This is a genomic window from Micromonospora sp. NPDC051196 (assembly GCF_040682415.1).
In the GTDB taxonomy this organism is placed as follows: Bacteria; Actinomycetota; Actinomycetes; order Mycobacteriales; family Micromonosporaceae; genus Micromonospora.
In genome coordinates this window covers 1-93,682 of record NZ_JBFBAY010000017.1, presented here as the reverse complement: position 1 = coordinate 93,682, position 93,682 = coordinate 1, and the positions used below count along the sequence as shown (strand labels likewise).

Genomic DNA, 93,682 nt, shown 5'->3' with positions numbered 1-93,682 from the left:
CCAGATCTTGCATGAGTCACTCGTAGCTCACCGACGTCGAACCCTACCGACACCAACTCCTCCCGGAACCGGCCCACCTATAGAAGCGTCGACGGGGGCAGGGGTGAGGGGGTGAGGGCGGGCGGGGCGCGGGTGGGGGTAAAGGGTGGGGTGGGTCAGCCGCCGTTGACGGGGTGGAAGCGGGGGATGGAGTGGGGGGAGCGGGGGGTGGGGTTGGTGATCGGGGAGATGGCGTTGAACATGGTCCGGCCGAGGGACGCGTGGGCGCGTACGGCCGGGTGGGTGCCGCCGTAGTTGTCCAGGTCGCCGAGGGAGTCGGCGAAGAACGCGTAGGTCAGCGTCGGTGCGCCGGTCGGGTCGAACATGATGCCGACCTCGTGCCGGGCGGCGCCGAGCGAGTCGTAGTCCGCGCCGTACTTGGTGGCGACCCGGCTGCGCTCGGCGGAGGACATGTCGCGGCGGATCCCGTCGTGGTAGCCGTTGATCCAGCGCAGGATGCCGAGCAGGAAGTCGCTGGACCGGGTGGACAGCAGCGTCTTGTTGGCCAGCCGCCACAGTAGATCGTGGGTCTCCCGTGCGGTGGTCACACCGAGGAAGAACCGGTTCGGGTTGGCCACCGGTTCCACCCGGGTGTGGGTGAAGCCCTTCGCCGCGAGGATCTCGTTGATCTCCAGCGCCGGCACCACCCGGCCACACATCCGTACGGCGGTGTTGTCGGAGACGAGCAGCAGCGCGGTGAGGAAGTTCGCCACGGTGATCTCGTCACCCCAGACCGTGTGCAGGAAGTAGATCCCACTGCCGCCGAGGATGATGTCGCCGGTCAGATCCAGGCGCTGACCGAGCGACAGTTCACCACGGTCGATCTTGTCCATCACGGCCACCGCAACCGCGAGCTTCTGCACGCTGTAGCCATGGGTCACCCGGTCGGCGTCGTCGTCCACGACGACGTCGAGCCCGCCGGCGGCCCGCACCATCGCGACGTGGGAGTGCCACACGCCCCCGGCCTGCGTCTTCTCACGCCGGTACGCACGCCGGATCACCTGCGACGCCGGCAGTGCGCCGGCCGACGAAACCCCGCCGGCGCCGGATGCCGCCGTGGCACTGCGCGGTGTCGCCACCAGCGCCGCCGCTGCCGCGCCGATCCCGATCGCGACCCGTCGACTCATTTGATCGGCCATTCGCCACTCCCCTGCCTCGCGGTCCGGCCGGCGTGTGCCGGCACCGGACACACGGTGCCATACCGCCTGATCCCGCGCAGGCCCGGCGGGTCAGCGGAGGGGCAGGCGAGTCAGCGGCGGATCAGAGCGAAGACGCCCCAGCCCAGGTACTCGCGGCCATAGCGCACATAGCGCAGCGGATTCTCGGTCAGCTCCTGGCGCAGTTCGTCGGCGAGCGGGTCGTCCGGATTGTCGTCCAACCAGCGGCGCACGTTGAGCCAGTGTGCCGCGGCATAGCGGTCCCAGCTGTCCTGGTCGGCCAGCACCATCTCGACCAGGTCCCAACCCTGTTCACCGAAGAGACCGACCAGGCCGGGCAGGTCGCGGAAGTCGTACCGGATGGTGGCGTGGCAGCCTTCGACGGTCGCCTGGTCGGGTGGATCGATTCGCCAGTACGGCTCGCCGACCAGCGCCATCCCACCTGGACGCAGGCACCGGGCCAGGATCTCCAGAGTGCCGGCGACCCCGCCGCCGATCCAGGTGGCACCGACGCACGCCGCCACGTCCACCGGCGCGTCGGAAACGTACGCAGCGGCGTCACCGTGCACGAACCGGACCCGGTCGGCCACCCCCAACTCGGCCGCCCGCTCTGCAGCGGCGGCGGTGAAGGCGGTGCTGATGTCGACGCCGGTGCCGACCACACCGTGGTCACGCGCCCAGGTGCAGAGCAGTTCGCCCTTGCCGCTGCACAGATCGAGGATCGAGGTGCCCGGTGCGAGTTTCAGTGCCCGGCCCAGGGTGGCCAACTTGCCGGCGTCGAACGGGTTGAGGATGCGCAGGTCACCCTCCCGGATGACGAAACTTCGCGGCAGGTCCATACACCGGCACGCTAACCGCCCGCACCCCCGGCGCCAATCAGATTAGCCCCGGCACGTCCGGGTCGGCAGGGGCGTCGGCGATGGTCAGGCCCTGGGCGGCGAGGTCGGCGATCCGATGTGGAGGTCTGTCAGGCCCGGATCGACGCGCAGGCCGAAATCCTGCTGCCCCAGCCAGTCCAGCCGGGTGGAGGTCTGCTCGGCGTGCTCGGTCAGCAGCAGCCGGACCCGGTACGCGGCCAGCAGCAGCGCCTGTAACGAGTCCACGCCGAACGCGGTCTGCACCGGGCCGTCATCCAGCCCCTCGATCTGGAACGGGCAGCACCAGTCGCCATTTGGCGACAACGGGTCGGGGTGCGGCTTTCCGAAGCGGATCACCAGCTCGGACGTGGCGTCGTTCGGGCCGATCACCGCGATGCGCCGTTCGGCGACGACCTCACCCAGTTCGGGCAACCTCGTTCTCCTCTCTCCCGGCCGAAGCCGCGATGGTACCCATCCCGTTGTCCGGTTCGAGGTACGCCCGCAGGGTGTGCGCGTCGGGCGCGGTGGCGGTCCACAGGGTCGCCGGCCCACCGGCCAGCGGCAACCGGGCGACCGTGTCCCGTACCGCCGGTGCTTCGGCGGGTCGGGTCGGATCGACCACCAGCAGCGAGCCGGTGGCCTGCGCACCGCCGAGCACCGCCGGGCCGGCCCAGCCGGGCGCGTACGGCCCGACCGTCAACGACTGGCGCAGCAGTGGACGGCCGGCGAGGTCGACCCAGGTGTTGATCTCGGCGTGGCCGGGCTGCTCACCGTGCCGGCCGCAGATCAGTTCGTCCCGCCAGTGCAGGGTGCCGCCTTCGGCGATCTGCACCTGGGCATCGGCGACGTGCGCGCAGCCGGCCGCGGCGACCAGTTGCTCCGGCAGCCAGTGCAGGACGGCGTCCGCCTCGATGGTCGCCCGTACCAGCATTCGGGAGACCGCGCCAGGACGGCCCGGCAGGGCGATGGACGCGGCGACCGTCTGCACGCGTACCACCGCACCGGGGCCGACCTCGACGTCCAGCCGCAGGTCGTCGCCGGCGAGCGGACCGGCCGCGCCGCCGACGACGTACACCGTGACGCCACCATCCGGGGCTGGGACCTGGCGCAGCAGCAGCGGGCTCTCGCCACGCAGTTCGGCCAGGGTGGTGCGGCCCTGCGGGTCGACGCGGGCCACCAGCCGGGCGGTGGCCCGCATCAGGCCTGCCCGGCGGGAGCCGCGGTCGACGCCCGGTGGTGGGCCAGTTCGTGACGGATCCACGCGGCGACCCGGGTGGCGAGGGGATCCTCGGTGATGGACTGGAACACGGTGGGCAGGGTGCCGCGCCGGGCGCGGGCGTCGCGGTCCATCACGGACAGGTCCGCGCCGACCATCGGCGCCAGGTCCGTCTTGTTGATCACCAGGAGGTCGGCGGCGGTCACCCCCGGCCCGCCCTTGCGTGGCACCTTGTCCCCGCCGGCCACGTCGACCACGAAGATCTGCCGGTCGACCAGTCCCCGGCTGAAGGTGGCGGTGAGGTTGTCGCCGCCGCTCTCCACCAGCACCAGGTCCAGCGGACCCAGCGTCTCGGCCAGTTCGTCGACCGCGTCGAGGTTGGCGCCGATGTCGTCGCGGATGGCGGTGTGCGGGCAGCAACCGGTCTCCACCGCGCGGATCCGGGCCGGGTCGAGCACCCCGGCCCGTTTGAGGAAGTCGGCGTCCTCGGTGGTGTAGATGTCGTTGGTCACCACGCCGAGACGCAGTTCGTCGGCGAACGCCCGGCACAGCGCGGCGACCAGGGCGGTCTTGCCGGAGCCGACCGGGCCGCCGATTCCGACCCGCAGCGCCCGGACGGCGGTGGGCAGCGGGGCGTGCGGGTCGACCCCCGGTTCGGGATGGGTGTGGGGAACGGACTCGTCGTGGTCGATTTCAGGACGCAAAGAGACGCACCTCCCAGGTGGCGTGAGCTTCGGCGTGGATGTCGGCCAGTGGCGCGGCGGCGGCGGGTAGCCGCTGCGGTGGTTGTTCGGCGGCCCGCGCCGCTTGGGTCGCGGTGGCGTCGCAGGCGTCGGCGAGCCGCACCAGCAGCGCCTGCACCTGGTACGGATCGAGGCCGAGCAGGCGTACGGCGGCGCTGGCCGACCCGGTCACCGTCGCGTGCACGGCGACCGTGGCGACCTGGGCCGGGTCGAGGCCGGCGACGGCACCGACCAGCCCGAGGACGAGCGGTTGGTGCGGGCCGCCCGGTGTGGCGGGCAGGTCGTCGAAGGCGGCGTCGGGCCAGATCGCCCGGCCGGCCCTCAGCAGTGCGCGGCCCTGCCGGCGGGACACCGCCCGCTGGGCCGGCGAGGCGGTACGGGCGTCCAGTTCCGCGTCGAGCCGGGCGAGCGCCAGCCGCCGACGATCGACGTCGTCCGGTCCCGACGACAGCGGGGACTGGTCAGGCCCCGACGGCGGGAACTGGTCAGGCTCCGACGGCGGGGACTGGTCAGGCTCCGACGGCGGGGACTGGTCGGGTCGCGGCAGAGCAGCCGCCCGTCGGGCCGCCGCCGCGAACGTCGCCGCGACCAGCCCGGCGGTGGCCAGCCGGCCGCGCAGGTACTCCCCCAACGTCGTCAGGTCGGTCACCCGCCCGGCCGCGACGGCCGCCTCCAGACCGGACGAGTGGGCGTGCGCCCCGGCCGGGAACCGCCCGTCGGCGACCAGCAGCAGGATCGTCGGTACGGCCATCAGAACAGGAAGTACCGCTGGGCCATGGGCAGTTCGGTGACCGGGTCGGGTTCGACCACCTCCCCGTCGATGCGCACCGTGAACGTGTCCGGATCGACCTCGATGCGCGGCAGGGCGTTGTTCTGCGGCAGGTCGGCCTTGCCGCGCGACCGCACGTCGGCCACCGGCACCACCCGGCGCCGCACGTCGAGACGCAGCCCGGCCTCCAGCGCCGCCGGGGCCACGAACGCCAAACTGGTGGCGGCCGCCGCGCCGCCGTAGGCGCCGAACATCGGCCGGGGCAGCATCGGCTGCGGGGTGGGGATCGAGGCGTTCGCATCCCCCATCTGCGCGTACGCGATCATGCCGCCCTTGATGACCAGGTGCGGACGTACGCCGAAGAACGCCGGTTCCCAGAGCACCAGGTCGGCGAGTTTGCCCGGCTCCACCGAGCCGATCTCGTGGTCGAGGCCGTTGGCCATGGCCGCGCAGATGGTGTATTTCGCCACGTACCGCCGCGCCCGGTGGTTGTCGGCGGCGCCGTCACCCGGCAGTGCCCCCACCCGGGCCTTCATCACGTGCGCGCTCTGCCAGGTGCGCAGCACGACCTCCCCGACCCGGCCCATGGCCTGCGAGTCGGAGCCGATGATGGAGATCGCGCCGAGGTCGTGCAGCAGGTCTTCGGCGGCCATGGTGGACGGCCGGATCCGACTCTCGGCGAAGGCCAGGTCCTCCGGCACGGCCGGGTTCAGGTGGTGGCAGACCATCAGCATGTCGAGGTGCTCGGCGAGGGTGTTGCGGGTGTACGGGCGGGTCGGGTTGGTCGACGAGGGCAGCACGTTCGGCTCACCGGCGACGGTGATGATGTCCGGTGCGTGCCCGCCGCCGGCCCCCTCGGTGTGGTACGAGTGGATGGCCCGACCGCCGATCGCCCGCAGCGTGTCGGCGACGAACCCGGCCTCGTTGAGGGTGTCGGTGTGGATGGACACCTGCACGCCGGAGGCGTCCGCCACCCGCAGACAGGCGTCGATCGCGGCCGGGGTGGTGCCCCAGTCCTCGTGCAGTTTGAACCCGCCGGCCCCGGCCCGTAGTTGCTCCCACAACGCCTCGGTGGAGACGGTGTTGCCCTTGCCGAGCAGCAGCACGTTGACCGGGAACGCGTCGAGCGCCTCGTGCATCCGGGCCAGGTGCCAGGCGTTCGGGGTGACGGTGGTGGCTCGGGTGCCCTCGGCCGGCCCGGTGCCACCGCCGACCAGGGTGGTGACCCCGCCGGCGAGGGCCTCGGTGACGATCTGCGGGCAGATGAAGTGCACGTGGGTGTCGACCGCTCCCGCAGTGAGGATCCGGCCGTTGCCGGCGATCACCTCGGTCGCCGGACCGATCACCAGATCCGGGTGCACACCGTCCATGGTGTCCGGGTTGCCGGCCCGGCCCAGCGCCACGATCCGCCCGTCGCGCAGCCCCACGTCGGCCTTGACGATCCCCCAGTGGTCGAGCACCACCGCGCCGGTGATGACGGTGTCCAGGGCGCCCTCGGCCCGGGTGGTACGGGACTGGCCCATCGACTCGCGGATCACCTTGCCGCCACCGAAGACCGCCTCGTCGCCGCCGACACAGTGGTCGTGCTCGACCTCGATCAGCAGGTTCGTGTCGGCCAACCGGATCCGGTCACCCGTGGTCGGCCCGTACAGCGCGACGTAACGCTCTCGCTCGATCATGCTCATGACGGCACTCCGCTTCGCTGCGTGCCGCCATGAGGCTCGGCCGCACTGAGCTTGCTGATTCGCTCGCTGCGCTCGCTCATGCCGCTCCCCCCGTCACCGGCCCGACGTCAAGCGCCCCGCCACACTCGCCGCGCAGACCGGGCACGATCCGGGCACCACCCAACGGCACCAGGTCGACGTTGCGGCTCACCCCCGGTTCGAAGCGCACCGACGTGCCCGCCGGCACGGCCAACCGCTGCCCCCACGCGGTGTCCCGGTCGAAGTGCAGCGCGGGGTTGGCCTCGGCGAAGTGGTAGTGCGAGCCGACCTGCACCGGCCGGTCGCCGGTGTTGACCACCAGCAGCGTGGTCACCGGCCGTCCGACATTGATCTCCACCGGTCCGGCGGCCGGCAGGATCTCCCCCGGGATCACGGGATCGGGTGGTGCACCGTCACCAACTTGGTGCCGTCCGGGAACGTCGCCTCCACCTGCACCTCCCCCAGCAACTCGGGGATGCCGTCCTGCACGTCGGCGCGGGTCAGCACGGTACGGCCGGCGGACATCAGGTCGACCACGGAGCGCCCGTCGCGGGCACCTTCGAGCAGGAAGGCGGTGATCACCGCGACGGCTTCGGGATAGTTCAGACGCAGGCCGCGTTCGCGGCGGCGCTGGGCGACGTCGGCCGCCACGTGGACGAGCAGACGATCCTGCTCATGGGGAGTGAGATACAAGGGTGGCTCCCGGTGGGTGTCCGCGCCCCGTCCACCGCCGGCTCCGACGCCTCGACGCGCCGTCCCACGGTTCGGGGCTCGCCCGCCGGTGCCCGCCATGTGTGCGGGCCTCGGGAGTTCCACCCTCCCGGCCCACCTGGCGAGGCACCGACGGTGGCTTCTCGGATGCGGACCGCACCGCCCACCGCTGAGCAGACCGTAAGGGATCGCACGGCCGTCGGCAACACCGCTACCGACTTCGGTATATCGCGACGTCGAATAGCGCAGTATTATGTCTCGCATGGTACTGGCAGAAGGCCAACCCACCGACGACAACGACCGCCAGACCCAGCTTCTGCGCGGCGTGCTGGACATGTGCCTGCTGGCACTGCTGTCCCGCGAACCCGCCCACGGTTACGAGCTGGTGCGGCGGATGGAGTCGGCCGGCTTCAACACGATCAGCTACGGCACCATCTATCCGCTGCTGACCCGGATGCGCCGCCTCGGCCTCGTCGCCGACGAACAGCAGATCAGTCCGACCGGCCCACCCCGCAAGGTGTACGCGCTGACCGAGGCCGGACGCGCTCGCCTCGATGCCTGGCAGAACCAGTGGACCCGCTTCGCCGGCACCGTCGACGCCATCCTCGTCCCAACCGACCACAGCCCGTCCAGGAGTTGACCGTGGAGACCATCGACAGCGTCCTGTCCGAGGCCGACCGTGCATGGCGGGCCTACGGCATCAGTTCGACCGACCGACGGGTACTCGCCGCCGACCTGCGCCTCGACCTGGCCGCAGCGGCCGCCGACGGGGGCGACCCGGTGCAGTTGGTCGGCGGTGACGTGGCCGGCTTCGCCCGGCGGCTCGCCGACGAGGCCGGTGTCCGGCGCGTACGCCCGGAATACCGCCGTCTCCTCCTGACCGCGTTGGCCGGTGCCCTGCTCGGCAGCCTGCTCGGCGCCGGCATCTTCAGAGCGCTGTATCCGGTGCTCGTCAATATGATCGACATCCCCCGTTCGATCGACGTACCGGTCCAGGTCGCAGTCGTCGTCTACTACGGAGTGCCAGCCGCCGTGGTGGTGGCCGGAGCGGTCACCGCGGTTCGGCTCCGGCTGCGCGACCTGCCCCAGATCCGGAGAACCGCCCTGATGATGAGCCTGCTGCTGCCGGCAGCCGGCATCGTCGTCACCCCGATCACCATGGCGTACGCCTGGTCCACCAACTACAGCACCGCGCCGGAGGTCCTGGTCGTCGAGACTGTCATGGTGCTCGTCGCGCTCGCCGGCGCCACGGTGCTGGCCCGTCGCCTGTCGCTGCGCGAGCGCCGGCAGGCCACCGGCGCACCGCCCGATGTCGCGATCGAACCCGCCTGACGCCACCCCGGTCGACACGCACAGCGTGAGGGCCGTCATATCGGGTGGACGCTGCCCCCTCACCGGCTGCTAGCCTCGGCCGCAGGTCATGAGTGCCAGCGTGAAGCCCCGGCTTGCTGGCCGGCAACCCTCGTCCGCGCAGGGGTGCCCCGGGTGAGGACCAGGCACCGGCAAACCACCGGTGCAAGCGTGGCCTGGTTTCCAGGTCATCACGACCTTGAGGGAGACCCATGTCGTACCGCAGTCGATCCGCTCCCGTGGCGGCCTGCCTCGGCCTGACCCAACGCCGGCACGTCGACATGATGCGGGTTTGTAGCGCCGCGTGTAGCTGACCGCGCCGCCGCCGGTCACCGGGCCTTCGGGCCTCGGGTGACCGGGTCACCTCCCCCTCTGCCATCGGTTCATCCCAGCGGTCCGTCGCACGGCGGACCGTCGGTGCGGCACGTCCCGTGCCCGCCGCCGCTCATCCAGGAGACACCTGTGCGAATCCTTCCTGCCCTGACCCGGGTCGCCGCCGTCGGCGTCGCCGCCGCCCTCGCTGCCGTAACGCTGACCGCCTGCGGCTCGGACTCCACCGGCGATGCCGCCGACAACCCGTACAACCTGCTCCAGCCGGGAGTGCTGCGGGCCGGCACGCTCACCGACGCGCCGCCGAACGTGTATCTCAAGGACGGCAAGTTCACCGGGTTCGACAACGACCTGCTGGTCGCCGCCGCCGACAAGCTCGGGCTGCGGGTCGAGTTCGTCGGCACCGACTTCTCGGGCCTGCTCGCCCAGGTCAACAACCGCAAGTTCGACGTCGGCAGTTCCTCGATCACCATCACCGAGGCGCGGAAGAAGACCGTCGACTTCGGCAACGGCTACGACTTCGGCTACCTCGGCCTCAACGTGCCCGCCGGCTCGACGCTGAGCAGCTTCGCCGAACTGCCCGGCAAGCGGGTGGTGGTGGTGCAGGGCACCGTCCAGGACGATTACGCCACCACCAACGGCCTCGACCCGGTACGCGTGCCCGACTACAACGGCGCGCTCAACCAGCTCAAGGCGGGCACCGCGGACGCCTGGATCTCCCCGGCCGAGATCGGTGAGAAGACCGCCGCCGACAGCGGCGGCAAGATCACGGTGGCGGCGAAGGAACTCAGCCCGGCCCCCACGGCGTACGCCTTCGCCAAGGGCAACGACGCGCTACGTGAGGCGCTGAACAAGGCGCTGGACGAGGTCATCGCCGACGGCACCTGGACCCGGCTCAGCGAGCAGTACTACCCGGGTCGGGCGATCCCGGCCGACTTCACCCCGGGCAGCGGCACCGTGACCGCCCCGTCGGTGGCGCCCTCGGCGTCGGCCGCTTCCTGAATCAACACGACCAGCGAGCAGGGCGGAGGTTGACCCGTGGATCCGTTGCGCACCCTGTGGGAGACGTTCTTCGACTGGGATTCGATGCGCGAGGCGCTACCCGAAATGATCACTGTCGGGTTGCCGAACACGCTGATCCTGGCGGTCACCGCCGCCCTGCTCGGCTCGGCCCTGGGCATCGTGCTGGCCGTCGCGGGCATCTCGCGTACCCGCTGGTTGCGGTGGCCGGCCCGGGTCTACACCGACGTGTTCCGCGGCCTGCCGGCGGCGGCGACCATCCTGCTGATCGGGGTCGGCCTGGCCCCGCTCGGCATGCAGGTGTGGGGCCCCAACCCGTACCCGCTGGGCATCCTGGCGCTGTCGCTGATCGCGTCGGCGTACATCGGGGAGATCTTCCGCTCCGGCATCCAGTCGGTCGAGGCCACCCAGCTGGAGGCGGCCCGCGCGCTGGGCTTCTCCTGGGGCGAGGCGATGCGGAAGGTGATCATCCCGCAGGGCATCCGGCGGATCCTGCCGGCCTGGGTGAACCAGCTGATCGCCCTGATCAAGGACTCCAGCCTGGTCTACTTCCTCGGGCTGCTGGCCAGTCAACGGGAGCTGTTCCGGATCGGGCAGGACTACGCCGCCAACACCGGCAACCAGTCGGCACTGCTGCTGGCCGGGCTCTTCTACCTGGCGCTGACCGTGCCGCTGACGCACGCCGTCAACTGGATCGACCGGCGGCTACGACACGGCCGACCGGCCACCGCACCGGCGAACGACGACCCCGACGACCTCGACCTGGCGCTGCCCGGCGCCGCCGGAGGGAACCAACGATGAGCAGCTCGGTCAGTCTGAGCCTGCGCGACGTGCATCTGGCCTTCGGGCGTCACCAGGTGCTGCGCGGGGTGGACCTGGACGTGGCCCGGGGCGCGACGGCCTGCGTGATCGGCCCCTCCGGGTCGGGCAAGTCCACCCTGCTGCGTACCGTCAACCGGCTGTTGGAGCCGGATCGCGGGGACGTGCTGCTGGACGGGCGCAGCGTGCTGCGCGACGACCCGGACGCCCTGCGGCAGCGGATCGGCATGGTCTTCCAGCAGTTCAACCTTTTCCCGCACATGAGTGTGCTGCGCAACATCACTCTGGCGCTACGCCGCATCCGCAAGCTCGGTGAGGACGAGGCGGCGGCGGTGGCCCGCGAACACCTGGACCGGGTGGGACTGATTGCGAAGGCCGACGCCCGCCCGGCGCACCTGTCCGGTGGGCAGCAGCAGCGGGTCGCCATCGCCCGCGCGCTGGCCATGCAGCCGCAGGTGATGCTCTTCGACGAGGCCACCTCGGCGCTGGACCCGGAGTTGGTCAAGGGCGTCCTGGCGCTGATGGCGGACCTGTCGTCGCAGGGCATGACCATGGTCGTGGTGACCCACGAGATGGGCTTCGCCCGCCAGGTCGCCGACACGGTCGCGTTCATGGACGCCGGCGTGGTGCTGGAGGCCGGCACACCCGCAGCGCTCTTCGAGTCGGCCGAGCACCCCCGCCTGCGCCGCTTCCTCGCTCAGGTGCTCTGAGCCTGCCACGCGCACGCCCCGGTCGTCACTGTCCCGTCGGCAGCTGCCCGTCGAGTTCAGGGCAACGGGTCATGGTGTACTCCGACACCGGCGGCATCGCCGTCTTCAGCCCTTCCATGGTCTGACCGAGGCGGGCGTACGCCGCAGGGTCCTCGGGCATGCTCTTGCCCGAGGCGTCGATGGTCGCGGCGTAGAACTCGCCCAACGTCGCCACCTCGGCCTTGATCTCGGCCGGTGCCGCCGCCTTCAGCTCCTTCAGTCGGGTACGGGCCTGATCCAGCTCGGCCTTGCCCGCGCTCTCGGTGAACAGCGGGTCCATCGAGGTGGTGAAGGCCTGCACCGCGTCGCACCAGCGCTCCCCGTCACCCGACCCGGTGGTCTTCCCGCCGGCGCCCGGGTCGGCCGCCTTCCCGCCGTCGGCCTGACTCGTCGCACCCGGCGTGTCGGCCCCGCCCGAGGCGGAACCGTCCGGCTCGCTGGCACAGCCGGTCAGCAGGACACCGGCCGCGAGTACGACAAGCAGCCCCCGAATCCGTCTCATCGACTTCTCCTTCGACCTGTACAAGCTGACCGCCCCCGTCTTTGTCCGGCGTCACCCCCGGACCGGCACGCGCGACTTCGACGCCACGGTGGCCGTGTCCGGACATCGAGCAGTCTGGTCGGCGATCTTCGGGGGTGGTTCAGGAATTGTTCAGGCGGGTCCGAGCCGGCAGCGCAAGGGCGGCCGGTTCGACACCCATCTCACGCATCCGCGCGACGTAGTCCTGATAGCGCCGGTTGGCCTCACCGTGGCGGCCGGCGGACGACAGCGCACCGATCAACCCGAGGTGGGCCGGCTCGTCGTAACCGTCCTCGGCGACCAGGCGCAGATACCACCCGATCGCCGCGTCGGCGCGGTCCAGGTGCAGACACCGCTTCGCCAGCCGGTGGGTCACCTCGCGGTGCAGGGCGGACAGCAGGGCACGGGGACGCTGGACCGATGCTCCGACGATCTCGTCGTCGGCACAGAAGTCGCCGGTGTACATGGCCACCACCGTCTCCAGCCGACTCAGCAGCCGATCAACGGCCGCTGCGCCGGCCGCATCCACGATCACGTCCGGTGCCGCCGTCGTCGGGTCAGCGGTGTCGGCGACGACGGCCGCCCGGGCCGCGTCGTGGAAGCGCAACGCGTCGACCACCACGTGTGCCGGATTGAGCTGTACGGTCGCCGAATCGGTGACCAGGTAACGGTCCGCCGGATACCGCCGCTGCGGGTCGAGCACACCCCGCACAGTGGAGATCAGCACCGACAGGCGACGCAGCGCCACCTCGGCCGGGGCCTGCGGCCACAACGTGTCGGCCAGGGTCTCGCGGGCCACCGGCCTGCCAAGCTGCCCGGCCACCAGGTGCAGCAGATCGCGCGCCTTGCGGGACTGCCAACTGCCGGCCGGCACGGGTTCTCCGGCCAGCAGCACCGCGAACTGGCCCAGGGTCTGGACCTCCACCTCTGCGACCGGCGCCGGCCCGATCGCCGCCAACGGTCCGGCGACATGCCAACCGCCTTCCTGTACGCCGATGCTGCGCAGCCGCTCGTACGCGATCCGCTCCGCCACCCGGTCGCCGGCGAGCCGAGCCTGGAGCAGGGCGTTGGTGGCGAGCGCGAACTCGTTGCCGAGTTCAGCCCAGATCGTCGCCGCCTCGACCAGGTCGGCGAGCAGCCGGCGTACCGCCCGGGGCACGATCGCCTCGGGGCTGGCGCGGTGGGCGGAAAGCGTGACGAGTTCCATCGCCTCGGCCAGGCCCGCAGGATCCCGACGGCGACCGGCCTCGGCGCGGACCTGTTCGCCGTACCGAAGGGCCGTCTGTGGGTCCCCGGAGCAGAGGGCGACCCAGCCCGCGGCCAGTTCGGCGACGGTGGGCCCGGCGGAGCTGGGCATCGACAGGGCGCGCTCGGCGTGGCGGGTCGCTGCCGGCGGATCGTCGGCGTAGCTGAGCCGGGCGAGTCCCGCACACGCCTCGACCAGTACCTGCGCGTTGCCGTCCGGCTCCCCCATGGCCAGGGCCGCCCGGTAGGCGGCCACCGCCTGGTGGGTCGCCCCCCGCACCCGGTGCACCCGAGCGGTCAGCGTCAATCCGAAGGCCGCCAGCGGGGACCCGGCCCGCTGCCATCGGGCCAACGCCTCATCGGCGTCGGAGCGGGCGCGACGCAGGTCGCCCAGCCCCAACCAGGCCTCCGCCCGGTTGTGCAACGCCAACGCGAGCAGCATCTGGTGCCCGAGCAACTCGCCGAGCCGGACCGCCTCGTCAAGCTCCTCGACGGCCGATCGGTAGTGCCCTTCCTCGGTGAGCCTCGATCCGACGTTGCACCGGATCCGCAGTTGCTGCCCGAAGTCGCCGGCACGTTCGGCCGCCGCCAGGGCCTGGGCGTACGCGTGCTCGTTTCCCGCGCGGTCGCCGTCGCCGAACGCGGCCAACGCCTGCGCCAGATAGGCCGCCGCCATCGCGGCATCGTCCCCGCTGCGTTCCGCGGTCTGGACCGCGTCCATGGCCAGCCGTCGGGTACGCGTCTGGTCGCCCTTCGCCCAGCGGGTCGCGGCCCAGCCGGCGAGTACCTGGGCGTGGTCCGCCAGCGCCGACGGGTGCTGGTCCCCGAGGCCGAGATCGGCACGTCGATAACAGGCGTCGGCCGCGTCGAACCGGCCTCGCTGGTGCAGCAGCACCCCGAGGCGCCAGGCCAACCCGGCCGGCAACGGCAGGTCCGTCGGCACGGCCGCCAACTGGCGTAGGGCCTCGTCCTGGTGCCCCTGTCGGACGGCCGCCTCGATCGGGGTGAGCAGGTCACGCACCGGACCGCCCGTGCCGTGGTCTGAGCGTCCTCGTCCCACCTGGTCGAGTCTAGTGAGCTTCGCCGCAACAGCCCGCCGCCGCGCGGTCGGCGGGCCAGCGCGGCATCCTCATCGCGGGGTGTCGCGATGACGGAAGGTGGTCAGTCCGAGGGCCAGCAGCACGACCGCCACTGCGGTGAGGATAAGCAGGGGCAGTGCTGCCGGGTCGGCGGCGGGTACGGACGGCACGTGGGTGTAGGGCGACAGGTCGAGGGCGGCCGGTGGCAGGTCGAGCACCGGGCCGAGCTGGCCGAGCAGCAGGAAGGCGATCAGCGTCGTCCAGCTCAACGCGACCGACCAGCGCGGTAGCGCGCCGAACAGGACGGTCACCACCCCGGCGACCACCAGCAGAGCCGGCAGCCGCAGCAACGCCGCCCCGGCCAGCTCGACGGCCCAGCCGACCGGATCACCGGCGGCCAGGCCGTACCCGAGGCCGGTGGTGACTCCGGCCAGCAGCACCAGCACCGACGCGCCGAGGACTGCGCCGAGCACCTGCGTACCGAGCCACCGGGTGCGGCTGACCGCGGTGGCGAGCAGCGCCTCCAGGATGCCGTCGGACTCGTCGCTGCGGGTACGCAGCAAGGCCTGCACGACGTACGCCCCGATGGTCAGCGCGAACAGTCCGAGCATCGCGGCCAGGTAGGCGTCGACCAGCTCCGCACCGCCACCGAGCTGCGCGATCATCTCGGCGGCCTGCGGATTCTCCGCGATCATGGCGTCGACCTCGTGCCCGGCCACACCCATGGCGAGGCCGAGTACCGCCACCGCGACCGCCCAGCCGGCCAATGCCGCACGGTGCAGTCGCCAGGTCAACCCGGCCGGGCTGAGCAGCCCGGCCGCGGCCCGGGCGGGTCCGCGCCGCGCGGCGAGCAGACCCGCGCCGACGTCACGGCGTTCGGCCAGCAGGTAGGCCACGGCGATGCCGGCGACGAGCAGTGCGGTCGGCAGGGCGAGGACCCACCAGCGTTCCGCACCGAAGGCCCGGATCTGGGTGCCCCAGCCCAGCGGAGACAGCCAGGCGGGCCAGGCACTGTCCAGGTGGGTGCCGTCGGCACCACGCTCGCCGAGCACGTCACCGGCGGCACGCAGCAGGAACGCGACACCGACCGTGGCGGCGGCGAGGGCGTTCGCGCCGCGCGAGGTGACCGTGAGCTGAGCGGTGACGGCGGCGACGCCGGTGAAGGCGACGCCCACCCCGCCGACCGCGGCAGCCGCGGCCACCGATCCGGCGACCGGCAGGCCGGTGCCGACCAGCGCCAGGGCCAGCAGCCCGGCGGCCAGCACGTTGGCGCCCACCACCACGACCAGGGCGGCGGTGAGCAGGGCGTACCGGCCGACCGGGGCAGCGCCGAGCAGCTCCGCCCGGCCGGTCTCCTCGTTCTGTCGGGTGTGCCGGGTCACGGCGAAGGTGCTGAGCAGGGCGGCGAGCAGGGCCAGGGTCAGGTACGACTCGGTGACCACCACGGCGCCGACGTCGGCGCCGGCGATCGGACCGTTGAACGCCCGGGCGACCACGCTGGTGATCGCGGTTTCGGCGTAACCGAGGCGGGTCTGCTCGTCCGGGTAGAGCCCGGCGACGCTCTCGGCGATGGCGTACCCGATCAGGGGTGTGCCGAGCACCCAGATGCCCAGCCGGACCCGGTCGCGGCGGACCGCGAGCCGGGCCAGCCGGGCGGTGCCGGTGAAGGTGCTCATCGGTCACCGTCGCCGGAGGTGGTGACCGTGTCGCCGTAGTGCCGCAGGAACAGCTCCTCCAGGGTGGGTGGTGCGCTGGTCAGGGCCCGGACCTGGAAGCGCACCAGGTGACCGAGCAACGTGTCGAGGTGCGCCGGCTCGATCTCCAGCCGGACCCGGTCGTCGACCGTGCGGACCTCGTGCACGCCCGGCAGCTCCGCCACCCCGGTCAGCGGGCGTACGGTCTCGACGGTGACTGTGGTGCGGGCCAGATGCCGCAGCTCGGTGAGGGTGCCGGACTCCACGATGCGCCCGTCCCGGATGATGCTGACCCGGTCACAGAGCGCCTCGACCTCGGCCAGGACGTGACTGGAGAGCAGCACACTGGCACCGGCCCGGCTCAGCCGGCGGACCTCCTCCTGGAACACGGCCTCCATCAACGGGTCGAGCCCGGAGGTGGGTTCGTCCAGGACGTACAGTTCGACGTCGGAGGCGAAGGCGGCGACGATGGCGACCTTCTGCCGGTTGCCCTTGGAGTAGGTGCGGCACTTCCTCGTGGGGTCCAGTCCGAAGCGTTGCAGCAGTTCGTCGCGGCGGCGCTCGTCGAGGCCACCGCGCAGGGCGCCGAACAGGTCGATCGCCTCGCCGCCGGTGAGGTTGGGCCAGAGGTTGACGTCGCCCGGCACGTACGCCAGGCGCCGGTGCAGGGCTACCGCGTCGCGCCACGGGTCGCCGTCGAGGACCCGCACCTGGCCGGAGTCGCGGCGCAGCAGGCCGAGCAGGATCCGGATGGTGGTGGACTTGCCGGCGCCGTTGGGCCCGAGGAAGCCGTGCACCTCCCCTGGTTCCACCCGCAGGTCCAACCCGTCGAGGGCGCGTACGCTGCCGAAGGTTTTGATCAGGTTGTCGATGGCTATCACGGACATCGGGTGCCTCCCGCCGTACCAGTACGACTCACTGCACTGACCGATGGTAAGGCCCATCCGCGAGCCGTCCTACCGGCGGTCAGTGACGGTTACGCTCAACGGCATGACCTGGGCGGAGACCGACGGCACCCGCGAGCGGATCCTGCGTGCCGCGTTCGAGCTGTTCGCCGGGCACGGCTACCAGCGCACCTCGCTGCGCCAGATCGCCGAGCGCCTCGGGCTGACCAAGGCCGCGATCCTCTACCACTTCCCCAGCAAGGGGCACCTGCTCACCGCCTTGGCCGAGCCGATGGTCAGCGACCTGGAGAAGCTGCTGGACACCGCCGGGGCACTGCCACCCGGGCAGGCGAGGTGGACGCTGCTGGAGGGCTGGGTGGACACCATGCTGGAACATCGCGGTCGCCTCGGCATGCTCCTGCACGACCTCGCGCTGGTCGATCACGGCAGCACCTACCACCGGCTGCTGCGGATCGCGATGCGGGCCAACGAGATTCTCGCCGGCCCCGACCCGAGCCGCCGCGACCGGGTGCGGGCGGTGCAGGCGATCGCGATGTGCAGTGACCCGGTGGTGTTCCTCATGGAGGTACCCGCGCCGGTGCTCCGCGCGGACATGCTCGACGGCGTCCGCCGGCTGCTGGCCGACCCGCCGACCGCCGAGCAGCCCCGGGACAGCGACGCCGGCGGGGTCGCCTCCGTCGCCGACGGGTCGACGCGGGTCCACGGTAGGGCCGGGTCGGTGCTGGTCGGGCGGCGGCGACCCGGCAGGCCCCGGTCGTTGGGCCCGGAGCAACTGCTGGCGGCCCGCCGGATGCATGAGGCGGGCACGCACTCCATCGACGAGATCGCCGCCGCCTGCGGTGTTTCCCGGGCCACCCTGTACCGGCATCTCAATACTCCCGGCGAATAATGAGACGGTATTGAGTTGGTTTTGCGACAAGGTCGGCGCGGGGATCAGCGCACCAGGCCGAGGCCGGTGTACGTGCGCTCGTGCGCCGGGAAGTTCTCGGCGGTGTGCGGCGCGTAGATCCAGGTGCGCAGCGAGTCCGCCGCCGTGTCGATCTCGACCAGCCGGACCGGGTTGGTCCGCTTGGAGTGGAAGGTCTGGAGGAACGAGTAGACCCGGTTGCCGTGCACACCGGTGTCCACCCGCGACGCCGCCGTGCCGGTGTGCCCGGAGAAGACGAACCGGATGTTGGGGTAGCGCCGCACCAGGTTGTCGAAGACGTACTGCGGGCTGGTGGAACCGAACCCCGCGCTCTGCCCGATGCTCGCGTTGCTTTCCAGGTAGTGGTGGGTGACCACGACGACGTTGTGCCGCGGGTGGGCGGCGACGACGCGCTGCGCCCAGGCGACCGCCGCCCGCCGTGGCCACAACTCCAGGGTCAGCACCAGCCAGCTCACTCCCCCGGCCGGATAGGTGGCGTAGGCGTTGTCGACCTTGCCCGCCTCGAACTGGCCCTGCACCGCCCCGGAGCGCCCGGCGGTGAAGTACCGGTTGAACACCGTCGTGTCGCGCAGCAGCGGCCCGGCCGGGCTGCGCGGCTTGCCGTCCGGGCCGAAGACCTGGCCGTCGTGGTTGCCGATGGCCAACGTGTACGGCACCCCGGCCCGCTCCAGCGGGCGCAGTGCAGTGCTCGCCCGGACGTACTGGACGTGGTCCGGGGTGTCGTAGTTGACCACGTCCCCGGAGTGGGTGACGAAGCGCAGATCGAGCGCGTCGCGCTGCGCCACCAGCCAGTCGACCCGCTCCCGCAGCCGGTTGTCCGAGGCGTCCAGCACCTCCTCCTGGGTGTCGGGGACGACCGCGAAGCTGAACGTGGTATCGATCGGCGGCGCCGCCTCGATCCGGGCGTACGCCAGGTGCGCGTTGCGGTCGCACTCGCCGGTGTACCGGTCGTTGACCAGCTCGATCCGCACACTGTGCCGCCCCTCGGGCAGTGGCCCACCGACCCGATAGGCGCCATAGTCGGTGGCGCTGACCACCGCCACCTCACCGACCGGGGTGCCGCCCACGCTCACCCGGATGGTGGGCCACCCGTCGCAGTGGTCGCCGATCGCGCCCACGACCAGCGATCCGGAGCCCTGCACGGTGGTCAGCGCGTAGCTGGTGTTGCGCCACAGGGTGGCATGGGTGCCCGACACCGGCTTCGGTGTCCCGGTGGCCGGCTGGATGGATCCGTTGACCACGGTGAACGGCGACGACGCGGACGCGTTCGCCGATCCCGTCAGCACCCCGGCCGACAGTACGACGACGATCGCCACGATCGCACGCATGACCCGCATGGCCGCCCTTCTCCACGCCTGGCCCCGTGCCCGACATCGGGATGTTAAGCCACATCAGCCGGGTATGCCCGGCAACGATCCGTCAACCGGCGCGCCCCGCCGACGACCAGCCACCGGGACGTGAGGTCACTCCACGTCCACCCAGTCGAGCGTGCGCCGGACGGCCTTCTGCCAGCCCGCGTACCCGGCCGCGCGCTGCTGCGCCGACCAGGACGGGTGCCAGCGCCGGCTCTCGTTCCAGTTTTCCCGCAGCTCGTCGGTGTCCTTCCAGAAGCCGACGGCGAGCCCGGCGGCGTACGCGGCGCCCAGCGCCGTGGTCTCGGCGACCACCGGCCGACTGACCGGTACGCCGAGGATGTCCGCCTGCAACTGCATGCACAGGTCGTTCACGGTGACCCCACCGTCGACCTTGAGGCACTCCACGGCCACGCCGGAGTCCTGTGCCATGGCCTCGGCCACGTCCCGGCTCTGGTAGCAGATCGCCTCCAGGGCGGCCCGGGCGAGATGGGCGTCGGTGTTGTAGCGGGACAGCCCGACGATGGCGCCTCGGGCGTCGGCACGCCAGTACGGGGCGAACAGGCCGGAGAAGGCCGGTACGAAGTAGACCCCGCCGTTGTCGTCGACCTGCCGGGCGAGGTCTTCGCTCTGCGCGGCAGTCCTGATGATCTTCAACTGGTCGCGTAGCCACTGCACAGCGGAGCCGGTGACGGCGATGCTGCCCTCCAGCGCGTACACCGGCGGCTCACCAGCGAACTGGTAGCACACGGTGGTGAGCAGCCCAGCCTCCGAGCGGACGATCTCCGTACCGGTGTTGAGCAGCATGAAGTTGCCCGTACCGTAGGTGTTCTTGGCCTCGCCCGGCGCGAAGCAGACCTGCCCGACGGTGGCGGCCTGCTGGTCACCCAGGTCGCCGGTGATCCGGACCGGGCCGGCGAACGGGCCGTCGCGCAGGGTGGTGCCGTAGGCGTGCGGATCCGACGACGCGACGATCCGGGGCAGCATCGCGCGGGGGATGTCGAAGAACGACAGCAGTTCGTCGTCCCAGTCCAGGGTCTCCAGGTCCATCAGCATGGTGCGGCTGGCGTTGGTGGGGTCGGTGACGTGTGCACCGTTGTCGACGCCACCGGTCAGATGCCACAGCAGCCAGGTGTCGGTGTTGCCGAAGATCGCCTCACCGCGCTCGGCGGCTGCCCGCACCCCGTCGACGTTCTCCAGGATCCACTGGATCTTGCCGGCGGAGAAGTACGTTGCCGGCGGCACCCCGGCCCTGCGCCGGATGATCTCACCCCGTCCGTCGCGTTCCAGCGCCGCAGCGATGCGGTCGGTACGGGTGTCCTGCCAGACGATCGCGTTGTAGTAGGGCCGGCCGGTGCGCCGGTTCCACACCACCGTGGTTTCCCGCTGGTTCGTCACGCCCAGCGCGACCAGGTCGGAGGCGGCCAGGCTGTGCGTGTTCAGCGCGGTGCGCACCACCGTCCGGGTCCGTTCCCAGATCTCCAGCGGGTTGTGCTCCACCCAGCCGGCCCTCGGCAGGATCTGCTGGTGTTCCAGCTGGTGGCGACCCACCTCGTTGCCACCATGATCGAAGATCATGAAGCGGGTGCTGGTGGTGCCCTGGTCGACCGCGCCGACGAAGTCAGCCATGTCCGGGTCTCCTTGTCGTCCCTCGTCGCGCCCGGGCCACTGCGGGCGCCGTGCCCGGCCGTGCGGCAACCGAGTCCGGTGGCGAAGCATGGCGCGGGTTGAAGCAGAGCAAAGCACGGCCAGGGCACGGCGGCCACCACGCATCGCGTCATCGGGCCCGGACGGCATCGGCCCCCACGGCTCGCCGATCACCGCGAGCTGCGGCACTCAGATCACCAGGTCGGCCACCGCACCCAGGTCAGGGCGATTCTCTTGCCCTCGGGCAAGGGGTGCGGATGTCACCGGACAACGTAATCTGCCAGCATGAGCAACCTCGACCGACCGGACGTCAGCGGCCCGGACGGCGCGTCATCCGGCGGTGACGAGGTCGCCTCCCTGCTGTCGCTGTCCTTCACCGGGCAGACCGTGACCGCGCTACGACATCTGCTCGCCGCGCGGATCGCCGCCGCCGGCCTGCGCGGCGACGCGGCCGAGGATCTTGTCCTGGCCGTCCACGAACTGGTCACCAACGCTGTGCTGCACGGCGGCGGCCGAGGCCGACTGGAACTGTTCCGGCACGCCGACCGTCTGGTCTGCGAGGTGACCGACCACGGGCCCGGCGGCGCCGGCTTGACGGTGAACCTGCCGGCCACCGACACCCCGGGCGGCCGGGGGCTCTGGTTGGCTCATCAGTTGACCGGAGCGTTGACCCTCACCCACCGACCCGACGGCATGACCGCCACGGTCACCGCCCGGCTGATCACCGACGGTGCGTCCAACGAGGGCGGGCTGCCGTACCGGTAGGTCCCGGCAGCCCGCGCCCGGTCAGCGGTTCTGCTTCTGCTGGCAGGGTACGCAGAAACGGGCCTGCGGCAGGATCTCCAGGCGCTCGCGCGGGATCGCCGTGCCGCACTTCTCGCAGTCGCCGTAGCTCCCGCTGCTCAGCCGCCGCAGCGCGTCGGTGATCTGGGCAAGGCTCTGCCGGGTGGCGGCGATCAACGCGGCGTTGGTGTGGGCCTCGGCCGGGTCGCCGGTGTCCGCGGTCAGCTGGGTCAGCCGCGCGGTCTGCGTTTCGAACTCGTGCGTGAGCGTCGTTCTGAGTTCGGTCAGCCACTTCTGGTCATAGGTTTCGGTGCTCATGTCGGATCCCTCTCCCGGAAAAAGAAAAGGGTCGAAGCCTTTGGCTTCGCCCTTGGTCGTCCCTGTGGTTGGACGATTTCCGGAGGGCTCCGACCTGCGGGGCTCGGCTGGCCGTGACCAACCTGCCCGGAAACGCAGTCCGGACGGGTCGCCGCAGCCGACACCGGCGTCGCCGTGACAACGGCGACGCGGTTGAGCAGCGCGGCGGGGTACATCGAACCACCATAGACCCATCCGAGGCGCAAACCAACGGCAATATCCAGGACCCGAGGTGCCGGAACCGACGGCCCGACCGAGACGGCCCGTACGCGGATCAAAGCCGCTAAAGTGACAAACAGCGGCAGAGCCTGCGCTCATCGACCGCCCGTCCCGCTGGTCCGGTCCTCCGCTGTCGATCACCACCGGGTTGCGACCCTTGGAGTTGGTGCGATGTCGGAGTCGGTGCGGGCATTCTTCGACGACCTCGCGCACGGCGGGGGACGAATGCTACGGCAGGTTTCCGGCAGCGTCCGCTTCGATCTCGCCCACCCCGACGGCGTGACCCACTGGCTGGTCAGCATCGACCAGGGCCGGATCACCGTGTCCCAGGGCGGCACGGCAGACGCCGACACCGTGATCGGCGCCGATGAGGCGCTGTTTCTCCGGATGGCGCGCGGTGAGGTCAAGCCGCTGCCGGCCTGGCTGCGCAACGACTTCACCGCGGATGGCGAGTTCCGTTTCGTGATCATGCTGGAGCGCCTGTTCGCCCCGCCGAACGAGGCCCGCCATCCCCGGGTCGCTGCCGCTGGGCCGCCCCCGACGGACGATCGGGAAGCGCGATGAGACGAATGGTGCGCATCCTCGACGGCAACATCTTCGCGCTCAGCGAGGACAACGGGGACATGACGTTCAGTCCGCCCAGCCCGAGCGGGTTCTTCGCCTTCGACACCCGTTTCCTGTCCACCTGGCGGCTGAGCCTGAACGGAGAGCAGCTGCACCCGCTGGCGATTCACGAGCCGAGCTACTACGAGATCCGGTTCTTCCTGGTGCCCGGGAACCCGACCCACTACGTCGACGCGAAGGTCTCGGTCATCCGCGACCGGTGGATCTCCGACAGCAGCTTCACCGAACGTCTCATCGTGCTCAACCACACCGGCGAACCGGCCGACTACGTCATCCGCATCGACGTCGACAGCGACTTCGCGCCGATCTACAACGTGGTCTGGCCGCGGGCGTCACGGTTGCGCGGATACCGGGAGGTGTCGGACGACCGTCTGCGGCTCGGCTACCGGCGGGAGCGGTTCCACCGCGCCACGGAGATCTCGACCACCGAACCGGCCGACGTCGACGGCCATGGGATGACCTACCGGATCCGGGTCGACCGGCAGGGGCGGTGGAGCACCACGCTGAACGTCCGGAGCATGGTGCTGCGCCCGGACGGCGCCGACGTACGCGAACAGTTGGGGCATGTACACGGCCAGGTCGGCACCCAGTTGCGTCATGACCTCAGCCAATGGCTGACCGACGCACCGCGACTGCACTGTGACTGGCGGCCGCTGACCACGACCTACCAACGCGGCCTGGCGGACCTGGCCGGTCTGCGGTTCTCGCCACTCGCGATGCCGCACGAGACGATGCTCGCCGCCGGGCTGCCCTGGGCGGCCACCATCGTCGGCCGCGACGCCATCCTCACCTGCTTCCAGACCCTGCCCTTCGTCCCCCGGACTGCCGCCACCACGCTTCGGCTGCTCGCGTTGGATCAGGGCACGGTGCTCGACGACTTCCGGGACGAGGAGCCCGGCAAGATACTCAACGAGTTCCGGTACGGGGAGATGGCAGCGTTCGAGGAGCGGCCTCAGTCACCGTACTTCGGCGGTGCGGACGTCACGCCGCTGTTCGTCGTGCTGCTCGACGAGTACGAGCGGTGGACCGGTGACGGCAAGCTGGTCCGCGACCTCGAGGACGCCGCTCGTGCGGCCCTGCACTGGATCGACGAGTACGGCGACATCCGCGGTGACGGCTACATCTGGTACCAGCGACGCAACGATCGCAGCGGTGCCCTGAACCACTGCTGGAAGGACTCGCCGGAGGCGATCTGCTACCGCGACGGCCGGCTGCCCGGACTGCCCCGGGCCACCTGCGAACTACAGGGTTACGCGTACGACGCCAAACGGCGTGGTGCCCGGCTGGCGCGCGAGTTCTGGGGCGACCCGGCGTACGCCGACCGCCTGGAACGACAGGCCGAGGAGCTCAAGCAGCGGTTCAACCGGGACTTCTGGATCGACGACGGCGAGTACTTCGCGCTGGCGCTCGGCCCGGACGGCGACCACGTCGACGCCCTCGCCTCGAACATGGGCCACCTGCTGTGGAGCGGCATCGTGGACGAGTCCCGGGCCCCGGCGGTAGCCCGTCACCTGATGGGGGCCCAGTTGTTCTCCGGCTGGGGGGTACGGACGCTCGGCAAGGGGCAGGCCCGCTACAACCCGCTCGGCTATCACCTGGGCACGGTGTGGCCGTTCGACAACTCGTTGATCGCCGCCGGGTTGCGCCGGTACGGCTTCGTCGCCGAGGCGGGAGTCATCGCCGAGGCCATCATCGACGCCGCCCAGCACTTCGGCGGACGGATGCCGGAGTCGTTCGCAGGCTACGACCGGGACGTGACCCGGTATCCCGTGCCGTACCCGGCGGCGAACAGCCCGCAGGCGTCCGCGACGGGCGCCACCTTCCTTCTGCTGCGTACCCTGCTCGGCCTCGAACCGTACGGCGAACACCTGGTGGTCCACCCGGCGATACCGCAGCGATTCGGCCGGATCGAGCTGCTCGACATTCCCGGACGGTGGGGACGGATGGACGCGATCGGCAGCGCCCGCCTCGCCACACCCTGAACGCGGCGGACCCGGACCGGCGACCGGGGGCGTACGGCGGTAACGTGCAGCGGCATGACCGGAGTGTCCCACTCGCACTGCTCGTACTGCGGCTCCGCATATCCGGCACCGGCCGGTTGGCCTCGGCTCTGCACGGACTGCGGCCAGACGGTGTGGCGCAATCCCCTGCCCGTCGCGGTGGCGCTGCTGCCGGTACGCACGGCCAGTGGCCTCGGTGTGGTCGTCGTCCGGCGCGCCATCGAGCCCGCCCGTGGGCTGCTCGCGCTGCCCGGCGGCTTCATCGAGTACGGCGAGCAGTGGTCTGAGGCGCTGGTGCGCGAACTGTGGGAGGAGACCGGACTGGTCGCCGACGCGGAGGACGCCGAACTGGTCGCGGTGCAGAGCGCGCCGGCCGGCGGCACGCTGCTCATCTTCGGTGAACTGCCGACCCGCCCGGTGGAGGAGTTGCCGGCCTCGGCGCCGACGGCGGAGGCCACCGAGTGGCTGGTGCTGACCCAGCCGACCGAGTTGGCGTTCTCCACGCACACCGAGGTGTTGGCCGCCTTCTTCGCCCGCCACGCCAGCTGAGCTGCTGCTCCGCCGGCGGCGGTCGACTGCTCCGGCTGCCTCGACACCGCAGCCCTAACCACGCCCCGTCGGTACCGGCGGGGTGGCGAACGGGATGCCGGTGGGCTGGGAGACGGTCGCGGCCGGTCCGGCCGGGTGCCGCCACAGTCCACGCTCGCGCAACACCGGCAGCACCCCTTCGCCGAACCAGTACGCCTCCTCCAGGTGGGGCTGTCCGGACAGGACGAACTCGTCGATGCCGAGGGCGTGGTACTCGGCGATCCGATCGGCCACCTCGGTGTGGCTGCCCACCAGCGCGGTGCCCGCGCCGCCGCGGACCAGCCCGACGCCGGCCCAGAGATTCGGCGCGACCTCCAGGCCGTCGCGGGATCCGCCGTGCAGGTCGAGCATCCGGCGCTGTCCCTCCGACTCGCTGCGGCGCAGCCCCTCCTGGGCGGCCTGGATGTCGGCGTCGGCGATGCCGTCGAGCAGCCGTCGGGCTTGTGCCCACGCCTGCTCGCTGGTGTCGCGGGCGACGACGTGCAGCCGGATGCCGAAGCGGACGGTGCGTCCGGCCTCGGTGGCCAGCCCGCGGATCCAGTCGAGCTTCGCGGCGACCTGCGCGGGCGGCTCACCCCAGGTGAGGTAGACGTCGCTGTGTCGGGCCGCAACCGGACCGGCGGCGGCGGACGACCCTCCGAAGTAGACAGGCGGCACCGGGTCGGGTAGCCGGGCCAGCCGCGCCCGCTCGACCCGGACGTGCTCACCGACGTGGTCGACCGTGTCGCCACCCCACAGCGCCCGCACCACGTGCAGGAACTCGTCGGTACGGGCGTACCGGGCGTTCTTGTCCAGGAAGTCGCCGTAGGCGCGCTGCTCGTGGGCCTCGCCACCGGTGACCACGTTGACCAGCAGCCGCCCACCGGAGAGGCGTTGGAAGGTGGCTCCCATCTGCGCCGCCAGGGTCGGCGAGAGCAGGCCCGGTCGGAAGGCCACCAGGAACTTCAGTCGCTCGGTGACCTCGGTCAGCATCGCGGTGCTCAGCCAGGCGTCCTCGCACCAGGCTCCGGTTGGCGTGAGCGCCCCGACGAAGCCCAACTGTTCGGCCGTACGGGCGATCTGGCCGAGATAGGCGACGGTCGGTGGACGGGAGCCGCCGGCCCTGCCCACCGGCACCCCGTGACCACCGCCGACGATGTCCCGGCTGTCGCCGTACGTGGGCAGAAACCAGTGGAAGGTCAACGACATGGCTCGATCCTCCGGGCGAGGGGGGCTGGTCCGACCGCCCGTCCGGGCTGGACTCAGGACGGCCACCCGAACAGACTACCCATAAAACCTATCGGGTTAGTAGGCTGATGCCGCCGCTAAACGTTCATCGATGTTCACCGGATCCCGTTTCGCTGTCGAGGAGCCCTCATGCGTACCCCTGCCCCGCGTCGTTCCCGCGTCACCGCCGTCCTGACGGTGCTCACCCTGGTCGCCCTCGGGACGCTGACCGGCTGCGCCGGCGAGCCGACCGGTGGGGACGACGGCACGCCCCGACTGCGCATCGGCTACCAGCGTTTCGGCGGGCTGAGCCTGGTCAAGGCCCGAGGTGCGGCGCCGGACGCCGAGTGGTCGCTGTTCGAGAGTGGGCCGGCGCTGACCGAAGCACTCAAGGCGGGCTCGATCGACATCGGCCAGACCGGAGAGGCACCGCCGATCTTCGCCGCCGCCGGCCGGATCCCGTTCCAGATCATCGGCACCTCGGAACCGATTCCGCAGGGCGAGGCCGTACTGGTCAAGGAGGACTCCGGGCTGCGCACCTTCGCCGACCTCAAGGGGCGCACAGTGGCACTCAACAAGGGATCCAACGTGCACTGGCTGCTGGTCCGGCTGCTGGAGGCACACAACCTCACGTTGCAGGACATCAACGTCAAGTACCTCAAGCCCGCCGAGGCCCGGCCCGCCTTCGACAACGGGCAGGTCGACGCCTGGGTCATCTGGGACCCCTACTTCGCCCTCGCCGAGCGCCCCGGGGTGCGGATCCTCGCCGACGCCACCGGCCTGGCCAGCAACCGCGAGTACGTGCTGGCCCACCCGGACGCGTTGACGAACAAGTCTCCGCAGATCGAGACGTTCCTGCATACCTACCGCACGGTCACCGACTGGGGCATCGCCAACCCGACCGAACGGACCGCGGTGCTCGCCCCGGAACTGAAGATTCCCGAGGACACCACCAGCCGGGCCCTGGCCCGCAGCGCCCGCGCCCTGGCGCCGGTCACCCCGGCGGTCGGTGACGAGTTGCAGGCCATCGCGGACGGCTTCGCCACCCTCGAACTCATTCCCGGCCCGGTGGACATCCGCGCCCGGATCGACGCCCGCTTCACCGAGGTGTTCCGGTGACCAGGGCGACCGTCGTACCGCTGGCGCCGGTCACCGCACCGGCCACCGAGCCGGGCGTACCCCGACGGCCCGGGCGTCTCCTGGCCTGGCGTCGGCTGACCACTCCGCTGCTGCTGGTCGTCGGTTGGGAACTGGCGGCCCGGTCCGGGCTGCTGGCGGCGGAGAAGTTACCGGCACCCAGCACGGTGCTGGCCACCGGTTGGCGGCTGACCCGTGACGGCACCCTGCTGACCCACCTGCTCGACTCCCTCACCCGGGCGGGCGTCGGGCTGCTCATCGGCGGCGGACTCGCCGTACTGCTCGGCGCGCTCGCCGGGCTGCTGCGCATCGGCGACGACCTGGTCGATCCGCCGGTGCAGATGGCTCGGATGCTGCCGCACCTCGGATTGGTGCCGCTGCTCATCATCTGGGTCGGCATCGGCGAGTCACTGAAGGTCAGCCTGGTCGCCCTCGGCGCCTTCTTCCCCCTGTACTTCAACACCTACGCCGGCATCAGGGACATCGACGAACGGCTGGTCGAGGCGGCCCGTACCTGCGGACTGGGGGCGCTCGCCCGGCTGCGACACGTGGTGCTGCCGGGCGCACTGCCCGCACTCTTCCTCGGCCTGCGACTGGCCATCGGCGCTGCCTGGCTCAGCCTCGTGGTCGGCGAGCAGGTCAACGCCCAGACCGGCATCGGCTTCCTGATGATGGAGGCCCGCGAGTTCAGCCAGACCGACGTGGTGGTCCTCGGCCTGCTCGTCTACGCCCTGCTCGGCCTGCTGTCCGACGTCACCATCCGGATCGTGGAAAGGAGGGCGCTGACATGGCGTCGCGGACTTCGGGCGGTCTGACCGACCGGGCGACGGTGCTCACCGCCACCGGCGTACGCCGCCGCTTCGGTGCCAGCACGGTGCTGACCGGCGTAGGATTGGCCATCGCGCCGGGTGAGGTGGTCGCCCTGCTCGGCGGCAGCGGCTCCGGCAAGAGCACCCTGCTGCGGGTGCTCGCCGGCCTCGACGACGAGGCCACCGGCGAGATCGTGCTGCACGGCAGGGCCGCGGTGGTGTTCCAGGAACACCGTCTGCTGCCGTGGAAACGGGTGGCGGACAATGTCGCGCTCGGACTGAGCGGCCCGGACGTGGCCGACCGGGTCGCCCGGGCGCTGGCGGAGGTCGGCCTCGCCGATCGGCACCGGGCCTGGCCCGCCGAACTCTCCGGCGGGCAGGCGCAGCGGGTAGCGGTCGCACGGGCCCTGGTACGCGAACCGGACCTGCTGCTGCTCGACGAACCGTTCGGCGCGCTCGACGCGCTCACCCGGCTGCGCATGCAGGGCCTGCTACGCCGGCTGCGCACCGAACACGGCTTCGCCGCACTGCTGGTCACCCATGACGTGGAGGAGGCGCTGCTGCTCGCCGACCGCCTGCTCGTCCTGGAGGCCGGTGTCATCGCCGAGGAACTGCCGGTTCACCTCGGGTCCACCCGGTCTCCGGAGGACCCGGCCTTCGGCGCGCTGCGCCGCCGCCTGCTCGACCGCCTCGGCGTACCTGCCCTGTGAGGCCGACGCGCGGCCGGGAACCGGTTGTCCGGTCCTCGGCCGCGCCGGTGCCGCCCCAGGTCAGCCGAGGGCGAAGCCGGCGAACAGCAGCGCGGCCAGGCCGAGCGCGAGAACCAGGTTGAACACACACCCGCCAGCCGTGAACCGGGCCCCGGACGAGGGTGTCGATCCGGTCGGTGACCAGGCCGCGCGCTGCGGCGGCCGTGGGCACCCGTCACGGGGGCGGATATCCTTCGCCGGGTGAGCACCTCCCGGAGCGGCGAACGGACGCTGGTCGCGTCGAACCGCAAGGCCCGGCACGACTACACCATCCTCAAGACGTACGAGGCCGGGATCGTGCTGGCCGGCACCGAGGTCAAGTCGCTGCGAGCCGGTCGCGTCTCGCTGGTCGACGCCTTCGCGCAGGAACGCGACGGAGAGATCATGCTCTACGGCCTGCACATCGCCGAGTACGGCTACGGCAGCTGGACCAACCACGCCCCCCGCCGGACCCGCAAGCTGCTGCTGCGCCGGGTGGAGATCGCCCGGATCCTGGCCCAGATCCGGGAGGGCGGGTTCACCCTGGTACCGCTGTCGATGTACTTCTCCGGCGGCTGGGCCAAGGTCGAACTCGCCGTGGCCAAGGGTCGCCGGTCGTACGACAAACGCCAGGCGCTCGCCACTCGTGACGCGGACCGGGAGATCGCCCGTGAGCTGGGCCGTCGCCTCAAAGGGCGGTCACGGCCCGGCTGACGGCGTCGCCGACGGCAACGGCAACGGCACCAGGCCGCCGCAGCGCGGGTCCGGCGCACCCACCGGTCGGCGCGGCATGAGCCACTCCAGCGCGGTGTCCTCCACCGGCCACCCGGCCACGTTCACCCGGCTGCTCGGCACCCGGTCCGCGTCCGGGCAGAGCACCTGCGCCCGAACGTCGTCATTGGGCAGGAAGCGGACCTCGCCGGAGCGGCTCAGGACGATGGTCATCCGGTCGGTCACCGTCACCGCCTCGCCCAGCACCACCTCCTGGGTGTCCGGCTGGCCGACCTCGACGGCCACCGCCGGCAGCAGCGGAACGCGCAGGAACACCGCACCCGTCAACAGCGGCATCAGCGCGCCGACCGCGTAGATGACCACCCGGGTCACGGCCGGGGCCATCCGCGCCGGCACCGGGCCGGTCAACACCAGCGCACCGGCGGGCGGGAGCGCCAGCAGCAGGGCCGTGGCCAGTTCGCCGTGCCCGAGCGCCGACCGGATGGCCGGGGCCAGGCAGGCGTAGCCGACCGCCGCGACGACGACCGGCACGATCAGGCCGGTGGCCAGCAGCAGTCGCGGGCGGTCAGGGTACCGGCTGCGGATGTGCAGGGCGATCAGCCACACCAGCAGCATCACCAGGCCCGGCAGGAACCGCAGCTGCCAGGTGAGGGTGGCGAGTGCGCCCGTCACCACCAGCACCCAGCCTGGCGTACGCGCGGCGGCGTAGGCGAGCAGCGACCGCTCCGGGTCGAACCGCTCGGGCGCGCTGACCTGCAACAACCGGCCGAGTACGACCGGTACCAGCACCACCAGCGGCACCGCCCAGACCAGCGCGATGAGCAGCGCGCTGAGCAGCCCGAGCGGGCTGACGTACTGCACGAGCAGCAGCATCGTCGACATGTCCTGCCGACTGAGCCGCCACAACCGCAGCACCAGCAGCAGTAGCGGAAAGGCGGGCAGCAGCGTCAGCAGCCACTGCTGCGTCTGGCGCGCACCCGAGTGACTGCGGGCGACAGACCCGTCCGTGGTTGGTTCGGGTGCCGCCATGCGAACCTCTCCCAGGGCCACTGCCGCACCTCCACCTTGTCCGCCGGGCCGGGCGGCGGTTGCCGGTCGACCGCAACCTGCTGCTCGTCGTTGTACTGCTGGGCGTAGCCGAGGTAGCGGTCGAAGGCGGCCCGCCACCGCTTGCCGTTGCGACCGGTACGCGCCTCCTCCAGCGAGAGATTGACCAGGTCACGCATGGCCCGGTCGGGGCCGGTGTTGACGCCCCACAGCTCATCACCGTCGGCGCCGATGTCGAAATGACGCAGCGGTTTGGGATTCGTCAGCTTGTTCACCGGTGGTGCCTGCTCGACGGGGGGCGGGGCCACGAATCCGGCCAGGATCGCCGCATCGGTGGTCACCGCGTCGATCTTGCCGTCGTACAGCTCCTGGATGCACTGGCTGATCCGGTTGCGGCCATGGGCCTTCGCGCCGGCCGCGGTCAGGTTCCGCTCGGCCGTCGAGGTCGCCAGCGTGCAGACCTTCCGGCCGGCGAGGTCGTTGAAGGTGGTCGGTCGCAGGTCGCTGTCGGCACGGGTGACCACCGACTGTTCGGTCTGTAGGTACGGTGCGGAGAAGACCACACCCTGCCGCCGGCGGTCGTCGGTGATGCTGTACGAGGCGATGACCAGATCTACCGTGACGTAACGGCCGTCGGGAGTGCGCGCCTGCCGACGGGCTCGGTCCTCGCTCTCGATGGGCAGGAACCGCACCCGGGGCGCGTCGAAGCCGAGATCCTCCGCGATCATGTAAGCGATCTCGATGTCGAAGCCCGCGAACGCGCCGTTCTCCAACAGCTGCGACACTCCCGGCTGATCATCCTTCACGCCGACGAGCAACTCCTGCTTACCCGTGAGCCCGGCGCGTTCCCGCAACTGATCACGGCTGGGTGGGCCGGTCACGCTGACCACCCGCACCACCGTGACCGCGGCCACCACCAGCAGGACGAGCAACGCGGCGAGACGCAGCCACCGCGTGCGGGCCGTCCGGTCGGGGCTGGCGGGCCGCTGTGGGGGCGCGCCGGTCGGTGCTTCGAACTCGCTCATCGTCACCCCCGGCTACAGCCATCGTGAGGGTCTATTGTGGCCGACCGGTGCCATCGGGATGACCGCGGTTACCCAAGCGAGATGCAGGACAGGCTCGACGGGCGACTGATGGTCGGCGATCGGTCGCTGATTCGCGGCCGATCAGCCGGCGAGCAGGTCAGCGTGCGCCGCGCGCAGCCGGGCCAACTCGGCATCACCCGGCGTGGCCCGGCGCTCCAACTCGGCCCACACCGCGGCGAGCGCCGCTCGCATCGCACGAAGTTCGGCGGCGTGACGGCGACCAGCCTGCTCGCGCTGCGCTTCGAGGCGCCGGGACCAGCCCGCGGTGACCTCGGCGAGCCGGCCGGCGTCAGCGCGAGCCTGGGCGGCACTGCGGGCGGCGTCGGCCGGCACGATGGCGGCGACCGGCCGGGAGTCGCCGTCGCGGGTGACCACGGTGACGGTGTCGGTCAGCTCCGCCATCGCGACGAGCTGACTCAGTCGGGTACGCGCCTCGCGCAACGGCAACGAGCGCGGCGGGGTGTTGCGCGGGGTGAGGGCGGGGACAGCCATGAATACATGATGAGTACCGGGTACGACACTTTCCGCAACCGTCCATCAGGGACCGTAGCGGGATCGGCGGTCAGCAGCGCCCGTCCGCACCGGAAAGCCCTCCCTGACCGCCCTCGGCCGTGGCCCTGACCAGCGACGCTGGCCGGGACCACGGCCGGTCCGAGCGGGATCAGCGCGGCGGGCGGTCCCGCCGGGACGGGAACTGGGCACCAGGGCGGGCCAGGGTGGAGCGTGCACGCAAGCCCACCGGGTCCGGCGTGTCGACGGCGGCCGGGGCGGGTGCCGGGGCCCGCCGGGCGGCCAGGTAGGCCGCCGCGGCGCGGTCCTCGTCGGTGGGCGCCGCGAGCAACGCGTAGACCAGCCCCACCACGCCGAAGATCACGAGAAGCACGATCGGAACCAGCAGACTGCCCACCTCCGCTCCGGCGACCTCCCCCCGCTGCTCGTGCAGGTGCACCGACAGGGCGCTCATCCCGGTGAAGTGCATGCCGTTCACCGCCAGACCCATCACCAGCGCCGAGGCGAAGATCGCCACGCCTCGACGGACCGTCACCGCGAGCCACAGCGCGACGGTGGCGGCGACCACGGCGATCAGCACGGAGAGCGCGACCCGGGTCGGGTCGTAACCCAGTTCGCCGTTCAGTCGCATCGCGGCCATGCCGGTGTAGTGCATCGCCGCCACCCCGGCGCCGGTGAACAGACCGCCGGCGAGCACGCGTACGGTCGACAGCCGGCCGGTGCCGACGATGGCCAACCCGATGCCGACAGCCACCACCGCGAGCAACGCGCTGACGACGGTGACCGGCACGTCGTACCTGATCCGGGAGCCGCTCACGGCGAAGCCGAGCATCGCCATGAAGTGCATGGTCCAGATGGCGGTGCCGCCGAGGGCCCACGCCGCGAGCGTCCCCCACCACGCCCGCTGGCCGGCACTCGACGCGGTACGGATCCGGCCCGCACAGATCAGGCCGAGAATGGAACCCAGCACCGACAGCGCGTAACTGAGCGCAGGTGTGATCCATCCGTACTCAAAGTGATTGATATCCGCCACGGCGGCTCCCCCCAGAGCATCTACCGGCGCGCGGCTGACGCGCCGGTAGAATGATCGGGGAAGCGTTCACCAGGCACAATAGGATCAGTTGTCCTGTGCAAACCGTTGCCGTTCGGTGACATCACCATCCGTCAGCCGGTGTTGACGTGACGTCGAGTGACGAAGCGGGTCAGGCTGGCGCGTGGTAGGCGAGCACTCCCCGGTTGACGACACCGATCGCCTGCCGGGCGGTGGCCCGGAGGTCGGCCGAGGCGCCACCGGAGTCGGCGATCTGACCGAGCAGATCCACCACCTGACGAGCCCACCGGACGAAGTCACCGGCCGGCATCTCGCCATCGAGTTCGTGACCGCTGGCCAACACCTTGGCCAACGCCTCCCCCCGGGCCCACCGGTAGATCGGCCAGGCGAAGCCCAGGTCCGGTTCGCGGGTCACGGCCAGGCCACGGGCGGCCTCGTCGGACTCGATCTCGCTCCACAGCTTCAAGGTCGAGTCGACCGCCTCGGCGACCGGACCGCGCGGCAGGGACGCCCGTTCGTCGACGTCACGCCGGGCCTCGAAGACCACCACGGAGACTGCGGCAGCCAGTTCGGCCGGCGACAGTCCGTCCCAGACCCCCCGCCGCAGGCACTCCGCCACCAGCAGGTCGGCCTCGGTCCAGATCCGTCCCAGCATCCGCCCGGCGTCGGTCACCTCGCCCTCGGCGGTGAGATAGCCCCGGGCGGTCAGCAGCGCGACGATCCGGTCGAAGGTACGCGCCAACGATCCCGTCCGACCGGCCACCCGCTCACGCAACTCCTCGGTGTCGCGCTCCAGCCGGCGACGGCGCTCCGCCCAACGGGCGTGCTCCTCCCGCTCTGGGCAGGCGTGACAGGGGTGCCGCCGCAACTCGGCGCGCAACTGGGTGAGCTGATGGTCCTCGCCCGACTGCCGGCCCCGGGCGCCCCGGCGGCTGTGCCGGTCCAGGCCGGTGCCGCTGACCTGCGCCGCCAGGTCACGACGGGCCGCCGGGTTACGCGGGTTGAAGTGCTTGGGCACCCGGATGCGGGCCAGCACCTCGGCCGGCGTGGTGAAGTCGCCGGGGCTGATCCGCCCGGCCCAGCGGTCCTGGGTCAGCACCAGCGGACGCGGCTCGCTGAATCCACCGGCGGCCGGGTCGAGCACCACGGCCAGGCCGGCGCGCCGACCCGACGGCACCCGGATCACGTCACCGACGCGCAGCCGCTCCAACGCGGCCACCGCCGCCGCCCGGCGCTGGCTCTGGCCCTGCCGGGCGAGCGCCCGCTCCCGGTCGCCGATCGACACCCGCAGCGCGAAGTACTCGTCGAAGTCGCCGTGGTGGCACTCCGCCTCCACGCCGTACGCCTCGATGGTCTCGGTGTTGCGCTGCACCTGCCGGGCCAGGCCGACCACCGACCGGTCCGCCTGGAACTGGGCGAACGAGGACTCCAGCAGCGCGCGGGCCGGCTCGGCGCCGACGCTGCCGACCAGGTTGACCGCCATGTTGTACGAGGGTCGGAAGCTGGACCGCAGCGGGTACGTGCGGGTGGAGGCCAGCCCCGCCACGTGCCGGGGATCGGTTTCCGGGGACCACACCACCACGGCGTGCCCCTCCACGTCGATGCCCCGGCGCCCGGCCCGCCCGGTGAGCTGCGTGTACTCCCCCGGCGTCAGGTCGACGTGCGCCTCGCCGTTGTACTTGACCAGGCGTTCCAGCACCACGCAGCGGGCCGGCATGTTGATGCCCAGGGCCAGGGTCTCAGTGGCGAAGACCGCCTTGACCAGCCCACGGACGAACAACTCCTCGACGACCTCCTTGAACGCCGGCAACATCCCGGCGTGGTGGCTGGCCAGCCCGCGCTCCAGACCGTCGAGCCACTCCCAGTAACCCAGCACCGACAGGTCTTCACCGGGGATGGCCGTCACCCGGGACTCCACCACCCGGCGGATCTCGGCCCGCTCCTCGGGCGAGGTCAACCGCAGGCCGGCCGCCAGGCACTGCTGCACGGCCGCGTCGCAGCCGGCCCGGCTGAAGATGAACAGGATCGCCGGCAGCAAGCCCTCGCGGTCCAGCCGGTCGACGATGTCCGGCCGCAGCGGCCCCCGCCAACGCGGTCCCCGGCGCCCGCCGCCCGGCCCGGCGGAGCGCCCCTCGCCCAGATCGAGGCGACGCACCGTCTCCCGGGTGTAGCGCAGCAACTCCGGGTGCACGTCGTGCTTACGGGCGGCCGCCGCGTCGTGGAACAGGTCGAACATCCGCTTGCCGACCAGCATGTGCTGCCACAGCGGCACCGGCCGGTGCTCGCTGACCACCACCGTGGTCTCCCCGCGTACGGTGATCAGCCAGTCGGCGAACTCCTCGGCGTTGGACACCGTCGCCGACAGCGACACCAGGGTGACCGAGGCGGGCAGGTGGATGATGACCTCCTCCCACACCCCGCCCCGGAACCGGTCGGCGAGGTAGTGCACCTCGTCCATCACCACGTACGCCAGGCCCTCCAGGGTGGCCGAGCCGGCGTAGAGCATGTTGCGCAGCACCTCGGTGGTCATCACCACCACCGGCGCGTCGCCGTTGATGGCGTTGTCGCCGGTGAGCAGCCCGACCTGCTCGGCGCCGTAGCGGTCGACCAGGTCGTGGTACTTCTGGTTGGACAGCGCCTTGATCGGCGTGGTGTAGAAGCACTTGCGCCGGGCGCCGTCGGTCGGCGCCGGCTGGCCGGGAGTGCCCCGCAGCGCCAGGTGTACGGCGAACTCGCCCACCACCGTCTTGCCGGCGCCGGTGGGCGCGCACACCAGCACGCCACTGCCCCGCTCCAGCGCCTGACAGGACTCCCGCTGGAAGTCGTCCAGGTCGAACCCGAGATCGGAGGTGAACTCTTCCAGCGCCGGGAACTGTGAGGCCTGGGCGGCCCGGCGGCGCGCCGCGGCGTACCGCTCGGCGGGGCTCGACATGCCTCAAGATTAGTCCGTACGCCTGACAGGTACCCGGCAAGGCCGACCGGCAGCCGGGTCGGAGTGGGTCGGTAGGGTGCACCACGTGCCGGATCATGCCGAACCGACCGACCCCGTACGCGATGTCCAGCCGACCCCGTCCCGCCGTCCGGTGGAGGCGGTACTGCTCGACTTCCACGGCACGCTCGCCCAGGTGGAGGAGCCCCGCGATTGGGTCCTGGCCGCCGCGGCGACGTGCGGCGTGGAACTCGACCGGGTCCGGGCCACCTCGCTGGCCGATCGGCTGCTCACCGCGGGCCGGGCCGGCGGGCCACTACCGGCCCGGGTGCCACCGCACCTGGCCGAGTTGTGGGCCGACCGGGATCTCTACGAGCACGCCCATCGGGGCGCGTACACCGGACTGGCCGCCACGGTCGACGCCGGCATCGACGGTTTCGCCGACGCCCTCTACGAGCGGGTGCTGGTGCCGGAGGGCTGGGTACCGTACCCGGACACCGCCCCCACCCTGGCCGCACTGCGGTCGGCCGGGGTACGGGTGGCGGTGGTCAGCAACATCGGCTTCGACATCCGCCCGCACTTCGCCACCTGGGGCCTCGCCGACCTCGTCGACGCCTTCGTGCTGTCGTACGAGGTGGGGCGTTGCAAGCCCGACCCGGCGATCTTCTGGCGGGCCTGCGGCATGCTCGGCGTCGACCCCGAGCGCGCCCTGATGGTCGGCGACACCCCGGCCGACGCGGCAGCGGTGACGGCCGGCTGCGCGGCGCTGGTGCTCCCGACCGCCGACGTCGGCCACCCCAACGGCCTAGGCTCCATCCTCCCCCTAACCCACCCCTGACCCACCCCTCCCCGCGCCCCTCCCTCCCGCGCCCCACCCCGCCCGTGCTCCACCCGCGCGTGCCCCGCCCGTGCCCCGCCCCACGCGTGCCCCGCCCTGCTCCGCCCCGCGATCTTGCAGTTTTGGTCGCTGACATGCCCTATTCGCGCCTTATTTCCCGACCGAAAGTGCAAGATCGACGCGCGCAGGGGGTGGGGGTGGGGCAAGGGGGGTGGTTTAGGGGAGGAGGAGGTGGAGGGCGGCGGGGGTGGCGGTGATGGTTACCGGGAGGGGTAGGCAGCGTTCACCGTCGGCGTAGCCGGTGATGCCGGCGGCGGCGATCTCCACCGTGCGCGCTCGGTAGCTGCGCGCGAGCGGGTGCTGGACGTGGGTGCCGCGGTAGATGTTCGGCTTCTCCCGGATCAGCATGCGGCGGTTGAACCGCCCGCCCACCACGACGTCGAGCAGTCCGTCGGTCGGGTCGGCGTCGGGGCAGATGAGCATCCCACCGCCGTAGGACCGGCAGTTGCCGACGGCCACCAGCACAGCGTCCGTCTCGTGGGTCACTCCGTCGAGGCGCAGCGTGTAGCGACGCGGACGCAGCCGGGCCAACTCCACCAGGATCGCCAGGTCGTAGCGGCGCGGGCCACGCGGCCAGCGCATCCGGTTGGCCCGTTCGTTGACGATCGCGTCGAAGCCGGCCGCGAGCACCGCACCGTACCAACGGTGCCCGCCATCCGCCCCGGTCATCCGGGCCAGGTCGACCGGGCGGGAACGGCCGTCCCGCAGCGCCGCCGCGATCGCGTCCGCGGCAGTCAGTGGGTCGGCGGGAAACCCGGTTTCGACGGCGAAATCGTTGCCGGTGCCCGCCGGCACCGCGCCGAACGGCACCCGGGTGCCCGCCACCGCCTGCAGGGCCAGGTGCACGGTGCCGTCGCCGCCCACCGCGACCAGCGCGGCCGCACCGCCTGCCACCGCCTCGTGGCAGGCGGCCTCGGCCTGTCCGCGGGTGCCGGCGTCCAGCACCCGTAGCGGACGTCCGCCCGCCGCCAGGCGGTCCAGCACCTGGGGCAGCAAACCCCGGTGGCGTCCCCGGCCGGCGGTGGGATTGGCCAGGACAGCGACCGGCCGATCGGCCGGCGCAGGGTGATCGTCTGCCGTCACGGCGTGCACCGTACCCGGCTCGGGCGCCACTGGACACCCGCCATCGGGCGCAGCCCGGCGACACCTGCGCCACCGAACCGCACGACCCGACCGCCCCGGCACGCCGTCACACCGGGACCCACCTGACATTTGTCATGGTCGATAGTGCGGCACGCATCCCACCTCATGACTGATCACACTGGATCCGCCATAGGCCGAACAGACAGACTCATATCAGCCAGCAGGACAAGGGGCTCAGCCGATCAGCGGAGGGAGTGGTCACGGTGGACGATCGTTACGACAGCTACTGCGCCGCCGACCGGCACTTCTACGACTCGCTCGGCAACGCCGCCGAACAGCCCACTTTCGCGGCGGCCCGGCGACCCCTGCCCGACGGTTGGCGTACCGAGCCGCTGGACGACTGGCTGATCTACGCCCCGGACGGCGGCTCGCTGCCCCAGCAGGGCTGGAAGATCCACGTGTCGGCGACCCTGGACAACGCCGAGCGGGTGCTGGACACCATCTGGGACTACTGCGTCCCGCGCGGACTGTCGTTCAAGTTCCTCCGGGGCCCCCGCACCCTGCTGCTGCGCAACTCCAAGTACGCCTCCCGGGCGGCCAGCGGCAAGTTCGTCACCGTCTACCCCCGCGACCACGCCGAGCTGGAGCTGGTCTGCAAGGAGCTCGACGAACTGCTCGCCGGCGAAGCCGGCCCGTACATCCTCAGCGACCTGCGCTACGGCGCCGGCCCGGTGTACGTACGCTACGGCGGCTTCGCCGCCCGCTACTGTCACTCGGCGGACGGGCAGGTCGTCCCGGCGATCGAGGACGACAACGGCACCCTGGTGCCCGACCGGCGTGACCCGGTCTTCCACGTACCGTCCTGGGTGACGCTCCCCGACTTCCTCGAACCGCACCTGGCCGCGCGCAACGCCACCAGCACCGATGAGGTGCCGTACCGGATCGAGAAGGTCATCCACTTCTCCAACGGCGGCGGTCTCTACATCGGCCGGGACCTGCGCACCGACACCCAGGTGGTGCTCAAGGAAGCGCGGCCACACGCCGGGCTGGACGCCGACGGCACCGACGCGCTGACCCGCCTGACCCGCGAGGCCGAGGCGCTGCGTCGACTCGCCGACCTGCCGCAGGTGCCCCGGGTGCACGACGAATTCACCCTCGGCGAGCACCGGTTCCTGGCGCTGGAGTTCATCGAGGGCCGGGCGCTGAACAAGGTGCTGGTCGACCGGTACCCACTGATCGACGCCGACGCCACCGACGCCGACCGCGCCGACTACACCCGCTGGGCGCTGGACGTCCACCGGCAGGTCGAGCAGGTCGTCCGGGCCATCCACGAACGCGGCCTCGTCTACGGCGACCTGCACCTGTTCAACATCATGGTCCGCCCCGACGACCGGATCGCGCTGGTCGACTTCGAGGTCGCCGCCCCGATCGACGGACACCGCCGACCCGGCCTGCGCAACCAGGGCTTCGCCGCCCCCCGGGATCGCAGCGGTCCCGCCGTCGACCACTACGCCCTGGCCTGCCTACGATTGGCGCTGTTCCTCCCGCTGACCCAACTGGTCCGGCTGGCGCCGGCCAAGGTCGCGCACCTCGCGGACGTGATCGCGGAGCGGTTCCCGGTGCCGAGAGAGCTGCTGGACGCCGCCGTCGCGGAGATCACCGGTGGCCATTCGGCCGCCGACCACCCGGCCGACCTCAGCGTCGACGTCGGGCCCGCACACCGCGACCGGCTGGCCCGGGCGATCCTGGCCAGCGCGACACCTGAGCGCGACGACCGACTCTTCCCCGGCGACATCGAGCAGTTCCGCAGCGGCGGACTCAACCTCGCCCATGGTGCCGCCGGAGTCCTGTACGCACTGCACGTCAGCGGCGCCGGACGTTGGCCGGAGCACGAACGGTGGCTGGTACGTCGGGCCACCTCACCGGCCTCCGGCACCCGCTGCGGCTTCTACGACGGCCTGCACGGCGTCGCGTACGCCCTGGAACTGCTGGGCCGGCGGCAGGACGCCCTCGACGTGCTCGACATCTGCCTGCGGCAACCCTGGGACGGGTTGGACCACAGCCTGGCCGGTGGCCTGTCCGGCATCGCGCTCAACCTCGCCGAGCTGGCCGGACGCACCGGTGAGACGGCTCTGCGCGACGCCGCCTGGCGGGCCGCCGAGCGGGTCGTCGATCAGCTCGCCGACGACCCGGGGTCGGACATCAGCGGCGGTCGGCACCCGTACGCGGGACTGCTGCGCGGTCGTACCGGGCCGGCGCTGCTGCTGGTACGGCTGCACGAACTGACCGGTGAGGTGGAGTTGCTGACGCACGCCGCCACCGCACTGCGGCAGGACCTGCACCGCTGTGTCGTCCGCCCGGACGGCGCGCTGGAGGTCAACGAGGGCTGGCGCACCATGCCCTACCTGGGGCAGGGCAGCGTCGGTATCGGGCTGGTGCTCGACCAGTACCTGCGGCATCGCGCCGACGAGCGGTTCGCCGAGGCGAGCGCCGGAGTACGTCGCGCCGCCCGGTCCCCGTTCTACGCGCAGTCCGGCCTGTTCGCCGGACGGGCGGGCATCGTCGCCTACCTCGCGGCGTACCCCGACGATGCGGTGCTGGCCGCAGAGCTGGCGACGCAGGTGGAACGTCTCGCCTGGCACGCCCTGCCGTACGCCGACGGGACCGCGTTCCCCGGTGAGCAGCTGTTGCGGCTCTCCATGGACCTCGGCACCGGCACCGCCGGCGTCCTGCTGGCGCTGGCCGCCGCCCGGCCCGACGCGCCGGTGACGCTGCCCTTCCTCGCGCCCCTGACGGGCGCCCCCGACACCCTCGCTGATGCGAGGGGAACCGATCAGACCGACCAGCACGGGAGGAGGTGACAAGACATGGCGCTTCTGGACCTCCAGGGCCTGGAGATGGCCCCCGCCGACCGCACCGGCGGCGGCAGCCGGGCGAGCCTGCTGCTCTGCGGCGACAGCTCGCTGTCCGTCACGACCTGCAACTGACGGGTCGCTACGCGAGGCCCTGGGCGGGTTTACGTACCCGCCCAGGGCCGCACGTCTTTCGCGGGAGGTCCGATGCCGACACTCACCGGCTCCGACCGGCTGTTACGCCGGGTGGTCCGTGACGGTGGCGGTTGGACCGTCCTGCTCGTGGTGGTGGCGCTCACCGGCGCCGCCGCCGAACTGGCGCTTCCGGCGGTCCTCGGGCTCGCCGTCGACGCCGCCGTCGGCGGGACGGCCTCCTGGTGGCCCGCCGTCGCCTGCGCGCTGGTCGCCGGCCTCCTGGTCACCGACATCCTCGGTGACCTCGCCGCCGGCTACGGCGCGGCGCGGGCCACCGCCCTGCTGCGGCGACGACTGCTGCGCCACCTGTTCGCCTGCGACGTACGCACCGTCCGCCGGTATCCGGTGGGCGACCTGGTCGGCCGCCTCGTCGGTCAGTCCGCCGACGCCGGGCAGGCCGGGACCGCCGTGGTGTTCGGCGTCATCGCCGTGCTCCCGCCGGTCGGCAGCGTCGTGGCGCTCACCCTGATCGAGCCGCTGTTGGGAATCACCCTCCTCGCCGGGCTGGCGCTACTCACGGTACTCATGCGCGCCTTCGTCACCGACGCCTCCGCCGCCGTGGCCGGATACCAGCGGGTGCTCGGCAACATCGCGGGCCGACTGTTGGAGGCGCTCGGCGGCGCCCGCACCATCGCCGCCGCGGCAACCGTCGACCGGGAACGCGACCGGGTGCTGGCCGCGCTGCCGGAACTGCGGGGGTACGGGCTGCTCGGCTGGCGGCTGCTGGCCCGGGCGAGCGCCCGCACCGCCGCCGTGGGGCCGCTGTTGCAGGCGGCCGTCGTGGCCGTCGGCGGGTACGCGCTCACCGTCGGCTGGCTCACCCCCGGGCAACTGGTCGCCGCGGTGCAGTACGCCGCCCTCGGCGCCGGGTTGGGCGCGGTGCTGGCCACACTCCACCGGCTGGTACGCGCCCGTGCCGCGGCCAGCCGGATCGCCGAGCCGCTGGCCCACCCGGCCAGCCGGTACGGCGACGAACCACTGCCACCCGGCCGGGGTGAGCTGCGGCTGTGCGGCGTCGGCGTGAACGGCGAGGACGGGCGTCCCGTCCTGGACGGCATCGATCTGCTCGTCCCGGCCGGCGCCACGCTGGCCGTCGTCGGGCGCTCCGGCGTCGGCAAGTCGACCCTCGCCGCCGTGGCCGGTCGGTTGCACGACCCGGATGCCGGTGAGGTGCTGCTGGACGGGGTGCCGCTACGCCGGTTGAGTCCGGCGGCGCTGCGCCGGGGCGTCGGGCAGGCCTTCGACCGGCCGGTCCTGGTCGGCGAGACGGTGCACGACGCGATCGGTCTCGCCCTGCCTGAGGATTCGGCCTGCCCGCCCACCGGTGACGCTCCGGCGACCACGGCGGTGCTGACTGTGGCGCGGGCCGCCCAGGTGGCCGACGTCGTCGCCCGGCTGCCCGACGGGTTCCGCACCCGGCTGGCGGACGCACCGCTGTCCGGTGGCGAGGCCCAACGCCTCGGGCTGGCCCGCGCGTTCCCAGCCGAGCGACTGCTGGTCCTCGACGACGCCATGTCCAGCCTGGACACCGCTACCGAACACCGGATCAGCCGGGCGGTGGCCGCGGGCGCCGACGGTCGTACCCGCCTGGTGGTGACCCACCGCGCGGCGACGGCGGCCGCAGCCGACCTGGTCGCCTGGCTCGACGGCGGCCGGGTACGGGCGGTGGCCCCGCACCGACAGCTGTGGACCGACCCGGACTACCGGGCCATCTTCACGCCCGACGGTGACCCCCGATGACCGGCGTACGCCGCACCACCTGGGCGGCGCTGCGTGCCCGCCGTCGCCCGCTGGGCCGACTGGCCGCCTGGTCGGTGGCCGAGTCACTGCCGGCGCTGCTCAGCGGCCTGCTCGTCGCCCGTGCGGTCGACCAGGGCTTCCTGGCCGGCCAGTTCGCCACCGGCCTGGCCTGGCTGGCCGGGCTCGCCGCCGCCGTGCTGGTCGGCGCGGTCGCCACCGGACGGGTGTACCGCAGCCTCGGTGCCGTGGTGGAGCCGTACCGCGACGAGTTGGCCGCCCGGGTGGTCAACGGCGCGCTGCGCGAGGCCACTCGGGCCGGTGGCCGGCCGGACAGCGCGGCCGTGGCCCGGCTGACCCAGCAGGTGGAGGTGGTCCGGGACACCTTCGGCGGGCTGCTGCTGGTGGTCCGCGGTTTCCTGTTCACCGCCGGCGCGGCACTGCTCGGCCTGCTCGCCCTGTCGCCGCCGCTGGCCGCGGCGGTGGCCGCGCCGCTGCTGCTCGGGCTGGCCGTGTTCGCGGCGGCACTGCCGGCGATGGTCACCACCCAGCGGGCGCAGGTGGCGGCCGGTGAGGAACTCGGCCGGTCGGCGGCTGCCGCGCTGACCGGGCACCGCGACGTGATCGCCTGCGGCGGGCAGGACCGGATCGTGGCCGCGGTCGACCGGCGGGTCGGCGTACAGGCCGCGGCCGAGCGGACGCTGGCCCGGATGGCGGCGCTGCGCAGCCTCAGCCTCGGGCTCGGCGGCTGGCTGCCCGTGGTGGTCCTGCTACTGGCCGCGCCGTGGCTGGTCGGGCGAGGGCTCAGCACCGGCGCCGTACTGGGTGCACTGGTCTACGTCACCACCGGTCTGCAACCCGCCCTGCACGCCCTGGTGCAGGGCGTGGGTGCCGGCGGCCTGCGCTACGCCGTCACCCTGGACCGGATCCTGCGCAGCTGCCCGCCGACCGGACCGGTCGTCGACCCGAGCAGAGGTTTAACCATCGCACCGCCAGGTCCACCCGCCGAACTGCCGTGCCCTGCCGTCGCTGTACCGCCGGCGGTCCGGGTCTGCGGGCTGACCTTCCGGTACGGCCCGCACGCGAAGCCGGTCCTGGCCGACTTCAGCCTGACCGTGGCCGACGGCGAACATCTGGCCGTGGTCGGGCCCAGCGGTGCCGGCAAGTCCACCCTGGCCGCTCTGATCGCCGGGCTGGTGTCGCCGGACTGCGGCACCGTGCACCTGGCCGACACGCCGGTCGCCGCCGTCGCGCCGGAGGCGTTGGCCCGGCTGCGGGTGCTGGTGCCGCAGGAGGCGTACGTCCGCACCGGCACTCTCGCCGACAACCTGCTGTACCTGTGCCCGGACGTGGACGAAGCGACCGTGGCGGCAGCCCTGGACGCGCTCGGGGCCGGGCCGCTGGTGGACCGCCTCGGCGGCCTGGCGGCCGAGGTCGAGCCCGGCACCCTCTCCGCCGGGGAACGCCAGCTCATCGCCGCGGTCCGGGCCTACCTCGCCCCGGCGCCGCTGGTCATCCTCGACGAGGCGACGTGTCACCTCGACCCGACCGCAGAGGCCACGGTCGAGCATGCCTTCGCCCGCCGTTCGGGAACCCTCGTGGTGATCGCGCACCGGATCAGCTCGGCGATCCGCGCCCGGCGGGTGCTGGTGTTCGACGGCGACCGGCCGCTGGTCGGCAGCCACGAGGAACTGCTGCGCCGCTCCCCCACCTACCGGGAGTTGGTCGGTCACTGGCAGGATCCGGCGCCACCGGCCCACCGGCCGCTCAGCCGGACGTGAGCACCCGGCGGACCGGGTCGCCTGGGCTCAGCCGGGCAGCCGGAACAACACCATGCTCACCCGTGTCAGGTCGCCGTAGGAGACACGCCGGGTGGTGTCGCCGTCGCCGGCCCGCACGGCCACCTAGAGCCGGATCTCAGTACCGGACGGCAACTCGACGTTGATGTCGGGAGTGTTCACGACGAAGATGCCGCCGACGGTGTCCGGGTTCCGCGAAATCCGTTTCGGTGCCACGAAACGCGTCAGCGTCACAGGTGTGCTGTCGACCGATGATCGCCGAATCGGTGAACTGCCAGATGCGCGGCATCATTTCCGGCCGCCCGTAACGGACCCAGCCCGGCCCCGAGTCGCCACCGGCCCGCGCGTACGCGGCCTTGAAATCCTCCGCGATCTGATAGGGGTAGTTGGCGTTCCAACGTGGGTAGTCGCCCAACTCGTTCGAGCCGTACTGGCCCCGCGAGGCGTACATGACAGCGGTTCGGCCGGTACGCGCCGTCAACTCCCGCGCGACCGCGACGCCGACCGTTGACGGCACGTCGTCGGTCGGCCAGCGTTCCAGGTCGATCTGCCAGAAGAACCGGTCGTACTCGCGCCACCAGGGGGTGTGTTCGTCGGCGTAGGCGATGGCCGTAGTGGCCTGTTCCTCGGCGATGACCTGGGAGTGCACCACGACGTACATCCCGAGGAAGGGAATGCCGGCGTCCTTCGCCGCGGTGAGCATCACCCCGTAGTACTGACTGTGGAAGACACCGGCGGCGGACTGCTCCGTACCTTTGTAGGTCATGAAGGATATTCCTGCCTCGCGGGCGTCGCGGACCCGGTCGACCGTCAGCCCCCGGCCGACGTCGTAGTCGCTCGCGTCCCAGCCGTAAAGCGTCACGTAAGGCACCTCCCGACCTGCTTGTCGAACGGTTGGGGAAAGCAAGGAAATGACCTCGACGGCACTCCTGGCGAGGCGGCGGAGAAACCGGTTGGCAATCTTCACGGAAATCACAGGCCGATCCTGAAAAGCGCCCACGGCCTCACGATTTTATGATCGACGATAATCGACACAGCCGATGCTACCGCCCCGACAGTGAATGCGAAATAGCTCGACAGCAGGTCTATTTCCGCAAACAATTCTCACCATCGAGGCCGCGGCACGACGGACCACGGCCGGCGGGCCGTACCGCCCGTGGACACTGCCGCCGCGATGGGTGGGAGCAGGTCGGCGAGCCAGCCGCCCACCCGGGCCGTCAGATCCAGCCGGCCTCGTGGGCCACCCGCACCGCCTCCACCCTGGTGCGTGCGCCGACCTTACGGGTGATCCGTCCGAGGTGGTTGCGCACTGTACCCGGGGCAAGACCGAGCACCCGGGCGACCTCCACGACCGGCGCCCCCGCTGCGGTCAGGTCGAGGATCTGGGTCTCCCGCGAGGTCAGCGGGCTCTCGCGGGTCAACGCCGCCATCACCAGATCGACGTCGATCACCGACTCACCCCGCGACAGCCGCCGGACCCCGTCCAACACCCGGCGCGGAGCAACGTCGCTGCCGAGAATGCCGAGGGTGCGTCCCGGCACCATCACCCGGTGCAGACGGCGGGTACGACGCTGGTCGACGAGCACCAGCAACGGACACCGCCCCGCCACGCTGGCCGCGTCGACCAGATCGAGGTCGATGACCGCCACGTCGGGGCGCTTGGTCCGGACCGCCTGAGGGAGGGCATCACCCCGATCCAGCTCCGCCACCACGCTGATGTCCGCCTCGGCGGCGAGAACGAGGGAGAGTGCGCCACGGACCAGAGCACCGTCGAGTGCGAGCAGGGTACGGATCACGGAGGACCTTCCCGGGAATCGCCTGGCGGATCACGAACCGTCAGAATTCAAACACGAACCGGCCGGTACCGCTCGTTGACGTCCACGACCCAGCGTCGGCTACCCGAGGGCGACCCGCTGGCCGCTCGGATCAGAACCAACCGTGCCGGCGGGCATGCCACACCGCCTCCATCCGGTTGCGGGCACCCGTCTTGCGCATGACCGCCGACAGGTGGTTCCGCACGGTCCCGTGCGCCAGGAAGAGCCGGCGGGCGATCTCCTTGAGCGGCAGACCCTCGGCGGCCACCCGGAGCACCTCCATCTCCCGACGGGTAAGCGGGCTGCGCGGCGGACGCAGCGCAGTCACCGCGACCTCCGCATCGATCACCCGTCCACCGGCTGCCACCTCACGTACCGCCTCGACCAGCGCCTCCACCGGAGCATCCATACCGATCAGCCCGTGCGCGCCGGCGGCCAGCAGGTCCCCGACCATCGCCGGGCTCCACCGGCGCCCCATGCCCAGCACCGCGGTGCCGGGCGCCGCCCCCGCGATCTGGGCGACCACCTCGACCGGCGGTGAGACGTCCGACGCCAGGTCCACCAGCACGACATCCGGGCGGTGCTGCCGCACCACGTCGGGCAGTTTCCCGGCTGCGGCCACCTCGGCGACCACCTCGATCCCATCCTCGCTCGACAGTGCGACGCACAGCGCGGTGCGCAGCAGGCTCATCTCCTCTGCGACGACGACGCGGATCAATGCCTGACTCCGATCTCGGGACGTACGCTGCCGCGGCAGGTCCCTTTCACAGGACTCTTCCGGGCAGCCGGGGGTGGTGGCCGGATCTTTCGCATGACACGAGCGCCACAGGGACAGCAGGCCGGAAACGGCGGACGCGCGGGCAGCCACGGTGACCTGCCGCCGCGCCCACAGGACCCACGACTACCCGGCCCGGACGCACACCGCCGAGGCCGCCGCGCCAGCCGTGCAGATGCAGGTCAAGTCGACGGACGGTAACGCAGGGTCAGGCGACGCACGTGGCAACAGCCTTCCTCATCGGGTGCGACAACACATCGTAAAGATTCCATTACCCAGATGTTGCACCCTGGAGAGCGGATGACGGATTACCGACTGCATCGCTGACAGACGGCAAACCGTGCGCTAGACCCCCGGCAAACGACACGGGGGCCGGTTGGCGTTGCGGTCCGTACCACGTACCGCCGCTGACGGGCTGCCCCACCGTGTGGGGCAACCCGTCAGGTCACGTCGTCGTAACGCCGCTCGATCGGCTTGGGCGCCGTGATCGGCTCCGGGGCGTCGATCGGGCTGGCCTGGTCCACCGGCCGTCCCACCTCCACCGGCTCCCGGTCGACCTCCAGCGGGGAGGCCTCGTCGTCGCCGACACCGGCGTAGACCTCCTTGCCGCGGCCCTTGCGCCTGTCGTTGAGGAAGGCCACGCCGACCGCGATGAAGTACAGCAGGCTCAGGCAGAGCGCCAACAACGTCATGCCGAACGGACCCGGGTCGGGCGTGGCCACCGCCGCAAACGCGAAGCAGATGAAGACCACCACTCGCCACCAGCTCAACAGCCGCTTGGCGCTGACGACCCCGGTGAAGTTGAGCATCAGCAGGGTGAGCGGGAACTCGAAGGCCACTCCGAACAGCAGGATCATGGTGGTGACGAAGCTGATGTAGCGGGTCACCTCCAGCTGCGAGTCGGTGCCGGTGACACCGGCCTCCAGCAGGAACGCCAGGCCCTTGTCGACCACGAAGTAGGCGAGCACCGCACCGGCGGCGAACAGCGGCGCCGCGATCGTGACGAAGACGTACGCCCACTTGCGCTCGTGCCGGTGCAGGCCGGGCGCGATGAACGCCCACAGCTGGAACAGCCAGACCGGGGCGCCGATGATCAGCCCGATCCAGAGCGCCAGTTTAAGCTTGAGGATGAAGCCGTCGGCGGGGGCGAGCATCAGGAACTGCTGACACTCGCCGTCGACCATCATGCCGGGCAGCCGGCAGTACGGCTGGGCCAGCAGGTCGAAGGCAGGCTGGGCGAGCGCGAAGCCGGCGATCAGCCCGACCACGATCGCCAACGACGCCCGGAACAGCCGGGTACGCAGCTCGCGGAAGTGCTCGACCAGAGTCATCGAGCCGTCGGCGGCCCGTTCGAACTTGCTCGGGCCACGCTTACGCAGGGCGAAGGCCACGGTGGTCGGGCCCCTCGCTCAGTTGTCGCGGACGCGCTGCACCGGGTCGACGACCGGCTGCTGCACCGTGCCCTGGTACGGCTGCTGCTGCGGGGGCTGCGGCGTCAGCGGCTGGTAGCCGGCCTGCGCGTCGGCCTTGCCGGCCAGGTCGCGGTCGTCGTCGTCAGCCAGGCTCTTGGTCTCGGCCTTGATGATGCGCAGCGAACGGCCCAGGGAGCGCGCCGCGTCGGGCAGCCGCTTCGCACCGAAGAGCAGGATCATCACGACCACGAGTACGGCGATGTGCCAGGGCCTGAGGGCACCCATGTGAAGCTCCAGTCGCTTGTGTCAATGGGGGTGGTTCCGCAGCCCATCGTACGTGCGACGCGAGCTGTTGCCACCCACCGGGCGGTGGTGGATCGTTCCGGCGGGTGAAGTCTCAGCCACCCGCAAGTGTCCCGTCAACCGGACGACTGGATCTTCGTCCTCGAAGCCGGGGTCGACTGCCCAGCAGGCCGGCGGCGCAGACCCCAACATCTGCTCAGCCGCCGCGGCGGGCCCTGATCAGAGTCAGTCGTTGCTGGGTCGTCTCCAGTCGGCCCTGCAATCCCTCAGCCTGCTGCTGGAGGCTTTCCGCCGCCACCTGCAACGCCACCGCCTCGTCGGCCCGCCGTTGCAGGCGCACCGCAGCCCGGCGCAACTGCGGCAATCGGGCCAGCACGGGACGGACCGCCAGCGCGAAAACGACCAACGGCACCAGCACCAGCGCGAGCACGATCCACTTCAGCACGGCGCCAGCCTACTGCCTGGGCACGGCCGCCGCCGGGTCCGCGCCGGGCAGCACCGGCGTCGCGTACGCCTCCAGGGCCGCCACCGCCGAGTCCCGGACCTGCTCGGCCAACTCAGCCGGGGCCAGCACGGTGACCTCCGAGCCCAGGCCGAGCACGAACCGCCGGGCCCAGCCGAGGTCGGTGACCCGCAGCCAGACCACCCACTGTTCGCCGTCGGACTCGACCCGCTCACACGGGTAGTACTCGGTGATCCAGCGCTCACCCCGGCCGATCCGCAGGGTGATCAGCGGCAGGTCCGGCGAGGGGCGGAACACGCCCTCGCTGAGATCCTGCGGACGGGCCTGCGGCGGCACCATGGCCGGCTCGTCCAACTCGGTGACCGCGTCGATGCGGTCGGCCCGGAACAGTCGTACCGCCTCGGCTCGTCGACACCACGCCTCGACGTACGCCCGACTATCGGACATCAGCATCCGCAGCGGGTCGATCACCCGCTCGGTGGTCTCGTCGCGCGCCCACGTGTAGTAGGTGATGCGCAGCGCACGCCCACCCTCCACCGCGGCGCGCAACTGCTCGACCCGCCGCGCGTCACCGGGCAGCCGAACCTCCACCGGTGCCGCCACCAGGTCGCCGCCCGCGTCCTCGATCTTCGCGAGGGCCCGCTCGACGGCCTCCCGGTTGGCCACCCCCGGGGTTTCGGCCAACATCCGCAAGGCGACGACCAGGGCGAGGGCCTCGTCCGGGGTGAGCCGCAGCGGCCGGTCGATGCCGGCGTCGTAGGTGATGGTCACCCGGTCGCCGTCGAAGGCCATGTCGATGAGGTCACCCGGACCGTAGCCGGGCAGACCACAGACCCACAGCAGTTCCAGGTCCTCACGCAACTGCCGCTCGGTCACCCCGAGGTCACCGGCCGCCTCGGCGATCTCGATGCCGGGCCGGGCAAGCAGGTAGGGCACCAGGTTGAGCAGCCGCGCCAACCGGTCGGCGGAGGTACGGGTGCCGGCCTTCGCACTCACCGGACCACTCCTCCGTTCGCGACTGCGGGGCTCGCAAGCTCACTCCTCACACTCACCGGGCCGACCTTCCGTTCGCGACTGCGGGGCTCGCAAGCTCACTCCTCGCACTCACCGAACCGGCCCTCCGTCCGGCGGCTGCAGGGCTCGCAAGCTCACTCCTCGCGCTCAGTTGCCCCACCGCCAGGGAGTCGTGGCGGACGGCGATCTCCTTGAGGCGCTGGATGACCGCGTCACGCACCTCGGGTGGATCCAGCACCCGCACCTCGGGTCCGTAGCCGACGAGGTGGCTGGCGAGCAGATCCACGTCGGTGTACGGCAGGACCAGGCGGTCGGCCTCCGGCCCGCAGGTCACCTCGACAGCCACCCGACGCAGCCCGGCGGCCCGCCCGGGGGTGACCAGTACGGTGGCCCGTCCGGCGTGCTCGGTCGGGCCGGACCAGCGGGCCACGTGGCTGATCAGGTCGACACCGACCGGCGGTTGGTAGGCGCCGGCCGTACCCGCGGCGCGCACCGGGCCGACCACCCGGGACAGCCGGAAACAGCGGGTGGCGTCACGATCGAGATCGTGGCCGACCACGTACCAGCGTCCACGCCAGCAGACCACACCCCACGGCTGGAGTCGCCGGTGATCGGGTGCGTCCCGGTCGGGTACCCGGTAGTCGAAGCGGACCTCACGCCGGTCCCGAGCGGCGGCGGCCAACGGCGCGAACGCCGGGTCGACGTTGACCATCGGTTCGAGCCCGAGCGTGGCATGGGGGTCGACGTCCACGCCGGCGGCGCGTAGCTTCGCCAGGCCGGACGACGCGGCCGCCGCCAGCCCCGCGTGCTGCCACAGCCGGGCGGCGATGCCCACCGCGGCGGCCTCATCCGGCTTGAGCGGGATCTCGGGGAGCGCGTACTCCCGCCGGGCGATCCGATACCCGGGCTCCGTGTCGAAGGCACTCGCTGTGCCGGTCTCCAGCGGTACGCCCAGATCCCGCAGCTCGGCCTTGTCCCGCTCGAACTTGCGCTGGAACGCCTCGTGCTCACGAGCATCGTCCGGATCGTGCTCATAACCGGGTACGGTCGCGGCGATCTGCGCGGCGGTCAGGAACCGCCGCGTAGACAGCAGACAGATCACCAGGTTGACCAGGCGTTCGGTGCGGCTGCGCGACACCCCGTAGACGCTAGCAGCCGACCCGCCCCACACATGCACCCGCGCCGACGTGCCGACCCCCACCGCCATCCAATCCCGCCGATCTTGCACTTCCGGTCGCCGAATTGCCCCCTTCGCCCGTTATGCCTCGACAGGAAGTGCAAGATCGACGGAGCGAGAGGGCGGGGGGCGGGGCGAGGGGTGGGGGTGGGGGTGGGGGTGGGTGGAGGGGGTGTGGGGGGTTAGCGTGCGGGGCATGGTGCGGTGGCGGGTGGGAACGGTGGCTGGGGTACGGCGGCGGTGGGTGGGGGCCGTGGAGTTGGATGTCACGCTCGTTGACGGGACGGCGATGCGGGCGCTGGCGTACCCGGAGCTGGTGGGCGTGCCGGAGGTGGGCGACCGGGTGCTGCTCAACGCCGGGGCGCTGCTGATGGGGTTGGGCACCGGCGGGTACGCCCTGGTCGTGGCGCTGCCGGACCGGCTGCCGCCGGATCCGCCGCAGGCGGTCGACAGTCGCGACGCCGGTCACCTGGTGAAGGCCCGCTACACCCCGCTGCAACCGATTCTGCTCGGCGTCGACGAGGAGGCGTCACCGCACCACGAGGTGCTGGCCGCCGCCGAGGACCTGGCCGGGCTGCCGGTGGTGACCGCCGACCTGCACTCGGCGCTGCCGGCGATCCTCGCCGGCATCCGCGTAGACGCCCCGCAGGCCCGGGTGGCGTACCTGCTCACCGACGGTGGGGCGCTGCCGGCCTGGTTCTCCCGTACGCTGTCCGCCCTGCGCGACGAGTTGGTCGGCACGATCAGCGTCGGGCAGGCGTTCGGCGGGGACCTGGAGGCGTCCACGCTGCACAGCGGCCTACTCGCCGCCCGGCACGTGCTGCACGCCGACGTGGCGGTGGTCGCGCAGGGCCCGGGCAACCTCGGCACGGGTACCCGTTGGGGCTTCTCCGGCGTGGCGGTGGGCGAGGCGGTCAACGCGGTCGCCACGCTGGGCGGCCGGCCGGTCGGCTCGTTGCGGATCTCCGATGCCGACCCGCGAGCGCGGCACCGTGGCGTGTCGCATCACAGCCTGACCGCGTACGGCCGGGTGGCGTTGGCCCGCGCGGAGCTGGTGGTACCCGACGGCCTGGACCCGGCGCTGGCCGCCGAGGTCGACGCCGCGCTGGCGCCGCTCGCCGAACGGCACACCGTGCTGCGGGTGGACACCGCCGGGCTGGACGCCGCCCTGCGCAACAGCCCGGTGCCGTTGTCGACGATGGGCCGCGGGCTGGACGCCGATCACGCTTACTTCCTGGCCGCCGCCGCCGCTGGCCGGCACGCCGCCCGCCTGCTCGGCACCGCTGCGGCCTGAGCCGACCGGGGGGTACGCGTTAAAAGGGGGCCCCTGCTCTACCGCAGGCGTTAATAAGGGGCCCTTCCTTACACCTCAGGCAAAGATGATCAAGGCGAGCCAGGCGCCGACGATCAACGCCAGCGCCAACGCCAGCACCCAGGTCGGGACGGTGTACTCGCCTCGGCGATTGCGTTCGATCTCGGCGCGGACCTTGTCGCGGCGGCGTTCGAGCCAACCCTGCCGCTGGGCGCCCGTGGTGGGAGGTTCGGAAGGAAACATGGTCCGGCCAGCCTACCCGGGCCCGCCCGACACGGACGGGCCCGGTGCAGCCGGTCACATGCTGGCGATCAGCCGCTCCACCCGCTCGTCGTACGCGCGGAACGGGTCCTTGCAGAGCACGGTGCGCTGCGCCTGGTCGTTGAGCTTCAGGTGCACCCAGTCGACGGTGAAGTCCCGCCGCTTCTCCTGGGCGTGGCGGATGAACTCCCCGCGCAGTCGGGCCCTGGTGGTCTGCGGCGGCGTCTCCTTCGCCTCGAAGATCTCCGGGTCGGTGGCCACCCGGTCCACGTCGCCGCGCCGTTCCAGCAGGGCGTAGAGCCCTCGGCCCCGACGCAGGTCGTGGTAGGCGAGGTCCATCTGTGCCACCCGGGGATGCGACAGCGGCAGGTCGTGCTTGCGCTGGTAGCGCTCGATCAGCCGCAGCTTGGTCACCCAGTCGATCTCCCGGGAGACCGGCTCCAGGTCGCCGGTCTCCACCGCCCGCAGCACCCGGCCCCACAGCTCGACCACCCGCTTGGCGGCCTGGTCGCCACCCCGACGCTCGACGAACTCGGTCGCCTTGGCGAGGTATTCCTGCTGGATCTCCAGGGCGCTGATCTCCTTGCCCGAGGCCAGCCGCACCTTGCGTCGACCGGTGATGTCGTGCGAGACCTCCCGGATGGCCCGGATCGGGTTCTCCAGGGTGAGGTCGCGCATCACCACCCCGGCCTCGATCATCCGCAGCACAATGTCGGCGGTGCCGACCTTCAGCAGCGTGGTGACCTCGTTCATGTTGGAGTCGCCGACGATGACGTGCAGTCGGCGGTACCGCTCGGCGTCGGCGTGCGGCTCGTCGCGGGTGTTGATGATCGGACGGCTGCGGGTGGTGGCCGAGGAGACCCCCTCCCAGATGTGCTCGGCGCGCTGGGACAGGCAGTACACGGCGCCGCGTGGGGTTTGCAGCACCTTGCCGGCGCCACAGATCAACTGCCGGGTGACCAGGAACGGGATCAACACGTCGGCCAGCCGGCCGAACTCCCCGTGCCGGGAGACCAGGTAGTTCTCGTGGCAGCCGTACGAGTTGCCGGCCGAGTCGGTGTTGTTCTTGAACAGGTAGATCTCGCCCGCGATGCCCTCGTCGTGCAGCCGCTTCTCCGCGTCGACGAGCAGCCCTTCCAGGATGCGCTCACCGGCCCGGTCATGGGCCACCAGGTCGATCACCGAGTCGCATTCCGGAGTGGCGTACTCCGGGTGCGAGCCGACGTCCAGGTAGAGCCGAGCGCCGTTACGCAGGAAGACGTTGCTCGACCGGCCCCAGGACACGACCCGGCGGAAGAGGTACCGGGCTACCTCGTCAGGGGACAGCCTGCGCTGTCCGCGGTAGGTGCAGGTGACGCCGTACTCGGTCTCCAGACCGAAGATTCGCCGTTCCATGATGAGACATTAGCCGTACGGAGCCCCGATTCGTCACTGTCGTGACACGTAGGCTGTGCCGCGCCGCAACCTCTCACCACCCGCCGGGCGCCTCGGTGTCCCGACCGGCGGCGTGACGCCGGCACGTCGCGTGCTCCGGCAGCAGCCCTGCGGCGCGTACCTGCGCCAGACTCGGTGCGACGGCGTCGCGGCCGGACAGCAGCGGCGTGCTGGTCGGCCACTCGATGCCCAACTCCTCGTCCAGCGGGTTGATCGCATGCTCGATCGCGGGGTCGTAGGTGGTCGAGCAGAAGTAGCTCAGGGTGGCGTCGTCGGTCAACGCGCAGAAGCCGTGACCGAGCCCTTCCTCCAGGTACACCGCCCGCCGGTCCACGTCGTCGAGGCGCACGCTCTCCCATTGGCCGAAGGTGGGCGAGCCGACCCGGATGTCCACCACCACGTCCAGCACCGCGCCGCGTACACACGTCACGTACTTCGCCTGCCCGGGTGGCACGTCGGCGAAGTGGATGCCGCGCACCACATGGCGGGCGGAGACCGACAGGTTGCCCTGGGCCAGCCGCAACGGACGCCCGACCGCCTCGGCGAGCCGGTCGAAGCGGTACCACTCCAGGAACAGCCCCCGGGAGTCACCGTGCTGCTGCGGCGTGATCTCCCACGCACCCTCGATGCCAAGCGGACGCAGCTTCACCGCACCTCCCCCGGGTTGATCAGCTCATGACGCTCGCCGATGAGCAGGTCGAGCAGATAGTCGCCGTAGCCACTGCTGGTCAACGGCTCGGCCAGGGCACGCAGTTGGTCGTCGTCGATCAGCCCGGCCCGCCAGGCGACCTCCTCGATACAGCCGATCTTCATGCCCTGCCGTTCCTCGATCACCCGGACGAACTCGGCGGCCTGCATCAGCGAGCTGAAGGTGCCGGTGTCCAGCCAGGCGGTGCCCCGGTCCAGGACGGTCACCGACAGTTCACCCCACCGACGGTACGCCTCGTTCACCGCGGTGATCTCCAGCTCGCCCCGGTCGCTGGGGGTGAGGCCGCGAGCGATCTCCACCACTCGGTTGTCGTAGAAGTACAGGCCGGGTACGGCGTACCGGGACTTGGGCTTCTCCGGCTTCTCCTCGATCGACAGCACTTGACCGTCCGGGTCGAAGTGCACCACTCCGTACGCCTGCGGGTTCGCCACCGGATAGGCGAAGATCCGTCCGCCGACCGGGTCACCGGCGCTGGCGAGCTGCCGGCCCAGGCCGACGCCGTGGAAGATGTTGTCGCCCAGGATCAGCGCCACCCCCTCGTCGCCGATGAAGTCGGCGCCCAGCACGAACGCCTGGGCGATGCCCTCCGGCCGGGGCTGGGCGACGTACTCCAGCCGCAGCCCGAACTGGCTGCCGTCACCGAGTAGGCGCTGAAACTGCTGTTGCTCCTGCGGCGTGGTGATCACCAGGATCTCGCGCACCCCGGACATCACCAGAGTGGACAACGGGTAGTAGATCATCGGCTTGTCGAACACCGGCATCAGCTGCTTCGACACCGCCCGGGTGATCGGCCACAGCCGGGACCCGGTCCCACCGGCAAGCAGAATTCCACGCACTCGGGGAGCCTACCGGTAGGTCGCAGATGCAGCACGCGGGCGGAGGTCGGGTCCGGGTGTTTCGCGTAGACTTTCGGACCCGTGAGGATCCTGGTCACCGGCGGCGCCGGCTTCATCGGTTCCGAGTACGTCCGCATGCTGCTGGGCACGCCCGCAGGCAGCGCCGAGGGGGTGCCCGCGGTGCAACCGTCGCGGGTGACCGTGCTCGACGCGCTGACCTATTCGGGCAATCGCGCCAACCTGGCGGCCGTGGCGGATGATTCTCGATTGCGGTTTGTCCAGGGTGACATCCGTCACCCTGAGGTGGTCGACGAGGTCGTCGCGGGGCAAGACGTCATCGTGCACTTCGCTGCCGAGTCGCACGTCGACCGTTCGATCTCCGGCGCCGAGCCGTTTGTCAGCACCAACGTGCTGGGTACGCAGACGCTGCTCGACGCCGCGCTGCGGCATGGGGTACGCCGGTTCGTGCACGTGTCCACCGACGAGGTGTACGGCTCCATCGACCAGGGCTCGTGGACCGAGGACTGGCCGTTGGCGCCGAACTCGCCGTACTCGGCGTCGAAGGCCGGTTCCGACCTGCTGGCGCTGGCCTACCACCGCACCCACGGCCTGGACGTGGTGGTGACCCGCTGCTCCAACAACTACGGCCCGTACCAGTACCCGGAGAAGGTCATCCCGCTGTTCGTCACCAACCTGCTCGACGGCCGGTCCGTGCCGTTGTACGGCGACGGCGGCAACGTGCGCGACTGGCTGCACGTGCACGACCACTGTCGGGGCGTGGCGATGGTCCAGCAGCGCGGGCGGGCCGGTGAGGTGTACCACATCGGCGGCGGCACCGAACTGACCAACAAGGAGCTGACCGGCCGGCTCCTGCAAGCCTGTGGCGCCGACTGGGACCGGGTCACCCCGGTGGCCGACCGCAAGGGCCACGACCGCCGCTACTCGCTGGACATCAGCAAGATCAACAAGGAACTCGGGTACGCGCCCACCATCAGCCTCGATGACGGGCTCGCCGAGACCGTGGCCTGGTACCGGGACAACCGCTCCTGGTGGGAACCGCTGAGAGAGGCCCCGACCGAATGAGAATCCTGGTGACCGGCGCCGGTGGGATGCTCGGGCGGGACGTGGTCGACGTGCTCGCCGGTCATCCCGAACACACGGTGACCGCTGTCACCCGGACGCAGCTCGACATCACCGACGCAGCCGCCGTCTCCGCCGTGGTGGCCGGCCATGACGTGGTGGTCAACACCGCCGCGTGGACCGACGTCGACGGTGCCGAGCGGGACGAGACGGCGGCGACCACGGTCAACGGTGCCGCGGTGGCCCATCTCGCCACCGCCTGCGCCACCCACGGCGCCCACCTGCTGCACGTCTCCACCGACTACGTCTTCGCCGGCGACGCCGACACCCCCTACTCCGAGGACGCGCCGACCGCGCCGATCAACGCGTACGGTCGCAGCAAGCTCGCCGGGGAACAGGCCGTGCGCCGGCTGCTGCCCGAGTCCGGCCACGTGGTGCGTACCGCCTGGCTGTACGGCGTGCACGGCCGCAACTTCGTCACCACCATGCTCGCGCTGGCCGAGCAGCGCGAGTTCCTCGACGTCGTCGACGACCAGCGCGGCCAACCCACCTGGTCGTACGCGCTGGCCGGGCAGTTGGTCGCGCTCGCCGAGGCGGCCCGGGCCGGCCGGGCCCGACCCGGCACCTACCACGGCACCTGCTCCGGCGAGACGACCTGGTACGGCCTGGCCCGGGCGGTGTTCGCGCTGCGTGGGCTCGACCCCGACCGGGTCCGACCCACCACCAGCAGTCGGTTTCCGCGTCCCGCGCCGCGACCGGCGTACAGTGTGCTAGGGCACGGTCGCTGGGCCGAGGCCGGCCTGGCACCCCTGCCGGACTGGCACACCACGCTGGTCGAGGCATTCACCCCTGCCGCTTCACCCTCCCCGTGGAAGGTCGCATGAAGCTCACCCTGGTCACCGGCCTGACCGGACTCGTCCTGCTGGCCACGATCGTCGAGCTGCTGCGACGGCGGCAGCTGCGGGAGAAGTACGGCATGCTCTGGCTCGGGCTGCTGTTCGTGGTGATCCCGCTGTCGCTGTTCCCCCGGCTGCTCGACGGGGTGGCCGACCTGCTCGGCGTGGCCTCCGGCGTCAGTCTGGTGCTCTTCCTCGGCATCGTCTTCCTCCTGCTGGTCTGCATCCACCTCAGCTGGGAGGTCAGTGCACTGGAGGAGGAGACCCGGACACTTGCCGAGGAGTTCGCCCTGCTCCGCGCCGAGGTCGAGGCCGACCGGGTGGAGCGCGCCGACCGGGCGGAACTGGTGAGCCGCGATGGTTAACGGCAAACGACTACTCGTCATCATCCCGGCACTCAACGAAGCCGGCTCGATCGCCGACGTGGTCCGCGAGATCCGGGGCGAACTGCCCGGCGTGGACGTGCTGGTCGTCGACGACGGCTCGGCCGACCGGACGGCCGCCGTCGCCGCCGCCGCCGGTGCCCGCGTCGCCCGGCTGCCGTACAACCTCGGCGTCGGCGGGGCGATGCGGCTGGGCTACCGCTACGCACACGACCACGACTACGACGTCGCGGTGCAGATCGACGCCGACGGGCAGCACGACCCCCGGTACGTGCCGAAGCTGGTCGACCTGCTCGACGACTACGACCTGGTGATCGGGGCACGGTTCGCCGGCGAGGGCGACTACGCCGTACGCGGGCCCCGCCGCTGGGCGATGGGCATGCTGTCGGTGGTGCTCTCCGGTCTGGCCGGCACCACACTGACCGACACCACCTCCGGCTTCCGGGCCGCCAACCGTCGGATGATCGAGATGTTCGCCCGCTGGTACCCAGCGGAGTACCTCGGCGACACGGTCGAGACGCTGGTGCACGCCGCCCGCCGGGGCTACCGCATCCAGCAGGTCCCGGTGGCGATGCGGCGGCGGATGGCCGGCACCCCCAGCCACTCCCCCGCCAAGGCGATGATCTACCTCGGGCGCGCGCTGGCCGTACTCACCCTGGCGCTCATCCGCCGGTGATCCGCCGACTGCTCCGCCTCGTCCCACCCGGCACCCTTCCCGTCGGGGCCGGGCTGGCCCTGGTGGGCCTGGCCTCGTACGTCCACCTCGCGGGCGCCGGGCACACCCTGACCGCCGGTGACTACTCGTCACTGTCGGTGCTGTGGTCGATCGTCTTCACCGTCGGCATCGGCGTTTTCCTGCCGGTCGAGCAGGAGGTCGCCCGGCTCGTCGCCGCCCGTCGTACCCGTGGCCTGCCGCCGGGGCCGGTGCTGGCGCGGGGCGCTACCGTCGCCGCCGCCGTGCTCGCCCTGCTCGTCCTGGCCGTCACCGCCGCCACGGGCACCCTCGCCGATCGCCTCTTCGCCGGCGACCGTGCCATGGTGACCGCGTTGACCGGTGCCCTGGTCGCCCTGGCTCTGGCGCACACCACCCGTGGTGTGCTCTCCGGGCTGGGGCAGTTCAACTGGTACGGCGCCCAACTCGGACTCGACGGCGGGCTACGCATCGGGGCCGTCGCCGCGCTCGCCGTGGCCGGCGTCGACTCACCCGTGGCGTACGCCCTGGTGCTGGTCGCCGCGCCACTGCTGGCGGTCGCACTGACCGCCCCGCCGGTCGTGCGGGCCGTCGGCGGCGGGACGCCGGTGCCCTGGCCGCCGCTGCTGCGCGGCCTGGCCCTGCTCACCGCCTCCAGCCTGCTGTCGCAGGTCGTGGTCAACGTCGGCGTGATCAACGTACGGCTGCTGGCCCCGGCCGACGTCGCCACCGCCGGGGCGCTGTTGTCGGCGCTGGTCCTGGTCCGCATCCCACTGTTCGTCTTCGGCTCGATGCAGGCCGCCCTGCTGCCCGGCCTGTCCACCGCCGCCGCCACCGACGACGAGGCGGCCTTCGGCAGCCTGCTGCGTCGCGCCCTGGCGGTCGTCACCGCGTTGGGAGTCGGCGGCGGTGTGCTGACCGTGCTGCTCGGGCCGTGGCTCGTGCGGGCCCTCTTCGACGCCCCGGAGATCCTCGGCCACGGCGACTTCGCCTGGCTCGCCCTGGCCACCCTGGCGTACCTGTGGGCGATGGTGCTCGGCCAGGCGCTGCTGGCCCGCGACCGGCACCGCGCGCAGGCCCTGGCCTGGATCCTCGGCGTCGCCGCACTGGTCGCCGCCACCCTGGCCCCGCTGCCCGTCGCGCTGCGGGTCGAACTCGGCTACACCGTGGGCTCCGTGGTGGTCACCGCCGCCATGATCGCCCTGCTGCGGCGCCGCCGCGAATCCCCACCGCATCCGCCTGTCGCGGTGGCCATGCCCGCGACCACCCCCGGAGGAACCCGATGAGCCCGCCCCGCGTGACCGTGGTGATGCTCGCCTACGGCGCCGAGCCCTGGCTGGTCGACGCCGCACAGGCAGTGCTGGCCAGCACCGGCGTCGACGTGGAACTGGTGGTGGTCGACAACGGTTGCACCGGCGACGGCATCGACGTGGTCAAGGGACTGCCCGGCGTACGGGTGATCCGCCCGGAGCAGAACACCGGGTTCTCCGGCGGCTGCAACCTCGGCGCCGCCGAGGCCGGCGGCGACTGGCTGGCCTTCGTCAACTCCGACGCGGTGGTCACCCCCGACGCGCTCGCCAAGGTCACCGCGGTGGCCGCCGAGCCCGGCGTGGGTGCGGCGATGGCCTCCATCCGGCTCGCCGACAACCCCGATCTGATCAACACCTCGGGCAACCCGCTGCACTTCACCGGCCTGTCCTGGGCCGGTGGCAACGGCGAGCCGGCCGACGCTCACGCCCGCCGCACCGTCGTACCGTCGCTCAGCGGCTGCTGCTTCGTGATCAGCCGGGAGCGCTGGAAGGAGTTGGGCGGCTTCGCCACCGAGTACTTCGCCTACCACGAGGACACCGAACTCAGCCTCCGGCTGTGGCAACGTGGCCTACGGCTGGAGTACGTGCCCGACGCGGTGGTCCGCCACCACTACGAGTTCTCCCGCAACGCCCTCAAGCTCTACCTGGTCGAACGGAACCGGCTGATCACCCTGCTCACCACGTACCAGGGACGAACGCTGGCGCTGCTGGCACCGATGCTGCTGCTCACCGAGGCCGCCATGCTCGCCGCCGCGCTGGCCGGGGGTTGGGGCCGGCAGAAGGTACGCGGCTGGTCCTGGCTGTGGCAACACCGCAACTGGGTACGCGCCCGCCGCCGACAGTTGCAGGCCGAACGCACCGTCGGCGATCGGGCGCTCGCCGACCTGATCACCGCCCGGGTGGCACCGTCGAACGTGGACGCCCCACCTGGGATGGGCGTGTTCAACGCCATCGCCGCCGCCTGGTGGGCCCTGGTCCGCCCACTGCTCGCCCGCCGCTGACCCGGCCCGGCCCGGCAGGCCGAGTCCGGGCGTACAGCGCGGGCTTCGGTGGGCGTTGCGCCGAGCAGGTACGCCGACAAAGGATGCGGCGCCCGGCAGCAGAAAGCTGCCGAGCGCCGCGCAGAGCGTGGCCAGGCCGAGTCGGGCCGGCCGGACCGGGTGAGGGGTCAGGCCTCCGACGGGTTGCCGGGCTTGTCCTCCAGGTCGGCCGAACCCGCCGAGGTGGTCGGCTTGTGGGCCTCCTCGGTCGGCGTGGTCGGAGTCTTCGCCCGCTCCTCGTCGGCAGCCTCACCCGTCGCGCCGCCGTCGAGCAGCGCGGTCAGCGCCGCTCCGGTGATCCGCCGGAAGGTACGCCCCACCCGGCTGCGGTCCAGGACCGCCACCTCCAGCTGGTTGGCGGCGATCGTCCGGGCGGCACCACCCTCACCACCGACGCTGCTCAGCGCCTGCACCGCCACCTTCACCGCATCGCCGAGCGACATGCCCGGCTGGTGGTGCGACTTCAGCACCCCGGCGATCGCCTCGGACTGGCCGCCCATCGCCATCCGGCCGGGCTCGTCGTTGACCGAGCCGTCGTAGGTGAGCCGGTACAGCGAGTCCTCCTCCGGCGTGGCCCCCACCTCGGCCACGCAGATCTCCACCTCGAACGGCTTGGACTGTTCGGTGAAGATGGCGCCGAGGGTCTGCGCGTACGCGTTGGCCAGGGCCAGACCGGTGACGTCGCGCCGGTCGTAGCTGAGCCCGTTGAGATCGGCCATCCGCACCCCGGCGCGGCGCAGATTCTCGAACTCGTTGTACTTGCCGACGGCGGCGAACCCGATCCGGTCGTAGATCTCACTGACCTTGTGCAGGGTGCTGGAGAGATTCTCCGCAACGAAGAGGACCCCGCCGGCGTAGCTCAGGACCACCGCGCTGCGTCCCCGGGCGATGCCCTTGCGGGCCAGCTCGGAACGGTCGCGCATGATCTGTTCGGGCGAGGCGTAGAACTGCATGGCCACGGCGGCGGCTCTCCTTCAGGCGCTGTGCTGGGCAACTGCGATCAGGTGGGATGCGGGATCGGCTCAACCGCCCGGGTTTTCCATCCGGCCGGCGACGACGCTCTCGGCGATCGCCGACGTCTCCGCGTCGGTCAGCCGGTGCGTCCCCTCCGCCGTCGCGGTCATCACCACCGGGTAGATCCGCCGGGTCAGGTCCGGGCCACCGGTGGCGGTGTCGTCGTCGGCGGCGTCGTAGAGTGCCTCCACCGCCAACCGCACCGCGTCGTCGATCGACAGGCCGGCCCGGAACCGCTTCTTCAACGCCGACCGGGCGAACAGCGAACCCGAGCCGATCGCGTCGTAGCCGGTCTCCTCGTACGGGCCGCCGGTGACGTCGAAGCTGAAGATCCGACCGGCTCGGACCGGGTCCTTGGCGGCCAGGTCGAACCCAGCGAACAGCGGGATCACCGCAAGCCCCTGCATCGCGGCACCGAGGTTGCCCCGGATCATCGAGGCGAGACGGTTGGCCTTGCCGTCGAGCGAGAGCATGGCGCCCTCGATCTTCTCGTAGTGCTCCAACTCCACCTGGAACAGTCGCATCAGCTCGATGCCGATGCCGGCGGTGCCGGCGATGCCCACCAGCGAGTACGCGTCGGCCGGGTGCACCTTCTCGATGTCCCGCTGGGCGATCAGGTTGCCCATGGTGGCCCGCCGGTCGCCGGCCATCACGACGCCACCGGCCGCGGAGATGGCCACGATCGTGGTGGCATGTGGGGCCAGGTCGGCGGCCATACCCGGGGGCAGCGGCCGGCGGCCGGGCAGCATCTCGGGGGCAACCTTGCTCAGAAACGACGTGAAGGAGGACGTCCCCGCGTTGGTGAACACATCTGGTAGACGCCCGGATGGATCAAAACCCGCTGCCACGTGGTTCCTCTCAGGTACGTGATGGCCCTGGCCAGCCTCGTGGGACTGTCACGGAACTGGCCAAGACCACCGTTACAGTTGAAGCAGAGTATCCCGCGCACCCACCCGGTGGCATGATCGTGGTCCACATGTTCCGGATCGAGGTCAGGCTTACCCGCCGAGACTCCTGCTCAGGGCCATCGGCTCCACGCGGGCGTGCGGTAGCGGCGCGCCGCACGGGGTGGGCGCGGCAGGGTCTCCGTCCGCCGGCCACCAACCAGCGAAACGGACATATAACCTACTGGCCGCCCTTCTGGACGTATCCCCTCACGAATTCTTCGGCGTTCTCCTCAAGGACGGAGTCGATCTCGTCGAGCAGGTCGTCGACGTCCTCGGTGATCTCGGCGTGCCGCTCGGCGACCTCTGGGTTCGCCTCGACGGTGACGTCCTCGACCTCTTCGCCCTGACGGGACTTGCCCGACTGCGACTGACCGCCGCTGTCACGAGTGGCCACTACTGCCTCCTCCACGATCTCCCTGCGATGAACTTACCTCGCGGGAGCGACGAAACACCCACGCGCGCCGGTACGCAAAACCCAGCACGCCACGACATCCCCACCGGCGGGGCGGGCACTCAGCCGCCGGTCAGGCTCTCCAGCAGGTCCTTGGCGCTGGCGCACCGGTCGAACAGCGCACCGACATGCGCTCTGGTGCCGCGCTCCGGCTCCATCATCGGTACCCGCACCAGCGACTCCCGGCCGACGTCGAAGATGACCGAATCCCAACTGGCGGCGACCACCTCCGAGGCGTACTGCGCCAGGCAGCGGCCGCGGAAGTAGGCACGGGTGTCCTCCGGCGGCTCGGTCATCGCCGAGCGGCTCTCCTCGTCGCTGAGCAGCGTCTTCATCGCGCCCCGGGAGACCAGCCGGTGGTAGAGCCCCTTCTCCGGGCGGACGTCGGAGTACTGGAGGTCGACCAGTTGGAGCTTGTGCGCGCCCCAACCGAGCTTCTCCCGCTCCCGGTAGCCCTCCAGCAACCGCAGCTTGGCCACCCAGTCGAGTTCGTCGGCGCAGAGCATCACGTCGCGTCCGAGCCGGTCCAGCACGGACTCCCACCGGTCCAGCACGTCGGCGGTCTGCTCGTCGACGTCACTGCCGTAACGGTCCTCGACGAACGCCCGCACCCGCTCCAGGTACGCCCACTGCACGTCCAGCGCGGTCAGCCGGCGCCCGTCTCGCAGCCGCATCCGGTGGGTCAGCGACGGATCGTGGCTGACGGCACGCAGTTCACCGACCGGGTCGGCGATGCCGAGGTCCGAGCCGAGCGCCTTCTCCTCGATCATCGTCAGGATCAGCGCGGTGGTGCCGATCTTGAGGTACGTGGAGATCTCCGAGAGGTTGGCGTCACCGATGATGACGTGCAGCCGGCGGTACTTGTCGGCGTCGGCGTGCGGCTCGTCCCGGGTGTTGATGATCGGCCGCTTGAGGGTGGTCTCCAGCCCCACCTCGACCTCGAAGAAGTCGGCACGCTGGGAAATCTGGAAGCCGCTCTTGCCACCGTCCTGGCCGATGCCGACCCGGCCGGCGCCACAGACGATCTGACGGGTCACGAAGAACGGGGTCAGGTACGCCACGATGTCGGCGAACGGCGTCTGCCGTCGCATCAGGTAGTTCTCGTGGGCTCCGTAGCTGGCGCCCTTGTTGTCGGTGTTGTTCTTGTAGAGGTGGATCGGCGCCGTGCCGGGAATGGTGGCGGCCCGTCGCGCCGCCTCCGCCATCACCCGCTCCCCCGCCTTGTCCCAGCGGACGACATCACGCGGGTTGGTGACCTCCGGTGTGGAGTATTCGGGGTGCGCGTGGTCCACGTAGAGCCGCGCACCGTTGGTGAGGATCACGTTGGCCAGCCCGAGGTCCTCGTCGGCGAGTGCCTCGGCCGGGTCGTAGACCGCGCCGGAGTAGGTGAAGCCCCGGGCATCGCGCAGCGGCGATTCCTCCTCGTAGTCCCAGCGCGCCCGACCGCCCCGGTTCAGTTCCGGGCGGGCGCCGTAGGCGTTCACCACCTGGGACGAGGTGACCATCGGGTTGGCCCCGGCCTGACCGGGCACGGAGATGCCGTACTCGACTTCGGTGCCCATGATCCGTCTTACGCTCATCGACCTACCCGCTTCGCTTGCCCGACCGATCCCCGTCACCTCCGAGCGTAGTCCGAAGGCGGGGCGACGGGGGCGTGCCGTGACGGTCGGTGTGCCGCGGATCGGACGAATCAACTCGGCGGATCATCGATAATCATCGTCTCGACGGTCACCCGGTCGGCCAGCTCAGGCACGGCCCGCAGGATTCTGTTGGCCCGTACCCGGGCCCCGTCGGTGACCGCCACCAGCCGGATCTCACCGGGCACCCGGTGCAGCATCTGCCAGGTCCGGCCCGGTTCGATGAAGACCATGTCGTAGATGCCGTCCTCGGTGCCGGCGGTGGTGCCCTGCAAGGTGGAGACGCAGATGTTCGCCAGATAGGACTGGTACGGCCGGCGGTCGAGGATGAGCGTGGTGACACCGTCGACGGCCGGGTACCGCTGGTGGGCCTGCTCGCACACCACGGCGGCCCGGCCGGGCTGGTCGACGTCCTGGTGGACCCAGCGCTGCGCCCAGCTCTGCGGCGTGACCACGAGCAGACTGCGGTGCCAGCCGGTGACCCCGACGAACCAGACGGTGGCGACGGCGACCGTGACGGCGGTGAGCCCGGCAACGGCCGTGCGCACCGGGCGGCCCCGGGTCGGCACCGGCAGCAGCCGCACCACCGCGGCGGTGCCGATGATGAGCAGCACGGTGGTGAGGTGACCGGCCTTGTTGAAGTAGTAGCCGGCCTGGCCGCCGAGACTGATGCTGGCCTGGCCGATGGCCAGGGTGAGCGCCACGCTGACCAGCAGTACGAACAGCCAGCGCCGCCAGGCCGGATCGGCCCGGCCGATCCGTACGGCGTGCACCAGCAGGGCGGGTACCACGAACGCGCCGATGCCGCCGAGGGCGAGCCAGGTCTCGGTCAGGTCCGGCCCGACGGTGGCGGCCAACGACTCGGTCTGGTTGGCGCGGAACACGCCGAGCAGGATCGGCACCGGGGCGAGCACCGCGGTGGCCAGGCCGACGACGAGTGCGGTGCCGCGTAGGCGGCGCACCTCGCGATGCCGCAGCAGCAGCGCCCCGAGGACGAGGACGACGGCGGCGGGCAGGAACAGGTAGTAGGTGTAGCCGATGCCGACGAGCAGGGCACCGAGCAGCAGAAGATGTTCCCGGGGTGCGCCGACCGGCCGGGCCACGAGCACGGCGAGCACGACGGTGAGGGTCAGTCCGAGCGTCTCGGTGGGATACCCGGACAGCAGCATCCGGGGCAGCTGGCTGCCGAGGACGAGGGCGCCGACCACGACGGTGAGCACGAGGCGGCTCAGCGGGTGCAGTGGGCCGGGCAACCGCTGTGCGGCCCAGAGCAGGGCAAGGACCAGCAGACCGAAGCTGGCGAGGTTCCACCAGAGGAACGGCTCCACGGCGGCCACCCCGGCCGGTCCACCGCCGGGCGGGGTGCGGTGACCGTCGAGCAGGGCGACGAGCAGGTGCCAGCCCTGCGGGTAGTGGACGAGTGCGGAGAACAGGTCGTCGCGGACGGCGGCGGGGTCGACGAAGAGGTAGCCGCCGTGCCTACCGATGACGTCGACCAGGCTCAGGTGCCGCAGGTAGTCCTCACCGCGGTGGAGGATGCTGAGCCGGCCGCCGAAGTCGCCAGCGCGCAGCAGGGGTTGGGCGAGGTACCAGAGCAGCCCGGTGGTGCCGAGGACGGCAAGCAGGTCGGGCCAGGCCGGGCGCGGCAGGGTGGGACGCCGACCGGTCGCCAGGGCGGTCAACACGAGGGCGGTGAGGGCAGTGCCGCTGACGGCGACCGGATCCATGCCCCAGGGCCAGACCGCGAAGAGCAGACCGGCCGCGGTGGTGAGGCAGATCAGCAGGACGGTGGCCAGCAACAGCCGGTCGAGCATCGTACGGCCGCCGCGCAGCAGGCTGGCGGTGGCGAGCAGCACCAGCGGGGGCAACACCCAGCGGGCGTCGAGGGCGACTGCGGCGAGCGGCAGCAGCCAGGCCGCCGGCAGAGCGGCCAGCACGGCGAGGTTGCGTCGACGGTACGGCTTGCCGGGGCCGGCGATCGTGGGCGGGGCGACCGGCGGGGCCATGGTGCTCTGCTCGGCGGGCACGCGAAATCCTTGGATACGAGGAGGGATGTCCGGAGTCTAACCGTGCCGCCCGGTCTGTGCTGGGCGTGGCGCGGAGCCACGCGCAGGCGCAGGGCCCGTGACAGTGTCGTCACGGGCCCTGCGCCTGCGGTCAGAGGTACTGACCGGTGTTGCTGGCGGTCTCGATGGAGCGGCCCGCCTCGGTGCCCTTGCCGCCGGAGACCAGCGTCCGGATGTAGACGATCCGCTCGCCCTTCTTGCCGGAGATGCGGGCCCAGTCATCCGGGTTGGTGGTGTTGGGCAGGTCCTCGTTCTCGCGGAACTCGTCGACGCAGGCGTCGAGCAGGTGTTGCAGACGCAACCCCTTGCGGCCGGAGGTGAGGAACTCCTTGATGGCCATCTTCTTGCCCCGGTCGACGATGTTCTGGATCATCGCGCCGGAGTTGAAGTCCTTGAAGTACAGGACCTCCTTGTCACCGTTGGCGTAGGTGACTTCCAGGAAGCGGTTCTCCTCCGTTTCGGAGTACATCCGCAGGACCACCGCGTCGATCATGGCGGCGACGGTGGCCTGGGGGTCTCCGCCGTGTTCGGCCAGGTCGTCGGCGTGCAGCGGCAGGCCGGAGAGGATGTACTTGGAGAAGATGTCCTTGGCCGCCTCGGCGTCCGGACGCTCAATCTTGATCTTGACGTCGAGTCGCCCCGGACGCAGGATCGCCGGGTCGATCATGTCTTCCCGGTTGGAGGCGCCGATGACGATGACGTTCTCCAGGCCCTCCACACCGTCGATCTCACTGAGCAACTGCGGCACGATGGTGTTCTCCACATCGGAGGAGACACCGGAGCCACGGGTCCGGAAGACCGAATCCATCTCGTCGAAGAAGACGATGACCGGCGTACCCTCACCGGCCTTCTCCCGGGCCCGCTGGAAGATCAGCCGGATGTGCCGCTCGGTCTCGCCGACGTACTTGTTGAGCAGCTCCGGGCCCTTGATGTTGAGGAAGAAGCTGGTGTGCTTCTCCTCGCCCCGCCGCTCGGCGATCTTCTTCGCCAGCGAGTTGGCCACCGCCTTGGCGATCAGCGTCTTGCCGCAGCCGGGCGGGCCGTAGAGCAGGATGCCCTTCGGCGGGCGCAGCTGGTGCTCCCGGAACAGCTCCGCGTGCAGGAACGGAAGTTCCACCGCGTCACGGATCTGCTCGATCTGGGAGTGCAGGCCGCCGATGTCGCCGTAGTCGACATCGGGCACCTCCTCCAGGACCAGCTCCTCGACCTCGCTCTTGGGAATCCGCTCGTAGGCGTATGCCGAGCGCGGTTCGATCATGAGCGAGTCGCCGGCCCGGATCGCACTGCCGATCAGTGTCTCGGCCAGGTGCACGATCCGTTCCTCGTCGGAATGCGACACGACCAACGCCCGGTCACCCGGCGCGCCGTCGGGGCCCGCCAGGATCTCCTTGAGCATGACCACCTCGCCGACCCGCTCGTAACCGAACGCGTCCACGATGTTGAGCGCGTCGTTGAGCAGGACCTCCTGGCCGCGCCGGAGTTCGCCCACGTCGAGCGAGGGCGAGACGGCCACGCGCAGTTTGCGCCCACCGGTGAAGACGTCCACCGTGCCGTCGTCATGTCGGGCCAAGAACACGCCGTAGCCACTCGGTGGCTGGGCCAGCCGGTCGATCTCCTCCTTGAGCGTCACGATCTGCGCGCGAGCCTCCTTGAGGGTGCTCACGAGCCGTTCGTTGTTCTCGGTCAGCCGCGCCAACTGCGCCTGGGTGGCTGCCAGCCGCTCTTCGAGCTGCCGCACGTGTCGGGGGCTTTCGGTCAACTTGCGCCGCACCAGTGCGAGTTCCTCTTGAAGGAACGCGACCTGCGTGGAGAGATCGTGGGCCTCCTTCTCCCACCGTGCGGCGCGCGAGTCCGCGTCGTCGCTGCGTGCCACGTCCCACCTCCCCGGGGGGCTTGAACGTTCTGACCTAACACTAGCCGCTATGAGCCCGATTCGGTCCTCCGCAACGCGCCCGTCACCGAAGCTTGATCGCCAAGGGTGGGTTGGCGGGCGGGTACGGGCATTCGGGTACCGTCGGGGGGTGGGACGGGAGAACATGGGGGGTGCACCGGTGGCCGAGGTCGCGACCGACGAGTTGCAGGTCTGGGTGGACCAGGACCTGTGCACGGGCGACGGGCTGTGCGTGCAGTACGCGCCCGAGGTCTTCGAGTTCGACGTCGACGGCCTGGCGTACGTCAAGGGCCCCGACGGTGAGCTCCAGCAGGCCCCGGGCGCCCGCGTCGGCGTACCGGAACACCTGCGTCTTGAGGTGATCGACTCGGCGCGGGAGTGCCCGGGCGAGTGCATCCACGTGGTCCGCGGCAGCGACGGCGTCGAGGTGGCCGGCCCGGACGCGGAGGACTGAGCCACCCGACCCGTCCGGCGCCCTACAGCAGCGGGCGACCGACCACCGAGGCGACCAGCCGGGCGAACTCCTCCAGCCGGGCGATCTGCCCGGCCCCGCCGTCGTCGACGGTCTTGCCGAAGCGCAGCGCGTCGTGGCGTGGCCCGCCGGCCGTCTCCTCGCTGGGCGGGGTCTCGTCGAGCGAGGTCAGCAGCAGGTACACGTCGATGCTGTCGACCCGGATCTCGCCGTTGTCGTGCCGGAACAGCCGGCGGCGGCAGCCGACCTCGGTGACCGAGGAGACCGGCACCACCCGCAGCGACGAGGTCATCGACCCGGGCGGTCCCTCCCCCGGCGGCACGTCCTCGCCGTGCCAGAGCACCAGCCGGCTGCCGTCGCAGACGACGACCTCCTGCCACACCCCGTTGACCTCGTTGACGAAGCGTTCCAGCGTGAAGCCGAGCACCGACGCCCCACGCAGCACACCGCCGAGTGCCTCCAGCGCGACATCCGGGTCGCGCAGATAGGCGCGCGCCGCCGACTCAAGATCGGTGTAGGGCGACCAGTCGGGGAAGACCGCAGGCAGGTCACCGCCGCCGAAACCGGGACGACTCATGCGGTCACCTCCGGCCACCGCCAACCCGCATCCAGGATCAGCCCGTTCACTGCCAGCCGCCCCATTCCGCCGTCACGGCCTGCCCGTCTCCTGCGTCGTGTCCGGTTGCGTCTGCGACGCCGTGCTCGCCTGTCGGGCCGCCTCCGCCTCGCGCAGCGCCTGCCGGCGCTGTGCGTACGCCTCGGTGCCCTTGCTGGGCTTGCGCCGACGCGGCGGTGCGGTGACTCCGGGGGCGAGCTTACGCGCGGACACGAGGAACGCGGTGTGCGCGATCATCCGGTGGTCGGGGCGCACCGCGAGCCCTTCGGCGTGCCAGTCACGCACCAGCGACTCCCAGGCCCGCGGCTCGGTCCAGCCGCCCCGCTCCCGCAGCGCCTCGACCAGCTCGGACAGCTGCGGAGTGGTGGCCACGTAGCCGATGAAGACGCCGCCGGGCAGCAGCGCCCGCTCGACCATGTCAAGGTTCTCCCACGGGGCCAGCATGTCCAGGATGATGCGGTCGAAACCCGTCTCGGTGCACTCGGCGACGTCACCGACGTGCAGGTGCCAGGCCGGGTGCGGCCCGTTGAAGAACGCCTCGACGTTGCGCCGGGCGATCTGGGCGAAGTCGTCGCGCAGCTCGTAGGAGTGCAGTTCGCCGCCGCTGCCGACCGCACGCAGCAGCGAGCAACTCAACGCCCCGGACCCGGCACCGGCCTCCAGCACCTTGGCGCCGGGGAAGATGTCGCCCATGGCGACGATCTGCGCCGAGTCCTTGGGATAGATCACCTGGGCGCCGCGCGGCATGGACAACACGTAGTCCGACAGCAGCGGACGCAGCGCCAGGAACGCCGTGCCGCCGCCGGAGGTGGTGACCACGCTGCCGTCGGGCAGCCCGATCAGGGCATCGTGCGCCAGGATGCCCCGGTGGGTGTGGAACTGCTTGCCGGGCTCCAGGGTGACCGTGTGCATCCGGCCCTTGGGATCGGTCAGCTGCACCCGGTCACCGGGCCGGAACGGCCCACGGTGCACGGGGGTCGGCTCCGGTGTCTCGGCGGGCACGGCGTCGCCCGGGGTGGCCGGGTTCGAGTGGGTCACGGTCACGTGTTCATCTTCCGGTGAGGTTCGAGCAGTTGCGCCAGATCCGCGATGTGCAGAATGCCGACGACATCTTCGCCTGCGGTCACGAGGTACTGCGCGCCCGGGTGGGTCTGCACCGTCTCCAGCACCCGCTCCCCGTCGGTGGCGACCGGCATCCTCGGCAGGTCGGCCACCGCGCGGGCGACCGCGTCCACGGCCAGCCAGGGCCGACGATGCTCCGGTACGGCCGCCGCCGCAGCCGGGTCGACCACCGCCACCGGTCGGCCTGCGGCGTCGGTCACCAGCAGCGCGACCGGCCGCTGCGGGGTCAACTCGCCGGCGCGGCGCTGGGCCTCGGCCAACGGGGTGGCGGTGGGTACGGCGAGCACCGGCCGGGCCAGTCGGGCCAGATCGACCAGGGGCAGCCGCCGGCCGATCCGGGCCATCCTGATCGACTGTCCGGCACCGTGCCAAATGGTGAGCGCGACCAGCGCGGTCAGCGGCAACGCCAGCAGACTCAGCACGTCGGCGGCGTAGAGCAGGCCGACCAGCGAGACAGTGCCCACGGCGAGGGCCCGACCGACCCACCCGGCCACCTCGGTGGCCCGGTGCCGGTCCCGGGTGAGCGCCCACACCACCGCCCGCAACGCCCGCCCACCGTCCAGCGGCAGCCCGGGCAGGATGTTGAACAGGGCGACGATGACGTTGCTCACCGCCAACTGAAAGGCGAGTTGGTGGGCCACGGTGCCCTCGGGCAGGGCCATGGTCGCGGCGACCGCGGCCACGCCGAGCAGCGCGGAGACCGCCGGGCCGGCCAGCGACACCAGCAGGTCCACCCGGGGCGAAGGGGCGTCCCGGTCCATCTCGGTGTACCCGCCGAGCAGTTCCAGGGTGATCCCCCGCACACCGATGTCGAAGTGTCGTGCGGTCAGCGCGTGGCCGAGTTCGTGAGCCAGCACCGAGCCGAGCAGTGAGACGACGAAACCGGCGCCGACCAGATAGCCGGCGGCGGGCGAGAGCGCGAGTCGTTGGCCGGCCAGCTCGCCGTAGAGCACGGTGATCAACAACGCCAGCAACAGGATCGAGGCGTTCAGGTACAGCGGCACCCCGAAGACCCGGCCGACCCGTAGGCCGGGACGCCGTCCTGGCCGCGGCTGCCTGCTCTGCTCCACCGAGCCGATGCTACGCGGCCGGAGATCACCTATTCGGTGCGGCGGCGGCCTTCCTGTCACACCGGTGCCCTAGTCTTCCACGGCATGACCGCGGATCCGGTGATCACCCAGCAGGTTCCGACTCCGGCCCCGTTGCCGCCGACGGTGCGGGCCTCGCTGTCACCGTCGCGGGCCGCGGACTTCAAGACCTGCCCGTTGCTCTACCGGTTCCGCAGCATCGACCGGCTGCCCGAGCGGCCCACCGTCGAGCAGGCCCGCGGCACGCTGGTGCACGCGGTGCTGGAGCGGCTGTTCGACCTGCCGGCACCCGGGCGGACCCCGCAGGCGGCCGGTGACCTCGTCGCTCCCCAGTGGGACCGGCTGGTCACCGAGCAACCGGAGCTGGCCGGGCTGTTCACCGACGACAACCAGGTCGACGCGGTCGAGTTCCTGCGTTCGGCAGCGGCCCTGCTGGAGGGCTACTTCGCGGTGGAGGATCCGCAACGGTTGGAGCCGGCCGAACGGGAGAGCCTCATCTCCGCCGTGATCGACGACGAGTTGCTGATCCGTGGCTACCTCGACCGGCTCGACGTCGCACCCGACGGCGCGCTGCGGGTGGTGGACTACAAGACCGGCGGCGCCCCGCGTGAGGCGTTCGAGGCTCGGGCCTTGTTCCAACTCAAGTTCTACGCGCTGGTGCTGTGGCGCACCCGGGGGGTGGTGCCCCGCGTGCTGCGGCTGCTCTACCTGCGTGACGCCGAGGTGTGCGACTACGCTCCGGACGCCGAGGAGTTGGTGCGTTTCGAACGCACGGTGGTGGCGCTGTGGCGGGCCATCGAGCAGGCCACCGCCGCCCGCGACTTCCGGCCCCGACCGAGCCGACTCTGCGACTGGTGCAGCCACCAGGCACTCTGTCCGAGCTACGGCGGCACCCCGCCGCCGTTCCCCGAGCATCTGCCGGGCGCGGATCCGCTGCGCGACGCGCGTACCCGCCCGGCGGCGCCGGGCGCGGACGAGTAGCCCGGCAGGACCGGCAGGCCACCACCCGAGACGATCTTCCGCCGACACGGGCGGCTAGCGTCATGGCGTGGGTACGCAGCTGAGGAGGTGGCTACGCGCACGCCCGCTGGCCGGTGACGCGCTGTTGACCGTCGGGCTGGTGCTGGGTGAGGTGCTGTTGACCCTGCTCACCCCACGGGAGTTCTGGCCCCACTCGCTGCCGGAGGCGCTGGGCTGGAGCCTGCTCTGTGCCGCACCGGTGCTGTTGCGCCGGGTCGCGCCGTGGCCCGCCGTGCTGGCCGCGCTGGCGACACTGGTCCTGCCGCTGGTGGTCGAGGTGGTGCCGACGACGCAGAGCCTCACCCTGGTCGTGCTCACCTACACCATGGCCGCGTACCGGCCGGTGCGTCCGGCGCTGGTGACCGCGGTGGTGCTCTGGGTGCCGGTGGCGGTGGTGGCCGCCGTGCTGCCGTCCGAGATCCTGCCGGAGATCGGCGCGGCCTACCTGGTGGCGAACAACCTGCTGGTCGGGATCGTGTCGTTCTCGGTGGGTCGTACGGTGCACGCACGCCGGTCCACGACCGCAGCGCTGCGGGAACGGGCCCGGGTCGCCGAGGCGAACCAACGTGCCCTGGCCGAGCAGGCGGTCGCCGACGAGCGGCGACGCATCGCCCGGGAACTGCACGACGTGGTGGCCCACCACGTCAGCGTGATGGGTGTGCTGGCCACCGGGGTCCGGCGGGTGCTGCGCCGCGACCCCGACGCCGCCGACGAGGCGGTCGCCACCATCGAGGAGACCAGCCGGGCCACCCTGCGGGAGTTGCGGCGGCTGCTGGACGTGCTGCGCACCGAGGCGGAGCCAGCCGCCGACCTGGCCCCGCAGCCGGGGCTGGCCGGCATCGAGACGCTCGTCGAGCAGGTCCGCGACGCCGGGTTGCCGGTGACCCTCACCGTGGCCGGCACGCCGGGGCCGGTGGAGCAGGGGGTGGCGCTGACCGTGTACCGGATCGTGCAGGAGGCGTTGACCAACGCTCTCAAACACGCGGGCCGGGCCACCGCGCAGGTGCGGGTCGGCTTCTGCGGTGACGCCGTCGAGGTGGAGGTCACCGACACCGGCCGGGGGCCGTCGCCCGACCGCCAGCGGGTCGGGCACGGCCTGGTGGGGATGCGCGAGCGGGTCGCCCTCTACGGTGGTGTCCTGCGCACCGGGGCACGCGCCGGCGGCGGATACCGGGTGTATGCGCGAATCCCGGTCGAAGCACTGACCGACGGCCGGTGAGCGGCACCCCGACCCCGGAGGACATGATGGCCGATGCGATGACGCCGACGACCCGACCGGTGCGCGTTCTGCTCGCCGACGACCAGCCGTTGCTGCGTACCGGATTCCGGATGGTGCTCGGCGCCGAGCCGGACCTGGACATCGTGGCCGAGGCCGGCGACGGCGTGGAGGCGGTGGAGTTGTCCCGCCGGCTGCTGCCCGACGTGGTGCTGATGGACATCCGGATGCCCCGGTTGGACGGGGTGAGCGCCACCCGGGCGATCGTCGACGCCCGGCTGCCGGTCCGGGTGCTCATCCTGACCACCTTCGAGCTCGACGAGTACGTGGTGGGTGGGTTGCGGGCCGGGGCGAGTGGTTTCCTGTCCAAGGACGTGCCGGCCGAGGATCTGGTCACCGCGATCCGTACGGTGGCCGCCGGCGACGCGGTGGTGGCCCCCCGGATCCTGCGGCGGCTGCTGGACCGCTTCGCCGACGTGCTGCCCGATCCCGCAGCGTCACCACCGGCGTCGCTGAGCACGCTCACCGACCGGGAACGGGAGGTGCTGGTGCAGGTGGCCCGAGGGCTGTCCAACGCCGAGATCGCCCGCGCCCTGTCGGTCAGCGAGACCACCATCAAGACCCACGTCGGACACGTGTTGACCAAGCTCGGGTTGCGCGACCGGGTGCAGGCCGTGGTGTTGGCGTACGAGTCGGGTCTGGTCCGACCGGGGGCGTAACGTGGCCGTTGCATCCGTCACCTACTGTGACGGTCTGCACCGACAACGGTTGCCTTACACGGGGGTAAGGTCGCGGACTATGGTGTGGTGACGAGCTTCGTCGCTGCTCATCGCGCTGATCGGGGATAACCCTGACCCCGGCTGGGGGGCTACCCGCAGCCGGAAATCCGCTCCCTCTCCGCCCGGAGTAGTAGGGATCGCCGGCACCCGGCGCAGATGATGGAACTCGTGCCGAGCCCACGGGGGGCGGCACGATCTGAACAGCGACGGAGAGGTACAAACGTGACCGCTACGACAGGCCGGTCGGCAGAGGCCGCAGCCCGGGCGAGCGACGTGTGGAAGGTTTACGGCAGCGGTGAGGCTCAGGTCATCGCGCTGCGGGGGGTCACCGCCGAGTTCGAGCGTGGCCGGTTCACCGCGATCATGGGCCCGTCGGGGTCCGGCAAGTCAACGCTGATGCACTGCCTGGCCGGGCTGGACACGGTGACCCGGGGCACGGTGCACGTCGGCGACACCACGGTCACCGGCCTCGGTGACGCCGGCCTGACGAAGCTTCGCCGGGACAAGATCGGCTTCATCTTCCAGCAGTTCAACCTGCTGCCGACGCTGACCGCCAAGGAAAACATCCTGCTGCCGCTCTCCATCGCCGGCCGCAAGCCCGACCAGGCCTGGTACGACATCGTCATCGACACGGTCGGCCTGCGGGACCGGCTGGACCACCGGCCGGCGCAGCTCTCCGGCGGCCAGCAGCAGCGGGTGGCGTGCGCCCGGGCCCTGGTGGCCCGCCCTGAGGTGATCTTCGCCGACGAGCCGACCGGCAACCTGGACTCGCGGGCCGGCGCCGAGGTGCTGAACTTCCTGCGCAACTCGGTACGCGAGCACGGTCAGACCATCGTCATGGTCACCCACGACCCGACCGCCGCCGCGTACGCCGACCGGGTGGTCTTCCTCGCCGACGGGCAGATCGTCTCCGAGCTGATCGAGCCGACCGCCGACACGGTGCTGGACACGATGAAGAAGCTGGACACCCTGACCGAGGTGGCTCGCTGATGTTCCGGGCGACACTGAAGAGCCTGCTGGCCCGCAAGGTCCGGCTGATGTTGTCCGGCCTGGCCGTGGTGCTGGGCGTGATGTTCGTCTCCGGTGCGTTCGTCCTCACCGACACCCTCGGCCGCACCTTCGACCAGATCTTCGCTGACGCCTACGAAGAGGTCGACGTCAGCGTGGCCGCCAAGCCGAAGGTGCAAGGCAACGAGATGAACGGCCCGCAGTTGGCCGGGCCGGTGCCGGCTGCCCTCCTCCAGAAGGTGCAGGGCGTGGACGGAGCGGCCGAGGTGACCGGCACGGTGGTCGCCGAGGGTGCCCGACTGATCGGCAGCAACGGCAAGGTGGTCGCCTCGTTCGGCCCGCCGCAGCTCGGTGGCAACTGGGTCGGCGAGGGCGACCTGGTGCAGCTACGCGAGGGTCGGGAGCCGAAGGCCGACGACGAGATCGTGATCAACAAGGGTCTGGCGACCACGGCCAAGGTGGCGGTCGGCGACCGGGTGGGTGTGCTCACCCTCCAGCCGCGCAAGGACTTCACCGTCGTCGGCATCTTCGGCTACAGCGGCGACCGGGACTCCATGGGCGGCGCCAACGAGATCATGTTCACCACGCCGGCGGCACAGCAACTGATGCTCGGTGAGCCGGACGTCTACACCAACATCGTGGCCACCGCCGCCGACGGCGTCTCCGACGAGCAGTTGCGCGACTCGGTGGCCGCCGCGGTCGGCGACGCCTACGACGTGAAGACCGGCGAGCAGCTCTCCGCCGACGCCTCCGCCGGGCTGAAGGAAGGCCTGTCCTTCTTCAACCGGATCCTGCTCGGCTTCGCCGCGGTGGCGCTGCTGGTCGGCACCTTCCTGATCCTCAACACGTTCTCGATCATCGTGGCGCAGCGCACCCGGGAACTGGCGTTGCTGCGGGCCGTCGGTGCCAGCGGCAAGCAGATCATCGGCTCGGTGGTGCTGGAAGCCATCGCCATCGGTCTGATCGCCGCGGTGTTCGGCCTGGCTGCCGGCATCGGTATCGGCGCGCTGCTGGCGTACCTGTTCAGCAACCTTGCCGGTGGGATGGCCCTGGCCGGGATCGCGGTGCCCGCGTCGGCGGTGATCGGTGCCTTCGGTGTCGGCCTGGTGATCACCGTGCTGGCGGCGTTGCTGCCGGCGCTGCGGGCCGCGCGGATCCCCCCGATCGCGGCGATGCAGGACGTCGCCACGCCGGACCGGCCCCTGACGAAGATCACCATCGCCGGGGCGGTGGTCACCGCGATCGGCGCCATCCTGCTCTTCCTCGGCCTGGGCGGCTACGCCGACAGCAACACGCTGGCCACCATCCTCGGTGGCGTGCTGTTCACGTTCATCGGGGTGGCCCTGCTGACGCCGCTGATCAGCAAGCCGGTGGTGGCGGCCCTCGGCGCGGTCTTCTCCGGCTGGGTGCCGGGCAAGCTGGGCCGGCTCAACTCCGGCCGCAACCCGCGCCGCACCGCGATCACCGCCGCCGCGCTGATGGTCGGCATCGCCCTGGTCACCGGCATCACGGTGATCCTCGACTCGGCCAAGAGCAGCATCAGCGGCCTGGCCCAGGACACCGTCAAGGCGGAACTGGTGATCGCCGGTGCGCAGTCCGGGCCCCGCCCGCCGACCTTCGATCCCGCAGTGGTGGACGAGGCGAAGGCGATCCCGGGGGTACGGCTGGTCGACGGCCTCTACGGCGACATGTCGTTGGTCGACGGCCAGCGCACCTACACCGGAGCGGTGACCGAACCGGCCGCGCTGGGCCAGGTCTACAGCCTGACCGCGACCGCCGGAAGCCTCGACCAGTTGGGGCCGGGGCAGCTGCTGGTCAGCGTGGACACCGCAACCGACCGTGGCCTGTCGATCGGTTCGACCGTGCCGATCCAGTTCGCCCGGGGTGAGGCCCAGACCTTCACCGTCAGCGGCATCTTCGAGGACTCGCCGCTGTTCACCCGCGTGCAGATGGTGGTACCGACCGAGGCGGCCCGCAACTTCAGCGTCCCGCAGCCCATCCAGGGCTTCGTCCAGCTGGAGCCCGGCACCGCGGTCGACGAGGTGCAGCCGCGCATCGAGGCGTTGCTGGCCAACAGCCCCGAGGTGTCGGTGGTCAGCCTCGACGCGTACATCGAGCAGCAGGCCGGTCAGCTCGACAGCCTGCTCACGATGATCCGCATCCTGCTGGCGCTGGCCATCGTGATCGCCGTACTCGGCATCATCAACACCCTGGCCCTGTCGGTGCTGGAGCGGACCCGCGAGCTGGGCCTGCTGCGCGCCATCGGCCTGAAGCGGTCGCAGACCATGGGCATGATCACGGTGGAGGCGGTGGTGATCTCGGTGTTCGGCGCACTGCTCGGCGTGGTCGTCGGCACCGGCCTGGGCGCCGCCGTGGTGGAGGCCCTGCGCGACGAGGGCATCACCAAGCTGGTACTGCCCTGGGGTCAGATGGGGGTCTTCCTCGGCCTGGCCGCACTGATCGGCGTGATCGCCGCAGTTCTGCCCGCGGTCCGCGCCGCCCGCATCAACGTCCTGGGCGCCATCGCCCACGACTGAGGTGTAAGGAAGGGCCCCCTGTTAACGCCTAGCGCGGTACAGGGGGCCCTTGTTAACACCCAGCGACGGCGTCAGGTGCCGGGGCGGGCGAGCAGGGCGGCCAGCAACTCCAGGTCCGCCGCGAGCAGGCTCTCCAACAGGTGTACGCCGTCGCGAGGAGCGAGCGGCACCTCCGCCGGCACGGCCAGCACCGCCGCTCCGGCGGCGACCGCGCTGGCCACCCCGATGGCCGAGTCCTCGATCGCCACACACCTTCCGATCGGTACGTCGAGCAGCCGCGCGGCCGTCAGATACGGCTCCGGGTGCGGCTTGGTGGCCTCGACCTCGTCGCCGCAGACCACCACGTCGAAGCTGTCCCGGCCGAGGGTGTCCAGGGCGATCTCGACCAGCGCCCGGCCACTGGAGGTGACCAGGGCGGTCGGGATCCGCGCCGCCCGCACCGCCCCGAGCAACGCCACCGCACCCGGTCGCCACTGCAACCCCGAGCGGAACAGTTCGAGGATGCGTACGTTGATCCAGGCCGCACTGGTCTCCGGATCCCGGTGCGGCTGGCCCAGGTCGTCGTGCAGGATCCGCATGGAGTCGGCCATCCCGGTGCCGACCATCGCCCGCCGGGCCTGAACGGAGAGGCTGCCGCCGTACGTCTCGGCGAGTTCGGCCAACGCGACGTCCCAGAGCCGTTCGCTGTCGACCAGGGTGCCGTCCATGTCGAACAGCACGGCGGCGGGGTGACTCGTCACCGGATCCTCCTCGCATCGGGTACCGGTGAATCCTGTCAGCCCGTCACCGCCGTACGCCCGACACGGTGACCTTTATCAACCGAGCCCGCAGGCCGACAACGACCGCTCGTAGCCCCGGAAGAACGCCTCGGCGCGCTGTTCCGGGGTGCCGTGCGAGCCCTCGGCGAACCACGGCTGACCCGGGTCGTCGCCGACGGCGAGCAGACCCTCGCGGAACTCGTCCAGGTCACCCTCGTCGAGGGTGAGCCAGCCGGCCTCCACCGCGCCGCCCAGGTACGCCCCGGCCATGCAGTCGGCCTGCAACTCCTGCTGGATGGTGAAGTTGTACTGCACGCCGAGGCGGGTCTGGATCCCGTGGGCGTACTCGTGGCCGATCAGGTAGTACACGAACGCGTCGCCCACCTGCCGGAACGCGCCGAACGACCAGTTGATGTCGTACGCGATGAAGTCGCTGACCGTGCAGTAGACGGCGTTGTTGCGGGGTACCTCCTGCCCACCGCAGGACACCTCGCCGTCGCGCTGGTAGGCGATCACCTGCCGGATCGGCCGCAACGTCGTGCCGGACGCCTCGAACTGCGCCGCCCAGTAGCGTTCGGCGGTGCGTCGGGCGACCTCCACGTCCTCCTGGAACTCCTCGACCGTGTCGGTGCCATCGGCCCGGGTCACCTCGGCGCTCGGCGCCGCCGGTTCCCGCTGCCCGGTCGGCTCGCCCGGCCGACCGACCGGCTCCACCATGCACGCGGTCGCCGCCACCAGTGCCACCGCCAGACCGACGAACCTGCCCCGACGCCGCTGCCGCCCACCTGCCGCCACCGCATCCTCCCGCCTCGGCGATGCCGGATCTCCAGTACCCCCACGGTACGACCGGCATGCCCGTCACCGTCTGGTACGCCTTACCACCCTCACCGGTTCACCGGCGGGCGATGGTCACCGGTTCGGGTGGGTCGTCACGGACTGGCGGCGAGGAAGATGAAGGCGGCGAACAACACCAGATGCACCCCGCCCTGCAACAGGGTGGCCCGCCCCGGCACCACGGTCAGCACGCCGGTGATCACGGTCAACGCGAGCAGGGTGACCTGGGTGCCACCGAGACCGAGCAGCAGCGGCCCTTCCAGCCAGATCGAGGCGATCGCGATCGCCGGGATGGTCAGGCCGATGCTGGCCATCGCCGAACCGAGCGAAAGGTTGAGGCTGATCTGCACCCGGTCACGGCGGGCGGCGCGGGCAGCCGCGAGGGTCTCCGGCAGCAGCACCAGCAGCGCGATTATCACCCCGACGAACGCCGGCGGCAGGTTCACCGCCGCGACACCCGCCTCGATCGCCGGGGACACCGACTTCGCATCACCGACCACTGCCACCAACGCGACCAGCAGCAGCCCGAGGCTGATCAGCGCCTGCCGGGTCGACGGCGGATCGGCGTGCACCTCCTCCGGCAGCGTCTCCCCTTCGCTGCCCACCGGCAGGAAGTAGTCCCGGTGCCGGCCGGTCTGCACCATCACGAACAGGGCGTACAGGGCCAGCGACACCACCGCCGCGAAGGCCAACTGAGCCGGGCTGAACTGCGGACCGGCGCGGCCTATGGTGAACGTCGGCACCACCAGACTGAGCGTGGCGAGAGTCGCCACGGTCGCCAACGCGCCACCCGTACCCTCCGGATTGAACACGGCCAACCGGCGGCGCAGCGCACCGATCAGCAACGACAAGCCGAGGATGCCGTTGCAGGTGATCATCACGGCCGCGAAGACCGTGTCCCGCGCCAGCGACTGCGTCTTCTCCCCACCACTGATCATCAGCGTGACGATCAGGGCCACCTCGATCACCGTGACCGCCACCGCGAGCACCAGCGACCCGTACGGCTCGCCGACCTTGTGCGCGACCACCTCGGCGTGGTGCACCGCCGCCAGCACCGCGCCGGCCAGGAACAGGCCCACGATCACGACCATGATGCCGTCGAGCTTCTGATTCCAGGTCAGCGCGAGCACCACAAGGGCAGCGATCGGTACGGACACAGTCCAGGTGGTCAGGGTGCGGCGCAACGCGAGCATGATCTACATCCTGCCAGCCATGATGATCATCAACGGCGAAGCCTCCCCACAGTCCCCCGTCCGCGCGGGCCGCCATGCCCAGCCCGGCCACCGGCCCAGTCGGCGCCCACCGTTACGCCGAAACGGCGCCTACCGCCCCCGCCCGATACCACCGTTACGCCGAAACGGAGTCGATCATCTGCGAACGCACCGCGCGCACGACATCCTTCGAGATAGGTGCGGAACGCGCGATCTGCTCCGGCACCCACGAAACCGGCGAGCGCTACACCGCCGCCAGGATCGCCGCTTCGACCAGCTCTCCGGCAGCTCAGGCGGGTGACGGCGTCACTTGGCGTTGAAGTAGCTGGCTTCGGGGTGGTGGACGACGATGGCGTCGGTGGCCTGTTCCGGCATGAGCTGGAACTCCTCCGACAGCTGCACCCCGATCCGCTCCGCGCCGAGCAACTCCACGATCTTCGCCCGGTCCTCCAGGTCGGGGCAGGCCGGGTAACCGAACGCGTACCGACAGCCCCGATAGTCGGTGCGCAGCAGGCCGGCCAGGTCGGTCGGGTCGTCGTCGGCGACGGTACGGCCGTCGGGCAGGGTCAGCTCGGCCCGGACCCGCTTGTGCCAGTACTCGGCGAGGGCCTCGGTGAGCTGCACGGACAGCCCGTGCACCTCCAGATAGTCGCGGTACTCGTTGCGGGCGAACAGCTTGGCCGCGTACTCGCTGACCGGCTGACCCACGGTGACCAGTTGCAGCGCGACCACGTCCAAGTCCTCGCCGCGGGGGCGGAAGAAGTCGGCCAGGCACAGCCGCCGCTCCTGCCGCTGCCGGGGGAAGGTGAACCGGGCCCGCTCGGCGTGCCCGTTCTCGTCCAGCACCACCAGGTCGTTGCCCTCGGAGTACGCCGGGAAGTAGCCGTACACCACAGCCGCCTCCAGCACCTGGTCGGCGATCAGGCGGTCCAGCCAGTAGCGCAGCCGAGGCCGCCCCTCGGTCTCCACCAACTCCTCGTACGACGGGCCCTTGCCGCCGCGCGCACCGCGCAGCCCCCACTGGCCCATGAAGGTGGCCCGCTCGTCGAGCAGCGCCGCGTAGTCGGCCAGCGGCACCCCCTTGATCACCCGGGTGCCGTAGAACGGCGCGGTCGGCACCGGCACGTCGGCGGCCACATCGGAGCGGACCGAGGCGTCCGTCAACTCCGGCAGCGACTCGGCGACCACGGCACGCTGCCGTTCGCGGCGGGCCCGGCGGGCGGCCAGCGCCGCCTCCCGCTCGGCGTCGATTACCGGCGCGCCACCACGCTTGGCGGTCATCACCCGGTCCATCAGGGACAGTCCCTCGAAGGCGTCGCGGGCGTAGTGCACCTGGCCGGGGAACATCGACCGCAGGTCGTCCTCGACGTACGCCCGGGTCAGTGCCGCGCCACCGAGCAGGACCGGCCAGCGCTCCGCGACCCCGCGCGAAGCCATCTCGGCCAGGTTCTCCTTCATGATGACCGTGCTCTTGACCAGCAGGCCGGACATGCCGATGGCGTCGGCGCGGTGCTGCTCGGCGGCGTCGAGGATGGCGGAGATCGGCTGCTTGATGCCGATGTTCACCACCTCGTAGCCGTTGTTGGACAGGATGATGTCGACCAGGTTCTTGCCGATGTCGTGCACGTCGCCCTTGACCGTGGCGAGGACGATGCGACCCTTACCGCCGTCGTCGGCCTTCTCCATGTGCGGTTCGAGGTACGCCACCGCGGTCTTCATCACCTCGGCGGACTGCAGCACGAACGGCAACTGCATCTGCCCGGAGCCGAACAGCTCACCGACGACCTTCATGCCATCGAGCAGAATGTCGTTGATGATGACCAGCGGCGCGGTGCCGGCGGCCATCGCAGTATCCAGGTCGGCCTCCAGGCCGTTGCGTTCACCGTCGATGATCCGCCGCTTGAGCCGCTCGTTGAGCGGTAGGGCGGCCAACTCCTCGGCCCGCGTCGCCCGCGCGGAGGCCGCGTCGACACCCTCGAAGATCTCGATGAACCGCTGCACCGGGTCGTAACCCTCACGGCGCCGGTCGTAGATCAGGTCGAGGGCGATCTCGCGCTGCTGCTCCGGGATCTTCGACATCGGCAGGATCTTGCTGGCGTGCACGATCGCCGAGGTGAGCCCGGCCTGCACGCACTCGTGCAGGAAGACCGAGTTGAGCACCTGCCGGGCGGCCGGGTTGAGGCCGAACGAGACGTTCGAGATGCCCAGGGTGAAGTTGACCCCCGGCCAGCGACGGGCGATCTCCCGGATCGCCTCGATGGTCTCGATGCCGTCGCGCCGGGTCTCCTCCTGCCCGGTGGCGATCGGGAAGGTCAGCGCGTCGATGAGGATGTCGGCGCGACGCAGCCCCCACCGGTCGGTGAGGTCACCGATCAGCCGTCCGGCGACGCGTACCTTCCACTCCGCCGTACGCGCCTGGCCCTCCTCGTCGATGAGCAGCGCGACCACGGCGGCGCCGTGCTCGGCGACCACCGGCATCACCCGCGCGTACCGGGACTCCGGGCCGTCGCCGTCCTCGAAGTTGACCGAGTTGACCACGCACCGGCCACCGAGCATCTCCAGGCCCGCCTCGATCACCGCCGGCTCGGTCGAGTCGAGCATGATCGGCAGGGTCGAGGCGGTGGCGAACCGGCCGGCCAGCTCCCGCATGTCGACCGTGCCGTCGCGACCGACGTAGTCGACGCAGAGATCCAGCAGGTGCGAGCCGTCGCGGGCCTGGCTGCGGGCGATCTCCACGCACGCCTGCCAGTCGCTGGCGAGCATCGCCTCCCGGAACGCCTTCGAGCCGTTGGCGTTGGTCCGCTCCCCCACCATCAACACGCTGGCGTCCTGCGCGAACGGTACGTGGTGGTAGATCGAGGAGACACCCGGATCCGTACGCGGCTCACGCGGACCCGGCCGGCTACCGCCCAGCCGCTCGGCGAGCAGTCGGATGTGCTCCGGGGTGGTGCCGCAACAGCCGCCGATCAGGGAGACGCCGTACTCGGCGACGAAGCGTTCCATGGCGTCGGCCAACTCCACCGGAGTCAGCGGGTAGACCGCGCCATCTGCGGTGAGCTGCGGCAGACCGGCGTTCGGCATCACCGACAGCGGCACCCGGGCATGCTGGGCGAGGTAGCGCAGGTGCTCGCTCATCTCCGCCGGGCCGGTGGCGCAGTTCAGCCCGATCAGGTCGACCCCGAGCGGCTCGATCGCGGTCAGCGCGGCGCCGATCTCGCTGCCGAGCAGCATGGTGCCGGTGGTCTCCACGGTGACGTGGCAGATCAGCGGGATCCGGCGACCCAACTCGGCCATCGCCCGCTGCGAGCCGACCACCGCGGCCTTGACCTGGAGCAGATCCTGGCAGGTCTCGACGATCAGAGCGTCCGCGCCACCCTCGATCAGGCCGGCGGCGTTCTCCTGGTACGCGTCGCGCAGCGTGGCGTAGGCGGCGTGACCGAGGGTGGGCAGCTTCGTGCCGGGACCGATGGACCCGAGCACGAACCGGGGCCGCTCAGCCGTCGAGTACGCGTCGGCCGCCTCCCGGGCGATCCGGGCACCGGCCGCCGACAACTCGCGGATGCGGTGCTGGATGTCGTACTCGGCGAGGTTGGCCAGGTTCGCGCCGAATGTGTTCGTCTCCACACAGTCCGCGCCCACCGCGAGGTACGCCTCGTGCACCTCGCGCACCACGTCCGGTCGGGTGACGTTGAGGATCTCGTTGCAGCCTTCGAGGCCGTCGAAATCGTCCAGGGTCAGGTCGGCGGCCTGGAGCATCGTCCCCATCGCCCCGTCGGCGATGAGGATCCGGTCTGCCAGCGCGTCAAGCAACGAAGTCCGCACATTGTCAGGTTAGTCCGCTCGGGTACGAACTGAACCCTCGCGCCGTGCTATCCCACATCGTGCCGTCGATGGCAGGGGTGAACCAGGATCGACCGGCTCCGGTGGCCCGGCGGCGGCAGCACGGCCGGTCGAGCCGATCCAGGCGAGTGTCGGTCGCGATCCGGCGCGGCCGGCGGGCCCCATCCGGGCGCGGCACGTAGGCTGACTGATGTGAGGGACTACAGCGACACCACCATGCACAGCGGGCGGACGACCGGGGCTGGACCCGGTCGCGCCGGTGACGCACGGGGTGAGGTGACGGCGTGACCGAATTCGACGGGCTGCCGGTGCTGCGGTCTCCGGTGGCCATCGCCGCCTTCGAAGGGTGGAACGACGCCGCCGACGCCTCGACCGCGGCAGTCGAACACCTGGAACAGGTGTGGCAGGCCAAACCGATCACCGAGCTCGACCCGGAGGACTTCTACGACTTCCAGGTCAGCCGGCCCACCATCGCGATGTCCGACGGGGCCACCCGGCGGGTGGAGTGGCCGACGACCCGGTTCACCGTGGCCAGCCCGTCCGGCACCGAGCGGGACGTGGTGCTGATCCGGGGCATCGAGCCGAGCATGCGCTGGCGCACCTTCTGCGAACAGGTGCTGGAGATCTGCCACAGTCTCGAGGTCGAACGGGTGGTGCTGCTCGGCGCGCTGCTGGCCGACGTTCCGTACACCCGACCGCTGCCGATCAGCGGTAGCGCCTCCGACGCCGACGCCGCCAAGCGCTACCAGCTCACCCCCACCCGCTACGACGGGCCGACCGGCATCGTCGGCGTGCTGCACGACGCCTGCACCCGCGCCGAGGTCGACGCGGTCTCGTTCTGGGTGCACGTACCGCACTACGCCAACAACCCGCCCTGCCCGAAGGCGACCCTCGCCCTGCTGCACCGGGTCGAGGAGGTGGTCGACCTGCCGGTGCCGATGGCCGACCTGGCCGAGGAGTCCGCCGAGTGGGAGCAGCGGGTACGCAGCGCCGCCGAGCAGGACGCCGAACTCGGCGAGTACGTCCGTGAGCTGGAAGAGCGCGTCGGCGACGCGGGCATCACCCCGTTGACCGGCGACGAGATCGCCCAGGAGTTCGAGAAGTACCTGCGCCGCCGCGGCGGCTCCGCCGGCCCCACCGCCGGTTCCTGGTAGCCCCTCCGTATATATCGATACTCCGCAGGCCCCAGGCGATGCCGTCTGGGGCCTGTTTCCTGCGGTGCCGGGGGCGCCTCCCCTGGGTCTGTCGCCTTGCGTCTGTGCCTGTCACCGGGTGTCGGGTGGCGAGATCACCTTGCGTAGGGCATCCTAGGAACCTAGCTGATAGGGGGTCGGGATGCAGATCAACCCGGGGGCGGCGGAGTTTCCGCACCGACAGATCGCCGCGCAGCTCAAGACACAGATTCGGCGTGGCGACTGGGGTCCGGGTGAGCGGCTGCCGTCGATCCCGGCCATCGCCGAGATGTTCGGCGTGGCGAAACAAACCGTGCAACGGGCCGTCGACCAACTGCGGGTCGAGGGTGTCCTGATCACCAAACCCGGCTCCGGTACGTACGTACGCGGCACCCGGCGGCGGCTCAACCGACTGTCCCGGGGGCGCTACGGCGGCTTCCGCGGCTACCACACCGATCTGGCCGCCCGTTACCGCCAACAACTCGTCTCCGTCGGCCGCTCCCCCGCACCGCCGGAGGTCGCTGACGCGTTCGGCGTACCGGACGGCACCGAACTGCTCTGCCGTCGACACCTGGTCCGTACCGAGGACTCACCGGTCGAGGTCGGCGCCTCCTGGTTCCTGACCACCGACACCGCCGGCACCACCCTGGAGCGCGCCGAGGCGTTCGGCCGCCCGCTCTACCAGGAGGCCGAGGAGGCCACCGGTCGGCGGTACGCGACCGCCACCGACACGATCACCGCCCGCCAGCCCAGCCGGGAGGAGGCGGAAACCCTCCAGATCCGCCCCGACACCCCCGTCCTGCACCTGCTGCACGTGGCGTACGACGCCCACCGCAAGCCCATCGAGGTCGCCCAGGCCACCTGGCCCGGCCCGGTCACCACCCTCACCGAGGAGTACAAGATCCCCGCTCCCACCCCAAACCCCGACCCCGACCCCGGCCTCGTCCTAGGCTGACCCCTCCCTCCCTCCCTCCCTCCTCCCCCCGGCCCCGGCCCCGGCCCCGGCCCCGGCCCCGGCCCCGGCCCCGGCCCCGGCCCCGGCGATCTTGCACTTTCTGTCGCCGCATACGCCACAAAAGCCGCACATCAGCGACCGAAACTGCAAGATCGGCGACGCCAGGGCACGCGGGGGTCGGGCCCGCCACATCACCGCCACGCGGCGCCAGGACACGCGGGGGTCGGGGTGAGCGAGGGTCGGGGTGGGGTGAGTGGGGAGTGGGGAGTGGGGAGTGGGGAGTGGGGAGGGGGAGGGGGCAGGGTGGGACGGAGTTAGAGGTGGATGCCGAGGAGGGCGTCGAGGGTTGCGGTGAAGAGGGCTGGGGCAGCGGGGTCGGCGGAAACGCCCGCCGAGGCGGCCAGGGTCTGGTCGGCCCACTCGTCGGCGAGCCGGATGGCACCCGGCGAGTCGAGGTCGTCGGTGAGACGGTCGCGTACGGCGGCCAGGAAGGCCTCCCCGGACGGGCCGGCGGGCGCGGCGGCGGCCCGACGCCAGCGGTCCAGGCGCTGGTGCGCGGTGGCCAGCAGGTCATCGGTCCACGACCGGTCGGCGCGGTAGTGACCGGAGAGCAGCGCCAGGCGTACCGCCATCGGGTCCACCTTGTCGGCGCGTAGCCGGGAGACGAAGACCAGGTTGCCCAGCGACTTGGACATCTTCTCGCCGTCGAGGCCGATCATTCCGGCGTGTACGTAGTGCCCGGCGAACGGTGCCGCACCCGTCAGCCGCTCGGCGTGCGCGGCGGAACACTCGTGGTGCGGGAAGATCAGGTCGTTGCCGCCGCCCTGCACGTCGATGGTGGACCCGAGCAGCGCCAGGGCGATCACGGTGCACTCGATGTGCCAGCCCGGCCGGCCCTGGCCCAGCTCACCACCGGGCCAGGAGGGTTCGCCTTCCCGGGCACCACGCCACAGCAGCGGGTCGAGCGGGTCACGCTTGCCGGCCCGGTCCGGGTCGCCACCTCGTTCGGGGAAGAGTTCCAGCATCTCGGCACGGGACAGGTTGGACTCGTAACCGAAGCGGGGCGCGGCCGAGATGTCGAAGTAGACGTCACCGGTGCCGTCGTCCAGCCGGTACGCGGCATCGTCCTTGAGCAGTACCAGCACCTTCTCGGCGATGTCCGGGATCGACTCGACCGCACCGACGTAGTGGGCCGGCGGGATGATCCGCAGCGCCTCCATGTCCTCCCGGAACAGCGCCGTCTCCCGCATGGCCAGGACCTTCCAGTCCTCGCCGTCGCGGGCGGCGCGTTCCAGCAGCGGGTCGTCGATGTCGGTGACGTTCTGCACGTACCGCACCTCGTGGCCGGCGTCGCGCCACATCCGCTGCACCAGATCAAATGTGATCATGGTGGCGGCGTGCCCCAGATGGGTGGCGTCGTACGGGGTGATACCGCAGACGTACATGGTCGCCGGGCCGAGCGGGTCGCTCGGGTGCACTGCCTGCCGTGCCGAGTCGAACAACCTCAGCGCCCCGCTCCTGCCCGGCAAACGTGGCACCTCGTGCCCCAACCAAGACTCCATGACCGTCAGCCTAACCAGACCGGGGTCATGGCCACGGCCAGCCAGGCGTGATCAACACCTCAGCTCACAACGGCGGCCACGGCACTGCCGGCCAGTCCCGGGACGGCTGGGGAAAACGACCGCGTCGGCACAGTCGGTCGATCCGTGCCGCCAGCTCGGTGATTTCGCTGAGGGTGAGGTGCTCGGCAAGCTCGGCGCCGAGCGGGCCACGGACCTGACCGGCGAGATGATCAAGAGCCTCGACGGCGTCGGCGGGCAACGGCCGCCCGGCCCAGCCCCAGAGCACCGTACGCAGCTTCTCCTCCACGTGGAAGCTGACGCCGTGGTCGACGCCGTGGATCCGGTCGTCCGGACCGACCAGGACGTGGCCACCCTTACGGTCCGCGTTGTTGATCACCGCGTCGAGCACCGCGAGCCGGGCCAGCCGGGGATCGTCGGCGTGGGCCAGGGCGTACGCCGTGCCGTCGTCGTCGCGGGCCGCGGCGATCGGGAACCACCGGGGTGGTACGGCGTCGGCCGGCACGAACCCGACCAGCGGCTCAGCATCGTCCGGTTCGTCGATCCACAACTGACACGAGCCCGGACCGAACGGCCCGTCGCGCAGCACCGTCGGCGGCACCAGATCCCAGCCGGTGGCCGCGGACACCAGATAGGCGGCGACCTCCCGGTCGGCCAGCGTCCCGTCCGGGAAGTCCCACAACGGACGCTCACCACGCACCGGCTTGTACACGCAGCGGGCGGTCATGCCGTCGAGGGTGAGAATCCCGCGCAGGGTGGTGTTCGACGCGTCGACCAGCCGCCCCTCGACGGTCAGCTCGCCGTCACGCAGCAGGCGCAACGCGGCGCCACCGTCCTGTCGGGGGGTCACGCCGGACGAGGTCACCGGTGATAGCCGTTGTGCCGTGGGCAGAGATGACCGGCCGGGTCGAGCGGCTGGCCGCAGAGCGGGCAGGGCGGACGGCCGGCGTTGACCACCCGACGGGCCCGTTCGATGAACTCACGGGTCGCCTCCGGGGTCAGCCGCACCCGGAGCCGGTCGAGGTCCTCGTCGGGCTCGACGTCATCGGCCTCGTCCTCCTCGGACTCGCCCAACTCCATCTCGGCCTCGGCTTCACCGACCGCGATCGCCTCGATCACCACGGTCGCGGTGTCCGCGTCGAAGGCAAGGCCCAGTGTGCCGACCCGAAACTCCTCGTCGACCGGCGTTTCCAGCGGCTCGTTGTCGCCGATCGAGGCCGGCGCCTCGGGCAGTTCCACCCCGAACCGACGCTGCGCCTCGGTGAGCAACTCCTCCAGTTTCTCGGCGAGCAGCGAGACCTGGACCTTTTCCAACGCGACGCTGACCAGCCGACCTCCGCCGCGCGCCTGGAGGAAGAACGTGCGCTCCCCCGGCGGCCCGACGGTCCCGGCGACGAACCGCTCCGGCGGCTCGAAGGCGTGCACCTGGTGCGTCATACCCACGACCCTATCCGGCGGCCCCCGGCGCCGCGCACCCCACCGACCCGATTTCCGGTACGCTCTCCGGCCCGCCTCGCGGCCCGTCCGGTCGTCCGCTGCACGGCTCCACCGCCGCCCCGGGCCGGACGACTCACCGGGCGCCTCCGGCCCCACCGCCCACCGGGGCGTCCGAGTCGGTGGGCCGGGTTACCCGCCGACGCCGCTTGCGCGGCGGCGGGACCAGCCCGGCCAGGTCGCCGCCGACATCGTTGAGGCGCAGCAGGAAGGGGCGGAGCGGGGTGTAGCGGATCGCGGTCACCGACGCCGGATCCACCACGATCCGCTGAAAAAGATCAAGGTGTACGCCGAGTGCGTCCGCCACGATCGCCTTGATCACATCGCCGTGGCTGCACGCCAACCAGATCGCCTCGGGACCGTGCTCGGCGGTCAGCCGGGCGTCCCAGGCGCGTACCGTGGCGACGGCGCGAGCCGCCATCTGCGCCATCGCCTCCCCTTCCGGGAAGACCGCGGCGCTGGGATGCTGCTGCACCACCGGCCAGAGCGGCTCCTTCGCCAGCTTCTTCAGCGGCTGCCCCTCCCAACTGCCGTACCCGCACTCGATGAGCCCGTCGTCGGGCACCGGCGAGGCCTGCGGCAGCGCCAGTTCGAGGGTCCGTCGGCAGCGGACCAGCGGGCTGCTCACCACGGCGGCCAAGGGCACCCCGCGGAGTCGCTCACCCACCGCCGTGGCCTGGGCTCGGCCGGTCTCGTCGAGGTCGACCGGCTGCCGACCGGCCAGGCCGCCGTCGGCGTTGGCGGTGGTACGTCCGTGCCGCAGGAGCAGAAGTGTCGCCACGTACCCCACCCTAGGCCGCCGGCGCCCATCGGTGGTCGGCAGACCGTCGCGGCGCCGGACGCCGTTCGCGTACCGTCCGTCCCGGCCAGTGCCGGTCTGGCACCTGTCGGCCTGGCTGCGAGGATGCGTCCGGCGCCATGCGGACCATTTGTCCGGCATGCCGGGTTCGCCATGTTGTCCCGTGCGGAATGTCGAGCGGATGCCGGGCGTTGTAATCGGTGGCCGACCAAGCAGGGCCGCGTACGGCAGCGGCGTACGGTTCGCGCCGCCATCGACCGGCGGACCTCGCGGGTACCCCGGCCGGCAGACCCCGTGGGAATGTCCCACCCCCACGGGTCGTTATACCTGGTCCCGGTGCCGCGAAGACCCCGGTCCGCCGCCGGAAACCAGTCTTTCTCTGCATGCTCTGTGCGCCGTGACGGCGCTGGTGTCGCCCCGCCGATCCCCCTTTGCGTCGGCGACGCCCAACCCCCGATTGGAGCCTGCTCATGAACACCATGCTGCGTAAGAGCGTCCTCGCCATCGCCGGTCTCACCGTCGCCGGTGGTCTCGCCGCCGGCCCGCTGAACCACGCCACCACCGATTCGACTCCGGTCAACCCCATCGCCGCTGCCGTCCAGGCCGACAAGCCGGACACCGCCAAGCTGATCCCGCACGGTGTGCAGGGCAGCCAGTCCCGCATCGACCTGAACGACGAGCAGGTCGACAACACCAAGGCGATCATCGCGGCAACGAAGAAGGCCGGCATGGACGAGCGTGCCGCCGTCGTCTCCATCGCCACCGCACTACAGGAGTCGAAGCTGGAGAACCTCGGCCACCTCGGCGACCGCAACGACCACGACTCGCAGGGCCTGTTCCAGCAGCGTCCGTCCAGCGGCTGGGGCACGGTCGAGCAGATCACCGACCCCGAATACTCCACCACCGCGTTCCTGAAGGGCCTCAAGCAGGTCGACGGCTGGCAGGACATGCCGCTGACCGAAGCCGCGCAGACCGTCCAGGTCTCCGCCTACCCCTTCCACTACGCCCAGTGGGAACAGCAGGCCGCCGACCTGGTCACCGAACACTGGAACAGCTGACCCGA

At 71.3% G+C, this 93,682-nt stretch carries 88 protein-coding genes and 1 riboswitch; of the genes, 35 read left to right on the top strand and 53 right to left on the bottom strand.

The window, feature by feature from the left end; translation table 11 throughout:
• Positions 1-155: 155 nt before the first annotated feature.
• The 9 genes from AB0M35_RS25360 to AB0M35_RS25320 all read right to left on the bottom strand — a co-directional run bounded on the left by AB0M35_RS25360 (position 156) and on the right by AB0M35_RS25320 (position 7,177).
• Positions 156-1,178 carry a serine hydrolase gene (locus tag AB0M35_RS25360; RefSeq protein WP_363748395.1) on the bottom strand — a complete coding sequence of 341 codons (1,023 nt, stop codon included), beginning with the start codon at positions 1,176-1,178 and terminating at the stop codon, positions 156-158.
• Between the two features lie 110 nt (positions 1,179-1,288).
• On the bottom strand, positions 1,289-2,035 hold the full coding sequence (locus AB0M35_RS25355) for a methyltransferase domain-containing protein (RefSeq protein ID WP_363748393.1): 747 nt from the start codon (positions 2,033-2,035) through the stop codon (positions 1,289-1,291).
• 84 nt (positions 2,036-2,119) lie between these two features.
• Positions 2,120-2,485, bottom strand: a complete 366-nt coding sequence (locus tag AB0M35_RS25350; RefSeq protein ID WP_363748392.1) for a hypothetical protein — start codon at positions 2,483-2,485, stop codon at positions 2,120-2,122.
• Positions 2,469-3,251: an urease accessory protein UreD gene (locus tag AB0M35_RS25345; protein ID WP_363748390.1), complete on the bottom strand. Its 783-nt coding sequence runs from the start codon at positions 3,249-3,251 to the stop codon at positions 2,469-2,471. The genes AB0M35_RS25350 and AB0M35_RS25345 overlap by 17 nt, the downstream gene beginning before the upstream one ends.
• Complete coding sequence (gene ureG / locus AB0M35_RS25340; protein WP_363748389.1) at positions 3,251-3,973, bottom strand: urease accessory protein UreG; 723 nt, start codon at positions 3,971-3,973, stop codon at positions 3,251-3,253. The genes AB0M35_RS25345 and ureG overlap by 1 nt, the downstream gene beginning before the upstream one ends.
• A complete protein-coding gene (locus AB0M35_RS25335) occupies positions 3,963-4,763 on the bottom strand; it encodes an urease accessory UreF family protein (protein ID WP_363748387.1) in 801 nt (266 codons plus the stop codon). The genes ureG and AB0M35_RS25335 overlap by 11 nt, the downstream gene beginning before the upstream one ends.
• Positions 4,763-6,466, bottom strand: a complete 1,704-nt coding sequence (locus AB0M35_RS25330; RefSeq protein ID WP_363748386.1) for an urease subunit alpha — start codon at positions 6,464-6,466, stop codon at positions 4,763-4,765. Before AB0M35_RS25330 ends, AB0M35_RS25335 begins: the two co-directional genes overlap by 1 nt.
• A 76-nt stretch (positions 6,467-6,542) precedes the next feature.
• Positions 6,543-6,878, bottom strand: coding sequence for an urease subunit beta (locus AB0M35_RS25325; protein WP_363748384.1), 336 nt, complete (start codon positions 6,876-6,878; stop codon positions 6,543-6,545).
• The gene (locus AB0M35_RS25320; protein ID WP_363748382.1) at positions 6,875-7,177 is read right to left on the bottom strand and encodes an urease subunit gamma; all 303 of its coding nucleotides are present in this window, start codon (positions 7,175-7,177) and stop codon (positions 6,875-6,877) included. The genes AB0M35_RS25325 and AB0M35_RS25320 overlap by 4 nt, the downstream gene beginning before the upstream one ends.
• A 280-nt stretch (positions 7,178-7,457) precedes the next feature.
• Here AB0M35_RS25320 and AB0M35_RS25315 point away from each other — a divergent pair, with 280 nt between their 5' ends.
• From AB0M35_RS25315 to AB0M35_RS25295, 5 genes are all read left to right on the top strand, one after another.
• Positions 7,458-7,835, top strand: a complete 378-nt coding sequence (locus AB0M35_RS25315; protein ID WP_363748381.1) for a PadR family transcriptional regulator — start codon at positions 7,458-7,460, stop codon at positions 7,833-7,835.
• A 2-nt stretch (positions 7,836-7,837) separates the two neighbouring features.
• The gene (locus AB0M35_RS25310) at positions 7,838-8,527 is read left to right on the top strand and encodes a hypothetical protein (RefSeq protein WP_363748380.1); all 690 of its coding nucleotides are present in this window, start codon (positions 7,838-7,840) and stop codon (positions 8,525-8,527) included.
• A gap of 84 nt (positions 8,528-8,611) precedes the next feature.
• Positions 8,612-8,723, top strand: a riboswitch (SAM riboswitch).
• A 284-nt stretch (positions 8,724-9,007) separates the two neighbouring features.
• Positions 9,008-9,877 (top strand): ABC transporter substrate-binding protein, encoded by an 870-nt coding sequence (locus AB0M35_RS25305; RefSeq protein WP_363748379.1) that lies wholly within the window; start codon positions 9,008-9,010, stop codon positions 9,875-9,877.
• Between the two features lie 36 nt (positions 9,878-9,913).
• The gene (locus AB0M35_RS25300) at positions 9,914-10,696 is read left to right on the top strand and encodes an amino acid ABC transporter permease (protein WP_363748377.1); all 783 of its coding nucleotides are present in this window, start codon (positions 9,914-9,916) and stop codon (positions 10,694-10,696) included.
• Positions 10,693-11,424, top strand: a complete 732-nt coding sequence (locus AB0M35_RS25295; protein WP_363748375.1) for an amino acid ABC transporter ATP-binding protein — start codon at positions 10,693-10,695, stop codon at positions 11,422-11,424. Before AB0M35_RS25300 ends, AB0M35_RS25295 begins: the two co-directional genes overlap by 4 nt.
• A gap of 25 nt (positions 11,425-11,449) precedes the next feature.
• On the opposite strand, the gene AB0M35_RS25290 is transcribed toward AB0M35_RS25295, so the two are convergent.
• The 4 genes from AB0M35_RS25290 to AB0M35_RS25275 form a co-directional block, all read right to left on the bottom strand.
• Complete coding sequence (locus tag AB0M35_RS25290) at positions 11,450-11,965, bottom strand: hypothetical protein (protein WP_363748373.1); 516 nt, start codon at positions 11,963-11,965, stop codon at positions 11,450-11,452.
• Between the two features lie 139 nt (positions 11,966-12,104).
• Entirely contained in the window at positions 12,105-14,288 is a 2,184-nt protein-coding gene (locus tag AB0M35_RS25285) for a BTAD domain-containing putative transcriptional regulator (RefSeq protein ID WP_363748371.1), read from the bottom strand.
• Positions 14,289-14,357: 69 nt separating this feature from the next.
• On the bottom strand, positions 14,358-15,983 hold the full coding sequence (locus AB0M35_RS25280) for an anibiotic ABC transporter (RefSeq protein ID WP_363748369.1): 1,626 nt from the start codon (positions 15,981-15,983) through the stop codon (positions 14,358-14,360).
• The gene (locus tag AB0M35_RS25275; RefSeq protein ID WP_363748368.1) at positions 15,980-16,888 is read right to left on the bottom strand and encodes an ABC transporter ATP-binding protein; all 909 of its coding nucleotides are present in this window, start codon (positions 16,886-16,888) and stop codon (positions 15,980-15,982) included. The genes AB0M35_RS25280 and AB0M35_RS25275 overlap by 4 nt, the downstream gene beginning before the upstream one ends.
• 103 nt (positions 16,889-16,991) lie before the next feature.
• Between AB0M35_RS25275 and AB0M35_RS25270 the strand changes: the two genes are divergently transcribed.
• A complete protein-coding gene (locus AB0M35_RS25270) occupies positions 16,992-17,795 on the top strand; it encodes a TetR family transcriptional regulator (RefSeq protein WP_363748367.1) in 804 nt (267 codons plus the stop codon).
• Between the two features lie 44 nt (positions 17,796-17,839).
• Here AB0M35_RS25270 and AB0M35_RS25265 read toward each other — a convergent pair whose 3' ends face one another.
• Together AB0M35_RS25265 and glpK are read right to left on the bottom strand one after the other, a co-directional pair.
• Entirely contained in the window at positions 17,840-19,171 is a 1,332-nt protein-coding gene (locus tag AB0M35_RS25265; protein WP_363748366.1) for a carbohydrate-binding domain-containing protein, read from the bottom strand.
• Positions 19,172-19,297: 126 nt separating this feature from the next.
• Complete coding sequence (gene glpK / locus AB0M35_RS25260) at positions 19,298-20,815, bottom strand: glycerol kinase GlpK (protein ID WP_363748364.1); 1,518 nt, start codon at positions 20,813-20,815, stop codon at positions 19,298-19,300.
• A gap of 303 nt (positions 20,816-21,118) precedes the next feature.
• On the opposite strand from glpK, the gene AB0M35_RS25255 reads away from it, so the two are divergent.
• The gene (locus AB0M35_RS25255) at positions 21,119-21,598 is read left to right on the top strand and encodes an ATP-binding protein (RefSeq protein ID WP_363748363.1); all 480 of its coding nucleotides are present in this window, start codon (positions 21,119-21,121) and stop codon (positions 21,596-21,598) included.
• A 21-nt stretch (positions 21,599-21,619) separates the two neighbouring features.
• On the opposite strand, the gene AB0M35_RS25250 is transcribed toward AB0M35_RS25255, so the two are convergent.
• Positions 21,620-21,934, bottom strand: a complete 315-nt coding sequence (locus tag AB0M35_RS25250) for a TraR/DksA C4-type zinc finger protein (RefSeq protein WP_363748361.1) — start codon at positions 21,932-21,934, stop codon at positions 21,620-21,622.
• A gap of 429 nt (positions 21,935-22,363) precedes the next feature.
• Here AB0M35_RS25250 and AB0M35_RS25245 point away from each other — a divergent pair, with 429 nt between their 5' ends.
• The 3 genes from AB0M35_RS25245 to AB0M35_RS25235 are packed head-to-tail and all read left to right on the top strand — an operon-like array spanning position 22,364 to position 25,365.
• Complete coding sequence (locus tag AB0M35_RS25245) at positions 22,364-22,756, top strand: SCP2 sterol-binding domain-containing protein (protein WP_363748359.1); 393 nt, start codon at positions 22,364-22,366, stop codon at positions 22,754-22,756.
• A complete protein-coding gene (locus AB0M35_RS25240) occupies positions 22,753-24,798 on the top strand; it encodes a glycogen debranching N-terminal domain-containing protein (RefSeq protein WP_363748358.1) in 2,046 nt (681 codons plus the stop codon). The genes AB0M35_RS25245 and AB0M35_RS25240 overlap by 4 nt, the downstream gene beginning before the upstream one ends.
• 54 nt (positions 24,799-24,852) lie before the next feature.
• Positions 24,853-25,365 carry an NUDIX domain-containing protein gene (locus AB0M35_RS25235; protein ID WP_363748356.1) on the top strand — a complete coding sequence of 171 codons (513 nt, stop codon included), beginning with the start codon at positions 24,853-24,855 and terminating at the stop codon, positions 25,363-25,365.
• Positions 25,366-25,419: 54 nt separating this feature from the next.
• Here AB0M35_RS25235 and AB0M35_RS25230 read toward each other — a convergent pair whose 3' ends face one another.
• On the bottom strand, positions 25,420-26,592 hold the full coding sequence (locus tag AB0M35_RS25230; RefSeq protein WP_363748354.1) for an LLM class flavin-dependent oxidoreductase: 1,173 nt from the start codon (positions 26,590-26,592) through the stop codon (positions 25,420-25,422).
• 168 nt (positions 26,593-26,760) lie between these two features.
• On the opposite strand from AB0M35_RS25230, the gene AB0M35_RS25225 reads away from it, so the two are divergent.
• The 4 genes from AB0M35_RS25225 (at position 26,761) to smpB (ending at position 29,998) form a co-directional block, all read left to right on the top strand.
• Positions 26,761-27,729, top strand: a complete 969-nt coding sequence (locus AB0M35_RS25225; RefSeq protein ID WP_363748352.1) for an aliphatic sulfonate ABC transporter substrate-binding protein — start codon at positions 26,761-26,763, stop codon at positions 27,727-27,729.
• Positions 27,726-28,562 (top strand): ABC transporter permease, encoded by an 837-nt coding sequence (locus tag AB0M35_RS25220; protein ID WP_363748350.1) that lies wholly within the window; start codon positions 27,726-27,728, stop codon positions 28,560-28,562. The genes AB0M35_RS25225 and AB0M35_RS25220 overlap by 4 nt, the downstream gene beginning before the upstream one ends.
• Positions 28,535-29,266, top strand: coding sequence for an ABC transporter ATP-binding protein (locus tag AB0M35_RS25215; protein WP_363748348.1), 732 nt, complete (start codon positions 28,535-28,537; stop codon positions 29,264-29,266). Before AB0M35_RS25220 ends, AB0M35_RS25215 begins: the two co-directional genes overlap by 28 nt.
• A 240-nt stretch (positions 29,267-29,506) precedes the next feature.
• Positions 29,507-29,998, top strand: coding sequence for an SsrA-binding protein SmpB (gene smpB, locus AB0M35_RS25210; protein ID WP_363748346.1), 492 nt, complete (start codon positions 29,507-29,509; stop codon positions 29,996-29,998).
• Here the strand turns inward: smpB and AB0M35_RS25205 are convergent.
• From AB0M35_RS25205 to AB0M35_RS25185, 5 genes are all read right to left on the bottom strand, one after another.
• Complete coding sequence (locus tag AB0M35_RS25205; RefSeq protein WP_363748344.1) at positions 29,984-31,045, bottom strand: hypothetical protein; 1,062 nt, start codon at positions 31,043-31,045, stop codon at positions 29,984-29,986. The two genes, smpB and AB0M35_RS25205, sit on opposite strands and share 15 nt — an antisense overlap.
• Positions 30,964-32,088, bottom strand: a complete 1,125-nt coding sequence (locus AB0M35_RS25200) for a transporter substrate-binding domain-containing protein (protein ID WP_363748342.1) — start codon at positions 32,086-32,088, stop codon at positions 30,964-30,966. The genes AB0M35_RS25205 and AB0M35_RS25200 overlap by 82 nt, the downstream gene beginning before the upstream one ends.
• A gap of 141 nt (positions 32,089-32,229) precedes the next feature.
• Entirely contained in the window at positions 32,230-32,640 is a 411-nt protein-coding gene (locus AB0M35_RS25195) for a type II toxin-antitoxin system Phd/YefM family antitoxin (protein ID WP_363748340.1), read from the bottom strand.
• Between the two features lie 169 nt (positions 32,641-32,809).
• Positions 32,810-33,691, bottom strand: coding sequence for an MHYT domain-containing protein (locus AB0M35_RS25190; protein ID WP_363748338.1), 882 nt, complete (start codon positions 33,689-33,691; stop codon positions 32,810-32,812).
• A 169-nt stretch (positions 33,692-33,860) separates the two neighbouring features.
• The gene (locus AB0M35_RS25185; RefSeq protein WP_363748336.1) at positions 33,861-36,641 is read right to left on the bottom strand and encodes a DEAD/DEAH box helicase; all 2,781 of its coding nucleotides are present in this window, start codon (positions 36,639-36,641) and stop codon (positions 33,861-33,863) included.
• A 151-nt stretch (positions 36,642-36,792) separates the two neighbouring features.
• Here AB0M35_RS25185 and AB0M35_RS25180 point away from each other — a divergent pair, with 151 nt between their 5' ends.
• Positions 36,793-37,476, top strand: a complete 684-nt coding sequence (locus AB0M35_RS25180) for an HAD-IA family hydrolase (protein WP_363748406.1) — start codon at positions 36,793-36,795, stop codon at positions 37,474-37,476.
• 216 nt (positions 37,477-37,692) lie between these two features.
• On the opposite strand, the gene AB0M35_RS25175 is transcribed toward AB0M35_RS25180, so the two are convergent.
• Entirely contained in the window at positions 37,693-38,628 is a 936-nt protein-coding gene (locus AB0M35_RS25175; RefSeq protein WP_363748404.1) for a diacylglycerol kinase, read from the bottom strand.
• A 254-nt stretch (positions 38,629-38,882) separates the two neighbouring features.
• Between AB0M35_RS25175 and lanKC the strand changes: the two genes are divergently transcribed.
• The 4 genes from lanKC to AB0M35_RS25155 all read left to right on the top strand — a co-directional run bounded on the left by lanKC (position 38,883) and on the right by AB0M35_RS25155 (position 45,184).
• On the top strand, positions 38,883-41,480 hold the full coding sequence (gene lanKC / locus AB0M35_RS25170; RefSeq protein ID WP_363748335.1) for a class III lanthionine synthetase LanKC: 2,598 nt from the start codon (positions 38,883-38,885) through the stop codon (positions 41,478-41,480).
• A gap of 6 nt (positions 41,481-41,486) precedes the next feature.
• On the top strand, positions 41,487-41,606 hold the full coding sequence (locus AB0M35_RS25165) for a SapB/AmfS family lanthipeptide (RefSeq protein WP_013734295.1): 120 nt from the start codon (positions 41,487-41,489) through the stop codon (positions 41,604-41,606).
• 72 nt (positions 41,607-41,678) lie between these two features.
• Positions 41,679-43,406: an ABC transporter ATP-binding protein gene (locus tag AB0M35_RS25160; protein ID WP_363748333.1), complete on the top strand. Its 1,728-nt coding sequence runs from the start codon at positions 41,679-41,681 to the stop codon at positions 43,404-43,406.
• Complete coding sequence (locus AB0M35_RS25155; protein ID WP_363748332.1) at positions 43,403-45,184, top strand: ABC transporter ATP-binding protein; 1,782 nt, start codon at positions 43,403-43,405, stop codon at positions 45,182-45,184. Before AB0M35_RS25160 ends, AB0M35_RS25155 begins: the two co-directional genes overlap by 4 nt.
• 136 nt (positions 45,185-45,320) lie before the next feature.
• On the opposite strand, the gene AB0M35_RS25150 is transcribed toward AB0M35_RS25155, so the two are convergent.
• The 8 genes from AB0M35_RS25150 to AB0M35_RS25115 all read right to left on the bottom strand — a co-directional run bounded on the left by AB0M35_RS25150 (position 45,321) and on the right by AB0M35_RS25115 (position 52,121).
• Entirely contained in the window at positions 45,321-46,064 is a 744-nt protein-coding gene (locus tag AB0M35_RS25150; RefSeq protein ID WP_363748330.1) for a hypothetical protein, read from the bottom strand.
• A 355-nt stretch (positions 46,065-46,419) separates the two neighbouring features.
• Positions 46,420-46,998, bottom strand: a complete 579-nt coding sequence (locus AB0M35_RS25145) for a response regulator transcription factor (RefSeq protein ID WP_363748328.1) — start codon at positions 46,996-46,998, stop codon at positions 46,420-46,422.
• Positions 46,999-47,128: 130 nt separating this feature from the next.
• The gene (locus AB0M35_RS25140; RefSeq protein ID WP_363748327.1) at positions 47,129-47,734 is read right to left on the bottom strand and encodes a response regulator transcription factor; all 606 of its coding nucleotides are present in this window, start codon (positions 47,732-47,734) and stop codon (positions 47,129-47,131) included.
• A gap of 497 nt (positions 47,735-48,231) precedes the next feature.
• A complete protein-coding gene (tatC, locus tag AB0M35_RS25135) occupies positions 48,232-49,182 on the bottom strand; it encodes a twin-arginine translocase subunit TatC (protein ID WP_363748325.1) in 951 nt (316 codons plus the stop codon).
• Between the two features lie 18 nt (positions 49,183-49,200).
• A complete protein-coding gene (tatA, locus tag AB0M35_RS25130; protein WP_327025567.1) occupies positions 49,201-49,488 on the bottom strand; it encodes a Sec-independent protein translocase subunit TatA in 288 nt (95 codons plus the stop codon).
• Between the two features lie 214 nt (positions 49,489-49,702).
• Entirely contained in the window at positions 49,703-49,951 is a 249-nt protein-coding gene (locus AB0M35_RS25125) for a hypothetical protein (RefSeq protein WP_363748324.1), read from the bottom strand.
• 9 nt (positions 49,952-49,960) lie between these two features.
• Positions 49,961-50,965, bottom strand: a complete 1,005-nt coding sequence (locus AB0M35_RS25120) for a YafY family protein (protein ID WP_363748323.1) — start codon at positions 50,963-50,965, stop codon at positions 49,961-49,963.
• 52 nt (positions 50,966-51,017) lie between these two features.
• On the bottom strand, positions 51,018-52,121 hold the full coding sequence (locus AB0M35_RS25115) for a WYL domain-containing protein (RefSeq protein WP_363748321.1): 1,104 nt from the start codon (positions 52,119-52,121) through the stop codon (positions 51,018-51,020).
• A gap of 235 nt (positions 52,122-52,356) precedes the next feature.
• On the opposite strand from AB0M35_RS25115, the gene AB0M35_RS25110 reads away from it, so the two are divergent.
• A complete protein-coding gene (locus AB0M35_RS25110; protein ID WP_363748319.1) occupies positions 52,357-53,454 on the top strand; it encodes a DUF3866 family protein in 1,098 nt (365 codons plus the stop codon).
• Positions 53,455-53,529: 75 nt separating this feature from the next.
• On the opposite strand, the gene AB0M35_RS25105 is transcribed toward AB0M35_RS25110, so the two are convergent.
• The 4 genes from AB0M35_RS25105 to rfbA form a co-directional block, all read right to left on the bottom strand.
• On the bottom strand, positions 53,530-53,715 hold the full coding sequence (locus AB0M35_RS25105) for a hypothetical protein (RefSeq protein WP_363748317.1): 186 nt from the start codon (positions 53,713-53,715) through the stop codon (positions 53,530-53,532).
• Between the two features lie 54 nt (positions 53,716-53,769).
• Positions 53,770-55,128 carry a Pup--protein ligase gene (pafA, locus tag AB0M35_RS25100; protein ID WP_363748315.1) on the bottom strand — a complete coding sequence of 453 codons (1,359 nt, stop codon included), beginning with the start codon at positions 55,126-55,128 and terminating at the stop codon, positions 53,770-53,772.
• 73 nt (positions 55,129-55,201) lie between these two features.
• Positions 55,202-55,816 carry a dTDP-4-dehydrorhamnose 3,5-epimerase family protein gene (locus AB0M35_RS25095; protein WP_363748314.1) on the bottom strand — a complete coding sequence of 205 codons (615 nt, stop codon included), beginning with the start codon at positions 55,814-55,816 and terminating at the stop codon, positions 55,202-55,204.
• The gene (gene rfbA, locus AB0M35_RS25090; RefSeq protein WP_363748312.1) at positions 55,813-56,712 is read right to left on the bottom strand and encodes a glucose-1-phosphate thymidylyltransferase RfbA; all 900 of its coding nucleotides are present in this window, start codon (positions 56,710-56,712) and stop codon (positions 55,813-55,815) included. Before rfbA ends, AB0M35_RS25095 begins: the two co-directional genes overlap by 4 nt.
• An 81-nt stretch (positions 56,713-56,793) precedes the next feature.
• On the opposite strand from rfbA, the gene rfbB reads away from it, so the two are divergent.
• Genes rfbB through AB0M35_RS25060 form a run of 6 tightly spaced genes read left to right on the top strand, consistent with a single transcriptional unit; the run spans position 56,794 to position 62,073 of the window.
• Complete coding sequence (gene rfbB, locus AB0M35_RS25085; protein WP_363748310.1) at positions 56,794-57,795, top strand: dTDP-glucose 4,6-dehydratase; 1,002 nt, start codon at positions 56,794-56,796, stop codon at positions 57,793-57,795.
• Positions 57,792-58,676 carry a dTDP-4-dehydrorhamnose reductase gene (gene rfbD, locus AB0M35_RS25080; RefSeq protein ID WP_363748309.1) on the top strand — a complete coding sequence of 295 codons (885 nt, stop codon included), beginning with the start codon at positions 57,792-57,794 and terminating at the stop codon, positions 58,674-58,676. Before rfbB ends, rfbD begins: the two co-directional genes overlap by 4 nt.
• Positions 58,673-59,053 (top strand): DUF2304 domain-containing protein, encoded by a 381-nt coding sequence (locus AB0M35_RS25075; RefSeq protein WP_363748307.1) that lies wholly within the window; start codon positions 58,673-58,675, stop codon positions 59,051-59,053. Before rfbD ends, AB0M35_RS25075 begins: the two co-directional genes overlap by 4 nt.
• Positions 59,046-59,747: a glycosyltransferase family 2 protein gene (locus AB0M35_RS25070; RefSeq protein ID WP_363748305.1), complete on the top strand. Its 702-nt coding sequence runs from the start codon at positions 59,046-59,048 to the stop codon at positions 59,745-59,747. The genes AB0M35_RS25075 and AB0M35_RS25070 overlap by 8 nt, the downstream gene beginning before the upstream one ends.
• Positions 59,744-61,048: a polysaccharide biosynthesis protein gene (locus AB0M35_RS25065; protein WP_363748304.1), complete on the top strand. Its 1,305-nt coding sequence runs from the start codon at positions 59,744-59,746 to the stop codon at positions 61,046-61,048. Before AB0M35_RS25070 ends, AB0M35_RS25065 begins: the two co-directional genes overlap by 4 nt.
• Positions 61,045-62,073 (top strand): glycosyltransferase family 2 protein, encoded by a 1,029-nt coding sequence (locus AB0M35_RS25060; RefSeq protein WP_363748302.1) that lies wholly within the window; start codon positions 61,045-61,047, stop codon positions 62,071-62,073. The genes AB0M35_RS25065 and AB0M35_RS25060 overlap by 4 nt, the downstream gene beginning before the upstream one ends.
• 167 nt (positions 62,074-62,240) lie before the next feature.
• Here AB0M35_RS25060 and prcA read toward each other — a convergent pair whose 3' ends face one another.
• From prcA to arc, 7 genes are all read right to left on the bottom strand, one after another.
• Complete coding sequence (gene prcA, locus AB0M35_RS25055) at positions 62,241-63,071, bottom strand: proteasome subunit alpha (protein ID WP_363748300.1); 831 nt, start codon at positions 63,069-63,071, stop codon at positions 62,241-62,243.
• Positions 63,072-63,134: 63 nt separating this feature from the next.
• A complete protein-coding gene (gene prcB, locus AB0M35_RS25050; protein WP_363748298.1) occupies positions 63,135-63,974 on the bottom strand; it encodes a proteasome subunit beta in 840 nt (279 codons plus the stop codon).
• Complete coding sequence (locus tag AB0M35_RS25045) at positions 63,893-64,075, bottom strand: endonuclease domain-containing protein (RefSeq protein ID WP_327027100.1); 183 nt, start codon at positions 64,073-64,075, stop codon at positions 63,893-63,895. Before AB0M35_RS25045 ends, prcB begins: the two co-directional genes overlap by 82 nt.
• A 176-nt stretch (positions 64,076-64,251) precedes the next feature.
• Positions 64,252-64,467 (bottom strand): ubiquitin-like protein Pup, encoded by a 216-nt coding sequence (locus tag AB0M35_RS25040; RefSeq protein WP_013734319.1) that lies wholly within the window; start codon positions 64,465-64,467, stop codon positions 64,252-64,254.
• A 119-nt stretch (positions 64,468-64,586) separates the two neighbouring features.
• Positions 64,587-66,104, bottom strand: a complete 1,518-nt coding sequence (gene dop / locus AB0M35_RS25035; RefSeq protein WP_363748295.1) for a depupylase/deamidase Dop — start codon at positions 66,102-66,104, stop codon at positions 64,587-64,589.
• A 110-nt stretch (positions 66,105-66,214) separates the two neighbouring features.
• Complete coding sequence (locus tag AB0M35_RS25030) at positions 66,215-68,188, bottom strand: hypothetical protein (protein ID WP_363748293.1); 1,974 nt, start codon at positions 68,186-68,188, stop codon at positions 66,215-66,217.
• 130 nt (positions 68,189-68,318) lie between these two features.
• Positions 68,319-70,100: a proteasome ATPase gene (gene arc, locus AB0M35_RS25025; protein ID WP_363748291.1), complete on the bottom strand. Its 1,782-nt coding sequence runs from the start codon at positions 70,098-70,100 to the stop codon at positions 68,319-68,321.
• Positions 70,101-70,278: 178 nt separating this feature from the next.
• Here arc and AB0M35_RS25020 point away from each other — a divergent pair, with 178 nt between their 5' ends.
• The gene (locus AB0M35_RS25020) at positions 70,279-70,572 is read left to right on the top strand and encodes a ferredoxin (protein WP_363748402.1); all 294 of its coding nucleotides are present in this window, start codon (positions 70,279-70,281) and stop codon (positions 70,570-70,572) included.
• A 22-nt stretch (positions 70,573-70,594) separates the two neighbouring features.
• Here AB0M35_RS25020 and AB0M35_RS25015 read toward each other — a convergent pair whose 3' ends face one another.
• From AB0M35_RS25015 to AB0M35_RS25005, 3 genes are all read right to left on the bottom strand, one after another.
• The gene (locus tag AB0M35_RS25015) at positions 70,595-71,167 is read right to left on the bottom strand and encodes a hypothetical protein (RefSeq protein ID WP_363748290.1); all 573 of its coding nucleotides are present in this window, start codon (positions 71,165-71,167) and stop codon (positions 70,595-70,597) included.
• Positions 71,168-71,239: 72 nt separating this feature from the next.
• A complete protein-coding gene (locus AB0M35_RS25010; protein WP_363748401.1) occupies positions 71,240-72,208 on the bottom strand; it encodes a tRNA (adenine-N1)-methyltransferase in 969 nt (322 codons plus the stop codon).
• A gap of 38 nt (positions 72,209-72,246) precedes the next feature.
• Positions 72,247-73,398, bottom strand: coding sequence for a site-2 protease family protein (locus tag AB0M35_RS25005; RefSeq protein WP_363748288.1), 1,152 nt, complete (start codon positions 73,396-73,398; stop codon positions 72,247-72,249).
• A gap of 84 nt (positions 73,399-73,482) precedes the next feature.
• Between AB0M35_RS25005 and AB0M35_RS25000 the strand changes: the two genes are divergently transcribed.
• The 5 genes from AB0M35_RS25000 (at position 73,483) to AB0M35_RS24980 (ending at position 79,976) form a co-directional block, all read left to right on the top strand.
• Positions 73,483-74,397, top strand: coding sequence for a PD-(D/E)XK nuclease family protein (locus AB0M35_RS25000; RefSeq protein WP_363748286.1), 915 nt, complete (start codon positions 73,483-73,485; stop codon positions 74,395-74,397).
• 67 nt (positions 74,398-74,464) lie between these two features.
• Positions 74,465-75,655 (top strand): sensor histidine kinase, encoded by a 1,191-nt coding sequence (locus AB0M35_RS24995; RefSeq protein WP_363748284.1) that lies wholly within the window; start codon positions 74,465-74,467, stop codon positions 75,653-75,655.
• Positions 75,656-75,681: 26 nt separating this feature from the next.
• Positions 75,682-76,371, top strand: coding sequence for a response regulator transcription factor (locus AB0M35_RS24990; protein ID WP_363748399.1), 690 nt, complete (start codon positions 75,682-75,684; stop codon positions 76,369-76,371).
• 282 nt (positions 76,372-76,653) lie between these two features.
• Complete coding sequence (locus tag AB0M35_RS24985) at positions 76,654-77,421, top strand: ABC transporter ATP-binding protein (RefSeq protein WP_363748282.1); 768 nt, start codon at positions 76,654-76,656, stop codon at positions 77,419-77,421.
• Complete coding sequence (locus AB0M35_RS24980; RefSeq protein WP_363748280.1) at positions 77,421-79,976, top strand: FtsX-like permease family protein; 2,556 nt, start codon at positions 77,421-77,423, stop codon at positions 79,974-79,976. The genes AB0M35_RS24985 and AB0M35_RS24980 overlap by 1 nt, the downstream gene beginning before the upstream one ends.
• 71 nt (positions 79,977-80,047) lie before the next feature.
• On the opposite strand, the gene AB0M35_RS24975 is transcribed toward AB0M35_RS24980, so the two are convergent.
• The 4 genes from AB0M35_RS24975 to metH form a co-directional block, all read right to left on the bottom strand.
• Positions 80,048-80,695: an HAD family phosphatase gene (locus tag AB0M35_RS24975; RefSeq protein ID WP_363748397.1), complete on the bottom strand. Its 648-nt coding sequence runs from the start codon at positions 80,693-80,695 to the stop codon at positions 80,048-80,050.
• A gap of 96 nt (positions 80,696-80,791) precedes the next feature.
• Positions 80,792-81,529: a neutral zinc metallopeptidase gene (locus tag AB0M35_RS24970; protein ID WP_363748278.1), complete on the bottom strand. Its 738-nt coding sequence runs from the start codon at positions 81,527-81,529 to the stop codon at positions 80,792-80,794.
• Positions 81,530-81,663: 134 nt separating this feature from the next.
• On the bottom strand, positions 81,664-82,761 hold the full coding sequence (locus tag AB0M35_RS24965) for an ionic transporter y4hA (protein ID WP_363748276.1): 1,098 nt from the start codon (positions 82,759-82,761) through the stop codon (positions 81,664-81,666).
• A gap of 324 nt (positions 82,762-83,085) precedes the next feature.
• Entirely contained in the window at positions 83,086-86,601 is a 3,516-nt protein-coding gene (gene metH, locus AB0M35_RS24960; protein ID WP_363748274.1) for a methionine synthase, read from the bottom strand.
• Positions 86,602-86,903: 302 nt separating this feature from the next.
• Between metH and AB0M35_RS24955 the strand changes: the two genes are divergently transcribed.
• Both AB0M35_RS24955 and AB0M35_RS24950 read left to right on the top strand, forming a co-directional pair.
• Entirely contained in the window at positions 86,904-87,773 is an 870-nt protein-coding gene (locus AB0M35_RS24955; protein ID WP_363748272.1) for a PAC2 family protein, read from the top strand.
• A gap of 181 nt (positions 87,774-87,954) precedes the next feature.
• Positions 87,955-88,746 carry a GntR family transcriptional regulator gene (locus AB0M35_RS24950; protein WP_363748270.1) on the top strand — a complete coding sequence of 264 codons (792 nt, stop codon included), beginning with the start codon at positions 87,955-87,957 and terminating at the stop codon, positions 88,744-88,746.
• Between the two features lie 314 nt (positions 88,747-89,060).
• Here AB0M35_RS24950 and mshC read toward each other — a convergent pair whose 3' ends face one another.
• The 4 genes from mshC to AB0M35_RS24930 all read right to left on the bottom strand — a co-directional run bounded on the left by mshC (position 89,061) and on the right by AB0M35_RS24930 (position 92,610).
• Positions 89,061-90,308 (bottom strand): cysteine--1-D-myo-inosityl 2-amino-2-deoxy-alpha-D-glucopyranoside ligase, encoded by a 1,248-nt coding sequence (gene mshC, locus AB0M35_RS24945; RefSeq protein ID WP_363748268.1) that lies wholly within the window; start codon positions 90,306-90,308, stop codon positions 89,061-89,063.
• Between the two features lie 64 nt (positions 90,309-90,372).
• Positions 90,373-91,191, bottom strand: coding sequence for an SCO1664 family protein (locus AB0M35_RS24940; protein ID WP_363748267.1), 819 nt, complete (start codon positions 91,189-91,191; stop codon positions 90,373-90,375).
• The gene (locus AB0M35_RS24935; protein WP_363748265.1) at positions 91,188-91,763 is read right to left on the bottom strand and encodes a DUF3090 domain-containing protein; all 576 of its coding nucleotides are present in this window, start codon (positions 91,761-91,763) and stop codon (positions 91,188-91,190) included. The genes AB0M35_RS24940 and AB0M35_RS24935 overlap by 4 nt, the downstream gene beginning before the upstream one ends.
• Positions 91,764-91,896: 133 nt before the next feature.
• Positions 91,897-92,610: a histidine phosphatase family protein gene (locus AB0M35_RS24930; protein WP_363748263.1), complete on the bottom strand. Its 714-nt coding sequence runs from the start codon at positions 92,608-92,610 to the stop codon at positions 91,897-91,899.
• Between the two features lie 479 nt (positions 92,611-93,089).
• On the opposite strand from AB0M35_RS24930, the gene AB0M35_RS24925 reads away from it, so the two are divergent.
• The gene (locus tag AB0M35_RS24925; RefSeq protein ID WP_363748262.1) at positions 93,090-93,677 is read left to right on the top strand and encodes a hypothetical protein; all 588 of its coding nucleotides are present in this window, start codon (positions 93,090-93,092) and stop codon (positions 93,675-93,677) included.
• Positions 93,678-93,682 lie beyond the last annotated feature (5 nt).

Bases quoted from the DNA above. Each gene is read 5' to 3' on its own strand.
- AB0M35_RS25360 (WP_363748395.1), bottom strand. From the start codon at position 1,178: ATGGCCGATCAAATGAGTCGACGGGTCGCGATCGGGATCGGCGCGGCA.
- AB0M35_RS25355 (WP_363748393.1), bottom strand. From the start codon at position 2,035: ATGGACCTGCCGCGAAGTTTCGTCATCCGGGAGGGTGACCTGCGCATC.
- AB0M35_RS25345 (WP_363748390.1), bottom strand. From the start codon at position 3,251: ATGCGGGCCACCGCCCGGCTGGTGGCCCGCGTCGACCCGCAGGGCCGC.
- AB0M35_RS25335 (WP_363748387.1), bottom strand. From the start codon at position 4,763: ATGGCCGTACCGACGATCCTGCTGCTGGTCGCCGACGGGCGGTTCCCG.
- AB0M35_RS25330 (WP_363748386.1), bottom strand. From the start codon at position 6,466: ATGAGCATGATCGAGCGAGAGCGTTACGTCGCGCTGTACGGGCCGACC.
- AB0M35_RS25315 (WP_363748381.1), top strand. From the start codon at position 7,458: ATGGTACTGGCAGAAGGCCAACCCACCGACGACAACGACCGCCAGACC.
- AB0M35_RS25295 (WP_363748375.1), top strand. From the start codon at position 10,693: ATGAGCAGCTCGGTCAGTCTGAGCCTGCGCGACGTGCATCTGGCCTTC.
- AB0M35_RS25290 (WP_363748373.1), bottom strand. From the start codon at position 11,965: ATGAGACGGATTCGGGGGCTGCTTGTCGTACTCGCGGCCGGTGTCCTG.
- AB0M35_RS25280 (WP_363748369.1), bottom strand. From the start codon at position 15,983: ATGAGCACCTTCACCGGCACCGCCCGGCTGGCCCGGCTCGCGGTCCGC.
- AB0M35_RS25275 (WP_363748368.1), bottom strand. From the start codon at position 16,888: ATGTCCGTGATAGCCATCGACAACCTGATCAAAACCTTCGGCAGCGTA.
- AB0M35_RS25270 (WP_363748367.1), top strand. From the start codon at position 16,992: ATGACCTGGGCGGAGACCGACGGCACCCGCGAGCGGATCCTGCGTGCC.
- AB0M35_RS25265 (WP_363748366.1), bottom strand. From the start codon at position 19,171: ATGCGGGTCATGCGTGCGATCGTGGCGATCGTCGTCGTACTGTCGGCC.
- glpK (WP_363748364.1), bottom strand. From the start codon at position 20,815: ATGGCTGACTTCGTCGGCGCGGTCGACCAGGGCACCACCAGCACCCGC.
- AB0M35_RS25255 (WP_363748363.1), top strand. From the start codon at position 21,119: ATGAGCAACCTCGACCGACCGGACGTCAGCGGCCCGGACGGCGCGTCA.
- AB0M35_RS25250 (WP_363748361.1), bottom strand. From the start codon at position 21,934: ATGAGCACCGAAACCTATGACCAGAAGTGGCTGACCGAACTCAGAACG.
- AB0M35_RS25245 (WP_363748359.1), top strand. From the start codon at position 22,364: ATGTCGGAGTCGGTGCGGGCATTCTTCGACGACCTCGCGCACGGCGGG.
- AB0M35_RS25240 (WP_363748358.1), top strand. From the start codon at position 22,753: ATGAGACGAATGGTGCGCATCCTCGACGGCAACATCTTCGCGCTCAGC.
- AB0M35_RS25235 (WP_363748356.1), top strand. From the start codon at position 24,853: ATGACCGGAGTGTCCCACTCGCACTGCTCGTACTGCGGCTCCGCATAT.
- AB0M35_RS25230 (WP_363748354.1), bottom strand. From the start codon at position 26,592: ATGTCGTTGACCTTCCACTGGTTTCTGCCCACGTACGGCGACAGCCGG.
- AB0M35_RS25225 (WP_363748352.1), top strand. From the start codon at position 26,761: ATGCGTACCCCTGCCCCGCGTCGTTCCCGCGTCACCGCCGTCCTGACG.
- AB0M35_RS25215 (WP_363748348.1), top strand. From the start codon at position 28,535: ATGGCGTCGCGGACTTCGGGCGGTCTGACCGACCGGGCGACGGTGCTC.
- AB0M35_RS25205 (WP_363748344.1), bottom strand. From the start codon at position 31,045: ATGGCGGCACCCGAACCAACCACGGACGGGTCTGTCGCCCGCAGTCAC.
- AB0M35_RS25200 (WP_363748342.1), bottom strand. From the start codon at position 32,088: ATGAGCGAGTTCGAAGCACCGACCGGCGCGCCCCCACAGCGGCCCGCC.
- AB0M35_RS25195 (WP_363748340.1), bottom strand. From the start codon at position 32,640: ATGGCTGTCCCCGCCCTCACCCCGCGCAACACCCCGCCGCGCTCGTTG.
- AB0M35_RS25185 (WP_363748336.1), bottom strand. From the start codon at position 36,641: ATGTCGAGCCCCGCCGAGCGGTACGCCGCGGCGCGCCGCCGGGCCGCC.
- AB0M35_RS25165 (WP_013734295.1), top strand. From the start codon at position 41,487: ATGGCGCTTCTGGACCTCCAGGGCCTGGAGATGGCCCCCGCCGACCGC.
- AB0M35_RS25160 (WP_363748333.1), top strand. From the start codon at position 41,679: ATGCCGACACTCACCGGCTCCGACCGGCTGTTACGCCGGGTGGTCCGT.
- AB0M35_RS25155 (WP_363748332.1), top strand. From the start codon at position 43,403: ATGACCGGCGTACGCCGCACCACCTGGGCGGCGCTGCGTGCCCGCCGT.
- tatA (WP_327025567.1), bottom strand. From the start codon at position 49,488: ATGGGTGCCCTCAGGCCCTGGCACATCGCCGTACTCGTGGTCGTGATG.
- AB0M35_RS25110 (WP_363748319.1), top strand. From the start codon at position 52,357: ATGGTGCGGTGGCGGGTGGGAACGGTGGCTGGGGTACGGCGGCGGTGG.
- AB0M35_RS25105 (WP_363748317.1), bottom strand. From the start codon at position 53,715: ATGTTTCCTTCCGAACCTCCCACCACGGGCGCCCAGCGGCAGGGTTGG.
- pafA (WP_363748315.1), bottom strand. From the start codon at position 55,128: ATGGAACGGCGAATCTTCGGTCTGGAGACCGAGTACGGCGTCACCTGC.
- rfbD (WP_363748309.1), top strand. From the start codon at position 57,792: ATGAGAATCCTGGTGACCGGCGCCGGTGGGATGCTCGGGCGGGACGTG.
- AB0M35_RS25075 (WP_363748307.1), top strand. From the start codon at position 58,673: ATGAAGCTCACCCTGGTCACCGGCCTGACCGGACTCGTCCTGCTGGCC.
- AB0M35_RS25070 (WP_363748305.1), top strand. From the start codon at position 59,046: ATGGTTAACGGCAAACGACTACTCGTCATCATCCCGGCACTCAACGAA.
- AB0M35_RS25060 (WP_363748302.1), top strand. From the start codon at position 61,045: ATGAGCCCGCCCCGCGTGACCGTGGTGATGCTCGCCTACGGCGCCGAG.
- dop (WP_363748295.1), bottom strand. From the start codon at position 66,104: ATGAGCGTAAGACGGATCATGGGCACCGAAGTCGAGTACGGCATCTCC.
- AB0M35_RS25015 (WP_363748290.1), bottom strand. From the start codon at position 71,167: ATGAGTCGTCCCGGTTTCGGCGGCGGTGACCTGCCTGCGGTCTTCCCC.
- AB0M35_RS25000 (WP_363748286.1), top strand. From the start codon at position 73,483: ATGACCGCGGATCCGGTGATCACCCAGCAGGTTCCGACTCCGGCCCCG.
- AB0M35_RS24990 (WP_363748399.1), top strand. From the start codon at position 75,682: ATGGCCGATGCGATGACGCCGACGACCCGACCGGTGCGCGTTCTGCTC.
- AB0M35_RS24980 (WP_363748280.1), top strand. From the start codon at position 77,421: ATGTTCCGGGCGACACTGAAGAGCCTGCTGGCCCGCAAGGTCCGGCTG.
- AB0M35_RS24965 (WP_363748276.1), bottom strand. From the start codon at position 82,761: ATGCTCGCGTTGCGCCGCACCCTGACCACCTGGACTGTGTCCGTACCG.
- AB0M35_RS24950 (WP_363748270.1), top strand. From the start codon at position 87,955: ATGCAGATCAACCCGGGGGCGGCGGAGTTTCCGCACCGACAGATCGCC.
- mshC (WP_363748268.1), bottom strand. From the start codon at position 90,308: ATGGAGTCTTGGTTGGGGCACGAGGTGCCACGTTTGCCGGGCAGGAGC.
- AB0M35_RS24935 (WP_363748265.1), bottom strand. From the start codon at position 91,763: ATGACGCACCAGGTGCACGCCTTCGAGCCGCCGGAGCGGTTCGTCGCC.
- AB0M35_RS24925 (WP_363748262.1), top strand. From the start codon at position 93,090: ATGAACACCATGCTGCGTAAGAGCGTCCTCGCCATCGCCGGTCTCACC.